General features: G+C 55.8%; 103 protein-coding genes, 3 tRNA genes and 1 pseudogene (2 of these 107 only partly in view). 70 read left to right on the forward strand and 37 right to left on the reverse strand.

What is annotated here, in order from left to right; genetic code table 11:
• The 3 genes from cls to I9187_RS07365 form a co-directional block, all read right to left on the reverse strand.
• On the reverse strand, positions 1-241 hold the 5' portion of the coding sequence (gene cls / locus I9187_RS07355) for a cardiolipin synthase (protein WP_209509250.1). Its footprint begins 1172 nt before the window's first position; only the first 241 of its 1413 coding nucleotides appear in the window; it begins with the start codon at positions 239-241; its stop codon lies beyond the left edge, outside the window.
• A gap of 21 nt (positions 242-262) precedes the next feature.
• On the reverse strand, positions 263-1237 hold the full coding sequence (locus I9187_RS07360) for an HAD family hydrolase (protein ID WP_171174160.1): 975 nt from the start codon (positions 1235-1237) through the stop codon (positions 263-265).
• Between the two features lie 73 nt (positions 1238-1310).
• The gene (locus I9187_RS07365) at positions 1311-2921 is read right to left on the reverse strand and encodes an arylsulfatase (protein WP_171174158.1); all 1611 of its coding nucleotides are present in this window, start codon (positions 2919-2921) and stop codon (positions 1311-1313) included.
• A 199-nt stretch (positions 2922-3120) separates the two neighbouring features.
• On the opposite strand from I9187_RS07365, the gene I9187_RS07370 reads away from it, so the two are divergent.
• The gene (locus I9187_RS07370) at positions 3121-3801 is read left to right on the forward strand and encodes a Crp/Fnr family transcriptional regulator (RefSeq protein WP_171174155.1); all 681 of its coding nucleotides are present in this window, start codon (positions 3121-3123) and stop codon (positions 3799-3801) included.
• 2 nt (positions 3802-3803) lie between these two features.
• Here I9187_RS07370 and I9187_RS07375 read toward each other — a convergent pair whose 3' ends face one another.
• The 8 genes from I9187_RS07375 to I9187_RS07410 form a co-directional block, all read right to left on the reverse strand.
• On the reverse strand, positions 3804-5027 hold the full coding sequence (locus I9187_RS07375) for a BatD family protein (RefSeq protein WP_171174153.1): 1224 nt from the start codon (positions 5025-5027) through the stop codon (positions 3804-3806).
• The gene (locus tag I9187_RS07380; protein WP_171237542.1) at positions 5024-6529 is read right to left on the reverse strand and encodes a VWA domain-containing protein; all 1506 of its coding nucleotides are present in this window, start codon (positions 6527-6529) and stop codon (positions 5024-5026) included. The genes I9187_RS07375 and I9187_RS07380 overlap by 4 nt, the downstream gene beginning before the upstream one ends.
• Positions 6526-7509: a VWA domain-containing protein gene (locus I9187_RS07385; protein WP_171174149.1), complete on the reverse strand. Its 984-nt coding sequence runs from the start codon at positions 7507-7509 to the stop codon at positions 6526-6528. The genes I9187_RS07380 and I9187_RS07385 overlap by 4 nt, the downstream gene beginning before the upstream one ends.
• The gene (locus tag I9187_RS07390) at positions 7509-7982 is read right to left on the reverse strand and encodes a DUF4381 domain-containing protein (protein WP_209509253.1); all 474 of its coding nucleotides are present in this window, start codon (positions 7980-7982) and stop codon (positions 7509-7511) included. The genes I9187_RS07385 and I9187_RS07390 overlap by 1 nt, the downstream gene beginning before the upstream one ends.
• Complete coding sequence (locus I9187_RS07395) at positions 7979-8926, reverse strand: DUF58 domain-containing protein (protein ID WP_171237544.1); 948 nt, start codon at positions 8924-8926, stop codon at positions 7979-7981. Before I9187_RS07395 ends, I9187_RS07390 begins: the two co-directional genes overlap by 4 nt.
• A gap of 17 nt (positions 8927-8943) precedes the next feature.
• Positions 8944-9921, reverse strand: coding sequence for a MoxR family ATPase (locus I9187_RS07400; protein WP_209940126.1), 978 nt, complete (start codon positions 9919-9921; stop codon positions 8944-8946).
• A 116-nt stretch (positions 9922-10037) separates the two neighbouring features.
• Positions 10038-11150, reverse strand: a complete 1113-nt coding sequence (locus I9187_RS07405) for an acetoin utilization protein AcuC (RefSeq protein ID WP_171721400.1) — start codon at positions 11148-11150, stop codon at positions 10038-10040.
• Between the two features lie 3 nt (positions 11151-11153).
• Positions 11154-12239: an AI-2E family transporter gene (locus I9187_RS07410; protein WP_171174139.1), complete on the reverse strand. Its 1086-nt coding sequence runs from the start codon at positions 12237-12239 to the stop codon at positions 11154-11156.
• Between the two features lie 170 nt (positions 12240-12409).
• Here I9187_RS07410 and I9187_RS07415 point away from each other — a divergent pair, with 170 nt between their 5' ends.
• The 3 genes from I9187_RS07415 to I9187_RS07425 all read left to right on the forward strand — a co-directional run bounded on the left by I9187_RS07415 (position 12410) and on the right by I9187_RS07425 (position 15447).
• Positions 12410-13276, forward strand: a complete 867-nt coding sequence (locus I9187_RS07415) for a YihY/virulence factor BrkB family protein (RefSeq protein WP_171619080.1) — start codon at positions 12410-12412, stop codon at positions 13274-13276.
• Positions 13273-15168 carry a cytochrome c3 family protein gene (locus tag I9187_RS07420; protein ID WP_171174136.1) on the forward strand — a complete coding sequence of 632 codons (1896 nt, stop codon included), beginning with the start codon at positions 13273-13275 and terminating at the stop codon, positions 15166-15168. Before I9187_RS07415 ends, I9187_RS07420 begins: the two co-directional genes overlap by 4 nt.
• Positions 15169-15255: 87 nt before the next feature.
• Positions 15256-15447, forward strand: coding sequence for a hypothetical protein (locus I9187_RS07425; protein WP_171174134.1), 192 nt, complete (start codon positions 15256-15258; stop codon positions 15445-15447).
• On the opposite strand, the gene I9187_RS07430 is transcribed toward I9187_RS07425, so the two are convergent.
• Together I9187_RS07430 and I9187_RS07435 are read right to left on the reverse strand one after the other, a co-directional pair.
• On the reverse strand, positions 15444-16166 hold the full coding sequence (locus tag I9187_RS07430; RefSeq protein WP_171174132.1) for an RlmE family RNA methyltransferase: 723 nt from the start codon (positions 16164-16166) through the stop codon (positions 15444-15446). The genes I9187_RS07425 and I9187_RS07430 overlap by 4 nt on opposite strands.
• The gene (locus I9187_RS07435) at positions 16166-17278 is read right to left on the reverse strand and encodes a Ppx/GppA phosphatase family protein (RefSeq protein ID WP_171174130.1); all 1113 of its coding nucleotides are present in this window, start codon (positions 17276-17278) and stop codon (positions 16166-16168) included. The genes I9187_RS07430 and I9187_RS07435 overlap by 1 nt, the downstream gene beginning before the upstream one ends.
• Positions 17279-17459: 181 nt before the next feature.
• Between I9187_RS07435 and I9187_RS07440 the strand changes: the two genes are divergently transcribed.
• The 6 genes from I9187_RS07440 to I9187_RS07465 all read left to right on the forward strand — a co-directional run bounded on the left by I9187_RS07440 (position 17460) and on the right by I9187_RS07465 (position 22995).
• The gene (locus tag I9187_RS07440; RefSeq protein WP_171174128.1) at positions 17460-19346 is read left to right on the forward strand and encodes a PhoX family phosphatase; all 1887 of its coding nucleotides are present in this window, start codon (positions 17460-17462) and stop codon (positions 19344-19346) included.
• A 247-nt stretch (positions 19347-19593) separates the two neighbouring features.
• A complete protein-coding gene (locus I9187_RS07445) occupies positions 19594-19890 on the forward strand; it encodes a virulence factor (protein WP_171174126.1) in 297 nt (98 codons plus the stop codon).
• Positions 19891-19914: 24 nt separating this feature from the next.
• Complete coding sequence (locus I9187_RS07450) at positions 19915-20841, forward strand: methylenetetrahydrofolate reductase (RefSeq protein ID WP_171619076.1); 927 nt, start codon at positions 19915-19917, stop codon at positions 20839-20841.
• A 9-nt stretch (positions 20842-20850) separates the two neighbouring features.
• Positions 20851-21903 (forward strand): methyltetrahydrofolate cobalamin methyltransferase, encoded by a 1053-nt coding sequence (locus I9187_RS07455; RefSeq protein WP_171174122.1) that lies wholly within the window; start codon positions 20851-20853, stop codon positions 21901-21903.
• Between the two features lie 121 nt (positions 21904-22024).
• Entirely contained in the window at positions 22025-22852 is an 828-nt protein-coding gene (locus tag I9187_RS07460; protein ID WP_171174120.1) for a polyphosphate kinase, read from the forward strand.
• 69 nt (positions 22853-22921) lie between these two features.
• Positions 22922-22995: transfer RNA gene (locus I9187_RS07465), tRNA-Gly, on the forward strand.
• 24 nt (positions 22996-23019) lie between these two features.
• On the opposite strand, the gene I9187_RS07470 is transcribed toward I9187_RS07465, so the two are convergent.
• Positions 23020-24054 (reverse strand): LacI family DNA-binding transcriptional regulator, encoded by a 1035-nt coding sequence (locus I9187_RS07470; protein ID WP_171619074.1) that lies wholly within the window; start codon positions 24052-24054, stop codon positions 23020-23022.
• Positions 24055-24190: 136 nt separating this feature from the next.
• On the opposite strand from I9187_RS07470, the gene I9187_RS07475 reads away from it, so the two are divergent.
• From I9187_RS07475 to I9187_RS07510, 8 genes are all read left to right on the forward strand, one after another.
• Positions 24191-24376: a hypothetical protein gene (locus tag I9187_RS07475; RefSeq protein ID WP_171174115.1), complete on the forward strand. Its 186-nt coding sequence runs from the start codon at positions 24191-24193 to the stop codon at positions 24374-24376.
• 23 nt (positions 24377-24399) lie between these two features.
• A complete protein-coding gene (locus I9187_RS07480) occupies positions 24400-25545 on the forward strand; it encodes a TRAP transporter substrate-binding protein (protein WP_171174113.1) in 1146 nt (381 codons plus the stop codon).
• A gap of 111 nt (positions 25546-25656) precedes the next feature.
• Positions 25657-26169, forward strand: a complete 513-nt coding sequence (locus tag I9187_RS07485) for a TRAP transporter small permease (protein ID WP_171174111.1) — start codon at positions 25657-25659, stop codon at positions 26167-26169.
• An 11-nt stretch (positions 26170-26180) separates the two neighbouring features.
• Positions 26181-27509, forward strand: coding sequence for a TRAP transporter large permease (locus I9187_RS07490; RefSeq protein WP_171174109.1), 1329 nt, complete (start codon positions 26181-26183; stop codon positions 27507-27509).
• 12 nt (positions 27510-27521) lie between these two features.
• Positions 27522-28829, forward strand: a complete 1308-nt coding sequence (gene hisD, locus I9187_RS07495; protein WP_209940127.1) for a histidinol dehydrogenase — start codon at positions 27522-27524, stop codon at positions 28827-28829.
• The gene (locus I9187_RS07500; RefSeq protein WP_171174105.1) at positions 28822-29583 is read left to right on the forward strand and encodes an SDR family oxidoreductase; all 762 of its coding nucleotides are present in this window, start codon (positions 28822-28824) and stop codon (positions 29581-29583) included. The genes hisD and I9187_RS07500 overlap by 8 nt, the downstream gene beginning before the upstream one ends.
• A complete protein-coding gene (locus I9187_RS07505) occupies positions 29580-30560 on the forward strand; it encodes an alcohol dehydrogenase catalytic domain-containing protein (RefSeq protein WP_171174103.1) in 981 nt (326 codons plus the stop codon). The genes I9187_RS07500 and I9187_RS07505 overlap by 4 nt, the downstream gene beginning before the upstream one ends.
• Positions 30561-30583: 23 nt before the next feature.
• Positions 30584-30997 carry a universal stress protein gene (locus I9187_RS07510; RefSeq protein ID WP_171174101.1) on the forward strand — a complete coding sequence of 138 codons (414 nt, stop codon included), beginning with the start codon at positions 30584-30586 and terminating at the stop codon, positions 30995-30997.
• A gap of 81 nt (positions 30998-31078) precedes the next feature.
• On the opposite strand, the gene I9187_RS07515 is transcribed toward I9187_RS07510, so the two are convergent.
• Positions 31079-33127 carry an ASKHA domain-containing protein gene (locus tag I9187_RS07515; protein ID WP_171174099.1) on the reverse strand — a complete coding sequence of 683 codons (2049 nt, stop codon included), beginning with the start codon at positions 33125-33127 and terminating at the stop codon, positions 31079-31081.
• A 206-nt stretch (positions 33128-33333) separates the two neighbouring features.
• Here I9187_RS07515 and guaB point away from each other — a divergent pair, with 206 nt between their 5' ends.
• The 3 genes from guaB (at position 33334) to I9187_RS07530 (ending at position 38416) form a co-directional block, all read left to right on the forward strand.
• On the forward strand, positions 33334-34782 hold the full coding sequence (gene guaB / locus I9187_RS07520; protein ID WP_171174097.1) for an IMP dehydrogenase: 1449 nt from the start codon (positions 33334-33336) through the stop codon (positions 34780-34782).
• Between the two features lie 74 nt (positions 34783-34856).
• Positions 34857-36014 (forward strand): RsmB/NOP family class I SAM-dependent RNA methyltransferase, encoded by a 1158-nt coding sequence (locus I9187_RS07525; protein WP_171727493.1) that lies wholly within the window; start codon positions 34857-34859, stop codon positions 36012-36014.
• 350 nt (positions 36015-36364) lie between these two features.
• On the forward strand, positions 36365-38416 hold the full coding sequence (locus tag I9187_RS07530) for an ATP-binding protein (protein ID WP_245223153.1): 2052 nt from the start codon (positions 36365-36367) through the stop codon (positions 38414-38416).
• Here I9187_RS07530 and I9187_RS07535 read toward each other — a convergent pair whose 3' ends face one another.
• Positions 38417-39010, reverse strand: a complete 594-nt coding sequence (locus I9187_RS07535; protein ID WP_171174090.1) for a sulfotransferase family 2 domain-containing protein — start codon at positions 39008-39010, stop codon at positions 38417-38419. It abuts the gene before it with no gap.
• A 192-nt stretch (positions 39011-39202) separates the two neighbouring features.
• Here I9187_RS07535 and recA point away from each other — a divergent pair, with 192 nt between their 5' ends.
• The 4 genes from recA (at position 39203) to I9187_RS07555 (ending at position 44384) form a co-directional block, all read left to right on the forward strand.
• On the forward strand, positions 39203-40270 hold the full coding sequence (gene recA / locus I9187_RS07540; protein WP_171174088.1) for a recombinase RecA: 1068 nt from the start codon (positions 39203-39205) through the stop codon (positions 40268-40270).
• Positions 40271-40451: 181 nt separating this feature from the next.
• On the forward strand, positions 40452-43124 hold the full coding sequence (gene alaS, locus I9187_RS07545; protein ID WP_171174086.1) for an alanine--tRNA ligase: 2673 nt from the start codon (positions 40452-40454) through the stop codon (positions 43122-43124).
• 1 nt (position 43125) lies between these two features.
• Complete coding sequence (locus I9187_RS07550; protein WP_171174084.1) at positions 43126-43413, forward strand: DUF1330 domain-containing protein; 288 nt, start codon at positions 43126-43128, stop codon at positions 43411-43413.
• A 347-nt stretch (positions 43414-43760) separates the two neighbouring features.
• Entirely contained in the window at positions 43761-44384 is a 624-nt protein-coding gene (locus I9187_RS07555) for a transglutaminase-like cysteine peptidase (protein WP_171174082.1), read from the forward strand.
• Between the two features lie 186 nt (positions 44385-44570).
• Here the strand turns inward: I9187_RS07555 and I9187_RS07560 are convergent, their stop codons facing one another.
• The 6 genes and pseudogenes from I9187_RS07560 to I9187_RS07585 all read right to left on the reverse strand — a co-directional run bounded on the left by I9187_RS07560 (position 44571) and on the right by I9187_RS07585 (position 50121).
• Positions 44571-45002: a hypothetical protein gene (locus I9187_RS07560; RefSeq protein ID WP_171174080.1), complete on the reverse strand. Its 432-nt coding sequence runs from the start codon at positions 45000-45002 to the stop codon at positions 44571-44573.
• 465 nt (positions 45003-45467) lie between these two features.
• Positions 45468-47285 (reverse strand): translational GTPase TypA, encoded by a 1818-nt coding sequence (typA, locus tag I9187_RS07565; protein ID WP_171174078.1) that lies wholly within the window; start codon positions 47283-47285, stop codon positions 45468-45470.
• 76 nt (positions 47286-47361) lie between these two features.
• A pseudogene (locus I9187_RS07570) lies at positions 47362-47697 on the reverse strand (SMR family transporter).
• A gap of 359 nt (positions 47698-48056) precedes the next feature.
• Complete coding sequence (locus tag I9187_RS07575; protein ID WP_171174074.1) at positions 48057-49226, reverse strand: HD domain-containing protein; 1170 nt, start codon at positions 49224-49226, stop codon at positions 48057-48059.
• Positions 49223-49468, reverse strand: a complete 246-nt coding sequence (locus I9187_RS07580; RefSeq protein WP_171174072.1) for a hypothetical protein — start codon at positions 49466-49468, stop codon at positions 49223-49225. Before I9187_RS07580 ends, I9187_RS07575 begins: the two co-directional genes overlap by 4 nt.
• On the reverse strand, positions 49468-50121 hold the full coding sequence (locus tag I9187_RS07585; RefSeq protein WP_171174070.1) for an alpha/beta hydrolase: 654 nt from the start codon (positions 50119-50121) through the stop codon (positions 49468-49470). The genes I9187_RS07580 and I9187_RS07585 overlap by 1 nt, the downstream gene beginning before the upstream one ends.
• A gap of 179 nt (positions 50122-50300) precedes the next feature.
• Here I9187_RS07585 and I9187_RS07590 point away from each other — a divergent pair, with 179 nt between their 5' ends.
• The 11 genes from I9187_RS07590 to I9187_RS07640 all read left to right on the forward strand — a co-directional run bounded on the left by I9187_RS07590 (position 50301) and on the right by I9187_RS07640 (position 59177).
• Positions 50301-50759 (forward strand): Rrf2 family transcriptional regulator, encoded by a 459-nt coding sequence (locus I9187_RS07590; RefSeq protein WP_171174068.1) that lies wholly within the window; start codon positions 50301-50303, stop codon positions 50757-50759.
• A 51-nt stretch (positions 50760-50810) separates the two neighbouring features.
• Positions 50811-51854, forward strand: a complete 1044-nt coding sequence (locus I9187_RS07595; RefSeq protein WP_171174066.1) for an aminotransferase class V-fold PLP-dependent enzyme — start codon at positions 50811-50813, stop codon at positions 51852-51854.
• Positions 51855-51872: 18 nt separating this feature from the next.
• A complete protein-coding gene (gene sufB, locus I9187_RS07600) occupies positions 51873-53393 on the forward strand; it encodes a Fe-S cluster assembly protein SufB (protein WP_171234249.1) in 1521 nt (506 codons plus the stop codon).
• Positions 53394-53395: 2 nt separating this feature from the next.
• Positions 53396-54166 carry an FkbM family methyltransferase gene (locus tag I9187_RS07605; RefSeq protein ID WP_209940129.1) on the forward strand — a complete coding sequence of 257 codons (771 nt, stop codon included), beginning with the start codon at positions 53396-53398 and terminating at the stop codon, positions 54164-54166.
• A gap of 47 nt (positions 54167-54213) precedes the next feature.
• Complete coding sequence (gene sufC, locus I9187_RS07610) at positions 54214-54969, forward strand: Fe-S cluster assembly ATPase SufC (RefSeq protein WP_171176171.1); 756 nt, start codon at positions 54214-54216, stop codon at positions 54967-54969.
• Entirely contained in the window at positions 54969-56249 is a 1281-nt protein-coding gene (locus I9187_RS07615; protein WP_209509263.1) for a SufD family Fe-S cluster assembly protein, read from the forward strand. Before sufC ends, I9187_RS07615 begins: the two co-directional genes overlap by 1 nt.
• Positions 56249-56734: a YIP1 family protein gene (locus I9187_RS07620; protein WP_171174059.1), complete on the forward strand. Its 486-nt coding sequence runs from the start codon at positions 56249-56251 to the stop codon at positions 56732-56734. Before I9187_RS07615 ends, I9187_RS07620 begins: the two co-directional genes overlap by 1 nt.
• Positions 56731-57297 (forward strand): YIP1 family protein, encoded by a 567-nt coding sequence (locus I9187_RS07625; protein WP_171174057.1) that lies wholly within the window; start codon positions 56731-56733, stop codon positions 57295-57297. Before I9187_RS07620 ends, I9187_RS07625 begins: the two co-directional genes overlap by 4 nt.
• An 11-nt stretch (positions 57298-57308) precedes the next feature.
• Positions 57309-58529, forward strand: a complete 1221-nt coding sequence (locus I9187_RS07630; protein ID WP_171619046.1) for a cysteine desulfurase — start codon at positions 57309-57311, stop codon at positions 58527-58529.
• 77 nt (positions 58530-58606) lie between these two features.
• Positions 58607-58683 (forward strand) — tRNA-Arg (locus tag I9187_RS07635).
• A gap of 5 nt (positions 58684-58688) precedes the next feature.
• Positions 58689-59177 carry a hypothetical protein gene (locus I9187_RS07640; protein WP_171174053.1) on the forward strand — a complete coding sequence of 163 codons (489 nt, stop codon included), beginning with the start codon at positions 58689-58691 and terminating at the stop codon, positions 59175-59177.
• Positions 59178-59239: 62 nt separating this feature from the next.
• On the opposite strand, the gene I9187_RS07645 is transcribed toward I9187_RS07640, so the two are convergent.
• Positions 59240-59809, reverse strand: coding sequence for a DUF882 domain-containing protein (locus tag I9187_RS07645; protein WP_171234259.1), 570 nt, complete (start codon positions 59807-59809; stop codon positions 59240-59242).
• Positions 59810-60164: 355 nt separating this feature from the next.
• On the opposite strand from I9187_RS07645, the gene I9187_RS07650 reads away from it, so the two are divergent.
• Genes I9187_RS07650 through I9187_RS07665 form a run of 4 tightly spaced genes read left to right on the forward strand, consistent with a single transcriptional unit; the run spans position 60165 to position 64406 of the window.
• Positions 60165-61772, forward strand: coding sequence for a L,D-transpeptidase family protein (locus tag I9187_RS07650; RefSeq protein ID WP_171174050.1), 1608 nt, complete (start codon positions 60165-60167; stop codon positions 61770-61772).
• Positions 61773-61806: 34 nt separating this feature from the next.
• Complete coding sequence (gene lpxD / locus I9187_RS07655; protein ID WP_171174047.1) at positions 61807-62898, forward strand: UDP-3-O-(3-hydroxymyristoyl)glucosamine N-acyltransferase; 1092 nt, start codon at positions 61807-61809, stop codon at positions 62896-62898.
• Between the two features lie 32 nt (positions 62899-62930).
• Complete coding sequence (locus I9187_RS07660; RefSeq protein WP_171089997.1) at positions 62931-63188, forward strand: acyl carrier protein; 258 nt, start codon at positions 62931-62933, stop codon at positions 63186-63188.
• A gap of 9 nt (positions 63189-63197) precedes the next feature.
• The gene (locus I9187_RS07665; RefSeq protein WP_171174045.1) at positions 63198-64406 is read left to right on the forward strand and encodes a beta-ketoacyl-[acyl-carrier-protein] synthase family protein; all 1209 of its coding nucleotides are present in this window, start codon (positions 63198-63200) and stop codon (positions 64404-64406) included.
• 62 nt (positions 64407-64468) lie between these two features.
• Here I9187_RS07665 and I9187_RS07670 read toward each other — a convergent pair whose 3' ends face one another.
• Positions 64469-65077, reverse strand: coding sequence for an invasion associated locus B family protein (locus I9187_RS07670; protein WP_171174043.1), 609 nt, complete (start codon positions 65075-65077; stop codon positions 64469-64471).
• Between the two features lie 446 nt (positions 65078-65523).
• Between I9187_RS07670 and I9187_RS07675 the strand changes: the two genes are divergently transcribed.
• Positions 65524-67071, forward strand: coding sequence for a helicase HerA-like domain-containing protein (locus tag I9187_RS07675; RefSeq protein ID WP_209940130.1), 1548 nt, complete (start codon positions 65524-65526; stop codon positions 67069-67071).
• Between the two features lie 468 nt (positions 67072-67539).
• Here I9187_RS07675 and I9187_RS07680 read toward each other — a convergent pair whose 3' ends face one another.
• The 6 genes from I9187_RS07680 to I9187_RS07705 form a co-directional block, all read right to left on the reverse strand.
• Positions 67540-68853, reverse strand: a complete 1314-nt coding sequence (locus tag I9187_RS07680; protein ID WP_171174039.1) for a branched-chain amino acid ABC transporter permease — start codon at positions 68851-68853, stop codon at positions 67540-67542.
• Complete coding sequence (locus I9187_RS07685) at positions 68850-69860, reverse strand: branched-chain amino acid ABC transporter permease (protein WP_171174037.1); 1011 nt, start codon at positions 69858-69860, stop codon at positions 68850-68852. Before I9187_RS07685 ends, I9187_RS07680 begins: the two co-directional genes overlap by 4 nt.
• Positions 69860-70243: a hypothetical protein gene (locus tag I9187_RS07690; RefSeq protein ID WP_171174035.1), complete on the reverse strand. Its 384-nt coding sequence runs from the start codon at positions 70241-70243 to the stop codon at positions 69860-69862. Before I9187_RS07690 ends, I9187_RS07685 begins: the two co-directional genes overlap by 1 nt.
• A gap of 2 nt (positions 70244-70245) precedes the next feature.
• Positions 70246-71076, reverse strand: coding sequence for an ABC transporter ATP-binding protein (locus I9187_RS07695; protein WP_171174033.1), 831 nt, complete (start codon positions 71074-71076; stop codon positions 70246-70248).
• Complete coding sequence (locus I9187_RS07700) at positions 71073-71861, reverse strand: ABC transporter ATP-binding protein (RefSeq protein WP_171174031.1); 789 nt, start codon at positions 71859-71861, stop codon at positions 71073-71075. The genes I9187_RS07695 and I9187_RS07700 overlap by 4 nt, the downstream gene beginning before the upstream one ends.
• 106 nt (positions 71862-71967) lie before the next feature.
• The gene (locus tag I9187_RS07705; RefSeq protein ID WP_171174029.1) at positions 71968-73149 is read right to left on the reverse strand and encodes an ABC transporter substrate-binding protein; all 1182 of its coding nucleotides are present in this window, start codon (positions 73147-73149) and stop codon (positions 71968-71970) included.
• A 155-nt stretch (positions 73150-73304) separates the two neighbouring features.
• Here I9187_RS07705 and I9187_RS07710 point away from each other — a divergent pair, with 155 nt between their 5' ends.
• Positions 73305-74402: a PQQ-dependent sugar dehydrogenase gene (locus tag I9187_RS07710; protein ID WP_171174027.1), complete on the forward strand. Its 1098-nt coding sequence runs from the start codon at positions 73305-73307 to the stop codon at positions 74400-74402.
• Here I9187_RS07710 and I9187_RS07715 read toward each other — a convergent pair.
• Positions 74399-75403 carry a GlxA family transcriptional regulator gene (locus I9187_RS07715; RefSeq protein WP_171174025.1) on the reverse strand — a complete coding sequence of 335 codons (1005 nt, stop codon included), beginning with the start codon at positions 75401-75403 and terminating at the stop codon, positions 74399-74401. The genes I9187_RS07710 and I9187_RS07715 overlap by 4 nt on opposite strands.
• Positions 75404-75572: 169 nt before the next feature.
• On the opposite strand from I9187_RS07715, the gene I9187_RS07720 reads away from it, so the two are divergent.
• On the forward strand, positions 75573-76943 hold the full coding sequence (locus tag I9187_RS07720) for a 3-deoxy-7-phosphoheptulonate synthase class II (RefSeq protein ID WP_171174023.1): 1371 nt from the start codon (positions 75573-75575) through the stop codon (positions 76941-76943).
• 61 nt (positions 76944-77004) lie between these two features.
• On the opposite strand, the gene I9187_RS07725 is transcribed toward I9187_RS07720, so the two are convergent.
• Positions 77005-77679, reverse strand: coding sequence for a PAS domain-containing protein (locus I9187_RS07725; protein ID WP_171174021.1), 675 nt, complete (start codon positions 77677-77679; stop codon positions 77005-77007).
• Between the two features lie 245 nt (positions 77680-77924).
• On the opposite strand from I9187_RS07725, the gene I9187_RS07730 reads away from it, so the two are divergent.
• From I9187_RS07730 to phoB, 10 genes are all read left to right on the forward strand, one after another.
• Complete coding sequence (locus I9187_RS07730; RefSeq protein WP_171174019.1) at positions 77925-78815, forward strand: YicC/YloC family endoribonuclease; 891 nt, start codon at positions 77925-77927, stop codon at positions 78813-78815.
• 17 nt (positions 78816-78832) lie between these two features.
• Entirely contained in the window at positions 78833-79474 is a 642-nt protein-coding gene (gene gmk / locus I9187_RS07735) for a guanylate kinase (protein WP_171090030.1), read from the forward strand.
• On the forward strand, positions 79471-79995 hold the full coding sequence (locus I9187_RS07740) for a gamma carbonic anhydrase family protein (RefSeq protein WP_171174017.1): 525 nt from the start codon (positions 79471-79473) through the stop codon (positions 79993-79995). The genes gmk and I9187_RS07740 overlap by 4 nt, the downstream gene beginning before the upstream one ends.
• Before the next feature lie 28 nt (positions 79996-80023).
• Positions 80024-81070 (forward strand): ATP-binding protein, encoded by a 1047-nt coding sequence (locus tag I9187_RS07745; RefSeq protein ID WP_171238858.1) that lies wholly within the window; start codon positions 80024-80026, stop codon positions 81068-81070.
• 193 nt (positions 81071-81263) lie between these two features.
• Complete coding sequence (locus I9187_RS07750; protein ID WP_171090036.1) at positions 81264-82304, forward strand: substrate-binding domain-containing protein; 1041 nt, start codon at positions 81264-81266, stop codon at positions 82302-82304.
• A gap of 93 nt (positions 82305-82397) precedes the next feature.
• Positions 82398-83870, forward strand: a complete 1473-nt coding sequence (gene pstC / locus I9187_RS07755; RefSeq protein ID WP_171174013.1) for a phosphate ABC transporter permease subunit PstC — start codon at positions 82398-82400, stop codon at positions 83868-83870.
• The gene (gene pstA / locus I9187_RS07760; RefSeq protein ID WP_209509267.1) at positions 83867-85198 is read left to right on the forward strand and encodes a phosphate ABC transporter permease PstA; all 1332 of its coding nucleotides are present in this window, start codon (positions 83867-83869) and stop codon (positions 85196-85198) included. Before pstC ends, pstA begins: the two co-directional genes overlap by 4 nt.
• Positions 85199-85210: 12 nt before the next feature.
• Positions 85211-86008, forward strand: a complete 798-nt coding sequence (gene pstB / locus I9187_RS07765) for a phosphate ABC transporter ATP-binding protein PstB (protein WP_171090042.1) — start codon at positions 85211-85213, stop codon at positions 86006-86008.
• Positions 86009-86024: 16 nt separating this feature from the next.
• Positions 86025-86726 (forward strand): phosphate signaling complex protein PhoU, encoded by a 702-nt coding sequence (phoU, locus tag I9187_RS07770; RefSeq protein ID WP_171090044.1) that lies wholly within the window; start codon positions 86025-86027, stop codon positions 86724-86726.
• Between the two features lie 12 nt (positions 86727-86738).
• Positions 86739-87428: a phosphate regulon transcriptional regulator PhoB gene (gene phoB, locus I9187_RS07775; RefSeq protein WP_171090046.1), complete on the forward strand. Its 690-nt coding sequence runs from the start codon at positions 86739-86741 to the stop codon at positions 87426-87428.
• A 96-nt stretch (positions 87429-87524) separates the two neighbouring features.
• Here phoB and I9187_RS07780 read toward each other — a convergent pair whose 3' ends face one another.
• Together I9187_RS07780 and I9187_RS07785 are read right to left on the reverse strand one after the other, a co-directional pair.
• Positions 87525-88517 carry an IS30 family transposase gene (locus I9187_RS07780; protein WP_209509268.1) on the reverse strand — a complete coding sequence of 331 codons (993 nt, stop codon included), beginning with the start codon at positions 88515-88517 and terminating at the stop codon, positions 87525-87527.
• Between the two features lie 106 nt (positions 88518-88623).
• Positions 88624-88708 (reverse strand) — tRNA-Leu (locus tag I9187_RS07785).
• A gap of 714 nt (positions 88709-89422) precedes the next feature.
• On the opposite strand from I9187_RS07785, the gene I9187_RS07790 reads away from it, so the two are divergent.
• From I9187_RS07790 to I9187_RS07850, 13 genes are all read left to right on the forward strand, one after another.
• On the forward strand, positions 89423-89845 hold the full coding sequence (locus I9187_RS07790; protein WP_171177033.1) for a hypothetical protein: 423 nt from the start codon (positions 89423-89425) through the stop codon (positions 89843-89845).
• 2 nt (positions 89846-89847) lie between these two features.
• The gene (locus I9187_RS07795; protein ID WP_171235135.1) at positions 89848-91860 is read left to right on the forward strand and encodes a dynamin family protein; all 2013 of its coding nucleotides are present in this window, start codon (positions 89848-89850) and stop codon (positions 91858-91860) included.
• Between the two features lie 8 nt (positions 91861-91868).
• Positions 91869-93617 (forward strand): dynamin family protein, encoded by a 1749-nt coding sequence (locus I9187_RS07800; RefSeq protein ID WP_171177029.1) that lies wholly within the window; start codon positions 91869-91871, stop codon positions 93615-93617.
• Between the two features lie 52 nt (positions 93618-93669).
• Positions 93670-94074: a hypothetical protein gene (locus I9187_RS07805; protein WP_171177021.1), complete on the forward strand. Its 405-nt coding sequence runs from the start codon at positions 93670-93672 to the stop codon at positions 94072-94074.
• Positions 94075-94097: 23 nt separating this feature from the next.
• Positions 94098-94970 carry a hypothetical protein gene (locus I9187_RS07810; RefSeq protein ID WP_171177019.1) on the forward strand — a complete coding sequence of 291 codons (873 nt, stop codon included), beginning with the start codon at positions 94098-94100 and terminating at the stop codon, positions 94968-94970.
• A gap of 66 nt (positions 94971-95036) precedes the next feature.
• On the forward strand, positions 95037-97079 hold the full coding sequence (locus I9187_RS07815; RefSeq protein WP_171177017.1) for a dynamin family protein: 2043 nt from the start codon (positions 95037-95039) through the stop codon (positions 97077-97079).
• Positions 97076-98362, forward strand: coding sequence for a dynamin family protein (locus I9187_RS07820; protein WP_209940131.1), 1287 nt, complete (start codon positions 97076-97078; stop codon positions 98360-98362). Before I9187_RS07815 ends, I9187_RS07820 begins: the two co-directional genes overlap by 4 nt.
• A 341-nt stretch (positions 98363-98703) precedes the next feature.
• Positions 98704-100890, forward strand: coding sequence for a serine/threonine-protein kinase (locus tag I9187_RS07825; RefSeq protein ID WP_171238302.1), 2187 nt, complete (start codon positions 98704-98706; stop codon positions 100888-100890).
• Positions 100891-101091: 201 nt separating this feature from the next.
• Complete coding sequence (locus I9187_RS07830; RefSeq protein ID WP_171238303.1) at positions 101092-102171, forward strand: FHA domain-containing protein; 1080 nt, start codon at positions 101092-101094, stop codon at positions 102169-102171.
• A 3-nt stretch (positions 102172-102174) separates the two neighbouring features.
• Complete coding sequence (locus I9187_RS07835) at positions 102175-102957, forward strand: protein phosphatase 2C domain-containing protein (RefSeq protein WP_171177009.1); 783 nt, start codon at positions 102175-102177, stop codon at positions 102955-102957.
• A 21-nt stretch (positions 102958-102978) separates the two neighbouring features.
• Entirely contained in the window at positions 102979-104241 is a 1263-nt protein-coding gene (locus I9187_RS07840) for a transporter substrate-binding domain-containing protein (RefSeq protein WP_171235141.1), read from the forward strand.
• A gap of 43 nt (positions 104242-104284) precedes the next feature.
• On the forward strand, positions 104285-105391 hold the full coding sequence (locus I9187_RS07845) for a transporter substrate-binding domain-containing protein (protein ID WP_171177005.1): 1107 nt from the start codon (positions 104285-104287) through the stop codon (positions 105389-105391).
• 236 nt (positions 105392-105627) lie between these two features.
• Positions 105628-106617 carry a glycosyltransferase family 2 protein gene (locus I9187_RS07850; protein WP_348540078.1) on the forward strand — a complete coding sequence of 330 codons (990 nt, stop codon included), beginning with the start codon at positions 105628-105630 and terminating at the stop codon, positions 106615-106617.
• 489 nt (positions 106618-107106) lie between these two features.
• Here the strand turns inward: I9187_RS07850 and I9187_RS07855 are convergent, their stop codons facing one another.
• The 3 genes from I9187_RS07855 to I9187_RS07865 all read right to left on the reverse strand — a co-directional run bounded on the left by I9187_RS07855 (position 107107) and on the right by I9187_RS07865 (position 111501).
• Positions 107107-109320 carry an NADP-dependent isocitrate dehydrogenase gene (locus I9187_RS07855; RefSeq protein ID WP_209509367.1) on the reverse strand — a complete coding sequence of 738 codons (2214 nt, stop codon included), beginning with the start codon at positions 109318-109320 and terminating at the stop codon, positions 107107-107109.
• Positions 109321-109639: 319 nt separating this feature from the next.
• The gene (ugpC, locus tag I9187_RS07860) at positions 109640-110698 is read right to left on the reverse strand and encodes a sn-glycerol-3-phosphate ABC transporter ATP-binding protein UgpC (protein ID WP_171176998.1); all 1059 of its coding nucleotides are present in this window, start codon (positions 110696-110698) and stop codon (positions 109640-109642) included.
• Positions 110695-111501, reverse strand: a complete 807-nt coding sequence (locus I9187_RS07865; protein WP_171177301.1) for an IclR family transcriptional regulator — start codon at positions 111499-111501, stop codon at positions 110695-110697. The genes ugpC and I9187_RS07865 overlap by 4 nt, the downstream gene beginning before the upstream one ends.
• 140 nt (positions 111502-111641) lie before the next feature.
• On the opposite strand from I9187_RS07865, the gene I9187_RS07870 reads away from it, so the two are divergent.
• From I9187_RS07870 to I9187_RS07885, 4 genes are all read left to right on the forward strand, one after another.
• On the forward strand, positions 111642-112901 hold the full coding sequence (locus I9187_RS07870) for an ABC transporter substrate-binding protein (RefSeq protein WP_171176996.1): 1260 nt from the start codon (positions 111642-111644) through the stop codon (positions 112899-112901).
• A 93-nt stretch (positions 112902-112994) separates the two neighbouring features.
• Positions 112995-113921, forward strand: a complete 927-nt coding sequence (locus I9187_RS07875) for a sugar ABC transporter permease (protein WP_171176994.1) — start codon at positions 112995-112997, stop codon at positions 113919-113921.
• Position 113922: 1 nt separating this feature from the next.
• Entirely contained in the window at positions 113923-114771 is an 849-nt protein-coding gene (locus I9187_RS07880) for a carbohydrate ABC transporter permease (RefSeq protein ID WP_171176992.1), read from the forward strand.
• A 22-nt stretch (positions 114772-114793) separates the two neighbouring features.
• Positions 114794-115343 carry the beginning of an alpha-glucosidase/alpha-galactosidase gene (locus I9187_RS07885; protein WP_171176990.1) on the forward strand. Its footprint extends 791 nt past the window's final position, so the window shows 550 of its 1341 coding nt (coding positions 1-550); it begins with the start codon at positions 114794-114796; the stop codon falls past the right edge of the window.

The raw sequence follows: 115343 nt of genomic DNA on the forward strand, positions 1-115343 counted from the left end.
CGAAGGTTTTGATGCCTTCGACAACGCGTTCGCTTTCCTGACGTGCGATGCGGTATCCGCGAAAGCGATGGTGGCCTAGAAACAGGTAGGCAGGAACTGCGATAAAGGGGGCTGAGGCCAGAAACACGACCCACCCAACGGCACCTTGAGGGGTCCGCGCTGTTTGCGCAGCGCGGACGACAAACACCGCTGCCGTCGCATAGAGGGCAAAGACGACGGCAGAAACAAGCAATGTCCACATAGGGTTAAGGCTCCGGGTTTGTCAGTTTGCCCCAGTGTAGACCCGAGTCCAATCCTGCGCCATATCCACAATGACCCAACCCATATTCGGGCCTTTGTCCAGCCCGTCAGCCAACTTGCCAACAAGGCCTTCACGATCATAAGCCCATTCGCGGTCTGCATCTGTGTGGTGGATCAGCACGCCCAGTCGGGGGCCGTCACCAGCGGTCACCCACTCCATCATCGCAAAATCACCGTCCGAGTTGCCCCCGGCCAGAATCGGGCGCTTGCCAATTGTGCGTTCGATGTTGATGGGTTTGCCTTCTTTGTCATCAATGAACGCGATTCCCGGCGCCTTGACGATCGTCGGCTTGCCATCAATCACCTCATAGCTGGTGTTACCATAAGTGCCCAAAACCTGATTGGGTGGAATGCCATAGGCTTCTTCGGCAAAGACACGCATGAAATGCAGGCCACCGCCTGAGACGATATAGGTAGTGAACCCTTCATCTCGCAAATAGCGCAAAAGTTCTACCATTGGTTGATAGGTCATCTGGTCATAGGGCAGGCCGGTATCCGGGTGGCGCTCGGTGGCCAGCCAGTTCGACACGGAAGATTGAAACGCGTCGACGCTGTTGCCTGAGTGCGAGGCGTTTACGACTTCAATCAGGGCGTCATGGCCGCCTTGCAGAACCGTGGCCAAATCCCCTTCGGCCGCAGCTTTCAAAGCAGGCGTTGACAGGATCGATGGGTCTTGCTCGGCCATTTCTGCAAGACGGTCCATGGCATAGATGAACTGGAAATATACCGGCTGCTCGGCCCAAAGCGTTCCATCATTGTCGAACACGGCAATCCGGTCGGATGGGGTAACATAGTTGGGACTGTCTTGGCTGGTCACGCCGTCAACAAAAGCGACAATCTGATCTTTGGCATGACTATTGGTCCAACTAGGCAGCGGGTCGGCAAGCAGTGACAGAGGGGCGAAGGCAAGAACTGCGCTGAGAACTAGGTATCGCATGAATTGCTCGTTTAGTTTCCAGAAAAAAAGGGCCGCCATCGAAGTGGCGGCCCGGTTTGGATTTACACGCGACTTAGTTGTTTGTCGGTGTCGTCAGCTTCTCCATAACCTGATCCAGGTTGAAGCTTGCCGCTTTCTGGCGCGGTGGGAATTCCTCGAAGGTTGAGAGGAAATTGCCCACGTATTGCTGTGCCGGCACTAGGAAATACGCGCGATCCAGCAGCCAGTCATAGTAGGTGTTGGACGTGCGATAGGCGCGCTCATACGGGTCGCGACGCAGGTTCACGATCAGCGGGATGCGCAACTCGGTCCAAGGTTCAATCCATGCGCGTAGCGTGGCCCAAGCTTTCTGCTCAAGGAAGATCAGCTTCCAGTCGTCGTAGCGCAGCGCTGTCAGGTCGCCGTCATCCGAGAAATAGAATATCTCGGCGCGCGGGCTTTCTGTCGTCTCACCGGTCAGCAGGGGCAGGATGTTGTAGCCATCCAGATGCACTTTGTAGTCACGCCCCATGCCGGACGAGCTATAACCTGCTTTCAGCTTTTCCTTGATGTCAGGATCGCCAGCAACCGCCAGATAGGTCGGCAACCAGTCCATATGGTGCACGATCTCGTTCGTAACCGATCCAGCTTCGATCTGACCGGGCCAACGGACCATTGAAGGAACGCGCCAGCCGCCTTCCCAGTTGGTGTTTTTCTCACCCCAGAACGGTGTGGCCGCGGCATCTGGCCATGTGTTCATGTGCGGGCCGTTATCGGTCGAGTAGTGAACGATGGTATTGTCGGCAATGCCAAGTTCGTCCAACAGATCAAGCAGTTGTCCGACATGCATGTCGTGCTCGATCATGCCGGCGGTGTACTCGTCCGCAACGCCACCAAAGATTTCGTTGGCCTGTTGGCGCATTTCATCTTTGACGTGGGTGCGGAAGTGCATGCGCGTACCGTTCCACCAAACATAGAAGGGTTGACCCTGCTCATGCGCACGCTTGATGAAGTCGATTGCCGCAGCAACAGTTTCATCATCCACCGTTTCCATGCGCTTGCGAGTCAGCGGACCAGTGTCCTCGATCGTGCCGTCCGCCTTGGACTTGATCACGCCACGCGGACCATACGCTTCGCGGAACGTGCGGCCATCGGCCAGAACCTGATCGCCGGGATAGTCTTCGTTTTCCGGCTCTTCCTCAGCATTCAGGTGATACAAGTTCCCGAAAAACTCATCAAAACCGTGGTTTGTCGGCAGATGCTCATCTTTGTCACCAAGGTGGTTCTTACCGAACTGACCGGTTACGTAACCATGGTCCTTCAGCAGGCCTGCAATTGTTGGATCTTCGACTTGCATACCCAGATCGGCACCGGGCAAACCCACTTTCGACAGACCTGTGCGGAACACCGACTGACCCATGATGTACGACGACCGACCGGCGGTGCAGGACTGCTCGCCATAATAGTCGGTGAAGATCATGCCCTCTTTCGCAACGCGGTCGATGTTTGGCGTCTGGTAGCCCATCAGGCCCATTGTGTAGGCCGAGATGTTCGACTGACCGATATCGTCACCCCAAATAACCAGGATGTTGGGCTTTTGATCCTGTGCCCATGCGGGCAGGGCCAGTGCAACAGCGACCGAAGCTAAAGCGAATTTGCGTATTGTGCTGCGCCAACTTTCTGTAATCGAACGAGGTGGTGACATAGTTTGCTCCTGAACTGACCGGGTTTTAATGACCCGTTGAAGTAAAAGTAATGGAAGGCGATCATTATCTTATTAGATCGTCCAACAAGGTATTGATTCCCGAAAGGAAAAATTCGCATTACGTCGAGAATCGGATAGCTTTACCTTAGGCTATGACAATGTCTTGAAACCTATCATATGATGAGATTGAAGAATACTAATGTTTGATAATCCGCATGATAGACAGCGATTGTTGGGCTCTGGCTGGTTTGGTGCGCGTGGGGCGCGGTTTCAGGCGGATCTGCTGGCCTGCGGGATAGGAAGAAACTTCAAGGCGGACGAAGCGCTTTACCTGTATGGTGATTTGGCCAATGGGGTTTATGCGGTTCTGGAAGGTGCGGTTCAAATCACGGCCCCCGCTGATGATGGTCAGGAATTCGTTGTTCACAAACAAGGCGGTGGGTTCTGGATCGGTGATCTGGCTCTGTTTGCCGAAGCCAGCAGGCTTGTGAGTGTCGTGGCCACCCAAACCACGCGAACGCTGTTTTTCCCGTCGTCACGGTTGGACAGGCTGGTCGACGACAATCCCGATTACATCCGTGATTTTTACGCTTTGTCGCATGAAAACATGCAGACTGCTTTGCGTATCATGGCCAATCTTGCCGTGACAGGAACGGAAAAGCGTCTTGTTCTGCGCTTATTGCACTTGGACGAGGGGACGGCGAAGTCCGATGGGTGGATCGTGATATCCCAGGATGAGCTGGCCGCAATGGTGGCCGTGTCCCAACCGACGTTGCATCGCAACTTGCATCGTCTCGCGGATTTGGGGCTGATCGAGCTTGGGTATGGACGCGTGCGCCTGAAGGACCGACGGCAGTTGATTGCCTCATGTCAGTGCTAAGCTCAGGGGTTGAGCGGCGGTAACGGGTTCGTTGGCGATTGCGCGGATTGCTTCAATGACGCGAGCGCCGACAACGCCGCGGCCCAATCCTCGGTCTTGGTGTCGGGGTGCGCCGAGTATCTGGCGGCTCCAATCTGGGCGAGGTGTTGGTCCAAACTGGTGGTTTGACTGGCCATATCGCTGCGGGACTTCCACATTTCCAAAGCTGTGTAAGCCGCTGCAATATCACGATTTTGCAGTGATTTCTTGAGTTCACCCAACGCATAGTCGGGCGAAGCCAGGAACGCATCCCGACGAAGCTGGCGCCAGCGATCGATCCGCGGGCGCAGGAAACGGATAGTAAGCCATAAGAACAGCGCAAAAGCCACCAACCATACGACGAACCTAATAGTGGTTTCTGTGTCTGGCGGCTTCCATTTCGGTCGGGCCAGTGTCAAGTCGACCGGGGCAATGTCGATAGTTTCGACCTGGTCGCTGTCCAGATTGTACCAGCGGATCGAGACCGGAGGCAGCTGCGTCTGACCGCCTTCCTGAGCCAGGTAAACGACCTCATCCACACGCTGCCCGGATAGAACACCCCTGTCTTCATTTTCAGTAAAGCGTGGCTCTTTGGGATAGGCTCGCAGCAGCGATTGCGGGCTGTCCGGGATCAATTCGGGCACCAGAAAAGGCGTTGTTCCAGAGATCTTGGCGGTCAGGCGGCGCGTGATTGATCCACCATTCTCCATATTTTTGTCCCCGTCGATCTGCTGATCTACCGTAAGACCGGTTGCGATGATAAGCGGATCCAGGTCGCGTGCGCCCTCTGGGACCACGGCGTTTAGGGTCAAGTCCGGCAAGGGCACGCTGACCTGAACCGGCGCATTTGTTTCGGGGTCGGCAAAGGTGACCACGACGTCCTGCGCACCAAACGCAATTTCTTCTGCGCTCAGAGGATAGAGGCGATAACTGCGTTGAACGCCGGACCAAGTTTCGCCTTCGACGGTTTCACTCACTGGTCCCGAAGCACGTTCCGGCAGGCGCACCAGCAGGTTCTCTTGCTCAAGCGATGGGAACACCGGAGGCGAGGGCATGAATGTTGGCACTAGCACCTTGATGCGCACAATTGCGGGTTGCCCAACGATAACGGGTTCCGTAGGTGTTTCGGCGGTCACCTGTGGCTGGACGCCGGTCTGGGCGAACAGTTCAGTCGGAATTAGAAGCATGAGAAGAGCGAGGTATCTCATTGCTGCTGCTCCTGATTTTCCAACAGGAACCGGTTGCGAAGAAAATCCTGCATGTCGGTATCAATTGTGCTGATCCACTGGTCAGCGGACATGGCCTGCGATCCGTCTGTCGGAGCCTGAATTGTCGTCTGTTCACCACGCCCGGCGTCGTTGTCAAAGACCGTGTCATCAGCCCCGATCCCGGCTTCTTCACCTGTATCAGACTGTTCGCGCGTGGTTTCAACATAGTCGAGGATCGCTTTCGAGACCTCGAGGTTATGCTGCGCTTCTGGCCAATCCGGCCGGCGTTCCAATGCGGTTTCAAAGGACGCGATGGCTGGACGATACTCGCGGTTTCGTATGCGCGCCATACCTTCGGAAAACGCGGCTTCGGGCGTATCCAGCTCGGCAAAGATCGCAGCAGCTTCGGGATATTGCCCGGCCTTTAGGCGTGCATAGCCTTCCTGATACGGGTCCTGAAACAACTCGGCCGCTTCAGCATAGCGCTTTTGGTTCATCGCGATTTGGCCCTGTTGGTCCGGGGTCAAGAACCAATCCCGCCAGCCATCGGCATAAGCCGGGCCAGACGGGGACCAAATGCAGAAGGTGAGCAGTATCAACCGGATCACCCAACCTCTGCGAAACCAAAGCAATGACAGAAAGGCGGTTGGCCAGGCCAGCAACCATCCTTTGTCTTGCCAGTCTAGGCGGTCTTCATCATCCAGTGAGGCTGTGTATGCTGATTGAATGTGACGCTGTAAGCGATTGATATCCCGATCATCGCTTGAGAACGGAACCACAGTTGTCCCTTTCAAGCCGTCGAGTTGCGCGATGCTGTGACCATTTGGCAGCATGGTCAGAAAGAACACTGGCATGGTGGCGGTCTCGAAACCCGACAGTTGTGAGGGGTCGAGGTCGTCCAACACAAAAAGGACAGCGCCGGGCGTTTCGCTATCGTTCAGAACCGTCTCGGCCAGCGTCAGCGCATTAGCGGCTGCATCCCCCTGTTTAGGCATAATGGTGGGGGTGAGGCCCTCTAGCAGCGGGCGCAGGATATTGGCGTCTTCGGTCAAAGGTGCGACGCGATGCGGGGTACCGGCATATGCGATCAAGGCAGTTCGGGCACCCACGCGCGCATTGATCAGATCGGTGACTTTAAACTTGGCGCGATCCAGACGGGACGGGGCCAAGTCTGGTTCTTCCATGCTGTCGGTCACCTTCAGGGCGATCACCAATGGAGCGGCGTTCGCAACCAGCGGGTTGGGTGCCCGTGACCATGTTGGCCCCGCAGCAGCCAGTGTGACCAAAATCGCCGCAATCATCGCAACGTCAATTGGATAGAGGCGTCTCGCATTGTCAGCCCCCAACTCAAGCGCAGCGGCAAGGTGCGGTGCAATACCGGACATTGCTTGAGCACGGGTTTTTGGCGTGGGGCGGATCAACCACCACAGTGCTGCAATCGGTATGAGGAGCAGGAGCCAAGCCACTCGAATAAAATGGAAATCTGCAAAAACGCCAATCATGCTGCACCTCTGCGCCGTTGGGCAACGTGTTGGAAGGCCAGTGTCATCAGCATCAAAAATACGACCAGCCCAAGTGGATAGTGCGCAAGGCTTTCACGTGGTCGGTAGCTTTGCGTTTCCACAATTCTTGGGTTGAGCTCATCAATGCGGGCGTATGTTTCGGCCAGCGCTTCCTGATCATTGGCAAAGAAATACGCTCCACCTGTTCTGTCTGCGATATCCTTTAGCGCATCCAGGTCGACCCGATCCTCGCCCGACGCGTCTGGGTCGCCTACGCCGACCGTATAGATGACAACGCCTTTTTCCGCCGCGATAGCCGCCGCATTGACTGGCGTCATGCGGCTTGAGGTGTCAGCGCCGTCGCTCAAGACGATCATCAGACGTTGGTCAACCTCGCTGGATTCAAACGTGCGGATACCCAGTCCGATGGCATCCCCAAGGGCTGTGTTCGGACCGGCCATACCTACTTGAGTTTGGCCCAGAAAGCCATTCAAACTATTGAGGTCTTCGGTAAACGGGGCTTGCACAAAGGCGCGGGTGCCAAAGATGATCAGGGCCATCCGATCGCCTTGTCGTTCCGCAATGAACTGGCGCAAAACATCCTTAACCGCAGCAAGGCGTTGGGTCGGCACACCGTCGGACGAGGTGAAATCCTTCTGGTTCATTGAACCCGAGATATCCAAGGCCAGAACCACGTCTCGGGCAGACTTTTCAATCACGATCGGCTCTCCCAGTTTTTCCGGCCGGGCCATTGCGATGATCAGAAGGCACCAGATCACAACGACGGTCACAGTCTGGAAGACTGCACGGCGCGGGATGACAGACCCTGGCCGGGGCTCGACGCCAGCAGCCTTTGCAACATGGCGGAAAAAAGGAATGCGGATCGAGCTGCTTTTCTCGCGGTGAGGCGGGGCAAGCCAGTACACCAACGCGGGAAGCGGCAGCAGGACGAAAACCCAAGGCGCGGCAAAGGAGAACATTACGTACTCCTTTCGCGTTTGTGGGACCTGATCCATTGCTGTGCCAGCTTCGTCAGTTCGGGACTGGCGGGTATGGTCATGTAGGGTGCTGCAGTAAGTACGCGAGCCTCTACATCAGAAAAATGTGTATGGTCAGAGGTTTGCGTCAGAAAACTGATCCACTCGTCTCCATGCAGGGCAGCAACCCGGCTACGTGGAAAGGCAACAAGTGCTGCGCGGCGCAGAATCTCGGCGATCTTTGCGGGATTGTCTTTCGCCACCGCCAGTTCAGTCAGCGCCTCGCGCCGATAGGCATTCATCCGTCGATGGCGAAGATACGCATGAGCACCGAAAGCGATCAGCCCTGCAACAAGGACGCCAAGAACGACCCATCCCCAAGTCTGCGGCACCATGGAAACCGGGCCCGGTGCCGGAGCGGGTTCAAGCATGTCAAGCAGATCCACCAGTGATTTGCCTTCGACGTCAACACTCATCTGCGGCCTCCGGTATGACCAAACAGCATGAGCAACTGGTCGAGAGTTGGTTGCGCGGTTGTCAAAGGCACGATGGGAAAGCCATAGCGGCGCGACCAAGTTTGCAACTGTGCCAACCGATCTTCCATCGCTTGACGGATGCGGTCCGACAAACCCGTGTCCGCGCTGTCCAGTTCGATCTGCTTGTCTCCGTCCGATACAGTCAGCCTAAGGTTGGGAACCAATTCACGAGAGCTTGGGTCTGAAATATTGAACAAAATCAGATCATTTGACGCGGAAAGTTCACGTATCAATATCTCGGAGCTGTCATCCAGCCCATCGAAATCCGAAAAGACGCAGATCAGTGTGTTGGTATGCGTAATCTGGGCGGCCTGTTTCAGCACGGCGTTCAAAGTCACGGTCGCGTAGGCGCTCTGCGAGGCGCGCAGACTACTGTTCAGCGCACCCACGGATGCCAAAAAACGCATCAGCGCGGCAGGCCGCCGTTGCGGGCGATGTTCCGCCAGATCAGTGTCGCCAAAGACGAGCCCTCCGACCCGGTCGCCTTGGCCTAGCACACTGTGGGCGGAAATTGCTGCAGCCTCAGCCGCGATGACCGACTTCATATAAACTTGCGTGCCAAAAAACATCGAAACACGCTGGTCGACCAGCAAAAGGGCCGGGCGATCGCGTTCCTCGGTATAGACCCTAACGTGGGGTTTTCCTGTGCGAGCCGTGACTTTCCAATCGATGGTGCGGATGTCGTCGCCGGGCAGATAGTTGCGTAACTCTTCAAAGTTCAAACCGCGCCCGCGCAGGCGCGAGGCGTGCCGTCCGTTGAGAATAGAACGGGCGGGTTGACGCGGCAAAAGGCTGATCGCGCGCGACTTTGGCCCCAACCTTAGAAGGTGGTTCGCATCCACATGGATGCGCGGGTCGTCGCGATATGCGGCGGTCTGTGACACGCGGCGTTCCTTAGCTATCAGGGCAGCGCAACAAGCTGCAGGACTTCCGAGATTACATCGTCGGCGGATTTCGCGCCGCCTTGCGCCTCGAAGCTTAGGGTGATGCGATGTCGGAATACGTCATGGGCGATGGCGCGTACGTCGGCTGGGTCTACATAATCACGCTGGTTCATCCAGGCATGGGCGCGTCCGCACTTGTCCAGTGCCAGCGAAGCGCGCGGGCTAGCTCCGATGTCTATCCAACTGGCCAGTTCCTCGCTCAGCGCACCGGGGGTCCGTGTGGCTTGCACCAGATCGGCCATGTAACGGTCCATCGCGTCTGAAACGTGGATCTGCCCGATCTCGGCGCGTGCGGCAAATACGGCGTCCTGAGGGATCGTCGGCGGCGCATCCTTGGCCCCGCTTTGGCCCGCCGCAATCTCTTCTACGCGCACTAGTCGGATTACTTCTACTTCGTCTTCGACTGGGGGGTAAGTGATCTGGACATGCATCAGGAAACGGTCCATTTGCGCCTCGGGCAAGGGGTAGGTACCCTCTTGTTCGATCGGGTTCTGCGTTGCCATAACGATGAACAACGGTTCCATTTTATGTGTGGTGCCTGAGACAGTTACCTGCCGTTCTTCCATTGCCTCAAGCAGTGCTGCCTGAACCTTGGCGGGTGCGCGGTTGATCTCGTCCGCAAGAACGATATTGGCAAAGATCGGGCCAGGCTCGAACCGGAAGGTTCCGCCATCGTCGGTTTGCTGAAAGACCTCGGTGCCTGTGACGTCCGAGGGCAAAAGGTCGGGCGTGAACTGGATGCGGCTGAAACTTGCGTCCAGATTGCGGGCCATCGCCTTTACCGCGCGGGTTTTGGCCAAACCGGGCAGTCCTTCGATCAGCAAATTGCCGTTGGCCAATATCCCGATCAACAAGCGGTCGATTACGTCTGTTTGTCCGATGATGGATTGCCCCATGCGGGCCTTGAGATCATTTATCTGATTAAGTGCATTCATTTGGCTGGTCCAATTGGCGTCCACTTTCGGCGTCAGCAGCGTGGTTGTTCAGAAAAGGGCTGAGAGCAGAAAAACTGTCGTGACGCCCGTAAGTTAGCAGTGTTCCTTCGGACGATCTACCGAGAAATCCGCGCGGTTAATCGGCGCAAGTCCTGTTTCAGTTCTTCTTGGATCGGCCCGAAATTAGGAGCGTCCCGCAGCGTGTCCAACCAGTGTGGGGGTGGGTTCCGGCCTGCCGACCGGTTCCAGGTCAACGCGCGCAGAATGGTTTGGGTGTCCGTGTCTAGTCTATCGGGAATATAGAACCCGTTCAGCGTCGCCCAAACTCCGGTCCACAACCGCCCGACGGACCACGGATTGTAACCACCGCCGCCCAACACCAGAAATCGGGGTGCGAGCTCCTTCAGCGCGGCGACCGCGTTCCAGTGCGAAGAGCTGGATAAGGTCAAACGCGACAGAGGATCCTCGGTCACGGCATCCGCACCGCATTGCAGGACGATGGCCTGCGGCTTGAAGGCTGCCGTGGCAGGAAGGATCAATTCGTCCATGATCGCGCTGAATTCATCGTCGTTCAGGCCTCGGGCAACCGGAAGGTTGAAAGCGGCCCCGCCTGCGTCATCGTCTAGTGTACCGGTAAAAGGCCATCGCCGCGCTTCGTGCATGGAAATCATACGCAGGTTTGTTGAACCATGAAACGCAGCTTCGACCCCGTCACAATGATGGGCATCAATGTCGATATAAACCACGCGGTCGAGACCAGAATTCAGCAGCGTCCGGATCGCCAGCACCGGATCGTTGAGATAACAAAACCCGTTGGCCCGATCAGCCAGCCCGTGATGCGTGCCACCGGCCGGGTTGAAAACGATACCGCCATCTCGGATGAGTTCCGCTGCAAGCATAGAACCGCCAGCCGCTGTGGCTGGGCGTCGGTACATTTCGGGAAATACGGGGTTCGACAATGTGCCCAGCGCATAGCGTTCACGAGTTTCATCCGAGACGTATTGATCCTGTTCCGCCTTTTGTAATGCGGCGATGTAGTCCGGGGTATGAAATGTCTCTAACGCGCTGGGTTTGGCGCAGGGGCTGACACGATAGTTTTCGGGCGTCAACCAGCCCAACGCGCGGCAGAGGTCAATGACGGTTGAAACTCTTGGAATGGCCAACGGGTGCTTCGATCCGTAAGTCGAGTTGCGATAAATTTCTGATCCAATGAAAATTGGGCTCTGCATGGCTTAGCGGGCAGGGACCTGTTGATCATCTTCGCCCAATCTGCCGTCCAAAGACATCATGATGGCAACCGGGCGCAGCGCTGGAATATGGCTGAAGACTATCAAAATACACACTGTCATCGGCACGCTCAGGAAAGCGCCGATCAGACCCCAAACGGTTGTCCAGAAGGTCAGGGCCAGAATAACCAGAAATGTCGACATGTTCAGCGAACGGCCCAGCATGGCGGGATCCAGAAAATTGCCGATCAGGAATTGCAATGTCCCACAACCCAAGACGATGACCAGAAACGGACCGATGGTCTCGAACTGAACCAGTGCGATCATAGCAGGAAAGAACACCGCGATGATCGACCCGATGGAAGGTATGAAGTTCAAGGCAAAGGTCAGGACAGCCCAGGTTTCTGCATATTCCAGACCCAGGGCCCGGAACACGCTATAGCTGATGCCTGCGGTAATCAGGCTGATCAGGGTTTTGACGCCAACATAGCGCTGGAGACTAATCGAGATTGCGTCCAGCATGGTTGAAAACTCAGCACCGGTTTTTGGGTCACCTGCGGCCAGTTGTATCTTTTTGCGAAAGGCCAGACGCTCGGCCATCAAGAAGGCGACATAGAGGCTGATGAGAAAGAACTGGTTCAACAGCGATGTGGCGCTGCCCAAAAGCAGGCGACCGACGAAATTCATGTCGATATTGACCAGATTGTCCCGAATGAATCGGGTTACGTCATTGCCCACCAGCCCGGTGATTCGTTCAACCGCGCCGTCGAACTGGTTCTCATATGTGCTGATCGACCGTGCAAATTGTGTTGCCTGACTGCCAAGCACGTACATAATCATGAACAAACCGGCCAAAACCACAGTGACACCGGCAATATTGGCCACCCAAACGGGTGCGCGGGTCAGGGCCGACACCCGATCGCTGAGCGCAAGGATCAGGACGTTGATCAGCAACGCCATGGCCAACGGGATCAGAAAAGCCGCGCCCGCGTAGAGACCCACAACAATCAGCGTTGCAATGATGCATGTGTCGCGGACAACAGACAGACGTAGCCTGGGTCGAACATTGGTGTCATTATGATCCGGGGTCATTTACCTTCCTGCATGTTCGACGCTGATTGGGCCGTTTCGGTCATTAACCACACAATCCTGCACGCGGCGCTGTTCGGATGCAATGCGTTCCCGCTCGCGCCTGACTGCTTTTGTCAATTTGATACCGATGACGGGTTCTGTGTTTTATTTCGGCAGGTTAGGGTTGCAGGATGACCAATTCCGCGAATCCTCTGTTTGGCCGTCCTGTCCAGGCCCTGTGGCTGGCGCTCCGCCGCTTTGGCAACAAGAACGGAGCCGTCATGAGCAGTCATGTCGCCATGTCACTGATGATGGCGCTGTTTCCGTTTGTACTGTTTACAGTTGCCTTGGCCGGTTCTCTGTCGCAGGGCTATGTGACTGATGAGTTGATCGAGTTGATTTTTGGCGCTTGGCCCAAGGACGTCGCTGACCCCATTGTGGCCGAGCTGCGCGCGGTTCTGGCCGGGTCGGGCACGGGTGTCATTACTTTGGGTGGTCTTCTGGCAATCTACTTTGCCTCGAACGGCGTGGCAGCAGTGCGCGCCGCCATGAATCAAGCCTACCACGATCAGGACAGCTGGCCGTTTTGGAAAACCCGGCTGTTGTGTCTGGTGCTGGTTATCCTAGGGGGTGCAGCAATTCTGGTCATCGCCGCCGTGGAGGTGATACTGCCAGTCTATACCAACTTGGTGGCTGCACATACTGATGTGGCAGTGACGCAGTGGCTATCGGTCGATCGCCTGCGCTGGACTTTTACCGTGGGCGTTCCTGCAGGCACGGTCCTTTTGGCGCATCTCATACTGCCGACCCGTCGGCACAGACTGACGCAAATCCTGCCCGGTGTGATCCTGACGCTGACCTTGTGGGCTGCCGGAGGATGGGCGTTTTCGATCTATATCAGCCAGTTCGCCACCTATAGCGCCACATATGCAGGGTTGGCGGGTGCCATGGCCGCGTTGATCTTTTTGTATCTTTGCTCGGCGTTGCTGATCCTTGGTGCTGAATTCAATGGTGCGTTGATGGATCTGAAAAACGCAGCAGATGGGGCCGTGACATGAGGCGTGTAGCTCTTTCAATTTGCCTGATGCTGGCAAGCGAGGCACAGGCCCAAAACTATGTTGGTTCGGAACAATGTGCTGACTGCCATCAAGCAGAAGCCGCAGCCTGGGCAAGTTCGCACCACGCGCTGGCCTGGACAGATGTGGATCACGGCGCGCTGGATGCAGATTTTGACGGTACGCGATTTGACCTTGATGGGATGACAGTCGCGTTCGCGGAAGATGCTGGCAGATATTCGGCCCGTGTCACCGAAAAGGACGGCGTAACAAAAGGCTATGACGTGCATTCTGTCGTCGGGATCGAACCGTTGCAGCAATACCTGTTCGAAACCGAAGCTGGGCGTCTGCAGAGCTTTGACGTGGTTTGGGATACCGAGCGCAAGCAATGGTATCATCTGTATCCTGATCAGGATTTGCCGCCCGATGACGGGTTGCATTGGACGGGCCCTTACAAGAATTGGAACAGCCGCTGCGCCGAGTGCCACGCCACGGGGTTTGAAAAGAACTATTCCGCGGAAACAAAATCCTATTCGTCGCAACAAGTTGAAATCGGCGTCGGGTGCGAGGCCTGTCACGGTCCCGGCTCAGCCCACATCGATTGGGTGAAGGGGCAGGGCGCTTCCGAAAATCTTGGACCTTCTGGTTTTTTGATCAGCTGGGGCAAAGGCCAGACCGAGGCAGAAATTCAGCAATGTGCCGGGTGCCATTCCCGGCGTGAAGCGCATGGCGATGGAAACCCTTTGCCCGGCACACCCTTTCACGACGCCTATAATCTAGCGCTGTTGAGACCCGGATCGTACCACCCGGACGGGCAGATATTGGATGAGGTCTATGTTTACGGCTCGTTCCTGCAATCCAAGATGTACGCGCAAGGCGTCGGTTGTATGAACTGTCATGAACCCCACAGCGCAAAACTGAAGGCGGAAGGAAACGGTGTTTGCACACAGTGTCATTCCCCGGCAGGGAACCCGGACTTTCCGACGCTTACAGCAAAGGAATATGATACGCCTGCACATCATAATCATCCTGAAAACAGTGACGGTGCACAGTGCAAAAGCTGCCATATGATCGAAAGGGTCTATATGGGCGTCGATGGGCGACGCGATCACAGCTTCCGCATCCCACGGCCTGATCTGGGGCTTGGCGTAGATGCCTGCACCGATTGTCATGAAGATCGGGATCAGGACTGGGCGGCCAAACTGATCGAAGGGTGGTTCCCGGATGACACTCATCGTGGCCCGCATTTTGGGACAGTTTTCAATGCCGCGGCTGAAGGCGGATTGGACACGCCCGAAGGTTTGCTGGCCGTTGCGATGGACCCCTCCAATGCCGGAATCGTGCGGGCGACAGCGGCCTACTTGCTGCAACCCTTCGCTTCCCCGGACTTGGCCACGGCGACTGCGTCATTGCTGCAAGACGACGACCCCCTTATCCGCGCCAACGCAGCCGCCCTGCAGCGTCAGGCCAACCCGGTTGAGCAGGTTCAGAGATTGGAGCCTTTGTTGTCGGACCCTCTGCGCAATGTACGTATTGCTGCTGCGAAAGAGTTTCTGACGATACCACCGCAAGCACTTACACCTCGGCAACAATCGCTGGCCGGGCAGGGCATGTCAGAATGGCAGCAGGCGATTGCGAACCGATTGGATTTCCCGGAAACCCACCTTGTTCTGGGGGGCATGGCTTTGACACTGCGCAATGCGCCTGCCGCCGAACAGGCCTTTCGCGAAGTCGTAACTTTGGATCCGCAAAGGGGCGAGGCGTGGCCCATGTTGGTGCAACTAGCGCATATCAACCGCGGTTCCGGCGCCGCGCGCGCTGTTCTGCGTGAGGCGCTAGAGCTGTTGCCCAACGACCCGAACCTTCAACAATTGTCGCAACAGCTTGGTCCCTGAGCCGGCACATCCCCGCCCGAATTGCTCCATTTTCACGGCAAAATTTCACGCTACGGACGGGATGAATGTGCTGTTCAGAGGTGAAACATGTCTAAAAATGCGAAAAAGCGACCAACTGCGGGTGTCAACTCGGTTACACTTGCCCAACGCATAGAAGAGCTGCGCGGGCGGGCACCGGTATACGTGTCACATGGTGAAGCGTTAATGTTGCAGGGTATGGCAAACGCCTCTTTCCGCGTTCAGTGCCTGACCGAAGAACGCATTCGTCTAGAGGATTAATCTCCGCCGCGAAACCCTGTTGCTACAACAAATTTTTCGGAACTGTCCGAGCGTGAAGCAGGCGGTTTCACGTTGGCGACTTTCTGGAATTTCTGCTTCAACAGCTTTTGCAAATCGCCCTCGGCGCCTCCGGCCAGAACCTTGGCTACGAAGGTGCCGCCGTCTTCCAACACATCAAACGCAAAGTAAGCCGCCGTTTCGCACAAGGCCATAATGCGCAAATGGTCCGTCTGTTTGTGACCCGAAGACGCGGCGGCCATGTCTGACATCACAACATCGGCCTTGCCACCCAGCCACTCTTTGACCTTTACGTCGGCGTCGTCTTCCATGAAGTCCAGAACATGGGCGGTTGCACCAGCAACGGGTTCGACCTCTTGCAAGTCTACGCCCAAAACTGTGCCGATCCGTTTACCGCTTTTCTCGCCCAGCGCGTTTACGCGTTTAACCGCGACTTGCAGCCAGCCTCCGGGCGCACAGCCCAAATCTACGACCCGCGCTCCCGGTACGAGAAACCTGAATTTATCGTCCAGTTCCAGTATCTTAAATGCAGCGCGACCGCGATACCCTTCGGCCTGTGCACGTTTCACATACGGATCGTTCAATTGCCGCTCAAGCCACCGGGTCGAGCTGAGCTTGCGCCCGCGCGCGGTTTTGACTTTGACCTTCAGGTCGCGCTGGCCGCGGCCTGAGGTGTTTTTTCCACTCGGTGTCTTCGCCATCAAAACGGTCCGTCTTCCAATACCCCGTCCGCGCTCATCTGCGCATAGAGCAGACCTTCACGCAGCCCACGATCCGCCACGGAAAGGCGGTCGGTGGGCCAGCATCTAAGTAAAGCCTGCAAAATGGCCGAGCCGGACATGATCAGAGCTTGCCGGTCATCTCCAATTCTGGGGTCCCGGCGTCGCCCGTGAGGGCCGAGTTCTAAATACCCGCGGATAACTTTGTCAATCTGATCGCTGGTCATGCGCAGACCGTCCACTTTAGTCCGGTCATACCGCTTGAGCCCAAGGTGCGAGGCTGCGACGGTCGTCACAGTGCCGCTGGTGCCGACGATCTGAAACCCCTCACGTGTCTGTTCGTCTTTGTAGGGTGCGAAGTCAGCAAGGTTTTCTTCAAAAAACCAACTCATCAGTGCGAAACGGGCCGCGTCGTCTTCAACGTCGTTGAATTGATCTCGTAGGGTGGCGACACCCAAGGGAACGCTGATCCAATCCACGACTTTCGCCGCTGGAAAAGGGCTGTCGGCTGTATGAAAACCATTGTGAAGCCGCATAATCGCCGCCGGACGATCACGGCGTGGGACGGACGAAATGTCGATCCAAACAAGCTCGGTCGAGCCACCACCAATGTCCACGACCAACAATTGTTCAGTCTTGGTCGAGACCAACGGAGCACAGGAAATCACCGCCAGGCGTGCTTCTTCTTCGGGTTGGATGATCTCAAGCGTCAACCCGGTTTCCCGCTTCACCTGCCGGATGAAGTCGCGCGAGTTCTTAGCGCGACGGCAGGCTTCGGTTGCGATCAAACGCATTCGATTGACCTTGTTGCGTTTCAGCTTTTGCTGGCAGATTCTCAATGCTTGTACGGTGCGAGCCATCGACGCCCGCGACAGCCGTCCGGTGCGTTCCAGACCCGCGCCCAACTGCACGGATTTGGAGAAGCTGTCGACCACATGGAACCCGCTCCCCTTGGGTTGGGCTATCAACATGCGGCAACTATTTGTCCCCAGATCCAGTGCTGCATAAAGGGCATCCGGATCGGGTCTTGCCGGCGCGGGGCTTTCGACCGCCTTCGGGAACGCGCCCGCACCTTTGGGACGCTTGGGCGCCATTCGTCACGCCCTCCGATTTTCGAGTTAACTTGACCCTAGGCGGGGGATTGCCGACGTGCAAGTGATTTCAATTTTGAAATTAACGTCAGTGTCACATGTCGTTCATACTGAAATGCGATTTGAGTGCCCGATCCCGATTTTGGGATTCTTTACTAGCTTACAGCCAGATACGGAGTCTGCCATGAATGATGAGCGTCCCCTTTCCTTTGACGAATTCGATGAAGTCGTAAATCCACGCCCTGAAGAATGCGAATTTGATCGTGTTGTCGAACGCGCATTGTCGCGTCGCGGTTTTCTGGGCGGCGTTCTTGCCATGGGAAGTTTTACGGCTGTTGGCGGTGCACTGATTCCTACGGGCGCACGCGCGGCAGCCGACCGGTTCTCGTTTGAAGCGATTCCGGTTTCCACTGCAGACGATGTTGTTGTTCCTGCAGGCTACAAAGCCGAGGTTATGGTGCGTTGGGGCGACCCGCTGTGGTCTGACGCGCCCGAGTTCGATCACGCGACCCGTGGCACCGCTGCAAGCCAAGAGCGTGCATTTGGCGACAACACTGACGGTCAGGACGTGTTCTTCCACGATGGCCACGTGCTGCTGGTCGTAAACAACGAATATACCAACCGTGACATCCTTTGGGGCAACAACCCTGATGCCAAGGCGGCCTCGGACGACGATGTGGCCAAGGGTATGATGGCGCACGGCGTGACTGTGGTCGAGATTGCCAACACGGACGGTACATGGGGCATCGTCAAAGACAGCCCGTACAACCGTCGTATTACACCGCAGACCGATATGACGATCACCGGCCCTGCGGCTGCTCATGACTTGATGAAAACCGCTGCGGACCCGACAGGCACCACCTCGAAAGGGACCTGGAACAACTGCGGCAATGGCATGACGCCGTGGGGCACCTACCTGGCCTGTGAAGAAAACTTTAACGGCTACTTTTCGGCAGAAGATGAAAACCACGAGGTTAGTGCAGAACTGAAGCGCTATGGCGTCTCGTCGAAAGATTGGGGCTATGGCTGGGCCAAGATCGATGATCGGTTCGACGTCTCGAAAAACCCCAACGAACCGAACCGCGCCGGTTATGTGGTCGAAATCGACCCGACCGACCCAACCTCGACCCCGCGCAAGCTGACCGCCCTTGGCCGTTTCAAGCACGAAAACGCCGAGTCGGTGGTGAACAATGACGGTCGTGTTGTCGTTTATATGGGCGATGACGAACGGGGTGAGTTCCTGTATCGCTTTGTTTCGGATGGCGTTTACGCCGCTGGCGTTGACACCGATGCCTTGCTGGAAAACGGCACCTTGTCTGTCGCCAAGTTCAACGATGATGGTACTGGTGAATGGCTCGATCTGACGCCGGAAACCACTGGTATGGCGTCACAGGCCGAGGTCAGCATCCACACCCGTCAGGCCGCTTCTGCTGTGGGCGCTACTACGATGGACCGCCCGGAGTGGGTTGCTGCAAACCCGAACGTAGCCGAGGTGTATTGCTGCCTGACCAACAACAAAAACCGTGGCGTGAAACCGAACGCGGGCGGTGATGATACTTCGATCAACGGCCCGAACCCGCGCGAGGCCAACAACTACGGCCAAATCGTACGCTGGCGTCCGGAAGGCGGAGATCACACCGCGTCGGGCTTTGCATGGGATCTGTACGTTCTAGCAGGTAACCCGACCGTGCATCAGGATGGGTATGGCGGATCTGACAATGTCAATGCAGACAACATGTTCAACTCGCCCGATGGTCTGAAATTCGACAGCAATGGCCTGCTGTGGATCCAGACCGACGGCAACTATGGCAACGAAGGTGACTTTGCCGGTCAGGGCAACAACCAGATGTTGGCCGGTGACCCGGTTACCGGTGAAATCCGCCGCTTCCTGGTCGGCCCGAATGAGTGTGAGATCACCGGCCTCAGCTGGTCACCGGATCGCCGTACCATGTTCGTGGGCATTCAGCACCCGGGTGAGGATGGCAACAGCCACTGGCCCGAAGGCGGTGATGCAGTTCCGCGTTCGGCGATCATCGCGGTGACTCGCGAAGATGGTGGTTTGGTCGGCTAAACCGCACTGACCTTTGAAATACCGCCCTGGACGGATAACTCCGTCCAGGGTTTTTGCGTTTTATGCAGCGCTTTCATAGTGACGTTGAGAATTATGATATGCGCGTCTGCCGTTTGTTTGTGTAAAAGCGCCCTTGGCTAGCTTTGGTAAAAAGGTCGCTGGAAAAGCGTCGTGTGTCGAAAACCGACCGACCAAAGCTAAGTTTGAAGTTTAGAACCGGCCCATCGGGTTAGGAGGAATCACAGCAATGCCTGACGTCACAATCGTGTATTGGCGCGACATTCCCGCTCAGGTCATCGTCGGCAAAGGCCGTCGTGGCGCAAAGCGGCAGTTGGAAGAACGGTTCGAGCAAGCCATCGACCGGGCTGCCATGAAGGTGAACGCCAAGGACAGTGATGCCTACCTGGCCGAATGGCGCAAAGCCGCACCCTTTGCAGTAGATGGCGATCCCGCCGAGATTGCCGAGACCGAGGCGGTGCGTCTGGAAACAGAATACGATCAGGACCGCGTCAAAGCGCTGATCGCCAATGACGGTTGGGCGTAAGCCCAGATTTTAAGGGAGGCCGAAATGGCTTTGCTGAACTTCAAAAAACGTGATGCGGTCGAAACCGGCCCTGTGAACCCAACCGTCGAAGCCTTTTTGCAGGGCTATTCGATCGAGGTGATGCCGCGTACCGCTGAAAAGGTCGACGATTTCCGCGCTTTGCTGCCTGAAGGCACACGCGTCTATATCGCTCATATCGAGGGCACCCCGATTGAGGACATGGTCAAGACCGCCAAGCGCATCGCGGCCGACGGCTATCAGGTGATGCCGCACTTCCCGGCGCGGATCATCAAAGACGCGGCGACGCTGGAAAACTGGATTTCCATGTACCAGGGCGAAGCGGGCGTTGATCAGGCGTTGCTGCTGGCCGGTGGCGTTACCAACCCGCATGGCGACTTCGACAGCTCGATGCAATTGTTGGAAACCGGCCTGTTCGACAAGGCTGGCTTCAAGCGCCTGCACGTGGCCGGTCACCCGGAAGGCAACAAGGACATCGACCCCGATGGCTCGACCAAGAACGTGGACGATGCTCTGCGCTGGAAGCAGAAGTTCAACGAAACCACCGATGCCGAAATGGCGCTGGCAACCCAGTTTGCCTTTGACGCTAAGCCGATTATCGCATGGGCTGACAGCCTGAAAGGGGCGGGTATCGATCTGCCGATCCATATCGGCATCGCGGGTCCGGCAAAGCTGCAAACGCTGATTAAGTTTGCCATCGCGTGTGGCGTTGGCCCGTCGCTGAAGGTTCTACAGAAACGCGCTATGGACGTGTCCAAGTTGCTGCTTCCTTATGAGCCGACTGACGTGATTACGGAACTGGCCGAGCACAAAGCGGCCAACCCGGATTTCAACATCACCAACGTGCATTTCTTCCCGCTGGGTGGAATCAAAACCAATGCCAACTGGGCGATCAATAACGGCGGCGCTTCGGCAAAGCCTGTAAACTCCTAAGGAACGGAAATGACCCGTACAGTCGTAGAATCAAAAACAAAAACCGCCGTTCTGGGCTTTGACGAACCGTTCTGTGTGATCGGTGAGCGGATCAACCCGACCGGCCGCAAAAAGCTGGCGGCCGAACTGGAAGCGGGCGATTTCTCGACCGTTGAGAAAGACGCGCTGGCGCAGGTGATGGCGGGCGCAACCGTTCTGGATATCAACGCAGGCGTTGTCTACAACTCGAACCCCAACCCGAACGAGACCGAGCCGCCGCTGATGCGCAAGATCGTTGAACTGGTGCAGGGTCTGGTCGAAGTGCCGCTGTGCATCGACTCGTCGGTTCCGGGTGCCTTGGAGGCCGGTCTTGAGGCGGCTGAGGGTCGTCCGCTGCTGAACTCGGTCACTGGTGAAGAAGAGCGGCTGGAACTGGTTCTGCCGCTGGTCAAAAAGTACAACGTACCGGTTGTGGCGATCTCGAACGATGACACCGGTATCTCGGAAGACCCCGATGTACGCTTTGACGTTGCCAAAAAAATCGTTGAGCGTGCTGCTGACTTCGGCATCCCGGCACATGACATCGTGGTAGACCCACTGGTTATGCCGATTGGAGCTATGGCGACTGCCGGTCAACAGGTGTTTGCTCTGGTCCGTCGTCTGCGCGAAGAGCTGGGCGTGAACACCACCTGCGGTGCCTCGAACATCTCGTTTGGTCTGCCAAACCGTCACGGCATCAACAACGCCTTCCTGCCGATGGCAATGGGCGCTGGCATGACCTCGGCCATCATGAACCCGGTCGCGTTGCCGGTGACACAGAAAAAGATCGCCGAGAAGAAAGAAGCCGTGGCCGCAGCTGGCATCATTCTGCCTGAAGGCATGGATGACGAAGCATTTGTACAGATGTTCGGTTTGGGTTCGACCAAGCCGCGCGCTGGCAAAGAGATGGAGGCCATTCGGGCCGCCAACCTGCTGACCAACAACGACCCGCATGGCGGCGAGTGGATCCGGTTCAACAAAGCGCCTGACGAAGCCGGTGCCGCCGGTGGCCGTCGCGGTGGTGGCCGTCGCCGCCGCGCCTGATCGGATCTAATTTGACACCAAAGGCCGGGCCCAGTGCCCGGCCTTTTTGACTCTGATCAATGTCGATTGCGCAGAAGGTTTCACAATAGCCAGATCATTCGCACAAAGATCAGGTGGCACCATGAGTAAACATCATCCCCCGAAACTTTCGGATGCAGACCTGACTAAGCGTCTAAACAAGAAGAATTATTTTGATCAACTGATCGATTTACAAGCCAAGCTTGCCAGAATTCAACAAGCTTATCTTTTTCATGGCCTCAAGGGCGTTTTGGTTTTTGAAGGGTGGGATGCTGCAGGAAAAGGGGGAACTATTCGCCGGATCAGCCAAGCGCTGGACCCGCGAAGTTTCAAGGTTTGGCCCATCGGTGCCCCGCGAAACTACTACCTCAACCGGCACTATCTTTTGCGATTTTGGGAACGTTTGCCGCCTGCGGGCGCGATCTCGGCTTTTGACCGCAGCTGGTACGGTCGGGTTCTGGTCGAGCGGATTGAAAAACTGACACCGGAAGAACGGTGGCGCGCGGCCTATCAGGAAATCAATGATTTTGAACGCATGCTCGTCGATGACGGCACGCGGATCGTGAAGCTGTTCTTTCACATCTCACAAGAAGAACAGATGCGTCGCTTTACCGAGCGGCTGACAAACCCTTTGAAACGCTGGAAGCTGACGTACGAAGACTTTCGAAATCGCGAAAAGTGGGATGTTGCTGAGGTTGCCGTTGACGAAATGCTGGCGCGCACCTCGACCGAGTTGGCCCCATGGCACGTCATACCTGCGAACAACAAGAAACACGCTCGTATCAAGGCGATGCAAGCCATTGTTGAAGCGTTTTCTGATGGTGTTGACCTGAACCCTCAGCACTTGGACAAACGGACCTTGGAAGCTGCCGGAGAAGCGCTTGACGTAGACCAATCGTTGATCGACAGCCTGCGCGCCCGGACTGAGTGATAATTTCGCCTGATCTGTCTCGCGCCGGCTTGAACCTCTGTCATTACTGGTGATATCTCAAAAGGCGCGGCGGGTATGATGTAATGGTAGCCTGTCAGCTTCCCAAGCTGAACGCGCGGGTTCGATTCCCGCTACCCGCTCCAGAGCACGCCACGGCCATGCGGAGTCTAACGGATCTGGTTTTCCTTTGCCCCGGTCAAAGAATCTCGCGCAACCAAGCGGGTGGACAGTTCAACGGAACGTCCGGGCGCGCTTGTTTCAATCATATGTATCAATTCCAATGCTGCTTTTTGACCCATTTTACGATGGGGGACATGAACCGTTGTCAAAGTAGGTGAAACTATACAGGCCAATTCGATGTCATCGAACCCGGTGATCGAGATTTCGTCAGGCACGCTTAGTCCCATCTCTTGCGCTTGGCGCATTGCGCCCACGGCCAGAACATCATTGCCACACAGAACCGCCGTCGGGGCAGGGGTTTGAGACATGAGATTCTTGAAAGCGTCGGCACCGCTTTCGATTTCATAAGTGGTTTCCACTACGATCAGGTCGTCTGGCAGCAGTCCGCTTTCCGCCATCGCGTCTTTGATGCCCGCGATTCTCAACCGAGCACGGTCGTTGCCTTTGCTGATGCCTGAAATCGTGGCGAGACGTCGATGCCCAAGCGCGATAACTTGTTGTGCCAGGGTTTTCATCGCTTGCCGGTTGTCGAATCCGACCGAAGGTGTGCGGTTGCTTGGGTTGAAAGACCAAGCAACCAGCGCTGGTATCTTTTGCCGTTCCAGATAGTCATAGATCCGTTCTTCACGGTCATGACCGATCAGCAAAAGCCCGTCAGCGCCGCGCGCAACCAGAGTTCTGATCTGCTCTTCCTCGGCTTCGGGTTTGTAGGCAGAGCTTGAGACAAGCAGCGTGTAACCGCGTTTGTGAATCTCTTCTTGAAACGCCTGCAAACCGCGCGCAAAAATGGAGTTTTCCATCGTTGGAATGATTGCACCGATTGTGAAAGACCGCTTTGCCGCCATCACTCGGGCTGCAAAGTTTGGCGTATATCCCAGTTCATCAACCGCGCACAAAACACGCTGGCGCGTCGTTTCAACAACGCGTTGCGGATTGTTCAGACAGCGCGACACCGTGGCGGTGGAAACACCCGCCGCCTTGGCAACGTCATCCAGCGTCGGTGCGGATCGGTGCTTTGACATTTTCAAACTCTTAGTTCCGTTTGCCCTAAGTTATGCGCTTTTTGGGTGTGATGAAAGTGGTTATGTAAGCGCTTGCATTTATCATGTAAGCGCTTACAAATGAATTTGAGAGCCGATTCTATTGGGAGCCCCGAATATGTTTGTCGCTGCATCTGCTGTCGTTTTTGCGATCTACTTCGCCAACGTCGCCCTTGGTGCCTATGCGAACAGCGCGTTTCTTGGGGACGTTGGAGAGATGTTGGTTCTGTTCGCGGCGTCGATCTTGTTCGTTGTCGCAATTCTGAAAAAGGAAGCTGACCGCGACGCAACAAACGGTAGCTGAATTTTTGCTTGGGAGGGCAATTCATGAACAACGACAAGACCGAACTGGCGTCAGCCGAACGCCGTAATTTTCTAAAGCTGAGCGCAAGTGGTGCGTTCACAGCTGCCTTGGTAGCCGGGGCAGGCGGGGTGTTGTGGTCGTCGGAGGCCGCAGCGCAGACCGCTAAGGAAGAGCGCGAGCGCGAGCAAGCTGCAGACCATGTGATGACGGTCGCCACGGCCTACGTTCTGGGCGCCTCACGCAGCTATCCAATCATGCAGCTGGACCTGAAAGAGAACATCCAGAACGCCACTAATGGCAAAGTCTATGTCAAACTGGCACCGGGCGGGCAGTTGGGTGCTGGCGGTTCCCTCGTTCAGAAAGTGCAGGGCGGGACCATTCAGGCGGCGCAGCATTCGCTTTCGAACTTCGCGCCTTTTGCGTCGACTGTTGACCTGATCAACATGCCGTATCTGTGCGGTTCGAACCAGCGTTTTACCAATCTTGTCCATTCTGACACGTGGAAGAACGAAGTTCATCCCAAGGTCGAAGCTGCGGGCTTCAAGGCCCTGTTCTACGTTAACATTGACCCGCGTGTTGTCGCGGTTCGGCAGGGTGGCAATGCGGTCATCACGCCGGGCGATATGAGTGGCATAAAGTTCCGCGTTCCCGGCTCTAAGATGCTCCAGCAGTATTACCGTATGGTTGGTGCCAACCCGACGCCTGTTGCCTGGGGTGAGACGCCTTCGGCCATCAAGCAGGGTGTCGCGGATGCGCTTGACCCCTCGGTCGGGGCGCTGTTTGTCTTTGGCTTCAAGGACATCCTGAGCCATGTAACCTTCACACAGGCGGTTCCGGACAGTCAGGTTTATTCCTGTAACCTCGAGTGGTTCAACTCGATGCCCGCTGATGTTCAGGAAGGCATCATGTGGGGGTCTGAAATGACTGCGCATCAGAACCTCTCCAAAGTTCCGTCAGCACGTGCATACGCCATGGCCGAGTTGAACAAGGCAGGCGTCCAATTCCACGCGCTCAGCGAAGACCAACTGGCCGAATGGCAGGATGCGGGCGGCTATCAGAACGCCGATTGGGATCCGTTCAAGACCGAACTGGCCGGGTCGATGGAAAACTTCGAAAAGCTGGTCGAAGCCGCCGGAACGCAGGGCAAATACTACGTTCACGACGCCTAAGGCGCTATCCGTGGACGCCATCCGGGCGTCCACGATTGTTTTCTGCAGTCAGTCCGTTATCGGCCCGCCACGACGGGCGAGGGTCTGGCTGTGCTGTCGCCGGAGGATCAGATGGCCATTCTTCATAACATAGACCGAAACGCAGAGCGCTGGTTGCTGTTGGTGTTCTACGTGATGCTGGTGATCACCATGGCGATCGAAGTGCTGCGGCGTGAGATCTTCGCTTACTCCTCGATCTGGGGCGAAGAGATCGTACGCTATTCCTTCATCTACCTCGCCTGGATCGGGGCCGCCGCTGCGGTCAAGGAACGTGCGCATATCCGCATTGATGTCATCATGCATTACCTTGGACCGCGCCCCAAGGCGTTACTGTATATTTTCGGCGATCTGGTGATGTTCGTCGTGGCCGTGATCGCGCTCTATTGGTCTTACGAGGCGGTTCACGTCTCGGCCAAATTCGGCTCGGTGACGGATGGTCTGCGGGTTTCCAAAGTCTGGTTCCTCATGGCCGTTCCAACTGGGTTTGCGCTGATGATCTGGCGGCTGATCCAATCCCTGATACGCGATCTGAAATGTCTGCGAGACGGCACCCCCGTCTTCGAAGGCGACAAGCTGTTTGACTGAGGAGAAATTGAATGCTTTGGAATTCCCTCAATCAAACCGTTGAACTCGGCTGGGATTTCTATGTCCCTGTAATTCTTTTCGTTGCTTTGATCGCCATGGCCGTGCCTGTATGGGCCGCTATTGGGTCGGCAGCTATTGTAATGCTGATCATGTCTGGCGACTTGCCGCTAAGCTTGGTGGGCGAAAGCCTTTTCACCGGTATCGATGCATTCGCGCTGACCGCTGTGCCCCTGTTCATCCTGACCGGAGACGTTCTGGTTCGTACAGGATTGTCGCGCAAGTTTTTGGACGTGGCCGAGGCGCTGACCTGCTTCGCCAAGGGCGGGTTCGGCTCGGCCACCGTGCTTGTCTGCGGCATGTTCGCGGCGATCTCGGGTTCGGACGCGGCGGGCGCTGCTGCCGTGGGTCGGATGACCATCAACCGTCTGGTCGAAAGCGGGTATCCGCGCCCATATGCCTGTGCGCTGGTCGCAGCCGGGGCCTGTACCGGCATTCTGATCCCGCCGTCGATTGCCTATATCATCATCGGGCTTGTGCTGGGTATTTCCGCCTCGACACTGTTTCTGGCCGCTCTGATCCCAGGACTGGCCATTCTGGTATCGATCCTGATCACCAACATCATCATGAATCGTCTATACGCCTATGAGGGCGGCGGCATGATGACTATGAGCGAATGGCTGTCCAACTTGGGCAAAGCCCTCAAATCAGGCTGGTACGCTTTTATCGTGCCGGGCATCATTTTCTACGGCATCTTTTCGGGCCGACTGACGCCGACCGAGGCCGGTGCGACCGCCGTGGTGGTCACCATCATCATGGGGTTCATTCTGCGCACGCTGACGCTGGCTGACTTCCCGTCCATGTTGGTCAGCTCGGCGAAAGTGAACGGGGTGATCCTGCCCATCATCGCTTTTTCCGCGCCGTTGGCCGAAGCGCTGGCAATCATGGGCGTGCCCCAGGGGTTCGTGGCCTCGGTAACGTCGCTGACGGATGATCCTTATCTGCTGATCCTGTTGATGATCGGCATTCTGATCGCTGCGGGGTGCGTGATGGAAACGACGCCCAACATCGTGATCCTGGCACCGATCCTGAAACCCTTGGCCGACAATATCGGTATGAACGAGATCCAGTTCTGCATCATGATGATCACCGCGCTGGGTGTTGGTTTCATCACGCCACCGCTGGGTCTGAACCTGTTCGTTGTGTCTGGCATTACCGGCGAGTCGATTCTGAAGATTGCCGCCCGGGCCGTGCCTTTCGTATTGACTATGCTGATCGTGGTGCTCTTGATCGCCTACGTACCAGCTGTCTCGACCACCTTGCTTCCTGAAATCTACCAATAGGACCTTTGCAACATGCCCCGTGACTATCTGAAAAAGGCAACCCTGACGGCGCAGTCTCATGCGACCGAGGTGCATGATACGGTCAAGACAATCCTGTCTGATATCGAGACCGGAGGCGACGCCAAGGCATTGGAATACGCCGCCAAATTCGACAAGTTCGACGGAAATGTCCTGATGACCCAGGACGAGATCGACGCGGCCATAGCGTTGGTGCCCGAGAAACTAAAAGCCGATATCCGCTTTGCCCATGACAATGTGCGTCGCTTTGCCGAAACACAAAAAGCCACTGTGTCGGACGTTCAGACCGAGATCGTGCCCGGAGTTGTGGCGGGACAAAAGGCCATACCCGTAGATGCGGCAGGGTGCTACGTGCCCGGCGGGCGCTACAGCCATATCGCCAGTGCGATCATGACTGTAACCACGGCCAAGGTTGCCGGGTGCCGCCACATCACCGCCTGCTCTCCGCCCCGTCCGGGCGAAGGGGTCGCGCCAGCGATCGTCTATGCGGCCCATATTTGCGGGGCCGACAGTATTCTGGCGATGGGCGGCGTGCAGGGCGTGGCCGCAATGACCTTTGGTCTATTCGGCCTTCCACGCGCAAACATCCTTGTTGGGCCGGGCAACCAGTTCGTGGCCGAGGCCAAGCGCATTCTTTACGGCAAAGTCGGTATCGATATGATCGCAGGACCAACTGACTCCCTGATTCTGGCCGATAGCAGCGCAGATGCACATGTGGTCGCCACAGACTTGGTCAGTCAGGCCGAGCATGGGTATAACTCTCCGGTTTGGCTGGTGACGGATGATCGTGCTCTGGCTCAGAAAGTCATGGACCTGGTGCCGCAGCTGATCGACGATTTGCCCGAATTGAATAAGGAAAACGCTGCAGCCGCGTGGAGGGACTATGCAGAAGTCATCGTCTGCGATAATCGCGAAGACATGGCTGCGTGTTCCGATGAATACGCCCCCGAACACCTGACCGTGCAGGCCGAGGATCTGGATTGGTGGCTGGACCGGCTGACTTGTTATGGTTCGCTGTTTTTGGGTGAGGAAACTACTGTATCCTACGGCGACAAAGCCACCGGAACCAATCATGTTCTGCCGACCTCTGGCGCGGCCAGCTATACCGGTGGTCTGAGTGTCCACAAATATATGAAGATCGTGACGTGGCAGCGGGCAACACGCGAAGGGTCCAAGCCCATTGCCGTCGCCACCGCGCGGATTTCTCGGTTGGAAGGGATGGAAGGGCATGCACGCGCCGCAGATGTGCGTTTGGCCAAGTATTTCCCGGATGAGCAGTTCGATCTGACCGCAGATGGATGACCCGCGCGCCTTGTTTGACCTGACGGGCAGGGTGGCTTGTGTCACCGGCGCAAGCTCGGGGCTGGGGCGGCAAGTGGCACACGCGCTTGCAGCCGCAGGCGCGCAGGTTGTTGGCGTGGCTCGACGCCAAGATGCGTTGGCGCAGCTGCAAGCCGAGATTGGCTCTCGGGCCGCTTCGGTGGAAGCCGATGTTGCTGATCGTGACGGAATTGAGCACGTGGCGGAAGCCGTCAGTGCCAAGTTCGGCGCGCCCGACATTTTGGTACATGCGGCTGGGCTAAACACGCGTGAGGTCGCCGATGATGTGACGCCAGAAGGGTGGGACGCCACGCTGGCGGTGAACCTCAGCGCACCGTTTTTTCTAAGTCAGGCCATGGTGCCTGCGATGAAAGAAAAGGGGTGGGGGCGCATTGTCAATTTTGCTTCGCTGCAAACAACGCGCGCCTTTCCCGGCGGTATCGCCTATGGCGCAACCAAGGCGGGGATCGGGCAATTGACCCGGGCGATGGCCGAGGCATGGTCGCCCTTTGGCATTACTGCAAATGCCATCGGACCGGGGTTCTTCCCCACAGAACTGACGCAGGCCGTGTTCGATGACCCCGAGCGTGCCAAGCGGAATGCGGCGCAAACCTGCATCGGACGCAATGGTCGGATGCAGGATATCGACGGACCGATTCTTTTCCTGTGTTCACGGGCCTCGGACTATGTGACCGGGCAGGTTTTGATGGTGGATGGGGGGTTCACAGCCAAATGAAAGCACTGGTTTACAAAGGTGTAGAGCAGATGGAGTTCGGGGATGTGCCGAATGCAGTACCCGATGCATCTGAACATCTGATCCGGATTGAAGCCGTAGGCATCTGTGGATCAGACATGCACGCGTATCTTGGCCATGATGCGCGGCGACCGGCTCCTTTGATCCTTGGCCATGAGGCCGCCGGGGTGATTGTCGAGGGTCTTCGCGCAGGAGATCGCGTGACGATCAATCCGCTGGTGAGCTGCGGTCAATGTCCAGCCTGCGTGGCAGGTCGTGAAAATCTGTGCCCGGATCGTCAGATCATTTCAATGCCACCACGCGAAGGGGCCTTTGCGCAGTTTGTCTCGATGCAGGACAGAAATCTGGTTGTTGTACCGGATCATGTCTCGTTTGCGAAGGCCGCTTTGGCCGAACCACTGGCCGTCAGTTGGCATGCGGCGCGGCTGGCGCTGGAAGCGTTGCACCCGGCGATGCCCCGTCGCGCTCTGGTCATTGGCGGCGGCGCGATCGGGCTTGCCGCCGCATTGGCCTTGCGTGCGATGGAGGTCGAAGATGTCACAATTGCAGAACCCAATGCCTTGCGCCGGACTTATCTGCAGAAGGTTGAGGACTTCAAAATCGCGGACGCTGCGATTGGAAACTTCCCGCTCGTTATCGACGCTGTGGGATATGCGGCAACACGATCCGTCGCATCAGCTGTCGCAGACCCCGGCGGCGTGATTGCGCATGTTGGTCTTGGCGAAGACACCGGCGGTCTGGACGTGCGTCGCATGACGTTGCAAGAAATCACCTTCATCGGCACATACACCTATACGGCTAAGGATTTCCGCCAAACGGCAGAAGCGATCTTTGACGGACGGCTTGGTGCGTTGGACTGGGCAGAGGAACGTGCCCTGGCCGACGGAGCGCAGGCATTTCGTGATATCCGCTCTGGTGCTGTGGCCGCTCCCAAGATTATCCTGAGACCCTGGGCATAGTCCCGCCAGATTTGGAGGCCTCGATGTATAAAAAAGTTCTTGTCCCTATGGCATTGGATCACGGCATATCGCAGCACACGCTGGAAGTTGCACGTGCATTGTCGGAAAACGGGTCCGACATAATCGCGTTGCACGTTTATGAAATGCCGCAGGGGTCTGTCAGTGCCTATCTGGACAAATCCCTTGTCGCAGAAGGTTTTGAACGAGCGCGACTGAAATTGCTTGAAAAAGTCGAGGGCCTTGAAGGGGTGAAGTCCGAAATCGTCAAAGGCCATACGGCCCGAACGATCATTGATTATGCCACAAGCCAGGGTGTCGATTGTATCGTCATTGGTTCTCACCAACCGGGGTTGAGCGACTATTTCCTAGGATCGACAGCTTCACGCGTTGTTCGTCACGCGCCGTGCGCCGTGCATGTGCACCGCGGTTTGACTTGATTTCTGGCATTGACGGCCATTGAACTTGGAAGTTCTGCAAGGAACGACCGGCTAACGTAAGCCGGTCGCTCCAATGCATGATTACCCGCGACGCCGACGGCGACGACCACCACCGGCTTCGGCGTCGGCACCGCCGGTGTTGAAGCTTGGGTTGGGCAGCCTGACAACCTGCGCCAGTTCCGGGAATGGATCAGTTTTGTGTGGAATCGCGTTGGCCGCGACAAAATGATCCTGGAACTTGGGTTCAATGGCGGTTTCAATTTTCGTGATCTTGCGTACGACGCGTTCAATCTCAGTCCGCGCTGCGATATTGCACAGTGCAATACGTGCGCCGGTTCCTGCGGCGTTGCCCGCGCTTGAGACTTTCTCAAGCGGCGCATCCGGTATCATGCCTAGTACCATTGCGTGTTTGGTTGAGATATGCGCCCCAAACGCGCCGGCCAAAACCACACGGTCCACACGGTCGACATCCATTTCATCCATCAGCAGGCGTGCACCGGCATAAAGAGCCGATTTTGCCAGCTGGATCGCGCGGATGTCGCCTTGGGTGACGGTGATACGCGGGCCACCTTCGGCGCTGGCATCGTGGATCAGATAGGCATGGGTTCGGCCTTCGGGGACACAGCGTGCTGTGCCAGTCTGCTCGGCCGAGCCAATCAACCCGCTTTCGTCCAGCAAGCCTGCAATGCGCATTTCGGCAACGGCTTCGATGATGCCGGAACCACAGATGCCGGTGATTCCTGTGGTTGCGATATCAAGGTCAAACCCGTCCTCATCCGACCATTTCTCGGATCCGATCACGCGAAAGCGGGGTTCTTTTGTGACTGGGTCGATCTCAATCCGCTCAATTGCGCCGGGGGCTGCGCGCTGGCCCGAGCTGATCTGAGCGCCTTCGAATGCAGGTCCGGTGGGCGACGAACAGGCCAGAACGCGGCTGGTGTTGCCCAACAGGATTTCCGCGTTGGTGCCGACGTCCACAATCAATACCAGATCTTCGGATTTGCCTGGTTCTTCTGACAGCGCCACGGCGGCGCAATCCGCGCCCACATGGCCTGCAATACAAGGAAGGATATAAACCTGCGCGCGTGGATTCATGGTCGTCAGATCCATGTCACGCGCGGGCAGGGACATGCTCTCCGAAGTTGCCAGCGCAAAAGGTGCTTGCCCAAGCTCAACCGGATCCAGCCCCAACAGCAAGTGGTGCATGACCGGGTTACAAACAAATACGGTTTCCACGATCAGGGATGCGTCGATCTCGGCCTCTTGGGCAATTGAGGTCGTCAGATCGTTGATCGCTTCGCGTACGGCCTTGGTCATTTCCTGATCGCCACCAGGATTCATCATCGAATATGAAACGCGGCTCATCAGGTCTTCGCCAAACCGGATCTGCGGGTTCATCAGACCCGAGGACGCCTTGACCTCGCCGGTTTCCAGGTCGGTCAGGTGGGCCGCAATGGTGGTCGAGCCGAGGTCGATCGCCAAGCCATAGAGCCCGCCTTCATGCAGGCCCGGCCAGATTTCGACAATTCGGGCAACGCTGTCGTTGTGGCCCTTGTGAACGGCCACTGTGACCTCCCATTTGCCTTTGCGCAGAACGGGCTGAAGCTTGGACAATAGCGATAGATCGGCTGTGACAGCTTCGATCTTCCATTGTTCGCGCAGGGTACGTTCCAAACGCTCAAGATCCCCGGTGGGCGAGTGCATGTCGGGTTCTTCGACGACCACGAAATACAAGCGTGTCGCGGGATCCATGGTGATAGCACGCGCCGCCGCAGCCTTGCGTACAACTTGACGATGCACCTGGCTTTCGGGCGGGACGTCGATCACCACATCGCCTTGCACCGACGCCTGACACCCCAGACGACGACCCGGTTTCAGACCACGTTTATCGTCATAGCGCTGTTCAACCGCGTTCCACTCGCTCAGCGCGTTTTCGGATACGGTGACACCATGCTTGGGAAATTCGCCATAGCTGGGTGTGATCTGGCATTTAGAGCAGATCCCACGCCCGCCACAGACCGAATCCAGATCCACACCCAACTGGCGGGCCGCAGTGAGAATCGGGGTCCCGACGGGGAAGTGTCCGCGTTTGCCAGAAGGCGTAAAGACTACAAGAGGATCGGTGGTCATCAGTGACATACCTTTTCATATTCGCGCGTATGGGGCGCAAGATATGATGTTGAGCGCAAAGGGAAAGGGCTATCAGCGGCACGATTTGCTCAGCTAGCGGCGTTTTCTGCACAGCGATGGCTCAGAGTTGCGCTGGGGGGCTTTCCCTTTGGTTAAATCCATGCGATAGGGTCGCCGTCAAACGGGCTTTTGCATGGGGTTTTCAGATGCAGATTCGTGAGGCACTCACCTTTGACGACGTTCTCCTGGTTCCGGGCGCATCTTCTGTGCTGCCGGCAACGGCGGATACCACCACGCGGGTGACGCGTGAAATCACAATGAACATCCCGCTGCTAAGCTCAGCTATGGATACTGTGACCGAAGCCCGCATGGCCATCGCCATGGCACAGGCAGGTGGCATCGGGGTCATCCACAAGAACCTTTCGGTCGAAGAGCAGGCCCGTGAAGTGCGGCGTGTCAAACGGTTTGAATCGGGCATTGTTTATAACCCGGTGACATTGCGCGCGGATCAGACGCTGGCGGATGCACAGGCCTTGGTGGAACGCTATAACTTCACCGGCTTCCCTGTTGTGGATGCGGAAGGTCGTGTCGTGGGTATCGTGACCAACCGTGACATGCGCTTTGCAACATCGGACGATACTCCGATCAAGGCGATGATGACGGCTGACAATTTGGCCATGCTGCAAGAACCCGCTGATCTGGAAGAAGCCAAAAGCCTTATGCGGGCACGACGCATCGAAAAGCTGCTTGTGGTTGACGGCCAGGGGAAACTAACTGGCCTTCTGACGCTGAAGGACACAGAACAGGCCGTCCTGAACCCCACCGCTTGCAAAGATCGGCTTGGTCGTTTGCGAGTGGCTGCTGCAACTTCGGTGGGTGATGCAGGATTTGAGCGGTCCGAACAGCTGGTTGATTCCGGCGTCGACATCATTGTGGTCGATACGGCGCATGGTCATTCTCAGGGTGTTCTGGACGCCGTCAAACGCGCGAAAACCCTGTCGAATGAGGTTCAAATCATTGCAGGAAACGTCGCCACGGGCGAGGCGACCAAAGCGTTGATCGATGCGGGTGCTGATGCCATCAAGGTAGGTATCGGCCCTGGGTCGATCTGTACGACGCGCATGGTGGCGGGTGTTGGCGTGCCTCAGTTGACTGCTATCGGAGATTGCGCCGCCGCAGCGGGTGACGTTCCGGTCATTGCAGATGGGGGCATCAAATTCTCGGGCGATTTTGCCAAGGCAATTGCGGCGGGGGCCTCCTGCGCCATGGTCGGCTCGATGATTGCAGGCACCGATGAAAGCCCGGGCGAAGTGATTCTGTATCAGGGTCGTTCGTTCAAATCCTATCGTGGGATGGGCAGTCTGGGTGCCATGGCACGTGGATCGGCTGATCGTTACTTTCAGAAGGACGCAGCCAACGACAAACTGGTACCGGAAGGCATCGAAGGGCAGGTGCCCTACAAAGGGTCGGCCAGCGCTGTGATTCATCAACTTGTGGGCGGTTTGCGCGCAGCGATGGGGTACACGGGGTGTGCGACCGTTGAAGAGATGCGCAAAAACTGCAACTTTGTCAAAATCACCGGTGCAGGTCTGAAGGAAAGCCATGTGCATGACGTTCAGATCACCCGCGAAAGCCCGAACTATCGGGTGATGTAATCTGTGGACCTGTTGCATGCGGCGCCCAGATACGGGCGCCGTTTTGCGTTCACCAACACCTTAAGGAAGTCGACATGACCCCGGCAGCTCGTGTTCAGGCCGCGATTGAAATCCTCAACGAGATTCTGGACGGTGCTCCGGTTGAAAAAGCGTTGACCGGATGGGCCCGTCGCAGCCGTTTTGCGGGCTCAAAGGATCGCGCGGCAGTACGGGATCACGTTTTTGACGCCCTGCGATGTCAGCGGTCCTTTGCAGCACTTGGTGGCGCCGACACCGGACGCGGTTTGATGATCGGAGCGATCCGGGCACAGGGTGGTGATGTTTCCGAAGTGTTCACCGGCGACCGTCACGCGCCTGAGCCGGTGCTACCCACAGAGTCGCCACGCGCCTTCCGGTCCGACGCCGAACGGCTTGATATTCCCGAATGGCTTTGGCCTCGATTTTCCGCCTCGTTAGGGCCTGACACACAGGCGTCGGCCGAGGCCTTGCAGTCTCGCGCGCAGGTACACCTGCGGGTGAACCTGCTGAAAGCTGATCCGGCGTCTGCGATTGCCGCACTCCGGGCGGATGGCGTTACGGTCCAGCCGCATGCGTTTTGCACAACAGCTTTGGAAGTGACTGATGGCGCGCGTAAGATCGCGCAAGGTCGCGCCTATCAAGATGGGTTGGTGGAGTTGCAGGATGCGGCCAGTCAGGGGGTTGTTGCAGCGCTGGATCTTCAGCCAGGCATGCGTGTTCTTGACTATTGCGCCGGGGGCGGCGGCAAAGCGCTGGCTATGGCCGCGCATGAGGGGGTAGAGGTCTTCGCCCACGATGTAAATGCGGGGCGCATGCGTGACCTTCCCGCGCGAGCAGAACGCGCGGGAGCCAACGTCAAGATATTGACTTCAAAAGATATTGCTGAACACGAGCCCTATGGCATCGTGCTGGCTGATGCACCCTGTTCCGGCAGCGGATCATGGCGGCGTGCACCTGCTGGAAAGTGGTCGTTGACCGAAGAACGCTTGCATGACCTCACGCTTGTTCAGGCAGGTATTCTGGAAAGCATTTCCCCCTTGATCCGATCAGGCGGCGTTTTGGCTTACGCTACTTGCTCGGTCCTGGCTGACGAAAACGGGGCTGTAGTCGATGACTTTTTGCAGCAAAACCCCGAATGGACAGAAACGTTCCGCAAATCATGGCAGGTCACACACGGGTCTGATGGTTTTTTCACCGCGCACTTGACGCGCTGACCTTTCGGCAAATAACAACCTTAGGTAGAAGTTCGCTTTTCGCGTTTTGTTAAGCGCGCGTTAACCATTTGTGCTGTTACTGCCGATACCTTTGCCCTTGAGCCTTTTTAATGCCTGATACTGCCGCTTTGTTACGCGACCCTACTGCTGCCCATCAACCCTCAGCGATGCGCGTAGGATCGTTGCTGGTGTTGGCTTTATTAATCACGATAGCACCTTTCACAGATTTGGTGCCGCCCAACTGGGGCGCAGGCCTGAAAGTGGCGGGTCTCTCTCTGCTAGGTGTTCTGCTTTGTTTCGTAGCCAAAAAACAGGTGGAGCTCAGATTCGAACTGCGTAGCATTTCCATTATGCGCTTATTTTCGGAACTAGAAGATGCTCCGGTTCTAGTTGCTAACGGGTATGGTGATATTCTGCTTGCCAATACGCACGCACAAAGGCGGTTTGGTGCCGAAGCCGAAAAACCACTGACCTTGTGCCTGCGGTCGACATTTTCGAACCCGCAAGCAGTTTTGTTCAGGCTGCAATCTCAGGCACATTTGAGCGGCCGTGCATACGAGGAATTTCCCAGCAATGCCAACATGATGGCTGTAACAGTTTTCCGATTGAGACCCGAGGTATACTGCTGGCGCTTTCAGGAATGCGACGACAAAAGCTGCCGAGAGTTAACCATCCCGGTTCTCTCCGTTGGACGCAAAGGTGAAATCCTGCAGTTCAATTCTGTCGCCGAAAAGATGTTTGGGGCTGATCTTGGCGATTTTCAGGACCTGTTTTGTGGTGGGGCGCCAAGTGTGGGGGCGATCAACCAGGTTCGAACTCGAAATGGTGTGGATTCGGTTGCCGTTGCCGAATTGTCCTCATCCGGGTCGCATCGGCGATTGGGATTGATCCCTATACAACTGTCTTCACCTCCCGGGGCAGGCGCGTCGATTGAGGATCTGCCAGTGCCAATCCTTAACTTGTCTTCGGATGGCACAATTCTTGACACTAACAGGCTGGCTGCAAAGCTCTTGGGGAAAGACAGCCTCAAGGGAACCTGCATCAATGAAATTATGCGGGGGCTGCGCATACCACTTCGCGATTGGCTGGCGCAAACGGCTTCGGACGAAGACGTGCCGCGATCAGAGTTCCTGCAGTTGATCCGGGATGACAAAGAGGTCTTTGTGCAAGTCACTTTGAGCAAAGCTGCCATAGAGGGCAAGGCGGGTCTGATCGCCGTCTTGAATGATGCCACCGAGCTGAAAACACTGGAGGCGCAGTTTGTCCAGGGCCAGAAAATGCAAGCCGTGGGACAGTTGGCCGGCGGCGTGGCGCATGATTTCAACAACCTGTTGACGGCAATCTCGGGTCATTGCGACTTGTTGCTGCTGCGGCATGATCAAAATGACCCAGACTATGGAGATCTGGTGCAGATCAATCAGAACGCCAACCGCGCAGCAGCATTGGTCAGCCAGCTCTTGGCGTTTTCCCGGAAACAAACGCTAAGGCCCGAAGTTCTTGATCTGCGCGACACGATTTCGGACCTCATTCACCTTTTGAACAGATTGGTGGGCGAAAAGGTTCAGTTGACGCTCAGCCACGATCCAGTTCTCAAACCGGTGCGCGCTGACAAGCGGCAATTGGAACAGGTTTTGATGAACCTTGTGGTCAATGCCCGAGACGCGATGCCTGAAGGTGGCGAGATTCGCATTGAGACTGAGGTCATGCGTCTGTCACACCCTCTCAGCCGCGATCGTGCAACGGTGCATCCCGAAGAATATGTAACGGTAAAGGTGGTGGACAGCGGGTCAGGTATACCGGCTGACAAGCTGCAAAAAGTGTTTGAGCCTTTCTATACAACGAAACGCACGGGTGAAGGCACTGGGTTAGGGCTTTCGACCGTTTATGGCATTGTGAAACAAACCGGAGGTTTTATCTTTATCGACAGTGTGATGGGGCGTGGTACAGAGTTCACGGTCATTTTGCCGATTTGCACCGCCGCTGACGAGGTCGAAGAAAAAACTTCTGACCAACCCGACCCACAACGCACGCGGCAAGGCGAAGGGGTTGTGCTTTTGGTCGAAGACGAAGCGCCGGTACGCGCCTTTGCAACGCGCGCATTGCGTTTGAAAGGGTATACGGTGCTTGAGGCGGACTCGGCGGAAGAGGCGCTCAGGTTGCTTGAGGATACCACTTTGAATGTGGATGTCTTTGTAACCGACGTGGTTATGCCGGGTATGGACGGGCCAACCTGGGTGCGCAAAGCGCACGAAACACGCCCGGACGCGCGGGTCGTGTTTGTCTCGGGCTATACCGAGGGCGCGTTCGGCGAATCTGGATCGGGTATCGCTAATTCGACATTCCTGCCCAAACCGTTCTCACTTAATCAACTGACCGAGGCCGTTTTTCAACAATTGAACTGATTACAACGCCGCATCGTGGATCGCAAATTCGGCGGCGAACCTGTTGCGGAATCGGCTTTCCGTATCTTTTGACAAGTTCAGGTTTGCGGCAGGCGACACGTTTTCAAGCGGCAAGTCGATTTCCATGTTTAGCCGTGTCTGCAGGAATTCCAGAATCCGGGTTTGGTTTTCGTATTTGAAGATATGCGTAGCACCACGACCGTTGCTGCGGGTGCGGAAGAACTGGCTTTGGCTGCCAACATCGGCGAACTCGGGACGCTTGTCTTGCATATAAGCTTGGACGAAAGCGTCGAAACTAACATCATGTGTGGAATGAGGGTGTCCAATCAGGTCATCGCGGTTGCGAAACCGATACCAGCTGCCCAGCCAATCGATGGGTTCACGGACGACAGCCATTATTTCCATTTCTGTATCGTACATTTTCAGGAAGATGTTCTGAAAAAAACGATCAAATCGGCGCACCGGCGCATGTTTCAACTCAGGAGGATGTGTCACAACAAAATCCGCTCGGTCACGCAATGCACTGTGATACGCCGTGCTGCCGGTTTTTGGAACGGCAAGAAAAGCCAGACGTTCTTCATAAAAAACAAGCATATATCGCGTTCCGCTTCAATCTGATCCTCTGAGCAGATTGTCGTAAACGACTCTTTAACACAATTGCAGAAGAGTGAGTTCTGTAAGTTTTAGTTGAAATGTTCTCTTTTTGGTCCCATAAGGAACAAGAGGCGAACAAAGCAGCGATTGCCGCCCGATCAAGGGTGTGACAAAAGGGAAGGCGACAGGACAATGGCGGATCTTCTGACAATGAGCGACAAGAAAAACGCAGACAAGCAAAAGGCGCTCGACAGCGCACTGGCCCAGATCGAACGGCAATTCGGTAAGGGTTCGATCATGAAGCTGGGCGAAGGTGCCAAGCAGGATATCGAAGCAAGCTCGACCGGCTCTCTGGGACTGGATATCGCGCTGGGAATCGGTGGTCTGCCAATGGGGCGGATTGTTGAAATTTATGGCCCGGAAAGCTCGGGCAAAACGACTCTGACGCTGCACTGTATTGCCGAACAACAAAAACGTGGAGGTGTGTGCGCCTTTGTTGATGCAGAGCACGCATTGGACCCGCAATATGCTCGCAAACTGGGCGTCGATTTGGATGAGTTGCTGATCTCGCAGCCGGACACTGGTGAACAGGCACTGGAAATCACCGATACGCTGGTGCGTTCGGGGGCGGTCAACATGGTCGTGGTCGACTCGGTGGCCGCTCTGACGCCGAAATCCGAGCTGGAAGGCGATATGGGCGACAGTAATGTTGGCGTTCAGGCCCGTCTAATGAGCCAGGCGATGCGTAAGCTGACGGGTTCGATCAGTCGTTCGAACTGCATGGTGATCTTCATCAACCAGATCCGGATGAAAATCGGCGTGATGTTCGGCAGCCCGGAAACCACCACCGGTGGTAACGCGCTGAAATTCTACAGCTCGGTGCGTCTGGATATCCGCCGCATCGGTGCGATCAAGGATCGGGATGAGGTTGTCGGCAACCAGACCCGCGTCAAAGTCGTCAAGAACAAGGTTGCGCCGCCGTTCAAACAGGTCGAATTCGACATCATGTACGGCGAAGGCATCTCAAAAATGGGTGAGCTGCTGGACCTCGGTGTCAAAGCAGGCGTGGTTGAAAAGTCAGGCTCATGGTTCAGCTATGGCGATGAACGGATCGGGCAGGGGCGTGAAAATGCCAAGCAATACTTGCGCGACAACAACCGGATCGCATTTGAGATCGAAGATAAGATCCGCGCCGCGCATGGGTTGGATTTCGATATGCCTCCGGGTGCTGCTGAGGATGACGATATCCTGGAAGCTTAAAGGCCGCAGAACGGAGCAAGATCATTCGGTGGGTTTCGTTTCAAACAGAATAGGAAACTCCTGTAACAAGGCGGTCCATAGGATCGCCTTGCCGCATTCTGGCACACCTCTGCTGTGGACACTTTTCTGACAGGGGGATAAACCTGCGGAGACCAAGATTTATGTGCGCCGAGAGAGCCCAATGCCAACCCTGAACGATATCCGATCGACCTTTCTGAATTACTTTGAAAAACAGGGGCATGAGGTTGTGGCATCCAGCCCGCTGGTTCCACGCAACGACCCAACGCTGATGTTCGTGAATTCTGGCATGGTCCAGTTCAAGAACCTGTTCACTGGTTTGGAAACCCGCGACTACACACGTGCCACAACCGCCCAGAAATGTGTGCGGGCCGGTGGCAAACATAACGACCTCGACAATGTGGGCTATACCGCGCGTCACCACACGTTTTTCGAGATGCTGGGTAACTTTTCCTTTGGCGACTATTTCAAGCATGAAGCAATCCCGTTCGCTTGGAACCTGATTACCAAGGAATTCGGCATAGACAAAAACCGCCTGCTGACCACCGTCTATCACACCGATGACGAAGCGTTTGAGATCTGGAAAAAGGTCGGTGTTCCCGAGGACCGCATCATCCGCATCGCCACCAATGATAATTTTTGGCAGATGGGCCCGACCGGTCCCTGCGGACCGTGCACCGAGATTTTCTATGACCATGGCGATCACATCTGGGGAGGCCCTCCGGGATCGGCCGAAGAAGATGGTGATCGTTTCATCGAAATCTGGAACGTCGTCTTCATGCAGAACGAGCAGTTCGAAGATGGTTCGATGGTCGAACTGGACATGCAGTCCATTGACACTGGCATGGGGCTGGAGCGGATCGGTGCGTTGTTGCAGGGCAGCCATGACAACTATGACACTGATCTATTCAAAACCCTGATCGAGGCGTCTGCAGATGCGACCGGCGTGGATCCCTATGGGAATCAAAACGTGCATCACCGCGTCATTGCGGACCACCTGCGATCGACCTCGTTCCTGATTGCCGATGGCGTCATGCCCAGCAATGATGGGCGCGGTTACGTTCTGCGGCGGATCATGCGCCGTGCCATGCGCCATGCGCACCTATTGGGGGCCAAGGATCCGGTGATGCACCGCCTTGTTCCAACGCTGGTGCAGCAGATGGGCGGGCATTACGCGGAACTGACGCAGGCCCAGCCCCTGATTGAAGAGACTTTGTTGCTTGAAGAAACTAAGTTCAAGCAAACACTGGATCGCGGCTTGAAGCTGTTGGATGACGAGGTAGCCGGGCTTGCCGAAGGCGCGCCTTTGCCAGGGGCTGCGGCCTTCAAACTCTATGACACCTATGGCTTCCCGTTGGACTTGACGCAGGATGCGCTGCGCGAGAAGGGTCGCGCCGTGGATACCCACGGGTTTGATTCTGCGATGGCAGAGCAAAAAGCCAAGGCGCGGGCGGCTTGGGCCGGGTCCGGCGAAGCTGCAGATCAGGCCGTGTGGTTTGATGTCTTAGATACGGCAGGTGCGACAGATTTCTTGGGCTACGAGACCGAGAAGGCCGAAGCGCAGGTTGCCGCGTTGGTCGTGGAAGGCACTCTCGTCGATGCGATCAAGGCCGGTGGCAGCGGCTGGGTTGTCGTGAACCAGACCCCGTTTTATGGCGAGGCCGGTGGTCAAATCGGTGACACCGGAGAATTGCGCCGCGTTGATGATCGCGACGACCTAAGCCGCGTGGATGACACCAAAAAGTTTGCCGATGGCAAAGTCTATGCGCATAAGGTTACAGTCGAAAACGGCACACTCTCCAAAGGGGACGCGGTCGAGCTTGAGGTCGATCACGCCCGCCGATCCGCCATTCGGGCCAACCATTCGGCCACACACCTGCTGCACGAAGCGTTGCGGGAGGCGCTGGGGGATCATGTGGCGCAGCGCGGCTCGCTGAATGCGGCGGATCGCTTGCGGTTTGACTTCAGCCATTCCAAAGCACTGAGCCTTGAGGAAATCCAAAAGGTCGAACGCGAAGTGAACAGCTTCATTCGCCAGAACTCAACCGTCGAAACCCGGGTCATGACACCCGACGACGCGCGCGAACTGGGGGCGCAGGCGCTGTTTGGAGAGAAATACGGCGACGAAGTACGTGTTGTCTCGATGGGCAAGGCCCCGACCGGCAAGGGACAGGATGGTGAAACATGGTCGATAGAACTGTGCGGCGGTACTCATGTGCGCCAGACAGGGGATATCGGCACTTTTGTGGTACTGGGCGACAGCGCCAGCAGTGCCGGTGTACGCCGGATCGAAGCGCTGACCGGGGACGAGGCCAACCGTTACCTCTCGGCCCAAGATCACCGGCTTGCTCAGGTGGCGCTGGAACTGAAAGCGCAGCCAGATGACGTGGTCGCCCGTGTGAAAGGACTGTTGGACGAACGCAAATCCTTGCAGAACGAAGTAGCTCAACTGCGTCGCGATCTGGCAATGGCCGGAGGCGCCGGACAGGGCGGCGGGGCTGATGCGCGTGACGTCAACGGTGTAAAATTCCTGGCCCAAACGCTCAGCGGAGTTTCGGGTAAGGATCTTCCCGCGCTGATCGACGAACACAAGGCCCGCCTGGGGTCGGGTGCAGTCCTTCTTATTGCAGATACGGGAGGCAAGGCAGCGGTTGCAGCCGGTGTAACGGAAGACCTGACCGGGACCGTTTCGGCGGTAGATCTGGTCAAAGCTGCTGTCGTCGAATTGGGCGGCAAGGGCGGTGGTGGCCGACCGGATATGGCCCAAGGCGGCGGCAAGGACGCATCGAATGCAGAAGCCGCAATTAAGGCCGCGGAACAAGTAATGGGAGGTTAAGATGGCAGCACTCTGGATCGCGCATGTAACGGTAACGGACGCCGAGGCATACGGAAAATACGCTGAACTGGCCGGACCAGCCATTGCCAAGCACGGTGGTGAATTCATAGCGCGCGCCGCACGGTATGTTCAGCTGGAAGGAAAAGAGCGGCCCCGCAACGTGGTCGCCCGATTCCCTTCTTTGGAGGCAGCGGTCGAGTGCTACAACTCAGACGAGTACCAACAGGCGCTGAATCACGCCCGAACCGCCAGTGAACGAGAGTTGGTCGTGGTCGAGATCACCGAATAAGTGTAGAACATAACGCTGTTTTGCTGGTTTCAGCAGTTTTCAGCTTAATGTTGGGTATCGAGCCCTTAGAGCAGCCTGCATTTGCAGGCTGTTTTTTTATTCTACTTTATTACAAAATCTTACGTCGCCTTCTTAATGTTTTTTTCCGCGTGAGTTTTCCAGAATTGTGGCGACTCTATCCAATTTCCCACCCGAAATTGTCAAATTGTAGAACGAATTTTCGCCCTTTTTCTTTTGCAGGTTCTCTATGATTGCGACTGAGGCCCGTTCAGCGATAGGTTCAAGAAGTGGAATATAGTCCTGCGGTATCGGCAATCATACGAATGATACTGAACCAGGGAATAGGCATGACATCATTGATCAAAACGACCAACGAACAGATTGCAAAGGTTTTGACCGCTGCCGCGTGTGTCATTGGCCTTGGGGTCGTGTTCCTGGCTTCGCCTATTAGCACAACAGATGCCCAGGCGTCGGAAGGGCGCTTTATTCCTGCTGTTGCTTCTTCACCGCCACCGTCCGGAGCGATAAACCTGTGTGATCAGTACCGTTGGGCATGTACGGCGAAACGTTCGGCGGCCCTGTCCAGTCAACAAGAACTAAAGGTTGTCGAACAAATAAACCGGCGGGTGAACAGATCCACCCGTGAAATTACTGATCAATCTCAATATAAAACTCGCGAACGGTGGGCGCTGCCGACGGCCCTTGGGGGTGACTGCGAGGATTTTGCGCTTCTGAAAAAGCGAGAGCTGGTTCATGCCGGTGTCGATCCAAACAAACTTTTGATCGCCACAGTTTTGGACACGCGCCGTATCCCACATGCGGTTCTGGTTTACCGGTCGGATCAAGGAGATCTTATCCTGGACAACCAAACCAATCGCATCAAACCCTGGGCAGCTACACGTTACCTGTTTCTGCGGATGCAAGACCCGAAACGGCCCAGTGGATGGGTCGGCATCTACGGGCACAGCTAAGGCTAGTGTGTATTTTTAACTTTGGGTATTTGATTCACGGGCGCAAGGTTATTACGCGCCCGTAATCTCTTCTTAGCTCACCTTGGTACTTCGAAATTTTGCACCAACCAAACCGGCAACGACAAATATTTATTCGTCAAAAAAGCAGGCCTTCGAATAAGGTTCAGCGACCAAGTTAGCTTGCGATCACCGCAACTCTTCGCCGGGTTCTTCGCCACCGGGTTCTTCGCCACCGGGTTCTTCGCCACCAGGCTCTTCACCACCAGGCTCTTCGCCACCGGGCTCTTCACCACCGGGCTCTTCACCACCGGGCTCTTCGCCACCGGGCTGTTCACCACCGGGCTGTTCGCCATCTGGCTCGCCCCCACGTGGTCCTTCTCCTCCTGGAGTTTCTCCTCCGGTGGTTTCCGGACTTCCGCTCGGACCAGATGGGCCCGGCCCGCCAGTAAGGCCTGTATCTTGGCCTTCATTTGCTGGACCATCCCCCGCTCTCTGATCGGAAGCGCCGATTGATGCTGTGGGAAGGTCAGTCAGCAAATCCGCAAGCGGCGAGCACTCTGCGCCCAAGCGTGCAACGATCTCCTGAAAATCAGCCCGACGCTGGATATAGCGCAGCATCCCGGATGTAACTGAATCGCATTCGCAAAGCACTCCAGGAGAACCAGCAGACTGGCGCGCCGTTTTGACAGTACACGCCCCACTTGCAAAAGCTTCGGTTACAGGAGCGACCACAAAAGTCGTGGCGGCTAAAAAAACTGGTAACTTAAGGGAACGAAAAACCATCATTAACTCCTTGGAACTCGGTACCTATCACGTGCATCCCTATGCACCATTATTTTGGTCGTGTGAGTGAAGATCATCACACTTCGGGCACATTTACACCTTGAGATCGACTTAATCGCAATATGTGGGAAGGGAGAATGGGGCAAAATTAATACAATTTAAGGTAGAAAAGCACATGTTTTCAAGAAAAAGCCGGGCGTTTTGCCCGGCTCTCCGAATTTCGTTTTTTGACCCATAGGAAGCAAAAATGCCACAGTATCGCCATTGTTTCCCATTTGGGTCGATACAGGCGCAGGTTGATCAGGCCGATTTCGCCATTCGTTTGCGTTCGTGCGGATCCAAAAAGCGTTTGCGCAGCCGCACAGCGTTCGGCGTCACCTCGACCAATTCGTCGTCATCGATATAGGCGATGGCTTCTTCCAACGAAAATTGAACGTGAGGCGTCAGGCGTACTGCATCGTCCGAACCGCTTGCGCGGACGTTGGTGAGTTTCTTGCCCTTGAGCGGATTGACTTCCAGGTCGTTGTCGCGCGAATGCTCTCCGATCACCATGCCCTGATAGACGTCGGTCTGAGGGCCAACGAACATGCGGCCGCGCTCTTCCAGATTCCAGAGCGCATAAGCCACGGCCTGGCCGTTTTCCATCGAGATCAGAACGCCCGCGCGACGGCCCGGGATTTGACCTTTATGTGGGGCCCAGTCGTGGAACACTCGGTTTAGAACACCTGTGCCACGTGTATCCGTCAAAAACTCGCCGTGATACCCGATCAGACCGCGCGAAGGTACATGCGCGATGATGCGTGTTTTGCCAGCACCGGCAGGGCGCATTTCGACCAACTCACCTTTTCGCGCACCTGTAATCTTTTCGATGACCGAGCCAGAATACTCATCATCCACGTCGATTGTGACTTCCTCGATCGGTTCCAGCCGCTGGCCGTTTTCTTCGCGGAACAAAACCTGTGGGCGCGAGATACTAAGTTCGAAACCCTCGCGGCGCATGTTCTCGATCAGAACACCCATTTGCAGTTCGCCGCGGCCGGCAACTTCGAACGCTTCACCACCCGGCGTGTCGGTAATCCGGATCGCAACGTTCGACTCGGCTTCTTTCATGAGCCGGTCGCGGATGACGCGGGACTGAACCTTTTTACCGTCGCGGCCAGCCAACGGAGAGTCGTTGATACCAAAGGTCACGGTGATGGTTGGCGGGTCGATGGGCTGCGCGGGCAGCGCCTCTTCGACCTGCGGCGAAACCAGCGAATCCGCCACGGTTGCCTTACTCATGCCTGCAATGGTTACGATGTCACCAGCTTCGGCTACGTCGATGGGCTGTTGCGCCAAGCCGCGGAATGCCAGGATCTTCGAGGCTCGGAAGTTTTCGATCAGCGTGCCGTCGCGGCTAAGAGCCTTCAGGCTGTCACCCGCCTTCAAAGTTCCGCTTTCGACGCGACCGGTCAGAATGCGGCCGATGAACGGGTCGCTGCCAAGGGTCGTGGCCAGCATCCGGAACGGTTGGTCTTTTTGATCGACCTGCTTGGGGGCAGGGACGTGATCGACGATCAGATCGAACAGTGCGCTCAGATCCTTGCGGGGACCGTCCAGTTCCATATCCGCCCAGCCAGAACGGCCCGAAGCATACATGGCCGGAAAATCCAGCTGGTCGTCATCGGCGCCAAGGTTGGCAAACAGGTCGAAACATTCGTCCAGAGCGCGGTCAGGCTCGGCATCGGGTTTGTCGACCTTGTTCAGAACTACGATCGGGCGCAGACCTAACGCTAGCGCCTTGGAGGTCACAAACTTGGTCTGCGGCATAGGGCCTTCCGCGGCATCGACCAGCAGAACCACGCCGTCGACCATGCTGAGAATCCGTTCAACCTCGCCACCGAAATCGGCGTGACCGGGGGTGTCGACGATGTTAATGCGGGTGCCATTCCATTCGACGGATGTTGCCTTAGCCAGAATGGTTATTCCGCGTTCGCGTTCCAGGTCATTACTGTCCATGGCTCGTTCTGCCACAGCTTGGTTTTCCCGGAACGCACCGGATTGTTTGAGAAGCTCATCCACCAGGGTCGTTTTGCCGTGGTCCACGTGAGCGATGATTGCGATGTTGCGCAGGTCCATGAGAGGTCAGCCTTTGAACGGGAAGTTGTCGCGCGCATAACGCGGCGCGGCAAAATATACCAGCCCTAACCGCAGATCAGTGGCCAGCAGTCTTCGAAAACAAGTGAATGATCAGAATTCCGGCCAGAATCATGGTCAGTCAAAGTATTGCAGGCCAATCCAGCTTTTGACCGAAAACCACAAACCCGATGAGCGCGATCAGAACAATGCCCAGGCCGGACCAGATTGCATAGACAATGCCCACGGGCATGGATTTCAGGGTTAGTCCCAGCAAGTAGAAAGCAACACCATACCCCAAAATGACAAGAACGGACGGCCAAAACCGGGTGAACTGCTGGCTCGCCTGTAGGGCGGTTGTGCCAATGGTTTCCGCCATAACGGCCAATAACAAAAACAGATAGGCTTGAGGCATTGCAGTCTCGCGGGGCTATAGGTTTTCAGCACCTCGAACACAGAATGTGTGGACAAGGCAAGGTCAGTCTCAAAGTTTAACTTCCGTCGGGTCAGGTATACCTTACTGTTATCAGCCTAGAATAAGTGTAAGATACTCCACATATTTTATTAATTGTTAATGAGTTTTGTTCGATGACGACATTCGCAAAGTCGATCGTTTTTGTTTCTGGTCTGATAGTGGCAGTTGGGTGGCTTGCTGACGGGGGGTCCGTCGATAATGAAGCAGCCGGTGTGGTTCAACAGTTTGATGGTAGTCGTGTTTTTTAACGCCACTCAGAACTAAGAAGGGAAAAGGAGCCTTTGGGCTCCTTTTTTCTGTTATGCGTCTAACGGCGTCGCTTCGAAACTTTGGAAAAATGCCGCAAGTTGCGGGTGAAGCCAGTTCCATAGTTCAGGTGCTCCGGCTGTAATGGAGGGTTCAACCCGCGCTTTGAGCTGGGCGAGGGTAACGTTGTAGTCCGCCCACGACCCACCACCGTTTTCCAGATTGGCTATCGGTGTTTGAAAACGATCTACAGCCTTTGCGAACCTTGCGTCTGTACTCTTGGCGGCTTCGAACTCGAGCCACATATCCGTGAAATGCGCCTGCTGCATGTCCGGTAATAAGCCAAACAATCGCTGAGCTGCGGCCTGTTCCATAGCTTCTTGTTCGGCGTGATTCACCTGTCCGTGAATAGGGTGATCTCCGGCGTCGATTTCGACGATATCGTGCAGAAGAAGCATCTGAAGCACACGATCCACGTTAATTTCCGATTGCGCGTGCTCAGCCAAAACCCAAGCGTAGAGCATGATATGCCACGAATGCTCGGCAGAGTTCTCAAACCGATCCCCGGCCATCAGACGCGACGCGCGGACAACTGATTTCAGTTTGTCCGCCTCGGCCAAAAACGCGATGCGCGTTGAGAATGCGTTTTCTTCGGTTGGTGATCCGGCCAACAAGGCCGTGGCATGGTGATAAGCAAGCGGGAAAACCTGTGAAAGATAGGCCGCGCGACCGCCATCCAGATTGGCCCGTGCAATTTTCACATGGTCCGGGTGAGGGTCCGAAGCGCACAGAACCTGAAACAGCGGCTGACACCGATCCAGGATTTTGGCAAATTGCGCGTCCGGTGTCTGATCCGATTCGAATTCCTGCCACAAAGACAGGAATGTCTGTGCTTGATCCCGGGGCAGTAACCCAAACAGTTCTGAGGCGGCGGCCTGTTCCGCCTCAGCCAGATGATCCCAGTCGGTTTCCAAGTGAATAGGATGGTCGCCAACCACGATCTCGACCAGATCGTGTAACAGCAACATACGGATGACTCGATCAATTGATACATCTGGCCCCGCCAAGGGGGCCATGACCAAGGCCCAAAGCGCCAGATGCCAGCTGTGTTCGGCAGAGTTTTCAGGCCGGGACTGATTGAGCAGGACATTTGCCCGCTCAACCATCTTCAACATGTCGGCCCGTTTTAAAAACGCAATTTGTGCCGACAACCGTTCCGTCATTGTTTTTCGATCGCTTTTTGTTTCGAGCGATGCGCAGCCAGGCGTTTGATGACAAACTGCCTGGCTTTGCGTTCCGCCAAGCGCACGCGGATTTCGGTCAAGTAGGCCTCTTCCAGCGATTGTGAAGCGGCCCCAAGAACTTCGCCGACCTCGACAAAGAAACGGTCTTCGCCAGTTTCGTCCATAACCTTCATCGTGTCTTCGGCCAGTTTGGCCGCAAGAGTTGTGATGGTGTCGGACATTAGCGGGTGTTCTCGGTCAGGCGACGTTTCACATAGTCACTGACATCGGTGATCAACGTGTCCATGTGGCGATCCTGGAAGAAGTGGTCTGCGCCCTCGACCTCGGTGTGGGTGATCGTGATGCCTTTTTGTTCGTGCAACTTGTTCACCAGTGACGTGGTATCCGCCGGTGGGGCCACGCGGTCGGCTGATCCGTTAATGATCAGGCCCGAAGACGGGCAGGGCGCCAAGAACGAAAAGTCGTACATGTTGGCTGGGGGCGATACACTGATAAAGCCGGTAATCTCGGGACGGCGCATCAGCAATTGCATGCCGATCCATGCCCCAAACGAAAACCCTGCGACCCAGCAGTGTTTCGAATTGTTGTTCATGGATTGCAGATAATCCAGCGCCGAGGCCGCATCGCTCAGCTCACCTACACCCTGATCATACTCGCCCTGACTGCGGCCAACGCCACGGAAGTTGAAGCGAAGCACGGTGAAGCCCATGTTGTAGAAGGCATAGTGCAGGTTATAGACCACCTTGTTGTTCATGGTCCCGCCAAATTGTGGATGCGGGTGAAGCACGATTGCGATCGGTGCGTCTTTTTCCTTTTGCGGGTGGTAGCGGCCTTCCAGGCGGCCTTCGGGTCCGGGAAAAATCACCTCGGGCATGTGTGCTTTGGTCCTGTCTTTTTCGTACGGGCGCCCGGATATACTTGACGATAATCGTCGGACACCTTAGAACGGTTCTAATTACATAACGTTGCGCGTCAGCGCTGTCAGTCGGAGATACGCACTGGCAGCGTCGGCGTCAATGATTTCGCGCAAATCCTGCTGAGAAGGGGCTAAATATGAAGCTGTCGACCAAAGGCCGATATGCGATGGTTGCCTTGGCGGATATTGCGTTGCAGCCAAAAGACCGGCTTGTAACCCTTGGCGAGATCTCAGAGCGCCAGGATGTGTCGCTGCCTTATCTGGAACAGCTCTTTGTCAAACTTCGTCGCGCCGAGCTGGTGTCTTCAGTCCGTGGCCCGGGCGGCGGGTATCGTCTTGCGCGTCCCGCGTCGGAAATCCGTGTGGTCGAAATTTTGGCAGCAGTGGACGAAACGGTAGATGCTTTGCAGAAAGGGGCCGGGGCCTCTGGTGCGTCTTCAGGCAGCCGGGCGCAATCCCTGACCAACCGCCTTTGGGAAAGCCTGAGCGCGCATGTCTATGTGTTTTTGCATCAGACGCGCCTGTCTGACGTGATCAAGAACGACCTGGCTCCATGCCCCGCAGTGCCGAGCCTGTTCTCGGTGGTGGACGAGTAAGACGAAAAGGCGGCACCGTCATATGAAATCTGCTGGCAAAAAGATGCATCCATGAATCGTGTTTATCTGGATCATAACGCAACAACACCACTGCGCCCTGAGGCACGAGAGGCGATGATTGCCGCGATGGAAGTCTGCGGAAATCCGTCCTCTGTTCATGCCGAGGGCCGAGCTGCAAAGGCACTTGTCGAACGGGCGCGTGCACAGGTTGCAGCTGCTTTCGGTGCTGATGGTGCGGATATCGTTTTCACTTCGGGTTCGACCGAGGGCGCGGCATTAACTTTGGCCGGGCGCAATTTGCATGGTGCCGCAGTTGAACATGATGCGGTAAGGGCTTGGATCCATGAGGATCTTCCGGTTTCTGCGGCCGGAGAGGTTCTGGTTGAGACACCAGAGGCTTCAACCGTTCAACTGGCAAATTCCGAGACTGGTATCGTTCAGACATTACCGCCCGGATTGGCTGTGACAGATGCCACGCAGGCATTTGGAAAGCTGCCGATTGCGTTTAATTGGATGTATGCCCAGATGGCTTTGGTCTCGGCGCATAAACTTGGCGGACCCAAGGGTGTTGGTGCCGTTGTGATGAAGCGCGGTACCGACCTGCCAGCTCTGATTAAGGGCGGAGGCCAGGAAATGGGGCGCCGCTCCGGCACTGAAAATGTCATTGGAATCGCTGGTTTCGGAGCCGCAGCTGAAGCCGCGGCACGTGACTTGGCGGATGGCGTTTGGGAGCAAATCGAAGAATTTAGAAATATTCTAGAAAACGCTCTTGAGGCCGCTGTAAAATCACCTATTTTTGTCGGGAAAGGGCGGCAACGCCTGCCGAACACCCTGTGTTTTGCCGCACCGGGATGGAAGGGTGAAACCCAGGTCATGCAGATGGATCTGTCGGGTTTTGCGGTCAGTGCGGGCTCTGCCTGTTCCAGCGGCAAGGTTCGTGCCAGCGCGGTGCTCACCGCAATGGGTTTTGACGAGGTGACAGCCAGCAGCGCAATCCGCGTTTCGCTGGGCCCTCGGACAACGAAAGAAGATGTGCTGCGTTTCGCCGAAACGTGGCTTGAAAAAGAGAAAAAGCATCGCGCGCGGGCCGCGTGATCTGACGGAGGGTAAGTTATGGCCGCTTTGGACCAGACCCAGGTGAAAGAGGGTGTCGATCAGGAAACCGTGGATGCGGTACGCGAGGTCGGAACCTACAAGTACGGCTGGGACACTGATATTGAGATGGAGTACGCGCCGAAAGGTGTGAACCCGGATATCGTCCGTCTGATCTCGGAGAAGAACGAAGAGCCAGAGTGGATGACCGAATGGCGCTTGGCCGCGTTCGAGCGCTGGACCAAGATGAACGAACCAAAATGGGCGATGGTCAACTACCCTGAAATCGATTTCCAGAACCAGTATTACTATGCGCGTCCGAAATCGATGGAAGAAAAGCCAAAGTCTCTGGATGAGGTCGATCCCAAGCTGCTGGCCACATATGAAAAGCTTGGTATCCCACTGAAAGAACAGATGATTCTGGCTGGTGTCGAAGGCGCTGAAGACGCGCCTGCCGAAGGGCGCAAGGTTGCTGTGGACGCGGTGTTCGACTCGGTTTCTGTAGGTACGACCTTTCAGGCCGAACTGAAAAAGGCCGGGGTGATCTTCTGCTCGATCTCGGAAGCGATCAAAGAACACCCCGAGTTGGTCAAGAAATATCTTGGGACTGTCGTCCCAGTTTCGGACAACTTTTATGCGACACTGAACTCGGCTGTGTTTTCGGATGGGTCTTTTGTCTACATCCCGCCGGGCGTTCGGTGCCCGATGGAGCTGAGCACCTATTTCCGCATCAACGCCGAAAACACTGGCCAGTTCGAACGCACGCTGATCATCGCTGACAAGGGCTCGTACGTCTCTTATCTGGAAGGCTGCACTGCGCCCCAGCGTGATACGGCGCAGCTGCACGCGGCTGTTGTCGAGATCATCGTCGAAGAAGACGCCGAGGTGAAGTATTCGACCGTGCAAAACTGGTTCCCAGGGGATGAGAATGGCAAGGGTGGCATCTATAACTTTGTGACCAAACGCGCCGATTGCCGGGGCGATCGTTCCAAAGTCATGTGGACACAGGTGGAAACTGGGTCTGCCGTGACCTGGAAATACCCGTCCTGCATCCTCCGCGGCAATGAAAGCCAAGGCGAGTTCTACTCGATTGCGATTGCCAACAACTATCAGCAGGCCGACACCGGCACCAAGATGGTTCATCTGGGCAAGAACACCAAATCGCGCATTGTGTCCAAAGGCATCAGCGCAGGTAAAGCGCAGAACACCTATCGCGGTCTGGTCTCGATGCATCCGAAAGCTAAAGACAGCCGGAACTACACGCAGTGTGACAGTCTGTTGATCGGAGATAAATGCGGCGCGCATACGGTTCCGTATATTGAGGTCAAGAACAACTCGTCCCGCGTTGAGCATGAGGCGACGACGTCGAAAGTGGATGACGATCAACTGTTCTATTGCCGTCAGCGCGGCATGGACGAGGAAGAGGCCGTTGCGCTGGTTGTGAACGGGTTCTGCAAGGACGTATTGCAGGCGCTGCCGATGGAATTTGCCATGGAAGCGCAGCAGCTGGTGGCGATCTCGCTTGAGGGGAGCGTCGGCTAACAATGCGCCCGCGTTCCAAGATCAAACGGTTTGTTGACCGCACGGTTGCCAAACTATTTGTCAGCTTATGCGGCCCGTTCGTGCGGTATTGCGATGCCGGCGGTCAATTTCTGTTGTTCGAAGTGTCCAATCCACGTGATGTGATCCAAGGACGTCATTTTTGGGGTGATGGGTATGAGTTGGGTCTGCTCCAAGACATATCGCGCTATCTGCCGAAAAACGCGCAAATCGCTGATATTGGAGCCAATATTGGTAACCATGCAGTGTATTGGGGGCGCGTGTGTGCAACTAAGATCGTACGTGTGATCGAAGTTAACCCGGACGCTATCGCCATCTTGAAGCGCAACATCAAGCTTAACGGCCTGGAAGATGTTGTTGACAGTTCGAAACTGGGTGTTGGAGCAGGGCGCGAGGCTGCGTCTGGCTTTGAGCTTAAGCCAGAGGCGGGCAATCTAGGCGGCACGCAATTGACACTGGGATCTGGAAATCTGCGGGTAGAGCCCGGTGATACGCTTTTAGAAGGTATGACACCGGATCTGATCAAGATCGACGTTGAGGGCATGGAGCTGGACGTGTTGGCAGGGTTGTCCCGCACGGTGGCTGCGACGCGCCCCATCATCTTTGTCGAGGTAGATCACAAAAACCGCGCGTTCTTTCAGAAATGGATGGCCGAGCAAAACTACGAAACTCTTCGGAGCTTTGGGCAAGACCGCGACAATGAAAACTTCCTGATCGTTCCGGCCGAAAAGGCCGACACGTTCAAATCGAAATGACACCCGCGCAAGATGACGCGCGAATAGAGATGAGAGCCGAGGAAAATATGCTGGAAATCAAGAATCTGCACGTGCAGCTTGAAGAAGAAGACAAGCAAATTCTCAAAGGTGTGGACCTGACGGTTGAGGCCGGCAAGGTGCATGCGATCATGGGGCCCAATGGGTCGGGTAAGTCGACGCTCAGCTATGTTCTGTCCGGTCGCGACGGTTACGAGGTGACCGAAGGCTCGGCCACGCTGGACGGCGAAGACCTGTTGGAAATGGAACCGGAAGAGCGCGCCGCTGCGGGTGTATTCCTGGCGTTCCAGTACCCGGTGGAAATTCCGGGCGTTGGCAATATGACCTTCCTGCGGACTGCAGTGAATGCGCAACGCAAGGCACGTGGCGAAGAAGAGCTGTCGGCCGCCGACTTCCTGAAAGAAGTGCGCGCGAAGGCGAAAACTCTGAAGATCGACGCTGACATGTTGAAGCGTCCGGTCAATGTTGGCTTTTCGGGCGGTGAGAAAAAGCGCAACGAAATACTTCAGATGGCCATGCTGGAACCTAAGATGTGCATCATGGACGAGACAGACTCGGGCCTTGACGTGGATGCGATGAAGCTGGTGGCCGAAGGTGTGAATGCCCTGCGCGATGAAGGCCGTGGTTTCCTGGTGATCACGCACTACCAGCGTCTTTTGGATCACATCAAACCGGACGTCGTGCACATTATGGCCAATGGTCGTATCGTCAAGACCGGCGGTCCGGACCTCGCGCTTGAGGTCGAAAACAACGGTTATGCTGACATTCTTGCCGAGGTGAACTGATGGCCTTGCCCGAAGCAAAACAAACCGCAACCGAGGCGCGGCTATCTGCGCTGACCATGCCTGACGCAGGTTGCACGCGTGCCGCGCGCGAAGACGCTCTGGCACGTGTGCTTGAAACTGGCCTGCCTAACCGTCGCGACGAATACTGGAAATACACCCAACCTGACACTTTGGTGTCGCCCGAAGCGATGCCTGCTGCTGTCTTCTCAGATGATGAGCCGTTGGTATTCAGTGAGTTCGACCGGCTGAATATCGTTTTCGTGGACGGTGTATTCAGTGCCGAGAAATCGGATGATCTGTCGATGGAAGGTGTAAGCATCGACCGGCTTGAAGACATCTGCTGCAAAGACATTCACTGGGCCAAGGACCTGTATGGCGTTCTGGAAGCCCGCGGTCAGGTACCGGTCCAGCGCCCGCTGGCAGCGCTGAACACGGCATTTGCGTCGGATGGTGTTGCCATTCACGTGACAGGCAAACCGTCCAAACCGATCAACCTGATCTATCGCCACGCTTCGCCGACGTCAGACGCGATCCTGCATCACGTGGTTCGGGTGGAAAGCGGGGCCGAGGCGACCATCCTTGAAACAGGTCCAGCAGCCTCGCGCTTTAACAAATGCATGGAAATCGACATTGCCGACAAGGGTACGCTGCATCATGTCCGTGCACAGGGCAGGGACCATGAGCGTCGCGCGGCGACCCATATGTTCACACGTCTGGGCACGGAATCGGTCTATAAATCCTTCACTTTGACGGTGAATGGCGTTCTGACCCGCAATGAACAGGTTGTAGAACTAACCGGCGACGATGCGGTTGCGCATGTGGCGGGGGCCTGCGTTGGCGATGGCGAGTTTCACCATGACGACACAGTCTTCATCACGCATGACGCAGTGAATTGTGAAAGCCGTCAGGTGTTCAAGAAAGTGCTGCGCAACGGTGCGACCGGCGTGTTCCAAGGCAAGATTCTTGTGAAGGAAGGGGCTCAGAAAACCGACGGCTACCAGATCAGCCAGTCGCTGCTTCTGGATGACGACAGCCAGTTCCTAGCCAAACCCGAGCTTGAGATTTACGCCGATGATGTGGCGTGTTCGCATGGCTCGACTTCGGGCGCGATTGATGAAACTGCGCTGTTTTACCTGCGTTCGCGCGGAGTTCCGACCAAGGACGCGACCAATATGCTGACACTTGCATTCCTGGCCGAAGCGGTGGACGAAATCGAAGACAGCGCGTTGGCAGAAGCGATTGTCAGCCGTCTGGAGGGGTGGCTCGCCCGCCGCAGCTGATGGCTCTTTCGTCAGATATATTGGCAACATACCGGGGGCCGGGGCGCGTTGTGCGTCGGCTTCTGGATTTGGGGCCTCGTGAAGACCGCGCGCTAGTGTTTGTCATGGGCTTTTGCATCGTCGCGTTTATTGCGCAGATGCCAGGGCTCGCACGGCAGGCTCATCTGGAAGGTGTTGAACTGAATATGTTGCTGGGCGGTGCGCTGCTGGGCACCGTGTTCATCTTGCCGTTGTTCTTCTACACGCTGGCTTTGGTCTCGCATTGGGCCGCGCGCCTTGTTGGCGGAAAGGGCTCTGCTTATGGGGCAAGGCTGGCCCTGTTCTGGGCGCTGCTTTCGTCTGCACCGCTGGTTTTGCTCAACGGTCTGGTGGCCGGGTTCATCGGACCCGGACCTGCTTTGTCAATTGTAGGCTTCCTGTGGGTTGCTGTTTTTGTCTGGTTCTGGTTATCCGGTCTCAGGCAAGTACAAAGGGCGGCTGAATGACTATTCCACCACTAGGTCCACTGGCTGTTCTGACGCTCAGACGGCCTGCCGAAGCGGCCCGTCAGATTTTGGCCCTGGATATGGGGCGAGAAGCAGTCTGGCTAAGCTTTTTCCTTGTGGTGGTCTTCAATTGCCTGATCCAACTCAGCACTGATCTGATCATCCCGACACCGGACGCCCAACTGACCCCCGAGGCAGAAAGCATCCCATTCATCCTGATCCGATCAGCCGGTGCGATGCTATTGAGCGTTGTCGCCTTTCTGTTGGTCGGGCGGGTGCTTGGGGGAAATGCAACGCTTTCCGGCCTGTTGACCCTCATGATCTGGCTGAGTTTTCTACAAAGCGGTGCTTTGCTGGCTATGGTCATCACCAGCGTGACAATACCCGCCCTGACGCTTTTGTTGCTGCTGGCGACCCTGGGGTGGAGCCTGTACATAACGCTCCATTTTTTAAACGAGGCGCATCAGTTCGGCTCACTCGGCAAGGCTTTTGCCGTGGTCCTGCTGGCCGCGATCGTCGCCTTGCCCATTGTTCTGATGTTCACCCCAACCGGACCTGTCTAGGAAATACGCTTATGTATGATGTGCAGAAAATCCGCTCTGACTTTCCGATCCTGTCGCGTCAGGTCAATGGCAAGCCTTTGACCTATCTGGATAATGGCGCTTCGGCTCAGAAGCCACGGGTCGTCATAGACGCTGTGACGCGGGCGTATGCCGAGGAATATTCCAACGTCCATCGCGGTCTGCACTACCTGTCCAACCTTGCGACCGAGAAATACGAATCCGTGCGCGGCACCATCGCCCGCTTTCTTGGCGCATCTAATGAAGACGAAATCGTCCTGAACTCGGGCACGACCGAAGGGATCAACCTTGTCGCTTACGGCTGGGCAATGCCGCGCCTTGAAGCCGGGGATGAGATCGTTCTGAGCGTCATGGAACATCACGCCAACATCGTGCCCTGGCATTTTCTGCGGGAACGGCAAGGCGTTGTTCTGAAATGGGTTGATGTGGATACAGAGGGTGGGCTGGACCCTCAGGCCGTGATTGATGCGATTGGCCCAAAGACCAAGCTGGTCGCGGTGACCCAGTGTTCAAACGTGCTGGGTACTGTCGTGGATGTCAAAGCCATCACAGATGGCGCCCATGCCAAAGGCGTTCCGGTTCTGGTCGATGGCAGCCAGGGTGCAGTCCATATGCCGGTGAATGTCGAAGAGATCGGCTGTGATTTCTACGCGATCACAGGTCACAAGCTCTATGGTCCCTCAGGTTCCGGAGCGATCTTTATCAAATCTGAACGCATGCAAGAAATGCGCCCCTTTATTGGCGGCGGGGACATGATCAAAGAGGTCAGCAAAGATCAGGTCATTTATAACGATCCACCAATGAAGTTCGAAGCTGGCACGCCGGGTATCGTTCAGACGATAGGTTTGGGCGTGGCCTTGGACTACATGATGGATCTGGGAATGGCGAACATTGCAGCTCATGAATCCAGCCTTCGCGATTATGCCATGCAGCGATTGATGGGCTTGAACTGGTTGCAGGTTCAAGGCACGCGCCCCGACAAGGCCGCTATCTTCAGCTTTACACTGGACGGGGCGGGGCATGCCCATGATGTGTCGACCATCCTGGACAAAAAAGGCGTCGCTGTTCGCGCAGGTCATCACTGCGCCGGGCCACTGATGGACCACCTGGGTGTAACTGCAACATGCCGCGCCAGTTTCGGTCTGTATAACACCACGGAAGAGGTCGACATTCTGATCGATGCCCTTGAATTGGCACATGATCTTTTCGCCTGACTTTGATCCGAAACTGGGCGCAACGGGCACGATTTCCAGTTGCACCCAAGTCGGATCAAGGTTAGCTAACGACCAACGCACCTGTAGCTCAGCTGGATAGAGCGCTGCCCTCCGAAGGCAGAGGCCAGAGGTTCGAATCCTCTCAGGTGCGCCACTTTCTTGCATGTTCTCAACCACTTTGAACGGATTCTAAGTACAGTTTCGTCGGATATTGAGAACGCCCGCAGGCACACTCTTCGAAGTGTAATTTTTTATCAGCACATTTTGCTATACACTTTCCCGATGGGGTTGGTTCGCGTCACCTTTGATGGAGGAAAGAACGTGCAAGTCATCTCTTCAAAAAAATTGTTTTTCGTTGTGGTCGTAACAGTAGCGGTTTTGGGCTGTACTGTTATTTCGGGTTATTCCCTCCCCAGCGTTATAAGCTGGATAATAGTCGGAGTGGTGCTTGCATTCATCCTTGGCAAGCTGACCGACGACGATCCAAACAGCGACGATGAAGCAGAGAGCAGCGATGTGTCTGTGTCTAATGTTTATTCTGATGTCGAAAAGGAAAAGGCGCGTGAGTCTGGCAGCTCAACCGCCGAGGCTGCATCCAGTAGCGACTCGGGTGACGCAGGCGGAGGAGGTGGAGATGCGGGGATATAGCAGGTAAAACCAGTTTTCCTGCTAAAGCGTTTCAGAAACGCGAAAACCGTTTGGTGTGCGCTTTAACCACGCCAGCTGCGAACGACTCCGCAATCCATATGAACGAAATTGGAACCGTAGTATTGGCCGACACCACCTGCGCGGCACGAGATAGCTGCTTTGGCCATCTGCGAGACCGAGCGCGAAGCTAGACGCAGGTCAGCAGCCTGACCTTCCATATGGAGCGATTTGCGCGCTACGCGACGCGACCGGGAACGCAACATAGCGTTGGTCTGCGGAGAGCGATAGCCGGACAGCAGCATATAAGGTTCGTTCACATCCAAAAGGTTGTGTGATGCTGCCATGATATCAATCGCGCGTAAATCGATGGATTTTACCTGATCTGTACGCCAATCACGCATGAAGTGGTTCACTTCTTTGACAGCGTCCTTGATATACTTACCATCGACCCAATAAATCATATCCAACCGTTCGCCCGTGCGACCGGAATACATACGAATGCGACGAATATCGCCGCCTCCACGCAAAAAGCCCGCTGCATTGGAGTAGGTGGGAGCTGCCGCGACTGCGGTTGCTGCAAACGCGCCCAATAGGGCACGCCGGGTCAAGCCCGAGGAACTGCTCTTTGTCATTTTTGGTTCGTCCCGTACTGTTCCTGCCTGCGCACGATGTTACGCGCGCCGTATTAATTTTTTCCCATCCCAGATGCGATTTTTATGACACAATCGAAATCGGTGGCCAAGAAGTGTTTCAGATTCACCATTTCAAGGGGGAAATTTCGGCAGTTTTTTGCGCAAATGACACAGTACTTCTTAGAAACTGTGCAACTGCGAAGCTTTCGCCGACAGGCCGATGCAAACACGCATCAGCCACCAACAGAAGCGATTGAATAAGGTATTTGTGAATAGACAAACTTTGCCGCCCAAATCCATAGTTGTTTGACGCACATATCCCAAGTCCAAGCTATTGAATACTCAAGGCCCTATAATGTTTTCTGTTTTCCGCACCAGTACCAGTATCCTTCTCACCGCGTGTTTTACCGCGACGGCAAGCTTTGCGAACACGGCTTCTGACCCCGCGCCGAACACCGCGTTTCAAATGGCAGTTGCGGAACACACTCCGCAGACCTCGAACATAGCCGAGTTCTATCGCACGAATGGGTTTTCACCCATTTGGGTCGGTGAAACGGTTGAGCATGCAAGTCGTCGTACCGCGCTGATAAATGCGTTGTCCAAGGCCCAAATGCACGGTCTGCCACAGGCGGATGCAACAGTCGCAGCCTTGATAGAGAAAATGGAGCAGGCCCGTTCAGTTCGTGATCTTGGTGCGGTTGAGGCAGAACTCAGCCGGGCTTTTATCGAATATGCTGACGCGCTTTACTCGGGAACTGTTGAGCCCGGACGTGTGGACGATGGCCTTGTTCGGACATTGAAACGTCGGAGCGCGGCCGAGCATTTGGCCGGTTTGGCTGATCAAGGCGCGCAATATCTGGAACAATTGCCGCCCCAAACGCGTCAGTACCGAGCACTGATGAAGCAAAAGCTGCTGCTGGAGGACCTGGTGAATCAGGGAGGTTGGGGCGCAACTGTGCCCGTTTCCAAACTGGAATTCGGTGACACAGGACCGAATGTTGTTAAACTGCGCAATCGTCTGGTGATGATGGGTTACATGAAGCCATCGGCCAGCCCGTCTTTTGACGACGCACTGCTGGCTGGCGTTCAGTCGTTTCAAACTGCACATGGGTTGGAGCCTGACGGCGTTGCGGGCAAGGGAACAATCACCGAGTTGAACCGGCCAGCATCGGACCGTTTGAAAGCTGTTCACGTAGCGCTCGAACGCGAACGCTGGTTGCCAAGGGAACGTGGCACGCGCCATATCCTTGTGAATCAGGCGGACTTTTCAGCCAAAATTGTCGATGACGGGCAAGTCACGTTTGAAACCCGTGCGGTGATTGGCAAAAACACCCATGATCGCCGCAGCCCCGAGTTTTCGGATGTGATGGAGCATATGGTGATCAACCCCAGCTGGTATGTGCCGCGCTCGATCATAACCAAGGAATATCTGCCGAAACTGCAATCCAATCCAAATGCGGTGGGTCACATAGAAATCACCGACCGCAGCGGTCGTCAGGTTAATCGCGGGGCGGTGGATTTCACTCAGTTCACGGCGCGAAACTTCCCGTTTGCGATGCGCCAACCCCCCAGCAAAAGCAATGCGCTGGGTTTGGTGAAGTTCATGTTTCCCAACAAGCACAACATCTATCTGCATGATACGCCTCAGAAAAGTTTGTTTGCGCGTGAAGTGCGGGCGTTCTCACATGGCTGTATCCGTTTGGCGCAGCCTTTCGAGTTTGCGTATGCGCTGCTGGCAAAACAAGAGGAAGACCCCAAGGCGTTCTTTCACCGTGTTCTCAAGACCGGCAAGGAAACCAAAGTTGAACTGGATCAACATGTGCCGGTGCATCTGATCTATCGGACGGCCTATATCGGCCCCAAGGGTCAAGTGCAGTATCGTCGCGACGTCTATAACCGCGATGCCAAGATTTGGGACGCTCTGCAAAAGGCAGGGGTGGCCCTGCAAGACGTTCAGGGGTAAGCACGGGTCAAATCCTGCCAAAAGGAAACCCGTCATGCAGTTTACCGTTCAACACATTGCTGAAGCTCTGGGTGCAGAATGTCAGGGCGATGGCGGCCTTACAATTTTGCGTGCCGCCGAACCCGGAGACGCGGGTCCAACAGATTTGGCGATGGCGATGTCTCCGAAATATGCCGAGGCACTTTCGGGTGGAGAGGCACGTGCTGCGGTTCTTTGGGAAGGGGCCGATTGGCAAGCGTTGGGTCTGCGCGCGGCCATCTTTGTCACGCGCCCTCGCATGGCCATGGCAGGCATTACTTCGATGCTTGATCGCGGGCAGGGGGCCGAGCCGGGCATTCATCCGTCAGCCGTTATTGATCCAACGGCAGAGATTGGTGCTAACGTTTCTATCGGGCCTCTGACAGTTGTTGGTGCGCGCGCACGGATTGGCGAAGGTTCCGAAATCGGCGCGCATTGCACGATAGGCATCGATGCCACGCTAGGAAAGCGTGCGTTACTGCGCGAAATGGTCAGTATTGGGGCCCGCGCGCAGATCGGAGACCGTTTTATTGCACAACCTGGTGCGCGGATCGGGGGCGATGGCTTCAGCTATGTCACCCCCGAAGTTTCGGGTGCTGAGAATGCGCGAAAAACAATGGGCGATCAGGGCGAAGCCAAGGCACAAAGCTGGCTGCGCATTCACTCTCTGGGGGCGGTTGAGATCGGAGATGACGTCGAGGTTGGCTCGAACTGCACGGTCGATAACGGCACGATCAGAAACACCCGGATCGGGGACGGCTCGAAACTGGATAATCTTGTCCATGTCGGTCACAACACCCGAGTCGGACGGGATTGTCTGCTATGTGGGCAAACCGGCGTGTCCGGGTCTGTAGAGATTGGGAACAATGTTGTCCTTGGTGGCCAAACCGGGGTCGCCGACAACATTTTCATAGGCGACGGCGTGATCGCCGGTGGGGGTACCAAAATCCTGTCTAATGTCCCTGCTGGAAGGGTTATTATGGGCTATCCGGCGGTCAAGATGGACACCCACACCAATATCTATAAATCCCAGCGCCGACTGCCTCGTCTGGCCCGCGACGTCGAGGCACTCAAAAAGGCTGTTTTCAAACAGTCCTCAAGCGACTAAATCATCGACAGATTGAAAATCAGGGGATCGACATGAGCATCAGCGACCGCGTCATCGCAATCATTGCAGAGCAGGCCGTGCTGGAGCCATCGGATGTGACGCCCGAAAGCACGCTGGAAGATCTGGGCATCGATAGTCTGGGTCTGGTCGAAAGCATCTTTGCAATCGAGGAAGAGTTCGACATTTCAGTCCCGTTCAATGCGAACGAACCAGAAGCTAACGATTTCGACATTTCCAATGTGGCTGCGATCATCGCCGGGATCGAACAGCTTGTGTCGGAAAAGGTCTGACCTGCTCTCATGAAACGTGTTGTCATTACCGGCGCAGGTACGATCAACTCTCTGGGCCATTCGGTTCCCGACACTTTGGAGGCCATGCGCGAAGGGCGCTGTGGCATTTCGGAACTGGAGTTTCGCGACGTCGAACGTCTGGCCATCAAGATCGGTGGTCAAGTTCGGGGGTTCGAGGCGGAAGGGCGGTTCAATCGTCAGCAGATGTCCTTGTACGACCGGTTCACTCAGTTCACTCTGACTGCTGCCAAAGAAGCGATTGACCAGTCGGGTATTGAGTTTCACGGCGAATTGGCCGCCAGATCCGGTGTTGTACTTGGCACGGCGGGCGGGGGCGTTTCGACCTGGGATGACAATTACCGTTCGGTCTATGAGGATGGTAAGAACCGGGTTCACCCGTTTGTTGTTCCAAAGCTGATGAACAATGCGGCTGCCAGCCACGTGTCCATGGAGCATAACCTCAAAGGCCCCAGCTTTACGGTCTCGACCGCCTGTGCCTCTTCCAACCACGCCATGGCGCAGGCCTTTCAGATGGTACGCAGCGGGGCCGCCCCGGCGATGATCACAGGCGGGTCTGAATCCATGCTGTGTTTCGGCGGGATCAAAGCGTGGGAAGGTTTGCGCGTGATGTCCAAGGACGCCTGCCGCCCGTTCAGCGCCAACCGCAACGGAATGGTTCAGGGCGAAGGGGCTGGTATCTTTGTTTTCGAAGAATATGAGCACGCGCGCGCGCGCGGCGCGGAGATACTGTGTGAAGTTGTCGGTTTTGCGATGTCGTCGGATGCAGCAGATATTGTGATGCCAAGCAAGCAAGGGGCTGCACGTGCAATGGCGGGCGCTCTGGCGGATGCAAGGCTGAACGCCAGCGATGTCTGTTATATCAACGCCCACGGCACAGGCACTGCAGCCAATGACAAAACCGAATGTGCAGCAGTCGCAGATGTGTTCGGACCGCACGCGGATGATCTGATGATCTCGTCCACCAAATCCATGCATGGACATTTGATTGGCGGCACCGGAGCGGTAGAGCTTCTGGCCTGTATCATGGCGCTGCGGGACGGTGTCATTGCACCAACAATCGGCTATGAAGAGCCGGACCCGGAATGTGCGTTGGACGTGGTGCCGAATGAAGCTCGTGAAGCAAAGGTTGACGTTGCTTTAAGCAACGCGTTTGCGTTCGGTGGGCTGAATGCCGTCTTGGCTTTGAAGCGCGTCTGAGAATACCTGACGCTCAGTTTTGAAAGGCCGCTTTGTGACAAAGCGGCCCTTGTTGCATTAAATCAGTTTTGCAAGACTTCCAACTGATCATATCCACTGGTGAAACCGGCCAGCGACATTTCGATTTGCAACAGTTGATTGGGGGCGAGGATGGACACCATAGATATGGTGGCCGTGCTGCCCGCCTTCATTGCGTCGATGTCACCTTGCGTGAAACCCAACTGAGCAACGCAGCCAACCGGGTTACAGTGATGATAGTTGTATCGTTTGCTTGGTGCCCCATCGATGGATACGGCGATCTGCGCTTGCAGCAAGGTCTCCAACGGCACGATCAGGCTGGCACCAGCCACGGCTGCAGCACCCTCGGGAAGCTTGTTGATCGAGATTTCCGCAATGGGTTGACCCTCGGCACCCGAAAGAATTTGACGCAACAAACAAGGGTCATTGTCTGCTTCGGTCTTAAGGCAGGTAATGTTCCAGTCGCCACTTGTTTCCTTAACGTATTGCTCGCCAACACGGGGGCCAGTTTCCCCCAGGTCTAGCTCTTGCGCCGCTTCGGTCTGAGGTGTCTCGGCCTGTTGTTGGGTTTCGTCAGTGGATTCTTGAGCGTTGACCGCACTGCTCAGAAAGACGGCGGCCAGTACGTTCGCAGAAAGAAGGTGCTTGATCATGAATGCCTCGGTTTGATGATTGCGCTTTTTGCCTCATGTAGCATTGTTCTGAACCGGTGTCAGGCACTAACAGACCCGCCCTGATCAACGTGAACAAATTCTTGCTCTTACGGCGGAAAAGGGTCCTTCGACCATAAAGAAAGGGAGCCGTTTGATCAGCTCCCTCCCTCAAAAGGTTCTCCCCGTCGGACTGGCCGACTTATTTATGCGCAAACCCTACGAGAGCGGCGCTGGTGGGTCAACAGCTATCCTGAAAATTTAATCTGCCAATCAGCACATACACATGTATTGGCGCAGACAAAAAAGCCGTGCCCGAAGGCACGGCCAGTCGACAGGGAGGAAGTCTGCCCCACGTGATCCGAACCTCCGCAGGGCAAAATGACTATCGCAGTCAAAGGTTAACTTTGTATGCTGGACACGGATCGGTGAACTATAAGGCAGTGTTAATGGGCAAAATTATTTTTTTGGGCGGCGGTGGCGAAGGGTATGGCACTCCGCAGGAATTGACGTTGAACTACGCAAACCGCCACGGCTTGATTGCCGGAGCCACCGGAACGGGCAAAACCGTAACGCTGCAAATCCTGGCTGAAGGGTTCTCGCAAGCCGGCGTTCCGGTTTTCCTTTCGGACATCAAGGGCGACCTGTCTGGTCTGGCCTTGGCCGGAAGTCCGACACATAAACTGCATCAGGCCTTTCTGGACCGCGCTGACCGTATCGGGTTTTCGGATTTCAACTATTCTGCCTGCCCGGTGACCTTCTGGGACCTGTTTGGCGAACAAGGCCATCCGGTGCGCACGACGGTCACGGAAATGGGGCCGCTGCTGCTGTCGCGTTTGATGGAACTTAGCGAAGCGCAAGAAGGTATTTTGAACATCGCGTTCCGTGTGGCCGATGAAGAAGGGATGCCGTTGCTGGATCTGAAGGACCTTCAGGCGTTGCTGGTCTGGATCGGAGAGAACCGTGCGCAGCTATCCTTGCGCTATGGCAACGTGTCGACATCCTCGATTGGCGCAATCCAAAGACGTTTGCTGGTGCTGGAAAACCAAGGTGGCTCGAAACTGTTTGGCGAACCTGCCCTGGATCTGGCCGACCTTATGCGCACGGATGATAACGGGCAGGGCATGGTGAACATCCTCGCCTCTGACAAATTGATGGGCTCGCCCCGGCTCTATGCCACTTTCCTGCTCTGGCTGTTGAGTGAATTGTTCGAAGAACTGCCCGAGGTCGGCGACCCCGAGAAACCAAAGCTGGTCTTTTTCTTCGACGAAGCGCATTTGCTGTTTGACGATGCCCCCAAGGTTTTGGTGGACAAGGTAGAACAGGTGGCGCGTCTGATCAGATCGAAGGGCGTCGGGGTATATTTCATCACGCAAAACCCGGCGGATATTCCTGAAGACATTCTGGGCCAACTGGGCAATCGCGTCCAACACGCCTTGCGCGCCTTCACAGCGCGAGACCGCAAGAACCTGCGTATGGCCGCCGAAACGTACCGAGAGAACCCGGCTTTCGACACCGAAGCCGCGATCCGAGAGGTCGGGGTCGGAGAGGCCGTGACCTCGATGCTGCAAAAGAAGGGCGTTCCGGGCATTGTCCAACGCACCTTGATTCGTCCTCCGGGATCTCAGCTGGGGCCGATTTCTGGCGCTGATCGCAAAGCGATTTTGGCGGCGTCCCCGATGGCAGGCAAGTATGACAAAGGTGTGGACCGAAAGTCTGCATTTGAAATCCTGCAGGCTCGTGCCGATGCGGCGGCAAAATCTGCGGAACAGGCAGAAGCAGACGAGGTGCTAGAGGCTCAATCACCAATGGAGCGGGAGTTTTCTGCAGCTCGCAGATACTCAGGCAGCAGGGTGGGGCGATCGTCTTCTCGTATGCAGCGCAAGAAAGACACGTTTGCGACGGCGATGACCGAAGCCGTCATCAAGGAGCTAAAAGGAACAACCGGGCGACGTATCGTGCGCGGTATTCTGGGTGGTTTGTTCAAAAACAGATAGCGGCGCGGCGCCCAAAATGGGCGCCGACACAGTTATTTCAGGCGACGTTGACCCTCTTGTCGGCAATAGGCATCTGCTTGGGGTACCGACATCTTCGTCGCTGGAAAATCGATGGCGCGATCCCAGGTGACTCTATCCTGGCGATACAGTTGACAAGTCACTACGCCCTGGGGCGTCTGTACCTTAACAGGTGCTGTTTCCAGGTCTTCTGGTCTGGGGATGCAGGCGGCTGTTGTAACGACAACAACCGAAAGTAGGAAAACAGTTCCGAAGCGTGGTGCTTTCATTTTTTACTCTTATCAACACGTTTGAATGATCGTTTTAGATCGGCTTGAGCGGGTGTGAGTGCCAGCAACAGACCGCAGAAGAAAAACACTGCGGAGGGTCCGTTTATTCAAAAAAACGCCAAGAATCAAGAAACCGCGCCGAAGTGCCGGCGCGGCTTCACGAAATGGTTATGGATCAGTCCTATTTTTCGGGGATCAGGCCCCTTGGGCTGAATCTGAGAACAATCAACAGGATAAGACCCATAGTGAACAAGCGCATATGGGCAGCGCTTTCGACCAGATGCGCTTTCAACCAACTTCCATCCGGCATACCTGCGGTGATCAGGTTCATCAGCCATAGGCCGATTGGTTCAACCTGAACCCATAAAAACCAGATCAGAAACGCGCCAAGAACGGACCCGAAGTTGTTTCCCGATCCGCCAACAATCACCATCACCCAAACCAGAAAGGTAAAGCGCAGAGGCTGGTAGGCGCTTGGCGTCAACTGACCGTCCAGCGTTGTCATCATCGCCCCTGCGATCCCGCAGATGGCCGACCCCAGAACAAAGATTTGCAGATGGCGGCGGGTCACGTCCTTGCCCATCGCCTCGGCCGCGACCTCATTGTCGCGGATCGCGCGCATCATACGGCCCCACGGGCTTTTCAACGCCATCTGGGCCATCCACAGCAGCGCCAGCAAGACGATCAGGAACAGTAGCGAATAACCCAACTTGACCGAAAGGGTAGAGGCCGTGACCGGATCAAGTCCAAACCACTCTGCACGGGCCAGGAACGTGGGGTCTTGCTGCAACTCAACTTCGTAACCGACGACAGGAGACGGGCGCGGGATACCGTAGACGTTTTTCACACCCCGGGCCAACCAGTCTTCGTTCTTCATGACGGCGATGATGATCTCGGCAATGCCCAGCGTCGCAATGGCCAGGTAATCCGACCGCAGACCCAACGCCGTCTTACCGATCAGCCATGCAGCGCCCGCCGCAAGCAATCCACCGGCAGGCCAGGCCAGCAGAACCGGAAGGTTCAGACCGCCGATATTGCCTGCAATCGCGGGATCAATGGCTTCGACAGCTGCAACATTGGGATCAAAAACTGCGCGGTAGACAAAGAATCCCACGACCAGAACAGCGATGATGGTAAGGGTTTGCGTCCGGCCTTTTGGCATCTTGGTCGCCACCAGAACAGCAGCCACAACGGTCGCGGCCCCCATCAGCAGTGACAAAACAATCCCGTAACCGCCAGCGCTCCAGGCCCCCGGGGTGGGCGGTGTTGACACCAGAACCACGGCCAGACCGCCTAGCGCGACAAAGCCCATCACACCCACATTAAATAGGCCCGCAAAGCCCCATTGCAGGTTGACCCCAATGGCCATGATGGCCGAGATCAGCCCCATGTTCAGGATCAGGATGGCGGTGTTCCAGCTTTGAGTGAACCCTGTCAGTAGGATCAAACCGGCGACAACAGCAAAAAGCAGCGTGTTTTTGACAGACTCGGTCATACCGCTTTCCCCTTGAACAGGCCCGTGGGCTTAAACAGAAGCACAATCAGCAGAATGACGAAGCTGACGGCAAATTTGTAGTCGGTGGACAGGAACTGGACCAAGCTTGAGGGTTCCAAGTTTTCTGGAGCCAGGTAGGTCAGCACCTTCTTCCACGCATAGGTGATGGTCACCTCGGAAAACGCGATGATGAAACCACCTGCGATGGCACCCAGAGGATTACCAAGTCCGCCCACGATGGCCGAGGCAAATATCGGCAGCAGAAGCTGGAAATAGACGAAGGGTTTAAAGCTCTTGTCGAGACCGTAGAGCACCCCGGCCGTAGTCGCTAATGCAGCGACGATGATCCATGTGATCATCACAACACGCTCGGGGTTGATGCCGGACAACAACGCCAGATCTTCATTATCCGAATAGGCTCGCATGGACTTGCCTGTGCGGGTCTTGTTGAGGAACCAGAACAGCAACGCCACGGCGACAACAGCCACAATCACGGTGATGCCCTGAGAGGTCTTGATCGCAAGCCCCTCACGCAGCCCAGTCAGTGCCTTGAAATCGCGCGCCGAGATAATGAACCGCGCACCGTCCGAGAATCTCTGATCATCTGGCCCAATGACAAAGCGGACAAGGCCGTTCATGATGAACATAACGCCCATCGAGACGATCACGAGGATCACCGGTTTGGCCTTTTGTTCCCGGTAGAACCTGTAAACCAGCCGGTCGGTGATCAACACCAGAACGATACAGCCCAGAATGGCAAAGGGCAGGGCCAGCAGAGCAGTTGGCAGAGGTCCAAAACTGACCCCGGCGGCCTGTAAGCCCCACGTGACCAGAACAGCGATCATTGCACCAAAGGCCATCGTGTCGCCATGGGCAAAGTTCGAAAACCGCAAGATGCCGTAGATCAGCGTTACCCCCAAAGCACCCAGCGCCAATTGGCTGCCATAGGCGATTGCGGGAACAAGGACGAAGTTGGAGAGCGCCACAAGGGCGTTGAGGAAGTCCATTAGCTATTTACCTCGCAGCGGCCAAGGCCGGTCAGGCTTATACCTTTGCCTACAAAGACGTGGGTCGTGTACGCGACAATCCCATCAGCGAACAAGCTGAAGGTGTAAGATGCTGATCGATCAGAATCCCAGCCGTGTGCGGTCATCAAGTCATCTGTCACTTGCTGGACCTTCAGCAACGGCAACCTGTCATCTCCAAGGTCAATACGAAGCTGGTTGTCTGGCAAGGTTACAAAGTCGAAATCAACTCCGAGACCCGTTTTGGTTGTCTGACATGCATCGACATTAACACACGTGTATTCCAGCTTACATCTCGTGACGTCTTGTGCGGTGGCCGCACCGGTAGTGGCAGAAAGAACTGCTACGAGGGCTAAAACTTTCATCCTCACCCCCCCAAAAAACTCTTACGAACCTCAGGATCGGCCAGCAGTTCTTTGCCCGTGCCGCTATACGCATTCCGTCCTTGAACCAGAACATAACCCTTATCCGCAATCTCCAGCGCCTGACGGGCGTTCTGTTCGACCATCAAGATCGGCAGCCCGGTGCGCGATACCTCGATGATCCGGTCGAACAGCTCATCCATCACGATGGGCGAGACACCGGCAGTGGGTTCGTCCAGCATCAAAACCTTCGGCTGAGTCATCAGCGCGCGACCCACGGCGACCTGTTGGCGTTGACCGCCTGACAGCTCTCCGGCGGCCTGATTGCGTTTGTCGCGCAGGATGGGGAAGAGATCATAGACCTGTTCCATCGTCTCGGTGATATCGTCACGGCGGATGAAGGCCCCCATTTCAAGGTTCTCTTCCACCGTCATGGACGTGAAGATGTTCGAGGTCTGCGGCACAAAACCCATACCTTTGATCACCCGGTCCTGCGGTGACAGCTTGGTGATGTCTTCACCGTCCAGCCGCACCGAACCGGCACGTACGTCCAGCATGCCGAACACAGCCTTCATCGCCGTGGACTTGCCCGCACCGTTGGGGCCAACGATCACCGCGATCTCACCCTTGTCGACGGCAATGGTGCAGTCATGCAGGATGTCCGGACCTTTGCCGTAACCGCCGGTCATTGTGTCGCCGATCAGAAAAGGGCCGCCGCCAACGTAACGCGCTTCACCGCTTGCTGAATTCGCTGGCATCATCGTACCAGCCCCGTGCGTATTGGTGATAGAGGCGTCCTTGTTCCCCTTGTCGTCGTGATAAGGATTGTCGCTCACGCGCCTGCCTCCAGCTTGTCTTTATTCTTCAGGCCGGTGCCCAGATAAGCTTCGATCACGTGCTCGTTTGCCTTGATCTCGTCCAAAGTGCCTTCGGCCAGAACCTTGCCCTCGGCCATACAGATGACCGGGTCACAGATTTTGCCGATGAAATCCATGTCATGTTCGATGACCACGAAGGTGTAGCCGCGTTCCTTGTTCAGGCGCAGGATGGTGTCGGCGATGGTCATCAGCAGGGTACGGTTCACGCCTGCGCCGACCTCGTCCAGGAACACGATCTTGGCGTCGACCATCATGGTGCGGCCAAGCTCCAGCAGTTTCTTCTGTCCGCCCGAAACCTGACCGGCCTTGTGATCGGCCAGATGCTCGATGGTCAGAAACTCTAGCACCTCGTCTGCCTTAGCACGCAGCGCGCGTTCTTCATCCGCGATGCGCTTACGGCCAAACCAGGTGTTCCACAGCGATTCACCCGATTGCGCACCGGGCACCATCATCAGGTTCTCGCGACAGCTCATCGATGAAAACTCATGCGCGATCTGGAAGGTGCGCAACAGACCTTTGTGAAACAACTCATGAGGGGGCAGGCCGGTGATATCCTCACCATCCATAAAGACCTTGCCGCTGGTTGGCGGCAAAACGCCCGCGATCACATTGAACAGAGTGGTTTTTCCTGCACCGTTCGGCCCGATCAGGCCGGTGATCGACCCTTTTTGGATTTCCAGCGATGCCCCGTCCACCGCGTGAAACCCGCCGAAATGCTTATGCACGTCTTCGACGACGATCATGTTATCCCCTTGCCTTTGCCCCGTGAAACGAGGTGCAGCCTTTTGTCATTGAAACAGCCCGGACACAAGGACCGGGCTGCTTGTTTTTATGGTTTTTAACGTTGGATCAACGGAAGTTGACGGTCTTGTTTTCGCCGTCGGTCACTTCGATTTCGCGATAGGAACCCGCGCTTTCACCGGGGCCGATCAGCTCAACGCCAGACGCGCCGACATAGTCGATGTCTTGACCAGCAGCCAGCAGTTCCAAACCCTTGGCCAGCTCACCCGGATAGATCTTTTCACCCGGAGCGTTAGCGACGTCCAAGACTTTTGAACCATAATCGGCCGGGTTGGTTGACCCTGCGGCCTGCATCGCCAGCATGAACAGCGCGGCCGCGTCATAGCTTTCGGGCGAGTAAGGTGACGAGCCGTCGAAGCCAGCGGCTTCTGCCATGGCAAAGTACTTCTCGGCACCTTCACCGCCGGATCCGGCGATCTGACCGAACGAACCATTCAGGTCGGGGCCAACATTTGCAGGCAGCGAGTCACCGATCATACCGCCTGGCAGGCCGAATGTATCAAAGGCACCGCTGTCCAGTGCAGACTGGATGATGCCCAGACCACCCTGGTCCAGATAGCCTGCAACGACCAGAATGTCACCACCGGCCGAGGCCAGCGCGCCCACTTCAGCCGAATAGTCGGCCTTACCGTCTTCGTGTGCCGCAACAATCGTCACTTCGCCGCCCGATGCCTCGAAAGACGACTGAATCGCGTCCGCGAGACCCTTGCCATAGTCGTTGTTGGTGTAGGTCAGAGCAATCGAGCTGATGCCGCGGTCATTCAGGATGTCCGCCATAACCTGACCTTCACGCGCATCCGACGGAGCGGTGCGGAAGAACAGGCCGTTATCCTCCATGGTCGACAGGCCGGGCGAGGTGGCCGACGGCGAGATCATAACCATACCATTCGGAATCGCGACGTTCTGTAGAATCGCACCGGTCACGCCCGAGCAGTCACCACCGATGATACCGGCGACACCATCCGCAATCATGCGCTCACCGTTCGAGGTGGCCAGACCGTTGTCGATACAGCCTGTATCGGCACGCATTCCGGTGACGGTTGCACCATCCAGCAGCTTGCCGGACTCGGTGACTTCGGCCATCGCCATTTCGGCGCCAGAGCCCATTGCCGGTGCCAGCGATTCGATTGGGCCGGTAAAGCCAAACAGCACGCCCAGCTTCACATCCTCGGCCATGGCGGTTCCCGCAAGCAAGGCGGTGGCTGCAGTAGCAGTCAGCAGCTTTTTCATATGTTTACTCCCTGTATTGAACGTCTTTGTTCTGGCCTCGACCCTAGGCAAGCTGTTTGGAAAAGAAAAGTCCTAACGCAAACGTGTTTTTACCGTTTGGGAAACTAACTGTTTTGTTAGAAACTCTTCCGTGATTGCCGCCGAAAGGGGCCGACATGCTTCGCATTGTTACACTTCTGTTTTTCACGCTCAATGCGTTCTCAGTTGCCGCACAAACCCTGTCAACGTCCGCCGGAGGCATTGAACTGACCAAGATGGTAAGCGGTCTCGATACGCCCTGGGCCGTCGGAGTCTTGCCGGATGGGGCGTTCCTGATCACCGAGCGGGACGGAGATTTGCTGTTTGTTCAGAATGGTAAGGCGACCACTGTGCGGGGCGTTCCGAAAGTTGCCGCCAGAGGACAAGGTGGGTTGCTTGATGTGACGGTTCCACGCGATTTTCGACAAAGCCGCGAGGTATTTCTGAGCTTCTCAAAGCCTCAAAACGGGGGCGCTGGCACTGCCATTGCCGTTGGGCGGCTGTCGGAGAACGGTAAACGTCTGACCAACGTTCGGGTGATCTACGAAGCAACACCCGGCGGTTCCGGCGGGCGGCATTTTGGCAGCCGCATCGTCGAAGCACAGGATGGAACGTTTTTTGTAACCATTGGCGATCGCGGCCAGCCCGACAACGCACAGGACCGGTCTTCTCCGATGGGGTCGGTCATTCGGATAAACCGGAATGGATCGATCCCTGTAGACAACCCTTTTGTCGGGCAATCAAACATCAAACCTGAAATCTGGTCCTTCGGCCACCGCAACCCGCAGGGAGCTGCACTGGACGCGCAGGGGAGGCTGTGGGTTTCGGAACACGGCGCTCGCGGAGGCGATGAGATCAACCAACCCCGCGCGGGCCGCAATTACGGGTGGCCGGTCATTTCTTACGGCACGCATTATTCCGGCCAAAAAATTGGCGAAGGTACGTCCAAAGCCGGCATGGAGCAGCCCGAGTTGTATTGGGATCCGTCCATCGCGCCTTCGGGTTTGTTGGTGTATTCCGGCAAACTCTGGCCCCAATGGAAGGGGAATATCTTTGTCGGGTCTCTGAAATTCGACTATATCGCGCGACTTGCCGGAAAGTCTCTGCGTGAGGTCGAACAGATCAAAGGGCCGGAAACCGAACGTGTGCGCGATATCGTTGAAGCACCGGATGGTTCGATCTGGTTCATTTCAGTCGGGCAGGGCGCGGTGTACCGCATGACCCCGCAGGGCTAAACCGACAATCGCGTGCTCTGCGCGCCACGTTCCCGGTAGGGTGTCGTATTATAATGTGCCCTGTAGCATTTCGAGAAATGCGAAGGGCTGGCGAACCCACATGCAAGCGCAACGTTGATGACGCTCATATCCGTCTGCATAAGAAGATTCCGCGCTTTGTGCAGTCGCAGTTCCATGTAGTAGCGTTTAGGGGAACGGCTGAGGTACCTGCGGAATAGACGCTCTAGCTGGCGGGTCGACATGCCGACATCTTTGGCCAAAATAGAAGGCGAGATTGGCTCTTCGATGTTTTTTTCCATCATCAAAATGACCTGGCTCAGCTTTGGATGTCGCACGCCGATCCGCGTCGGTGTCGACAAACGTTGCGTGTCCTGATCAGTACGGATGGACGAATAGATCATCTGGTCCGCTACGGCATTGGCCAATTCTTCGCCAAAATCATCCGCAATCAGTTTAAGCGACAAGTCTATCGAGGATGTGCCGCCAGCAGTTGTCATGCGGTTGCCGTCAACCTGAAAAACCGATTTCGTCAGTTCGACCTCATCGAATTCCTCGATAAAACTGTCAGAGTTTTCCCAGTGAATCGTCGCCTTCTTGTTGTCCAGCAACCCTGCCTTGGCAAGCGTATACGCGGCAGTACACAGACCACCGATTCGAAGGCCGCGCCGCGCCTCGCGACGAACCCAGTTCAGGACGCGTTTTGTGGTCGCTGTTTGAACGTTTACGCCTCCGCAGATGAGGACGACATCATCGCGCTGCAGTTCTTCTAGATCCGTGTCGAGTTTGAACTCGGTTCCAGCCGAGCATTTGACCGTGCCGCCGCCTTCTCCAGACAGTGTCCAAGTATACAATTCCTGGTCCGCCATGCGGTTTGCGATCCGCAAACTATCAAGAGCCGAAGCAAATGATAGCAACGAGAACTTGTCCAGAAGAACAAAAACATAATGGCGCGGGATGGCCTCAGCGTTTTCCACTGTGACTGCCTGGCGTTGCACTTGCATGGCGGGTTGTCCTTACTTTGGCACTGAATACAGCCTTATCCAGCGACATATTTAGAGTTCACCATGATCAAAGCTTGTTTGCGCCGTCAAGAGGCGCAAATGGGATATGGTCACTCTTCAAAGCATTTTGTATAGAGGCCACCTGAACACTTCAGCGGAGATCAAAGCTATGACCGAATGGCAAAAATCGAACTGGCGCAACAAGCCCCGGGTTCAGATGCCAGACTATACCGACTCGGCCGCTCTGGCCAAGGTCGAGGCCCAGCTTTCACAGTATCCCCCGCTGGTCTTTGCCGGTGAGGCGCGGCGTCTCAAACAACATCTGGGTGCCGCCGGTCGCGGCGAGGCCTTCCTGCTGCAAGGTGGGGATTGTGCTGAAAGCTTTGAACAATTCAGCGCGGATGCGATCCGTGACACCTTTAAGGTGATGCTGCAGATGGCAATGGTTCTGACCTATGGCGCAAAAGTCCCGGTGATCAAAGTCGGCCGCATGGCCGGTCAGTTCGCCAAGCCGCGCAGTGCACCAACCGAAGTTGTGGATGGTGTGGAACTGCCCAGCTATCGTGGTGACATCATCAACGAATTGGCATTCACACCAGAAGCGCGCATCCCGAATCCTCAGAAGATGCTGCAAGCCTATACACAGGCTGCTGCCACTCTGAACCTGCTGCGGGCTTTTTCGACCGGTGGATTCGCGGACATGAGCCGCGTTCATTCGTGGACCCTTGGGTTCACAGATGAACAGGACGTGCAGAAGTACTCCGAGATTGCCGATCGTATTCAGGACACCATCGACTTCATGGAAGCGGCCGGGATCACGGCAGATACCACACATGAATTCTCGACCGTCGAATTCTATACCAGCCACGAAGGGCTGCTGCTGGAATATGAAGAGGCGCTGACGCGCCTGGATTCGACCTCGGGCAACTGGCTGGCTGGTTCTGGTCACATGATCTGGATCGGCGACCGTACACGTCAGCCCGACGGTGCGCATGTTGAATTCTGCAGCGGAGTTTTGAACCCGATTGGTCTGAAATGTGGTCCGACAACGACCGTGGAAGACCTTAAGGTTCTGATGTCCAAACTGAACCCCGAAAACGAAGAGGGTCGCCTGACCCTGATCGCGCGCTTTGGTGCGGGTAAAGCAGGTGAGCACCTGCCGCGTCTGGTCAAAGCTGTGAAGGAAGAAGGGGCCAAGGTCACCTGGGTTTGTGATCCGATGCACGGCAACACGATCAAATCGGCGACCGGTTACAAGACCCGTCCGTTCGACTCAGTCTTGCGTGAGGTGCGCGACTTCTTTGGCGTACATCAGGCCGAAGGCACCATCCCCGGTGGCGTGCATTTTGAGATGACCGGTCTGGATGTGACCGAATGCACCGGCGGCGTGCGCGCGGTGACCGAAGAAGATCTGTCAGATCGCTATCACACCGCCTGCGACCCGCGCCTGAACGCGTCACAGTCGCTGGAACTGGCCTTCCTGGTGGCAGAAGAACTGACAAATCTGCGCCGCAACGGCAGCAAGCGCGTCGCTAGTTAAGCGCGTAAAAACAGATTTAAACAGCGGGCCTTTGGTCCGCTGTTTTTCGTTTCAGGAAACGCTAATCGTCCCGTGACACGATCAATCGCAAATGCTTGGCAGGGTGTTTGAATTTTCCCTCGACTTCCGCAAACCCATGGGCCGGCGTTGGTTTCACTGGGATTTGGACGTGAATGTCAGACACCATTTTGATCCGCGTATCCGAGATTGAAAACCGCCGCGGCGTTTTTCCAATTGCCCCGTCAGCGATCATGACGCCCAGAACGCGGCTGACATCGCCCAGATCACTTTTCAGCGGCAGCAATATCATTCGGGCTTGCATAGGCGTGCGACCAAGTACTCCACCCGAAGTCATGCCCAACTCGGCAACAGCAGGGGCCGCGAACACTTGTTCCAGAACATCCTTAATGCCTGCGCGGTCATCAGGCTGGAAGAACGCAGTCAACGGCATACCCCGCACTTCCATACCCGCAAGCGCGTTCAAATGGCTTCCGGCTAGACGAAAACGGGCCAAGCCAGGCGCAATGCGCTCGAGTATAAACGTGTATTCCAGGATATTTTCCAGACCGCGCGGGTCAATCTGGGACCGCATCGGGACACTGTCACGATTCAGTAATGCGGTCCAATACGCCTCGGCCTGGCGGATCGGCGAAAGGCTGCGCCCATTGTCAAAGCGATCCATTGCGACGATCTTTCCAAATTCTGACCCGGAACCAATCCCGAAAAAGGTTTTCATCTTCTTTACCCTTACGCCAAAAGGCTGCCATTTTTCTAAAATGCAACACATCGGGAGCAGCGGCAGCCTGCAAACCATTGCTCTGGGCAGTTTGACTCGGGTTAAATCAATTTTGGAGCAATTCTTTAACGAATGGTTAACTCGAACCAAACAATTGCGCTTTCAGCAAATACTTGCCCTGCACCGGTCAATGGCATTAGGTGCGACATGAGTGAGACGCATCAGGGCCAAATGAAGGGGCGGGTATGATCAGATCCATGACCGGGTTTGCCTCGGCACAGGGGCAGCACGGGCCACATAGCTGGACGTGGGAACTGCGCAGTGTGAACGGCAAGGGGCTCGACATGCGCCTGCGCGTGCCGGATTGGCTGACCGGGCTTGAGGCCGCGCTGCGGGCAAAACTGTCCAAATCCCTCAGCCGCGGGAATGTTACTCTGTCGATGCGCCTGAACCGCGAGGACTCGGCCCCAGAACTGGCTCTGAACGAGACAGCCATGAACGCTGCGCTGACCGCTCTTGAGCAGGCAGAACAGATGGCCTCGGCGCGTGGCATAACTCTGGCCCCATCGCGGGCCTCAGACCTGTTGGCGTTAAAGGGAATGCTGGATGCGGGATCGGATTCAGATGATCCGGGGCCACTGGTTGCCCACCTCACGGCTGAATTTGACGCTCTTGTCGACGCGTTCTTGGATATGCGCCGAACAGAGGGCGCCGCGTTGGCAGCGGTTCTGAACACGCAACTGGATCAGGTCGCCACGCTGACCGCGAAAGCGGCAGAACTGGCCGAACATCGCAGGGATAATATGGCACAGGCCTTGCGGGAAAATCTGGCGCGGGTGCTGGACAATTCACAAGGCGCCGACCCGGAACGAGTTGCGCAGGAATTGGCCCTGATCGCAGTTAAGGCCGATATCACGGAAGAAATCGACCGATTAACAGCACATGTCAAAGCCGCGCGCGATCTGTTGGGGAAAAACAGTGCCGTCGGCCGCAAGCTGGATTTCCTGATGCAGGAGTTCAACCGCGAAGCCAACACACTGTGTTCCAAAGCCCAAAGCTCGGATCTGACAGCTGTTGGGCTTGAGCTAAAAGCGGTGATCGATCAAATGCGCGAGCAAGTGCAGAACGTAGAATAAGAATGGGAACATCTGACATGGCGGATCGCCGCGGCCTTTTAATCATCCTGTCTTCTCCGTCCGGGGCAGGCAAATCCACGTTGGCCAAACGGCTGATGGCCTGGGACACAGATCTGGAATTCTCGATCTCGGCCACGACCCGCGCACCGCGTCCCGGTGAAGAACATGGGCGCGAGTATTTCTTTCTGTCAGAGGACGAGTTCAAGCAACAAGTGGCCGAAGGGCAGATGCTGGAGCACGCCCATGTTTTCGGGAACTTCTACGGTTCACCGGCGGAACCCGTGCGCAATTCGATCAACACTGGCAAGGATGTTCTGTTCGACGTTGATTGGCAAGGTGAGGTGCAGATCAGAAACTCTGACCTTGGCAAACATGCCCTGTCGATCTTCATTCTACCACCGTCGATCCCCGAACTGCGCCGCCGTCTTGAGACACGTGGTCAGGACAGCGATGACGTCATTGGCAAGCGCATGCTCAAAAGCTGGGATGAGATCAGCCACTGGGGCTATTACGACTATGTCCTGATTAATGATGATCTTGAGGCAACCGAAGAAAAGCTGAAGACCATTGTCAGCGCCGAGCGAATGCGCCGTATCCAGCAACCAAAGCTGCAACAGCATGTGCGCAAATTGCAAAATGAGTTCGAGGGCCTGTCATGACCGTTTACGCCTTGGGAGATCACGCACCGGACTTACACGAGGACACATGGGTCGCGCCCGACGCCAACCTGATTGGCAAAGTGGTGTTGGAGCAGGGTGCCTCGGTTTGGTTTGGCTGTACGATACGCGCCGATCACGAAGAAATCCGCGTAGGCGCGGGAAGCAACGTGCAGGAGAATTGCGTCATGCATATCGATGCGGGCTTTCCTTTGACCATCGGGGCAAACTGCACGATCGGGCATAAGGTCATGCTTCATGGTTGTACAATTGGAGACAACTCACTGATCGGTATGGGCGCGATCATTTTGAACGGCGCAAAGATCGGGCGAAATTGTCTGATTGGGGCAGGGGCCCTGATCACCGAGGGCAAAGAAATTCCAGACAATTCGCTGGTCATGGGTGCGCCGGGCAAAGTTGTGCGACAGTTGGACGAGGCATCGGCGCAACGCATCACACTCAGCGCACTTCACTATCAGGAAAACATGCGCAAGTTTCGCAAAACTTTAAAACCTGTCTCGTAAGGCGTTCGGGCCAATTGAGTTTTAAGTCATGTCCACCGAGCTGTTAGACGAATTTGTCCAAGCGATTCCGATGCCCGCGCTGATGGTGGATCAGACGGAACGGATCATTGCCGCCAATACCGATGCAAAGACTCTGCTTGGTCAGAATATCGTCGGACGCCACTTCGCCACGATCCTGCGGCAACCGCAGGTATTGGAAGCCATTGAACAAAGCCTCCAAACCAAAAGCACAAAAAAGACGCGCCACCTGTCCAATGACGGCGCGCAGGATACGACGTTTGAGGTTGATTGCCGCTATATGAACGGTGTTGGCGCGGTATCAGGTGGGGCTGTTTTGGCCTCATTTCAGGACATCACCCATCTGGAACACGCCAGCCAGATGCGGCGGGATTTTGTGGCCAATGTCAGCCACGAGTTGCGCACCCCGCTGACCGCGTTGATGGGCTTTATCGAAACCTTACGTGGCCCGGCGCGCGATGATCCAGGCGCGCGGGAGAGGTTTCTTCAGATCATGACGGATGAAGCCAACAGAATGAACCGATTGGTTGGCGATCTTCTGTCTCTCAATCGGGTCGAAAGCGAAGAACGCGTCCGACCCATTGAACAGCTAGAACTAACGGGGCTGTTACAATCCATTCTGAACTCAGTGCGCCCTCTGGCCGAGGACGCAGGCGTGGCCTTGGTACTCGAAGCGCAGGACGGACCGGTGTCGGTCACCGGCGACAGCGACCAGTTGCGTCAGGTTTTCACCAACCTCGTCGAAAACGGCATAAAATACGGGGGCAGCGGCGGCAACGTGACAGTACGCGTTTTGTCCATGGAACGAGACACTGCGCTGAGGGGGCCGTCGGTGCGGGTTCAGGTCATCGACAAAGGCCCCGGCATAGATCCGATTCATCTGCCACGTCTGACAGAGCGATTCTATCGCGCGGACAGCCACAGATCCCGGCAACTGGGGGGAACAGGGCTTGGGCTTGCCATTGTCAAACACATCGTCAACCGGCACCGGGGACGGCTAAGAGTTGAGAGCGAATTGGGAAAAGGCTCTGTTTTTACGGTGATTTTGCCACGGTGACGCGTTGCCAGAGCGGACTTTAAAAACCGCCGCTTCGCCCAGTCGGATCACTTTACGACAAGTAAAGCGTTACAAAACGCATGTTGTCATAAAACCGTTACACACTTGTCACAAAAGGCTTACGCATGCGGCCTAGGGGTTCGCGCAGGATCATCATGGGGGTGATCAAACATACCTTTTCAGGGAGACTGAAATGTCCTTTGTAAAACTGTCGGCTTCTGCGCTGGCGATTGCTGCCGTCTCGGCAACCACTGCTGCTGCCCGTGACAACGTACAGGTTGCCGGTTCGTCGACCGTTCTGCCTTATGCTTCGATTGTTGCTGAACTGTTCGGTGAAAACACCGACTTCCCGACCCCGGTTGTAGAATCCGGCGGCTCTTCGGCCGGTCTGAAGCGTTTCTGTGAGGGTGTTGGCGAAAACACCATCGACGTTGCAAACGCATCGCGTAAAATCCGCGAAAAAGAAATCAAAGCCTGTGCCGAAAACGGCGTGACCGACATCATGGAAGTCCGCATCGGTTATGACGGCATCGTATTTGCCAGCCAGCAGTCGGGCCCTGCCTTCACTGCGTTCGAGCCTGCCGACATTTACAACGCCATCGGTTCGAAAGTCATGAAAGACGGCGCATTGGTCGACAACAGCTTCAACAGCTGGGCCGAGTTCAACGCCGATCTGCCGGACGTTGAAATCGCAATGTTCATCCCGGGCACCAAGCACGGCACCCGTGAAGTGTTCGAAGACAAAGTTTTGCTGGAAGGCTGCGAAGCCACTGGTGCCATGGAAGCCATGGTTGCAGGCGGCATGAGCGAGGATGACGCCGAAGACGCATGCCTGGACGTCCGCACCGACGGTAAGTCGGTCGACATCGACGGTGACTACACCGAAACTCTGGCGCGTATCGACACCAACCCCAACGGCATCGGCGTGTTCGGTCTGGCGTTCTATGAGAACAACACCGACAAGCTGAAAGTGGCCACCATGGGCGGTATCGCACCGTCGACCGAGACCATCGCGTCGGGTGAATACCCTGTGTCGCGTCCGCTGTTCTTCTACGTCAAGAAAGCGCATATCGGCGTGATCCCTGGCCTGAAAGAATACGCACAGTTCTTTACTGCTGACGAAATCGCAGGCGGTTCCGGCCCTCTGGCCAACTACGGCCTGGTTGCAGATCCTGAGCTGGCCAAGACCCAGGACGCCATCGCTAACGAAGTTACCATGGGTTCGGGAAGCTAATCCCGCCTTTGGCTTGAATAACCGGGGGCGGCAACTTATGCCGCCCCCAACTGTGTTTTCCGAAATTCCCAGCCAAGACCTTACGGGGGTGTCATGCCGATACTATGGCTCTTTCTGATCGTGCTTGCGATCGCCGCAGTCGGTTATGTGTCAGGACGCGCACGCGCCTTGCAAAGCGCCGGTGGAGACAGCAGGAACCTGCACTCGCTGCCAACTTACTACGGTGCAAATGTAGCCCTCAAGGCCGTTGTCCCCGCCTTTGGTCTACTGATCATTTGGCTGCTGGCACAGCCACTTTACGTGTCGTCTCAGGTTTCCGAAATGATCCCAGAGACTTCCGTCAAAGAAGGCTCGTCACTAAGCCTGGTTATGGCTGAAGTACGCCGCACGGCGGACGGGCTGAACAACGCTGTGGCCGCCGGCGTACTTTCGGAAGATCAGGCCCGCAACGCGCGCGCGGACGTAACCGACGTGACGCAACGCCTGAAAGATGCCGGGCAGGTGGTGACGTCCGAGATCACTCAGCCAGTTCTGCGAGCTGCACAAAGCTACCGCGCCATGAACTCCACCGGTTACGCGATCATGACGGGTGCGGTCATTCTGGTGGCTCTGATTGGAGCCGCAATCAGTTGGTTTCAGACACATTCCGACTACCGTGCCCGCAACGTGGTCGAGCAGGGGATACGCTTTCTGCTTCTGGCTGCGGCATCTATCGCGATTCTGACGACCATCGGAATCGTTCTGTCGCTGGTCTTCAACACGTGGGAGTTCTTCAAGCTCTATCCCGCGTCTGACTTCTTCTTTGGGACAACCTGGGCGCCCAGCTTTTCGGGCCGCGGCGGCGCATCGGATCTAGGGATCATTCCTCTGCTGTGGGGCACGTTCTATATCTCGCTGGTGGCTCTGCTGGTGGCTGTTCCTATCGGACTGTTTGCCGCGATTTACCTCAGCGAATACGCCTCATCCCGCGTGCGCTCTGTCGCAAAGCCGCTGCTTGAGGTTCTGGCCGGGATCCCGACCATCGTTTACGGTCTGTTTGCCCTGTTGACTGTCGGCCCGCTTTTGCTGGACGTGTTCGGCGATAACGGTTTGGGCTGGATGAAGGCAGGTACAGCCGTAATGACCGCCGGTATTGTGATGGGGATCATGCTGATCCCATTTGTTTCGTCTCTGTCTGACGACATCATCAACGCGGTACCTCAGGCGATGCGCGACGGATCTTACGGTTTGGGTGCGACCCAATCCGAGACCATTCGCCAAGTTGTTCTGCCAGCCGCATTGCCCGGTATCGTGGGTGCGATCCTGCTGGCGGCATCGCGGGCGATCGGTGAAACCATGATCGTGGTTTTGGGGGCAGGGGCCGCCGCCCGGCTCAGCCTCAATCCTTTTGAAGCAATGACAACCGTCACCGCCAAAATCGTCAGTCAGTTGACCGGCGACGCGGACTTCGCCTCGCCCGAGGCGCTAGTCGCCTTTGCCCTTGGCATGACCCTTTTCATCCTCACGCTGGGGCTCAACGTTTTTGCCCTCTACATCGTGCGTAAGTATCGGGAGCAGTACGAATGACCGACGCAAGCATGGACAGCCCGAACACGACCCGCCACGCGACTTCTTTGATGGCCACGGAAGCACGGACAAAGAAGCGAGCGAATGCAGAAAAACGCTTTCGGGTCTACGGCATCGTTGCAATCGCGACCGGGCTTTTCTTTCTGATCGTGCTGTTCGCTTCGATTTTGTCGCAGGGCATCCCGGCCTTTCAGCGTACCGTCGTGAGCGTCGAGTTCACTCTGTCGCCGGCACAACGCGACGAAGCGGAAGGCACTCTGTTCAAGACCAAAGCCTATTCCGACCTGTTTATCGGTGCGCTGAACGATCAGTTGACCGAAAGCGGTGTCACCGTCGATTTCGATCAGGACGCGATTGAGCGTCTTTTGGGTAAAGTGGGTGGCACGATCCGCACCTTTTACGCGGACAACCCAGACAAACTGGGGGAAGCGGTACAGTTCGATCTGGCCGCCTCAAGCCGGGTTGACGGATACTTCAAGGGTCGCGTTTCACGTGACACCCTGCAAGACAGCCGCTTTCTGCAACTGAGCGACTTGGATCTGGTTGATGCGCTGAAAGAGGCGGGGATCATCAAACAGGCATTTAACTGGCCCTTCATTACAGGTGCAGACTCGGGCGTGGACAACCCCGGAGGGGCGGGCATCGGCGCTTCGGTTGTTGGTTCGTTCTTCATGATGCTGGTGGTTTTGGCGCTGTCATTGCCCATCGGTGTCGCGGCTTCGATTTACCTTGAGGAATTCGCACCGCAGAACCGATTTACTGACCTGATTGAGGTGAACATCTCGAACCTCGCCGCTGTTCCGTCGATTGTGTTCGGTATTCTGGGTCTGGCCGTGTTCATCCAGTTTATGCATCTGCCGCAATCGGCGCCCTTGGTCGGTGGTCTGGTGCTGACCCTGATGACGTTGCCGACAATCATCATCTCGACCCGCGCTTCGCTGAAGGCAGTTCCCCCGTCGATCCGTGACGCGGCGTTGGGGGTAGGGGCCTCGAAAATGCAGGCCGTGTTCCACCACGTTCTGCCGCTGGCCGCACCGGGTATTCTGACCGGCACCATCATTGGTCTGGCGCAAGCCCTGGGCGAGACCGCACCGTTGCTTCTGATCGGCATGGTGGGCTTTGTGGCCCGCGGATATCCCGATGGCTTCGTCGCTGGCTTCACCGAGCCGAACTCGGCCATGCCAGCGCAGATCTACACCTGGGCCGCGCGCGCCGATGTTGGGTTTTATGAGAAAGCCTGGGGCGGCATTATCATCCTTTTGATGTTCCTGCTGACCATGAATATCATCGCAATCATCCTGCGCCGCCGCTTTGAACGCCGCTGGTAAGAGGGGGCAACAATGAACGATATGACACGAGTGGAGAGAGCCGTGGACTCCAAAGACATCAAGATCAACGCCAAAAAGGTTCAGGTCTATTACGGCGACACCCATGCCATCAAAGACGTGGATGTTGCGATTGAAGACAAGACTGTGACCGCCTTTATCGGCCCGTCGGGCTGCGGCAAATCCACGTTTCTGCGCTGTCTGAACCGGATGAACGACACCATCGACATCTGCCGGGTCGAAGGCGATATCCTGCTGGATGGCGAAGACATCTACGACAAACGCGTTGACCCGGTTCAGCTGCGCGCCAAGGTGGGCATGGTGTTCCAAAAGCCGAACCCGTTCCCAAAATCGATCTACGATAACGTGGCCTATGGTCCACGCATTCACGGTCTTGCAAAGAACAAGGCAGAACTGGATGAAATCGTTGAAAAATCCCTGCGTCGTGGCGCGATCTGGGATGAGGTAAAAGACCGCTTGGACGCGCCCGGCACAGGTCTGTCGGGTGGTCAGCAACAGCGTCTGTGCATAGCACGCGCCGTTGCGACTGAACCCGAAGTTCTGCTGATGGACGAGCCATGCTCGGCGTTGGACCCAATTGCGACTGCGCAAGTTGAAGAACTGATTGACGAACTGCGCTCGCGCTATTCGGTGGTGATCGTGACCCACTCGATGCAGCAGGCTGCACGGGTCAGCCAGAAAACCGCCTTCTTCCATCTGGGAAATCTGGTCGAGTTCGGGGAAACCGGACAAATCTTTACCAACCCTGTAGATCCGCGCACGGAAAGCTACATCACCGGCCGTATCGGCTGAGTTCAGGTATTTGACAATGAGCGAACAACATATTGCATCCGTATTCGATCGCGATCTCGAGGCGATCCAAGCGCATATCATGAAGATGGGCGGCCTTGTCGAAGCCGCCATCATGAGCGCCGCGCGCTCGTTAGAGACCCGCGATGTGGAACTGGCGCAGCAAGTGCGGCAAGGCGACAAAGCCATCGATGCGCTGGAAGATATCATCGACGAAGAAACCGCGCGCCTGATCGCACTGCGTGCGCCCACAGCCAGCGATTTGCGGTTGGTTCTGTCTGTCCTGAAAGTCTCGGGCAATCTTGAGCGGATCGGTGATTATGCCAAGAACATCGCCAAACGCACCACGGTCCTGGTCGATGCGGGCGAGATCAACGGAAGTGCCGCAGCCCTGCGCCGCATGGCGCGCGAAGTCGAGCGGATGCTGCGCGATGCGCTGGATGCCTATATTCAACGCGATGCGGAACTGGCGACCGATGTCATCAACCGCGATGAAGATGTCGACCAGATGTATAATGGGCTGTTCCGAGAGTTTCTGACCTTCATGGCCGAGGATCCGCGCAATATCTCGTCCTGTATGCACCTGCATTTTATCGCCAAGAACATCGAGCGTATGGGCGATCACGTCACCTCGATTGCCGAGCAGGTGGTCTATCTGGTCACCGGAGAACGCCCAACCGAGGCACGGCCCAAGGCCGACACAACGTCGCAAACCGTGTAGGAGACGACCGAGATGTCCGCAGATCAACCGACAGTTCTGGTGGTTGAGGATGAACTGGCGCAACGCGAAGTGCTGGCCTACAACCTCGAAGCAGAAGGGTTTCGCGTCTCGAAAGCCGCCAGCGGCGATGAGGCCATGCTGCTGGTAGACGAAGATTGTCCGGATATCATCGTTCTGGATTGGATGATGCCGAACCTCAGCGGGATCGAAGTTTGTCGTCGCCTGAAAAGTCGTCCCGAGACACGTTCGATCCCGATTATCATGCTGTCGGCGCGCACTGAAGAAGTCGACAAAGTGCGTGGTCTGGAAACCGGTGCGGACGACTACGTGGTGAAACCGTACTCTGTTGTCGAATTGATGGCGCGCGTTCGCACACAGCTACGCCGGGTTCGTCCGGCAACGGTTGGGATACGTCTGGAGTTTGACGACATCGTTCTGGATTCTGAGACACACAAAGTCAGCCGAGACAGCAAACCTTTGAAACTCGGTCCAACAGAGTTCCGTCTGCTTAGCACCTTCATGGAAAAGCCGGGCAGGGTCTGGAGCCGCGAACAATTGCTGGACCGCGTTTGGGGCCGAGACATCTATGTGGATACCCGAACTGTTGATGTCCACATTGGACGGCTGCGCAAAGCGTTGACGCAACATGGCGGTGAAGATCCAGTGCGGACCGTACGCGGCGCAGGGTACGCACTCGGATGAGCTGAAAGGCTTTTAAACCAAGAGCTTGCGAGCACTTGTTGACGGGATGACAGCATCTAAATACAGAAGTCTCAAGGGTCGTTGCGACGTTTTCCGCTATCTCAGTTTCATCAATTCATCTCTGAATGCCTCGGTTGGAGTTTGCCATCCGAGGCACTTTCTGGGGGTTCCGTTCAGGCGGTCGCAAATCGCCTTCATTTTGCGATTTGAGAGCGCCGCGAGCTGGGTGTCGCGCGGAAGATATCGGCGGGCCCGCTTGTTCAGATTCTCGACCGATCCCTTCTGCCACGGTGCCTGCGGATCACAAAACCAACTCTCCGTGCCAATGCCGGATTTAAGCTTTCGCCACTCTCGGAATTCAAAGCCCCGATCAAATGTAATCGAGCGTCGTGCTGGTTGGGGCAGGGGTTCCATCACATCCATCAGTTTGTTCATGAAATGCATTGAACTGCGGTCGTTGTTGCGGAACAGAACAGCGAACCGGGTCTTTCGCTCGACCAACGAGGCGACATTCATTTTGCCAGTGTGACGCTCGAAGATCATCAGATCGCCTTCCCAATCACCGAATTCTTCGCGTGTTTTTACACATTCTGGGCGCTGGTGAATGGACCGATCCGGTGGGAAAACCTGACCTCTGGGCCGTCTGGCGTAACGTGGTCGGCGTTTCTTGCGTCGGCTCGGCAGATGGCGCGCCAGTTGTTCGGATTGGCCTTCGGAGCTGTAGATATAGGCGTAGATCGTCTCGTGGCTGACCCGAAAAGGCTGATTGTCGTAACCAAGGCGGCCCGCGATCTGTTCCGGTGTCCAACCTGCAATCAAACGGTCGATGACATGCGCGCGCAGCTTTTCCAGCCGGATCAGCTTGCGCCGCCGCGCCCGCCTGGACTGCGCCGTTCGTTGCGCAGTGACACCATAGTAGCCGCTCAGTTGTGGCAGTGCCGAGTCTTCGAAACGGTTCCGATTGATCTCCCGATAGATCGTGGATCGATGCCTGCCAATCTCGGTAGAGATCCTGCTTATGGGCATCTTTGCGTTCAACATGTCTTCAATGGCGCGCCGCTCGTGCAGATTCAATTCCGTATGTGCCAATTTCCGTTCTCCTTGCTTTTCAGCAAGATAGGGGATTTGTCGCAACCGAGTTTAGAATGTGCCCCTTGAATGTATATGCGTGGTATAATCATGATTATGTTAAATTTGGTGCGGGTGGAGGGACTTGAACCCCCACGCCTTGCGGCGCCAGAACCTAAATCTGGTGCGTCTACCAATTTCGCCACACCCGCAACCATGCGCTTCAGCGCCGTACTGCTGCGCTCTTAACAAAGCTTGATGCCGAGTGCGAGAGGTAAAATTTACGAAACAGCAAGTTTGTTCACTTGAATGGAACTGATAGGGATTATCGGTTCTGGCCTGCGTGAAACGCGTCGTTGGTTCGGAAGACATATACCTTGATGAGGGTTGATCGCGTGCGGTTGACTCGACCAGACATCGGCATTTTTCAAAGCAAAGCTTCCACAAGTTTGCGGTGAATGGGGCACTCCGATCAATTCGCAATGCGAACGCGCTTACGTTGAGAAGACGCTCAGTCTTCCGCAAGTACGTTGTGGTTTTCGGATGTCGAAGTAGGATAAAACACACCCATGACTAGCGTATCTGGCACCGCAAAAATCGAGCGCTCGGCCACATGCTCATCCAATAAATTAGTATTTTCAATTAATTACTGAACGGTAGTTCACAGTCGACAAGCCAACCCTGCAAAATGGTCGGCAGAAGCGACTGCACCAACTGGTTGAAAGCAATATACTCGCAAAGGTTGAGGCATTCTTAGGTTGGCTCTGCCATGTTGCCGCCACATTTCAACCGCCAAAAAATCTTATTCGCGTCAAATTAAGACCGCCTTGAAGGTTCTTCTTGGTTGCAAGGAGTTAATGAGTCTTTTTCGCCAATTTGGCACCGGTACGAGTTTTCTGCTCAACTCCAGTACAAGGTTTTCTGCTGTGACCGATCTGAATTCCTCCGTTGCCGCCGAGCAAGACGCTGTCTTTTTCGCTCGCGAGAGCTTTCTTGGCGAACTCAAAACTCTGAACCGGGACTATCCAAATACGGGCTTTGGTATTTCGTTGCGCACCCATTCAGGTGAACATTATCTGCTGGCAAACGCCCGGATGCCTTTGCCGGCGGCGAAATCTCTGGGTTTCCCGACAGGGCGCCGCGTGGCGCGACTTGAGAACGGTGATCGCTTCAGCTCTATCGAAGTGCTGGCGGATTCCAAAGCCTACGAAACAATTACCCCACGTGCCGAAGCCGAGATTCTGGGCAACGCGCTGGATTTGATCGCACGTATTGACACATTGACAGGCCTACCTACGGGGCGCGTGTCGCACGAACCCCAGATTGCTGCTACGGGAACCGGAGGTTAAGCATGGCGCGCAACGATCACCTTTTGTCTGTTGGCAACGAGGCATTGGCTCCGATGACCTCTGCTATGTCGTCGCTGACGGCGCAGATCGATCAATTGACTGAGGTGGCAGATGCGCGCTCCTCGGCGCGGCTGGCCACCCTCAAGACGCGAATGGAAAATTTCACCGCCAGCATCACGATGGTGGGCCAGGTCAAGGCAGGCAAGTCGTCGATTGTTAATATTCTGGCCGGGCGCCCTGCCCTGTTACCCTCAGACGTCAACCCTTGGACGTCGGTTGTCACGACCTTGAACATCAACACGCGTCCGCCAGGCGACACCAAAGCCAAGTTCACATTCTTTGAGCAGGAAGAATGGGACAACCTGATGGTCGGCGGCGGTCGTTTGGGCGAATTGGCGAACCGAGCGGGTGCGGATGACGAGATGGACGACATCCGCCGCCAGATCGGTGACATGAAAGCCAAATCCGAAGAGCGTTTGGGCAAGCATTTCGACCTGATTCTTGGTCAGAGCCATCAGTATGATCATTTCGATGAGGAATTGATCCAACGCTATGTTTGCTTGGGCGACGAAGACGATCCGGATATCGATCCAAAAACCGGACGGTTTGCTGATGTCACGAAGTCAGCTGAGCTGTACATGGACATCCCGCAATATCCGATCGCGCTCAAGCTCTGCGACACACCCGGTGTGAACGACACATTCATGGTGCGCGAACAAATCACTCTGCGCAGTCTGCGAGGGTCTGAGGTTTGTGTCGTCGTTCTGGCCGCAAGTCAGGCGCTAACCACCATGGACATGGCTTTGATGCGCATTATTGCGCAGTTTGAGAACCGCCAGATTGTCCTGTTCGTCAACCGCATCGATGAACTTTCAGATCCAGTCAATCAAGTGCCTGAAATCCGCGACCGCATTCAGGATACGCTGAAGCAGAACAACATCGACACCAATACCAGCGTCGTGTTTGGCAGTGCTTTGTGGGCCGAAGCAGCCTTGACCGGAAACCCGGACATTCTGACCGAAGAGTCGCGTGAGGCACTGAACACGTTCTACCTGGCCGCTGGGTTCGGGGATCAGGCACCTTCACTGGATAAGATTTGGGCCTTGTCCGGCCTGCCCGATCTGCTTTTGGCCATCAATGAGCGCATTGCTGAAGGGGCCGGAGCGCGGTTGATGGATCGTGTGCGTCATCGCGCGCGCAACATCGCCAGCCAAATCCGTGCCACAGCAGTTGCAAAGAACTTGTCCGACGGTGAAGGCATTTCGAGGGATTTGGAAGGTGTATCGCCTGAAGATGCAATCAACACCGTGGCAGCGGAATATGAAAAGAAAGCGGCCGAGCTGACAAATGCCCTGCGTGACAAGGTGTTGGAACGTCTAAGCGCAGCCGAAGCCAACTTTGTCAAACGGGCAACGGATTCTTTGATCGCCCATCTTGAGAAGAACGGCGAACAAGGTACATGGCAATACGACCCGGCTGGGTTACGCACACTGCAAAAGGCAGCTTATTTCAGCTTTGCTCGCGCAATGCGTAAGGATGCTGGAGCGTTGTATGGAACCGCTGCGGCAGATGTCGAGGCGTTGTACCAAAAGATATTGGGCAACCATCTGGGCGAGTTCAGCATTGAAGCACCCATTGTGCCCCGCGTCCCGCCGCCTCTTGGCATCGGTCGGACCATTGCTCTGGATCTGCAAAGCACCTGGTGGCGGCGATGGTGGCAAAGGCGCAAAGGCTTTGAAGCCTACGCTGCGGACTACACACGTCTGATTGCATCCGAGGCCAACTCGATCACTAAAGATATCGAGGAAAACCAGATTGCCGCGGTGCTGGAAAACGTCCGCGCAACCCTGACAGACTTTATGCGCGAGCAGAAGGAAACTCTGCTGAGCATTTCGTCGACGGCCGATAAAAACGCAGGTCAAACTGCAGCGGCCATGGCGGGTTTGCAGCCCCAGAAATCCAAAGATGAGATTCTGGGTGACATCCTAAAAGATCTAAGCAACGAAGCGGCATAAGTAGAAAAATGGCAAAAGATACACAATCACGCTTTGTTTCACCGAAGACATGGGAACGTATCGAGCAGTGGTCCCGCCGTAAGCCTGTTTTCGCCCTGATGGGCGAATTCAGTGCCGGTAAGTCTACGTTGATGAATTTTCTGCTACGAACGCAGACCTTGCCCACGCAGGTTACCGCAACCCAACTGCCGCCAGTCTGGTTCAGCTGGGGTGATCGCTCACCCTATATCAAGCGCCATGACGGCTCGGTCGAGGTTATCGAACTGGACGATCTGGAATCCGTGGGCGTCAACGACGCGCAATTCATTCGGGTATTTCTGAAAGCCGATATTCTTGAGGCCGTCGATCTGATTGACACGCCCGGTATCTCGGATCCTAAAATCTCGACGGATGTCTGGCAACGGGCCGTCGGTCAGGCCAATGGGGTATTGTGGTGTACACACGCGACCCAAGCCTGGCGCGAGACTGAGCGTGCGACATGGGTATCACTGCCTGAACGTTTGCAAAACAACTCGCTGCTTTTGATCACTCGCGCGGACGCGCTGAACCTCAAGGACCGTCAAAAGGTTTTGCGTCGCGTGAATCGTGAGGCAGGTCACCTGTTCAATCGTTCTATTCTGTTTTCCGCTCGGGATGCGATTGTTGCCCGCGACAAAACCGGTGATGCTGAGATGTGGTCTCGCAGCGGTGGCGGAAAGATGATCGACAGCTTCCTGGAGATCACTGAGCAGATTATGGACAAACGTGCCGATCAGCTGGCCCGGTATCAGATCGACAAAAGCCCCTCGGACGCATCCAAGGTGCAGCCGGTGCGCCCGGCTCGGAAATCCGACAGCGAGACTCAGGCCGAAGCCGCACCTTTAAGGTTGGTCAACCCTGTGGAAGAAGAAGCGCGGCCCGAGCACGATGGCGCCGCGGTCGTCACCAGCTTTCCCGTCCGCCCCGCCCGTGTAGAGCGGCGCTCGGATGAAGCTGAACGGGTGCGGATCAATGCGGAAGAGGCCGAGCGTCTGCGCGCTGAAATGGTCTCGGACCCAGAACCGACATCAGCGGAACCCGACACAAGTGATGATCTGCGCGCTTTCTTCAAGGACACGTCTAACGATCCGTTGGAGCTGACCAATGTCGCCGGACTTGACGGCAGCGTTGATGAATTTGACTTGTCAGATGGTACCGACCTTGATGACGAGCTTGAGGATTTGGCCGACAACAGCATCGAAGTTGAAGAGACCGGTGGTGCAGCCCTTGAGATTGAGGCCTCCGAGGATGTCCTTGCATCTCTTAACACGACTCTGCGGGACGCACCGTCTAACACGCAACCTGCGGAAGACGCGGTCGACGAGTCTGATAACTCCGAAGATCGTGGAATTGAGGTTTCGGTTTCTTCCATTGCGGCGTTGATGGCAGCGCAGCCCAACGGCAGTGCCGACGATTATGAACCAGAACCCGAGACCAGCGGGCTGATCGAAGCTGCTCTGACCGATCAGGTGGATGCCATCGAGCCTAACATCTCAGTACTCGGAGAACGGCCTGAGGATGCGGATGGCTCGCCCTTGAGTGCATCGGATATGTGGCGTGAAATTGCGGACAGCGAAGATCTGCCTGACGATGCGGATGGCCTGAAGAACGTGTTCAAGGCGTTTTTGGCAGAGTTTGACCAAATCGCCATAGAAAAAAGTGAAAAGCACTCAAAGGAGACATTGCAATCCATTCCGAAAGCAAAGGAAAACAGCGCTGCAGAATGGCACGTGTTGTAGTGTCACCAGAATCGATATGACCGGCAACCTTCAATTGAAAACAATAACTTAGATGTCCATCCAAAACGCCTTAAGCACAGCGATCGAAACAATACCCGACTGCATTGCAGCCGGGTATATCGATATGGAAACCGGGATGCTGCTGGGGAGCAGCGTTTCGGAACCGGAATGCACGGAATCTTTGGACAATTTGTCGATTGCGGTTGCTAATCTCTTTCAAGGACGCGGGGTTGCCGCGTTTGAGGCGTTGTTGCGTGACGCTGGTGGCGATGATGAGGCGCAGAACACAGGATTTGGGGAAATCGCCGTGTTTTCAAAAGATCGTCTGAACATTTTCTTGCGGACGAAAGAATATCCGGACCATGTGGTCTGCTACATTTGCCGCAATAGCGCAAATGTCGGTTTGGCATTGACAAAATCACATCTCAGCCTGGGGTCGGTTGCGGCCGCAGTTTGAACGGGACCAGAGGGGGTCACGGTATGATGGACACAGACATTCTGGACATGCTTGAGGATATCGGGCGGTCCTCGGTTGCGCGGTTGTCACCTGCTGTGACAATTGCAGCGGACTCGGCTGCGGCACGGCGCGCGGCAGTCTTGCGCAGCATTCGCGGCACTATTCTGCCCCGTCGGCTGGACTTCACGGCCGCCAATGGGATGTGTCTGGCGATCGAGGTGAATAGTTCGCGGGTCACGGATATCTTCCAGGTGCCGAGCGGACCAACGCCGGATTTCGAAACGGAAAGTCGCGGCGAACTGGTCGAAAAGCTGGCTCAGTTGGTGTCAGAGATTGCAACCGCCCCTACCCCGCTTGAGCTGAAGTCAGGTAAACCGGACTCGGATCTCGAGGCGGATGATGTGGGTTTGACTTATAGTGAAATCGAGAGCGCTTGCGCTGCCATTGACTTGTCCACAGAACCGATTGTGTCCGTTGTGCCGGATTTAGAACCGTCGACAGACGACGACCCTGCACTTGCAATGAATGTTGATCCTTCAACAGAGCTTGCGCAGCGCTTTTTTGACGGTGCGGGCCGCTTTGCATCTGGCCGCGTGTTGATCGACAGCGCGGACAAGACCGGCCTGGCCTACGAAGGGTCTTGCCAGCCGTCGCAAGGCATGCATCCCGGTCCGGACGTTTTGGCCCGTTTTGCAACCGATCTTGCGGGTTGGGATAACGATACCCAGGACGAGTTCGACGGTCCCCAACTTATCGTCATACGGCCGTCTGGCGGGAAAGGCGCTGGACTGGCAGTGCTGAGCGATAGTGGTCAAATAGCTGTTGCCGCCCACGACGCGCGTAAGCTGGGGGCAGTTGTTAATCTGTGGACTTCTTTACAGGGGACTAAGGAATGATTGTCCCTGTAGGATTCAAATTTTCGATTAATTCAATCCTTTTTTGTGTGACCAAGGTAGTGAGTAATGAGTGAAACAAATCGCCGCGAGCTTATACGCATCGCAGAAGATATGCATGAAACCAGCAATGATGAAACGCGCCATTTCATTTCGCGTATCATCGGAGATCTGGCAAGCCTGAAGCCGTCAATCGCTTTTGTGGGGCAGATCAAGGCTGGGAAATCCCGTTTGATCAACGGGTTTACCGGGCAGGCTGAATACCTGCCGTCGGACGTCAACCCATGGACCACGGTAATCACCGACATGCATTTCGGGCATCCCTCTGGTCGGACTGAGGGGGCCGAGTTCCATTTCTTTGACAATCACCAGTGGCAATCTCTGATCGCCGAAGGTGAAGAGCTGCGCAATATGTTCCCCGATGACGAGGACAGCTATAAGCGCGAGATGATCGAAGAGCAGGTCGAAGCTATGAAGACCCGGGCGCGCCTGCGTTTGGGCGACAGCTATGAGCAGCTGTTGGGGCAACATCACGATCTTGAAGAACTGAACTCGGACGATCTTGCGCGCTATGTGTGCGCAGGGGATGATCCTGGCGAAGATGGCAACGTAGATCCAGGCAGTGATCGTGGACTGTACAGCGATATTACCCGCAAGGCCGAAGTTTATTTCGACATCGGGCATTTCCCGTTTCCTCTAACCGTTACGGACACTCCTGGGGTCAATGACCCCCTGCTGATCCGCGAAGAGATTTCGCGCCAATACCTGAAGGAATCAGATTTCTTCGTGGTGGTTCTGTCCGCACATCAGGCATTGTCGCGCGCGGATCTAAAACTGTTCCGGCTGATGCAAGCGCTTGAGCTTGGTCAGATCGTTGTTTTCATCAACCGCGTTGATGAGTTGGGCGGCGGCCCCGAGGACGCGGCCAAAGTGCGTTTGGATGTTCTGGACGGGTTGGAAAAGGCCCTCGGCAATGCGGACATCGACGTTCTGATGGGCAGCGCTCAATGGGCGCATTATGCGCTGACCGGTGATGAAACCGGTGTGAACCATGACGATGTTTTGGCGTGGCTGCGCGCGCATCCGGAACAGATGAAGCAATACCTGAACGGCGTGGCCGAGATCAAACAAGGCCCTGGCCCCATCAGTCGCGAGGCTGTTTTGCGTTTTGCCGCAATGATTGCTTCAGGTCTGCCAGATCTACGCAGGCATGTTACCAAGGCTTTGACAAACGGGCCCATTGACGAACAGCTTCGGATGGCCTGGCAGCATCTTGACAGTTTCGCACGCGGTGAGCTTGAGCGGTCTCAGGTTCATCTGCGGGCGCTACAAGATGAAAATAGTTCCGATGCGCGCAGCGCAGGTGACAGTGACAAATCCTTTGGTGAGCTGCGCAAACTGATAGCAGATAAGACACAGGAAATCACTCGGGACATGGATGATGTCCTTTCCAATCTACGTGGCGTGATGGATGATACAGTTGCTGAATCCGTCTCGGGCGTAGTGCGTGGGCCCAACGGTCAATCACCCCTGCTGGCCAAAGGTGGTGCGACCGAGTTGAACTTTACCCCTTTGCGCGAACACATGCGGGAACTGGTACAAGGCGCTTCTCAAGTAGTGCGCCAGCGCATGCTGAGTGAGCTTTATGCGGTCGACATGCAATGCAACGCAGCTTTGCGCGCTTTGCCGGGCTGGCAAGAACCGGTCGACAATCGCATGAACACCAGCGCTGTTCGGTGGTTCCGACCTGACACCACTGCGCTCACCCGTGGAATTACGGTTGAATTGCGTGTAAACTGGTTGTCGCGTCTGATCTCGCGCAACAGCGTTGTAACACGAGCGGAACGGATGATTGTGCAAGAGTTCGAGTTGATTGGTGACGATTTGATCGACACCACGCGTGACAACTTGCTGGAACGGTTAAATACAGTTTTGGATCATTATGTGGCCCTGTTGGCGGGTCATTTCGAACACCGCTCGGGCGCGGGTGAATTGAATGCTCAGGCCGAAGCACAAGTTGCATTCGACCGAGCGCGCCGCATTGCTTCGGACCTTGAAAGTGTCTTTGGAACCGGCCATGCGGACGAACGACAAGCAGAGGCAGCGGAATGATAGAATTTCCCGGAACCGAACAGGAAGTGCGCCAACTGGAGCGTTTTCTGACCGCGACTGAAAAACTGTCGTCTGATGACAAGTTGGAGGACATGCGCGCGCGGGCTTTGGCCCACGCCGAGCGGTTGTCCAATGCGGTCAATATCGGGTTTGCCGGGGAGTTTGGTGCAGGTAAATCAAGCCTTGCTAACATGCTGGCCGGTGCAGATATTCTTCCCACCGGTCCTCAGCATCTGAAACTGCCACTTGTCATTGTGGCCTTCGCGGAAACGCCCGAGACGACCGTGGGTTGGTGGGACAAAGAACCCAAGACCTACTCTGGAATAGCACTGGAAAAAGCCGCGGCGGATGAGCCGGATTTTATTTCGGTGGGGATCAACACGCCTGCACTGAAGGAAATCTCACTGTTTGACCTTCCCGGCTCAGGTGCTTTGGACGATACCTATAAAAAGACCCTGGACTTGCTGAAGTTCGTCGACTGCGCAATCTGGTGTTCAAACGGGACAAACGCATGGCGTGAGACAGAGCGCTACTTGTGGTCCAAAGTGCCACCTGAATTGCGCGCCAACAGTCTGCTGGCTGTGACTCACGCTGATCTGCCGCACGTGCAAGGATCATTGGACCGCGTTTTGTCTCGGCTTAACAAAGAAAAGGACGGGATGTTCTGCGAAGTAGTTCCGATCGGCACTCCTTTGGCAGTGAAGGCCATGGCTCAGGAGCCGGAGCCTGATTTTACCTTGTGGGAGACGTGCGGTGGTCAGAACCTTGCCGAACAAGTTCTGAACGTAGCGTCCAGCCGACGTCGCAGCGATCTGGACGCGGCTCGAAAGGACTTGCAACAGGAATTTCTGCCATTCCTCGAAGCGCTCCAGGGACCGGACTCAGAACCGACACCTCCCGATGCAGCAGCGATGCAATCCACGCTGGGCTCTGCCCTACCGCCTTTGAACAACCCCATTCTCGAAGACTGGCTGGCGGCAATTGCAAGCATCTATGAGGATCTGCGCGAGTCCTCGGATATAGAGCCAGTTTCGTTCCTGCAAAGTTGCCAGGAAATCGTCGTAGACTTTGCAGAAAGACTGGAGCAAGGTGGCGAGATTGACCCGGATGCAGACTGGATTCCAGCAGAGTTTGAAAAGGCCACCGACCTGCTTTTGCTGTTGCAGTTCGAAAGTGGCGATGCGCCCCTGAAGGACGCAATCAGCATATTGGTGCAGCTGGGTGACAACCTTGCATGGGCTGGTAGCACGGTCGCCGCAGCTCAATCCAAAACCGGGACCTGATAATCTCTCGTTAAGATTGAGTGCAGTTTAGCGATTCGAAGGGCCAAGGAATCGGCCCTTTATTGTTTCGAATTCGTAGACCAACCTGCGTTTTTAGGGGTGTGCGTTTTCATTACCTCTACCCAATTTATCAATATGCAGTGTTAAGGGCGCGTGGGAAACTACATGTGCTATGATCAAGAGAACGATCCATAGTGAAGCCATCAGGCGGCCCCAATAAAGTCAAATTTGAAACGTCTAACCGTTCTTAAGTGTCCTGCGGTTGTTTTTGGTTGTGAGTTCGTGGGCTGTTGGCCCTGTTAAATTTAGCCGCAAAAAACGAGTAGAACGGGCGGATTAAAATGAGCCACAACCAGGCTGTCGGTGCAACGCACGACGAACCAAAAATCGAAGGATTGCAACCGGGCGCAAAACTACTGCGCGGTCAGTATGAGATCCTCCGCTTTCTGAGCAACGGAGGATTCGGCATCACCTATCTTGCGCGCGACAGCCTGGAGCGCGACGTGGTGATCAAGGAATGCTTCCCCGGTGCCTTGTGTCGTCGCAATGGCGATCTCGTTGAACCCAACGATCCGTCCTACAAGGAAGACCTGCGCGCCATCATTGATCTGTTTATTCAGGAAGCCCGCAATCATGCGCGGCTGGTGCACCCGAATATCGTCGATGTTCATCAGGTGTTTGAAGACAACGACACCGCCTATATCGCGATGGACTTGATCCGCGGTTGCGATCTTCTGGATTATGTTGAGAATCCTGAAAACGATGCAGGCCCTGACTTTATCGTGCAAGTCACGGAAAAGATGTTGTCGGCGGTTTCGTTCATCCACCAAAGCGGGATGTTGCATCGTGACATTTCGCCGGACAACATCCTGATCGACGAGAACGACGACCCTGTCCTGATCGACTTTGGTGCGGCGCGTGAGCAGGCGGCCAACAAATCTGCGGCTCTGCTGACCCTGCGTGTCATCAAAGACGGGTATTCCCCACACGAGTTTTATGTCCGGGGTGCGGAACAGGGGCCAAGCAGTGATCTCTATGTTCTGGCGGCAACGTTGTACCACGCCATTAGTGGCGAACGCCCGGTCGACGGCCAAAGCCGGTTGAATGCCTTCAACAACGGGCAGGATGATCCGTACACCCCGCTTGCGGGCCGCTTCGAAGGATATCCTGAAGGGTTCCTCGAGGCGATTGACAAGGCCATGGAAGTTCACACCACAGATCGTTTGCAGACTGCGCTGGATTGGTTGCGCATGTTCCGCGGTCCGGGCGTGATGTTTGATACATTTGCCTATCGCCCTGTCTCGGTGATTGTGGGCATGGACCGCAAGGACAAAGAAGAAGAAAAGGCACGGATCAAGGCCGAAAGCGAAAACGCCGAGGCCGTTGTGACCGCACTTTTGGCGGGCAACCCGGATATTGTTGTTGGAAACGATGACAAAAGGAACGAAGACCTGGCCAAGATCGTCGCGAAGGAAGAAGCTCCTGTCGCCGTCGATACTGTGGTTCAAAGCGGTTCTGGCGGCAGTGGTAAGCTGATTGCCGGCGCGGCTGTGGTTGCAGTCGCATTGGCGGCTGGCGGTTACTTTGCAATGTCTGGCAACAAAACCGAAGAACAGGTTGAAGCACCAGCTACGCAAACCGCGGCAGAGGTGGAAACGGCAGATGTCCCGGCAACAGCGGTAGAAGCACCAAGCTCTGTTTCGGAAGAACAGGAAACCGAAGTCGCCTCCGCGCCGTCGCCTGATCCAACACCAGTCGCAGAAGAGCCTGTCGAGCAGGTACAAACTGAGCCTGCAGAGACTGCTGTGGCAGAAACTGCGACTGCAACCCCAGAGCCCACAGCCCCTGAAGTGGCCAAGGCTGAGGCGCAGGACCCTGCGGTTACAGAATTTGAACCCGAGGTCGCCACGTCAAGTGCCGTTCCGGCAGAGCAACAGGTGTCCTTTGCGCATTGGGATGTGGAAATCCCCTTCCAGACATCTCGTCGCCGCGCCTCAACCGGTGCGACCATCGCTATAACTGGTCTCGATCCCAATCAGGACATGAGTGTGATCGGCGAATGGGTGCAACGCGGTGCCGTGATCTTTACTTTGAACGGAAAGCCGATACGCGAGGATGCTTCTCTTGCAGCACAGGTTCTGGACAAGCTGAGCGTTGATCCCGACGGTTATACCCGCGTCGCGGCCCGCTATCGTCCAATTGGTCAGACCCGGGCGCAAAACGGTCTGCTTGCCTTGCCTGTTGAGCGTTCTGTCGGACTTAAGAACGGATTTACCTTTACTGTCAGCAGTTCTGGCAGTGAGGGCTGGCAAACCAAGGTGGACGCGACCCCATTCAGTGACGCAGGCGGTCTGCAGCGTGGCGATGTGCTTCTGAGCGAAAGCCAGTCGGGGATTGCCTTGGGCGGGTCGGAAAGCCTGGATGCCATGCTTGCAGAACTCGTCTCTGAGGGCCGACCCGAAGCGAAATTGACCGTCCTGCGTAACGGTGCTGAAGCCGCTGCAACCATGCAGCTTGCACAGGAGTAATCTGACCGGTTCGTTTGTGATCTGCCAGCGTGTGTTTGCTGAGGGTGGCATCCAGTTTGTCACCCCGGCGGGAACCGGCCCGCCGCAGAATGTACCAGTTTCCTTGAGTATCCAATGAGTGTCTCTGCGCTTTTGCGCGCGGGATAAGTAGCAGCTTACGGCACAAGATATTCGTGCCGCCAAATCGAAGGTGTCGACACCATGTTCAAATACAAAAGCCCTCTGAGCCGGCTTCTAGAAGGTGCCGGCAAATCCAAAGAAGAAGACGTTGCAGAAAACTCAGACGCGGTTGAAACCCCTGCGGTCGAAGAAGAAAAGCAAGAGCCGATTGCAGACTTCAATGCTCTGCGTGCGGCGCTGGCTGGCGGCAACATGACATCCGAGTCTTACGAGGAAACGGATGAGCTGATCCCCGAAGAGAAGATGCCTGAATTCGACGAGGTCGCGACCGAAGAGACTGTCGAGGACTCCATTTTCGTCGAAGATACCGCAATCGAACACGACGCGCCGGAAGAGTTGCTGACGGCTGAGCCTTTGGAAGAAGAGGCAGCCCTCGAAGACGAACACATCATCACTTTGCATGTTGCCGAGGACCCAGCACCGACACCGGTGGAAGAGGTTTCGGAAAACGTCGCACCCGAAGCGGTTGAATCGCCAGTTGCCGAAGCTGCGCAAGATGATCCAGCCGAAGTCGCGGAGGCCCCGGCCGAAGTTTCAGAGGCTTTGGTTGAGGTTGCAGAGGCTCCGGTTCAGGAAGCGGAAAAGGTTGAACCAGCGATTGAACCGGTTGCCGAGCCCGCACCTGCCCCTGCACCAGCGGAAGATCGCCGCTCGCGTGTCAAAACAACTTTCCTGGGTTTCGAACGTGCAGACACCCATGTGCAAGAGTTGATCGAAACCGCAGAACCCGTCGCCAAAACTGAGGCAGCGCAAGAGACATTCCCAGTCGGCTGGCTGGTTGTCACCGCGGGGCCAGGTCGGGGTGCCAGCATCACTTTGACAGAAGGCCTGATGCAGATCGGTCGTAACGATGATCAGGCTATTCAGCTGGATTTCGGCGACACAGGCATCTCGCGTTCAAACCATGCGGTTATTGCCTATGATCCGGAAGATCGTAAGTGCTACTTGGGTCACGGCGGCAAGGCCAACCTTGTGCGCTTGAACGGCAAGCCCGTACTCAGCACCGTGGCATTGTCCAGCGGGGATCTGATCCGAATTAGTGAAACATCCATCCGGTTTACGGCCTTCTGCGACGAAGGTTTTGATTGGCGGGATTCCTGATAGATGCTGGCGACTCCGGCATATGATGTGGCGCTGATCCTGCACCAGGGTCAGCGAGAGACGCAGGAAGACGCCATTGCTGCGCGCATGTTCGACGCGTCGGATGCGGGCTATGTCGTGATTGCAGACGGTATGGGTGGTCACGATGCAGGCGAAGTCGCTTCTGAGCTGGTGATTTCGGCTTGGCGTGAAGCCCTGGACCCCGAACTTGAAGCGGAAACCCTGAATGAGGGATCCATAGTTGATGCCCTTCCTTTGGCAGCCATGCAAGCAAACGCTGCTATTGCTAACCATAACGAGGCGCAAGAACAGGGTTTCAACATGGGTTCGACCATGTTGGGTGTTCTTCTTTTGGGGCGTCGCGTGTTCTGGATCTCCATCGGGGACAGCCCTCTTTATCTGTTCCGCGAAGGCGCTTTGTCTCAGGTAAATGAAGACCACTCTATGGCGCCCGTGATCGACGCGAAACTCGCTGCGGGAGAGATCACTGAATCAGAGGCACAGGATATGGATCGCAACCAGCTGACCTCGGTCATAATGGGGGGCGCCATTCCCAAAGTGGATTGCCCCGAGCAACCCATTCTCGTGACACCGGACGATATCCTGATCCTTGGCAGTGACGGTTTGCAATATCTAAGCGATGCCGAAATTCAATCGGTTCTGAGCAAGCACAAACAATCGCTGGCGCAGGAAATCGCCGAGGCGTTGCAATTGGCCGTTCAGGCCAAGGGTGACCCGGATCAGGACAATCTGTCCATCGCAGTCGCGAAACTCACAAGAACATAAACAGGCAAAGCAACAGGACTCATGAAAAAACACCTCATCATATCCAGCCTTGCTCTTGCTGCCGCCACCGGCGCAGCGTCGGCGCAAGAGGCTTGTACCAGCTATGAAATCCAACGCGGGGACAGCCTGCGCGAGTTAGCCATTGAAGTTTATTCGACCGAAGATTTTCGGATCATTTTCGATGCGAACCGGGATGTCATTGGCTCGAACCCAAACATCATCCGGGTGGGCGACGTACTTGAGCTACCGTGTCTTGAGGATATAGGTCGTGCACCTGTCCTTGCCGATACCGAGGCAGAACGCCTAGCCGCGGAAATGGCTGCAGAACTGGTAAAGGCCGCCGAAGAGCGCGCCGAAAAAGCCGTGGCCGAAGCAGAAGCCCGCGTGGCAGCAGCTGAAGCGGAAGCAAAGAAAACCAGTGAAGAAGCAGTTGTTGCAGCACGGGCCGCGGCCAAAGAAGAGATTGAGGCCGCCCGTTCTGAGGCAGCCGCTTTGATCCGGAATGCCGACACCGGCGAGCGTCCGGAAATCCGAGACCGGCAGCTTTTGCTGATCACGGGCGGGAACTATGCACCGTTCACCGATGAAGCGCTGCCCAACCGGGGTCTTTACACCAGCCTGGTGGAAACAGCCATGCTGCGTGCCGCACCGGAACAATCCTACAAGATCCAGTTTGTGAACGACTGGTCATCACATTTGGACCTGTTGATGCCCACGCTGGCTTTCGACGGCACTTTCCCCTGGTCGCGCCCAAACTGCGAAGAGGCAGAAGCCTTGTCCGAAAGCGATCGCACACGGTGTGAAACCTACAATTTCTCGAACCCGTTTTATGAAGTTGTGGACACATTCTTTGCGCTTGACGGATCGGGCTATGAACAAGCGTTCAGCTATGCGGACTTTGCAGGTACAACGATTTGCCGCCCGGAAGGCTGGTCAACATCCCACATGGATTCTGTCAGCCTATATGAACCGATCATCAAGCTTTTGCGCCCTGTTTCGCCCGATGATTGCTTTCACGCAGTAATAGAAGGTCGCGCGGACATCGTTGCAATCGAAGCGCATCTGGCGGTCGAGGCGATCTCGCGGCTGGGATACGAACACCGGATAATCGAAAACCCGAACCTGGCGGCAATCAAGTCACTTAACGTCATGACCCACAAAGATAATCCTGACGGGGAAGCGATCCTTGAGACGCTGAATCAGGGTCTGGCAATCATGCAGCAATCCGGAGAATGGCGCGACATCGTGTCGACCGCTCTGCGGCATCAAATGGAAAACGGATAAGGCCCCAACTGGCCTGGCAAAACTAAGTCTGGAGGACGTGGACATGTTTGAATTCAACCTTAAGAAAGTGGCGATGTCGGCGAGTGCCGTCACGGCTCTGAGTGCGGGTGCAGCAGCGGCGCAAGAAGCCTGTACAAATTACACCGTTGCAGATGGTGACACGATGGCGACCATTGCAATTGCAGCCTATGGCACCTCGAACTATCAGCCGATCTTCAACGCGAACCGCAACATCATCAACAACCCGAACGCACTTGAGCCCGGTTTGGTTTTGGCATTGCCTTGTGAAGATGGCAGCCTGCCAAACGGCCAATCCGCGCAGGAAATCATCGCAGCAGAAGAACAGCGGGCGGCCAGCGTCAAGCGTTCGAACGTCTACGCTCCGCCGATCAAGATGGTTGCCGGTAACGGCTGGGAACCGTTTACAACTGAGAATCTTAGCGGTGGCGGCATCATGACTCGTCTGGCTACCACTAGCCTCCAACGCGCGGGTAACCAACGCGATTATTCGGTCAGTTTTGTTGATGACTGGAGCTCGCACCTTGATACCCTGTTGCCACTTGGTGCGTTTGACATCTCTATCGCTTGGACTGTCCCGGATTGCACAAACCGTACATACGAATGGTCAGCCGAAACAACCGCGCGTTGTACCCAGTTTGTTGCGTCGGTGCCAGTCTACGACGTTGTCGGCGGCTTCTTTACTCTGCCGGAAAGCCAGTATGCAAGCGCTACGGATTTCAGCGATCTTGAAGGTTCCACCATCTGCCGGATGGCAGGTTGGAGCATGGTTGTTCTGGAAGAAGTCGGTTTGAACCGTGAGAATACAACTGTCGTCCAGCCGAATTCCGCGCGTGAATGCCTGGATGCGGTTTTGACCGGCACGGCTGATGTGGCCGCGTTCGAGGTTGATCTATTCGCATCCACGATGAACGATATGGGCTTGACCTCGTCTGATATCATTGAAAACCCATATGTTTCGACACTGTCGTCGATGAGTTTCCTGGCGCATCGTACAAACCCGTTCGCGCGCGAGTATATTGCGATGATGAACAAAGGCCTAAACGAAATGCGTGAGTCCGGTGAATGGTACGCGATTATTTCGGACTCGCTGCGTGAACAAAATGCAAAACTGAACGCAGCTTCGAACTGATCCCTCGGTTCAGCTGAAACTATGGGCCGGTCTACGCACCGGCCCTTTTTTCTTACCTGAGCGTACATGATTTTGTCGTAGGACAAATTTTGGCCGTTTATCTGCTGCATAATCGCCTCATCAGCATTTCAGTCTAAGGCTGAAGCGCAATCATCAATCCCTTGATGGGATAGCAAGAGCATGGGTCACGCATGATACAAGGTGCCTTGGATCTCAGGAAAAGATCGGTGACACCGGTGAACAGACCGGACTTGGAAATTGCCGTGATCTTGCCATGCTATAACGAGGCGATTGCCATCGGCGAAACCGTCAAGCAGTTTCGCGCAGCCCTACCGGATGCAGTTATCTATGTCTTTGACAACAATTCTACGGACGACTCTGTCAGGATTGCAGAAGAAGCCGGTGCACTGGTCTTTTCAGAACCGTATCAGGGCAAAGGCAACGTTGTGCGCAGAATGTTTGCTGATGTTGACGCCGATGTCTATGTCATGGCGGATGGCGATGCGACTTACGACAGCTCGGCTGCACCGGAACTGATCAACCTTTTGGTGTCAAAGAACCTGGACATGGTTAACGGCGCGCGGGTGAACGACGAAACGGACGCATACCGCCCGGGCCACAAATTTGGAAACGCCGTGTTCAGCGGGCTCGTGAAGTTTTTCTTCAAAAGCAAAATCAACGATTTGCTGTCCGGCTACCGGGTATTCAGCAGACGGTTTGTGAAAAGTTTTCCTGCAGTTTCGAATGGCTTCGAGATTGAAACCGAGCTTACCGTGCATGCGATGCAGATGCGGATGCCGGTTGGTGAAGTTGAAACACACTATTTCTCACGGTTGCCGGACTCGAATTCCAAACTGGCCACTTTTTCGGACGGGTGGCGCATACTCAAGATGATTGGCCTGCTGATCAAAGACGAAAAACCAATCTCGTTTTTCCTGTCTTTGGCCTTGTTGGCATTTTTACCCTCGCTGTTGGTCTTTATTTCGGTTTTCCGCGAGTTTCTGGATACCGGTCTTGTTGACCGGATACCGTCGCTGGTTGTTGCCGTGTCGGGATTTGTCGCATCGATGTTGTTCATTGTTTGCGCCCTTATCATGCAGTCTCTTGCCCTTGCACGGCGAGAGGCGCGGCGTATGTCCTACTTGCAATATGAAGGTGTGGCCGCATCAGGTGCGAACAGGATGCAGTCTTCCCTTGTACAGCCGCAGGCACGCCGTTTCGGCTGAATTACAGCGCACTCCAAAACATTCCCTTGCTCAACCGACCGCGCACAGCCGCAGCTGACGCGAATCTGACAGGATTGGTTTGGTCAGGGTTAATCTCGAGATTTTGGGCTTTGAAAAGCAAAATGACCAGCACCCCAAATGCTGGTCATCTTCTGAGTGAGTGATAGAGCCCAAGGGGCCTCACCAGTGAAATTCTTTGTTGTCACAGGTGTAACTTAGGCTCATTCCAGTTTCTATTGGGGGAATCCCGTAGGTGGATGAGGTATTCTTGTAACCATCTGAAATAATGTACTTAAAATCTCATACAGGAGTACTGTAATGCAGTTTCGTATTCGGTCCAGCACCGTAGATGAAGTCGTTGATCCTCTGCTTAAATCGGCACGTTTATCGATGACCTGTCGTCACAATAATTAAGGGGCCGCACTCTCTGCTGGCCCCTTTTCTTAGCTTACAGAGTAGATGCACGTGCATCTGCTCTGTCGGTACCGATTACCCGATGATCGCGTTCAGTGTCGCACTTGGACGCATTACAGCGGCCGTTTTGGCGGGATCGGTGTGGTAGTATCCGCCCAGATCCGCAGCAACACCCTGAGCCGCAGCCAGTTCCGACAAGATTTTTTCTTCCTTATCGGCTAGGTCTTTGGCCAGGGGCACAAACTCCGCCGCCAGATCAGCATCATCGGATTGCGCTGCCAGAGCTTCTGCCCAGTAGAGCGCGAACCAATAGTGGCTGTCACGGTTGTCCGGCTGGCCTACTTTGCGGCTGGGCGAGCGGTTGTTGTCCAGAATGCCCTGCGTTGCAGCTTCGGCAGCAGCACCCAGAACACCTGCCTTGGCGTTGCCTTTGCTGTCAGCAAGGAAGTTCAGAGATTCACCAAGCGCACAGAACTCACCCATCGAGTCCCAGCGCAGGTGGTTTTCCTCAACCAACTGCTGCACATGCTTCGGAGCGGACCCTCCTGCCCCGGTTTCAAACAATCCGCCGCCATTCATCAGTTTCACAATCGACAGCATCTTGGCCGAAGTACCCAGTTCGAGGATCGGGAACAGATCGGTCAGATAGTCCCGCAGCACGTTGCCGGTGATGGCAATCGAGTCGTTGCCAGCCGTGATGGTTTCCAGCGATTGACGGGTGGCTTCGCGCGGGGCCATGATCAGGAACTTGTCGGCAACGCCAGCGGCCTCGAGCGCCGGTTTGACGTATTTGATCAGTTCGGCATCATGGGCGCGGTTTGCATCCAGCCAGAAAATCGCCTCGGACCCGGTCAGGCGCTGACGGTCCATCGCCAGTTGGATCCAGTTCTCGATCGGTGCTTTCTTGACGGTGCAAGACCGCCAGATATCACCGGCCTCGACCTCGTGGCTATGCAACGTTTCACCATTCGCAAGAACGATGCGGATCGTACCATCGGCAGGGGCTTGGAACGTGGTCGGGTGCGAGCCATATTCTTCGGCCTTCTGTGCCATCAGGCCGACGTTAGCGACTGCACCTGCGGTCGCTGGGTTTAACGCGCCGTTGGCTTTGAAGAACTTGATGGTTTCGTCATAGACCGGCGCGTAGCAGCGGTCAGGGATCACACAATTGGTGTCACCCTTGGCGCCTGTCTCATCCCAACCCTTGCCGCCTGCACGGATCACGGCAGGCATAGAGGCGTCGATAATCACGTCTGAGGGCACGTGCAGGTTGGTGATACCACGATCCGAGTCGACCATGTACATCGACGGACGATCACCTTTGATCGCATCGATGGCGGCCATGACATCGGCGTTGTCTTTCACACGATCCAACAGGTCGCCCAGGCCCGAATTCGGGTTCACACCCAGTGCGTCCAATTCGGCACCAAATTGCTCAAACACCGGGGCCAGCCACGCTTTGACGGCATAGCCGAAGATGATCGGGTCGCTGACCTTCATCATCGTCGCCTTCATGTGCAGCGAGAACATGGTGCCGTCTTTCTTGGTGTCCTCGATAGCGTCGGCAAGGAAAGAAGACAAAGCCTTGACCGACATGAAGGTCGCGTCGGCCACAGTGCCTTCTTCCAGCGGCCAGGCGTCTTTCAGAACGGTGATGCTGCCGTCTTTGCCGACAAACTCGATATTTGCGTTGCCGGCCTGAGCAGCGGAAATGGTCGCGGACTTTTCGTTGGCATAAAAGTCGTTGCCGGTCATGGACGACACTTTGGTTTTGCTGTCCGAAGCCCATTCACCCATCGAATGGGGGTTCTTCTGGGCATAGTTCTTAACCGCACGCGCCGCTCGACGGTCGCTGTTGCCCTCTCGCAGAACCGGGTTCACGGCCGAGCCCTTGATCGCGTCATACCGCGCGCGGATTGCTTTTTCTTCTTCTGTGGCCGGTTCTTCAGGATAGGCAGGAATGTCATAGCCTTGCGACTGAAGCTCTTCGATGGCGGCAACCAGCTGCGGAACCGAGGCCGAGATATTCGGCAGCTTGATGACATTGGCATCCGGTGTTTTCACCAGGTCACCCAACGCGGCGAGATCATCGGTAATGCGCTGCGCATCTGTCAGCTTCTCAGGGAAAGTTGCCAGAATGCGCCCAGCCAGTGAAATGTCCTTGGTGCCAACGCTGACGCCCGCAGCAGATGCGAACTTGCGGATGATGGGCAGGAACGAGGCGCTGGCCAGCTCGGGCGCTTCGTCTACAATGGTATACAATATGTCGAAGTTCGATTTATCTGCCATATTCTTTTACCTTTTTTAAGCCTTTCGGGGCGTGCGATCTAAGAGTTAAGGGCCGCAAAAGCGCGGCGCGGGAGGGGCGCGATCACGATACCGCCCCTGGGTGACTCTGTTTTGACAGGGCTTCCCTTAAATCAGGTTTGGCTTGGAATCAATCGCCTACAGGCGCGCGTTTTGCCACGGGTCAGATTTGAGTGTCGTGAGTTTCGTACGGCAAAACGTTCCAAACGTTCGCCATTAGTTGCTCTGCTTTGAAGCACGCAACACTATTCAGCGGTACTTTGCGCATGCGCAACCAAACTCTCGGTCCAGGTCCAGCGGATTACCGAAACCTCTGCCCTGTTTCGGGGTCGAACACCATAGCGCGGTCAGGTTGGATCGAGATACCAATCCGTTCGCCTGTTTTGCTGCGTTGATCATCCCGTTCCTCGACAATCAGCTTGTCGCCATTTGGGGTGAGGAGATACGAGTAGGAAACGCCCCCAAGCGCTTCGGTCAGGTCCACGGTGCAAGTGTCTGCCGCGCGATCAATCTGAATATGTTCCGGGCGCATCCCCAAAGTAACTTTTACCTGTCCGGCCGGAATCGTTGCCGAAATCGGCAGCGGTTGCGCCAGTGCGGGATGTGTGACGTGCCCATCGGCATAGTCGCAGTCTAAAAAGTTCATCGCGGGTGAGCCAATGAAACCGGCCACAAATCGGTTGTCGGGATCGCGGTACAGATCCATCGGGGCACCCACCTGCTCGATTCGACCATCGCGCAGAACAACGATCTTGTCGGCCATGGTCATTGCTTCGACCTGATCGTGGGTCACATAGATCATGGTCGCGCCGATTTCCTGATGCAGACGCGCGATTTCGACCCGCATCTCGACCCGCAATTCGGCGTCGAGATTCGACAAAGGTTCATCGAACAGAAAAACCTCGGGCCCGCGAACAATGGCCCGACCGATTGCAACCCTCTGCCGTTGGCCCCCTGACAGAGCCTTGGGTTTGCGCTTGAGGTATTGATCCAGCTTCAGAATGTTCGATGCTTCCTGAACCTTCTTTTCAATCTCGGGTTTTGCAACACCGTTCATGCGCAGGCCGAACCCCATGTTTTCGGCGACCGTCATGTGCGGATAAAGCGCGTAGGTTTGAAACACCATCGCGACCCCACGTTTTGCAGGGTCCATATGCGTGACGTCCCGCGCACCTATGTGAATCTGACCTTCTGACGTTTCTTCAAGCCCGGCGATCATGCGCAGCAAGGTGGACTTGCCGCATCCAGAAGGGCCAACAAAGACGCAGAATTCACCGTCGTCGATCTGCAGGTCGATCCCGTGAATGACCTGTGTCTGACCATACCGCTTGATCGCCTGGTTCAGAGTTACTCCCGTCATGTCGCTTGCATCCTGTCATTGCTGTGGTTTGGGTCCGTTTCGGGAAAGCGCCATGCCTGCGCCTCGGCCCCGATCTGTTCGGCCACGCGGCGTAGACGCGGCACCCAGGCTTCGAGTTGTTTGAAATCCATCCGTTCCGTCGAGCCTGTCACGGAAATCGCGCCCAGCATTCGACTGTTGGACGTCAGAACCGGGCAGGCGATACAGATGATACCGGGTTCGTGTTCTTCATCATCAACAGCGAACCCGCGGTTGCGTATCCGTTCGAGGTCGTCGCGCAGCGCCTGTTCCGAGGTGAGGGTCTTGTCAGTGAAGCGGTGATAGCTTTGTTGGGAAAGGACCCTGTTCAGCGCCTCCTCCCCCAAAAACGCCATCATCGCCTTGCCAACCCCGGTGCAGTAGGCGGGCCCGACTTTGCCGGCTTGCGAATACATCTCAATGGGCTGCGCAGCGTTGCGTTTGTCGACGTACAGAACCTGGCCTGAGTCGAGCTGCGCCAAATGTACAGTTTCACCTGTTTCCCGGCTCAACGCGTCAAGGAATGGGCGTGCTATTGGGGCCAGAGAGCTTTGAGTCCACGCGGCATGGGCAAGGCGAACCAACCTCATACCAGGCGCATAGGTTTGTCTGTCCGGGTCGTAAGACAACATTCCCTGATTCGTCAGGGATTGAAGGAACCGGTAGAGCGTTGCCTTGGGAAAGGCACTGCTGTCCAGCAGTTCAGAAAACCGCACAGGGCGTTGAAATGCCGCGACGTGATCCAGCACGTCACATGCTTTGCCTATGGTTCCATCACCTGACACGGGCTTGCATTCTCCTCCGTTTTCCATCGCTTCCTCTCGATGGGTCTTGACAAGACTAACCGAGTCGATGTGTAGTTTTCAACATATAAAACTTGGTTTCAATATTTGGAACCTCACATGGGAGCAACAGGGAGGAGACCATGTATTCCACTTTCAAGCGCACAACGGCTGCGCTGGCGCTTGGCGTCGCAATGGCGGCGCCAGCAGCTGCGGAACTGACCGGAGAGCTGCGCATTTTCCTGGACACGTCAAACCCGGCGCCGCGTGCGACGATGGAAGCGATGATCGAGCGGTTTGCGGAACAGCATCCAGGTTTGGAAATCGAAACCACCGTGATCGACCGCGAAGCTTATAAAACGCAGATTCGCAATTTCCTCACGGCCGATACTCCGGACGTGGCCACTTGGTACGCAGCCAATCGCATGAAGCCGTATGTTGAGGCAGGCCTGTTTGAAGACGTATCAGACCTGTGGGCCGAGCCTGAAATTGCCGAGAACCTGGCTTCGACCAAAGGCGCGATGACCATCGATGGCAAGCAGTGGGGTGTGCCGTACACCTACTATCAGTGGGGCGTTTACTATCGCAAAGACATCTTTGATGAGCTGGGCCTGAGCGAACCGACGACTTGGGAAGAAGAACTGTCCAACTGCCAGAAGATCGTCGATTCAGGTCGCGCCTGCTATACCATCGGCACCAAGTTCCTGTGGACCGCCGGTGGCTGGTTCGACTACCTGAACATGCGCACCAACGGGTTTGACTTCCACAACCAACTCGCCAATGGCGAAATCAGCTGGGAAGATGATCGAGTCAAACAGACCTTCGCCAACTGGAAACAGCTGATCGACATGGGTGCGTTCATCGACAACCATCAGACCTATAGCTGGCAAGAGGCCCTGCCCTTTATGGTCAATGGCGAAGCCGCTGCTTACCTGATGGGCAACTTCGCCGTTGCGCCGTTGCGTGATGCCGGTCTGACGGATGATCAGCTGGACTTCTACCAGTTCGTTTCGATCAATCCCGACGTCGAATTGGCCGAAGACGCTCCGACAGACACGTTCCACATCCCGGCCAATGCGTCCAACAAAGAAGCCGCGCGTGAGTTCCTGCGCTTTGTGGTTTCGGCAGACGAGCAAACCGAGATCAACAATGGTGCAAACCTAGGTCAGCTGCCTGTGAACGCGCAGTCTTCGGTGGATGACGACAAGTTCCTGCAGCAGGGCTTCCAAATGCTGTCATCAAACAGCCCCGGCGGTGTCGCTCAATTCTGGGACCGCGATGCTCCGGCTGAAATGGCCAAAGTTTCGATGGAAGGTTTCCAGGAATTTATGGTCAAGCCGGACAATGCTGATCGTATTCTGGCGAAACTGGAACGCGCCCGTCAGCGCATCTACGACAACTAAGCGGATCGGGCCGGGCTAATTGCCCGGCCTACCTATCCCCTGAAATGTAGGACGGACTTCAGCCCGCCACCCCTTATCACCCGGAACACCGTCATGACCGTTGCCGCCGACATCCCAGAACAAGAAAGCTGGTTTCACCGCAACCAGCAGCGAATTGCGCCGTGGTTGTTCCTGGCGCCGGGTCTGCTGTTCTTCATGGTCTATGTGATCATCCCGGTATTCCAATCCTTCAACCTGTCCCTTTACGAATGGGACGGTTTGGGCGCAGCCGAATATGTCGGGTTCCGGAATTACGAAGACCTGTATTGGGAATGGGTGGATCGGGATGCTTTTTTCATCTCGTTGAAAAACAACCTGATCTGGCTGATCCTTTATCTTCTGGCGATTCCGGCGGGCCTGTTCATCGCATTATTCCTGAACCAGACGGTTTGGGGCATCCGCCTGTACAAATCCCTGTTCTTCTTCCCGTTCGTAATCTCTCAGGTGGTCGTGGGCCTTGTATTTACGTGGTTTTATGACCCGACCTTCGGGCTCTTGAACGAATTCCTTGGTTTCTTAGGCCTTGGCCCGCTGAATGTGCTGGGCGACGAACGGTTCGTCACCTATGGCATCATCTTCGCCGGTCTTTGGCCGCAAACCGCATATTGCATGATACTGTATCTGACGGGCTTGAACGCTGTGGATCCGGAACAGATTGAGGCCGGGCGATTGGACGGTGCAAAAGGGTGGAGAATGCTGTGGCACATCATCCTGCCACAACTACGCCCCGCCACCTTCATCGCATTTGTTGTTACAATCATCGGCGCTTTGCGCAGCTTCGACCTGATCTCGATCATGACCCAAGGCGGACCCTTCGGATCATCTAGGGTGCTGGCCTACTACATGTTCGAGGTTGCCCTGTCCGAATACGGCTTCCGCATGGGATATGGCGCTGCAATCGCAGTGATCCTGTTCCTCATCATGCTCTGCTTCATCGCCTACTTCCTGTGGTCGATGTACCGCGAAGAAAAGGGGCACTGAGATGTTTCCCAAACCCATCGAAAAACAACCCCGAGCGGCGCAGATCACCTATCAGGCCATGCTGCCGCTGGCCTTGTTGCTATGGCTGGGTCCACTGCTGGCGGTTGCCCTGTTTTCGGTCAAGCCCGCCGCGGATTTCACAAACGCCAATTACTGGGGATTGCCATCAAGCTTTGAAGGTGCGTTCAACTATGGGCAGGTATTCTTCAACTCGGACATGCCGCGCTATCTGTTGAACTCGTTCATGATCACCATCCCAACTGTGATCGGAGCCGTCGCGCTTAGCTGCATGACCGGGTTCGCGTTGGGGATCTACAAGTTCAAATCGAACCTCTGGATCTTTTTCATGTTTGTCGCGGGCAACTTCGTACCCTTCCAGATTCTGATGGTACCCGTACGCGACCTCACCCTTGAACTTGGTCTCTACAACACAAAAACCGGCCTTGTCCTGTTCCACATCGCGTTCCAGACCGGGTTCTGCACCCTGTTCATGCGGAACTTCATTCGCGCCCTGCCCTTCGAGTTGATCGAAGCTGCTCGGGTGGAAGGCATTAGCGAATGGCGAATATTCTGGTACGTCGTGCTGCCATTGATGAAACCGGCAATTGCAGCGCTTAGCGTGCTGATTTTTACCTTTATCTGGAACGACTATTTTTGGGCCGTCGTGCTGACCCAAGGCGCTGAAAGCCAGCCTGTCACCGCAGGAATCACCAGCTTTAACGCGCAGTTCAGGGCAGCCTATCAGTTAATGAGTGCAGGCTCGATCGTTGCAGCTTTACCGCCGGTTGCCATGTTCTTCTTGATGCAGAAACACTTTATCGCGGGCCTGACCCTCGGTGCCGTAAAATAACGTCAAACCAAGAGTTTGTAAGATGACAAAGATCACCTTTATCGGGGCTGGTTCCACGATCTTCATGCAGAACATCGTAGGTGACGCCCTGCTGACCCCTGCATTGGCCAACAGCCAATTTGCACTGATGGACATAGACCCCGAGCGGCTTGCCGAAAGCGAAGCTGTAGCTCGCGCTATGATCCAGTCGGTCGGTACAGGGGCGACGGTTACAACCCATACTGACCGCCGCGCTGCGTTGGATGGCGCAGATTTTGTCATTACCGCCTTTCAGGTCGGGGGGTATGAGCCCTGCACTGTCACCGATTTCGAAATCCCCAAGCAATATGGCCTGCGCCAGACCATTGCCGACACGCTGGGCGTCGGTGGCATCATGCGCGGGCTGCGCACGGTTCCTGTGTTATGGGACGTAGCACGGGACATGATGCAGCTCTGTCCCAACGCAACACTGCTACAATACGTAAACCCGATGGCGATCAACACCTGGGCCTTGGCCGAGCAATTCCCCAGCCTAAAACATGTTGGTTTGTGCCATTCGGTTCAGAACACGGTCGAGGAACTAGCTCATGATC

Origin of the sequence: Ruegeria sp. HKCCE4148 (assembly GCF_017872495.1) — a bacterium.
Taxonomy (GTDB): domain Bacteria; phylum Pseudomonadota; class Alphaproteobacteria; order Rhodobacterales; family Rhodobacteraceae; genus Ruegeria.

What these genes read in the sequence shown, in the direction of transcription:
- I9187_RS07360 (WP_171174160.1), bottom strand. Translation starts at nt 1,237, where the DNA reads ATGCGATACCTAGTTCTCAGCGCAGTTCTTGCCTTCGCCCCTCTGTCA.
- I9187_RS07365 (WP_171174158.1), bottom strand. Translation starts at nt 2,921, where the DNA reads ATGTCACCACCTCGTTCGATTACAGAAAGTTGGCGCAGCACAATACGC.
- I9187_RS07370 (WP_171174155.1), top strand. Translation starts at nt 3,121, where the DNA reads ATGTTTGATAATCCGCATGATAGACAGCGATTGTTGGGCTCTGGCTGG.
- I9187_RS07375 (WP_171174153.1), bottom strand. Translation starts at nt 5,027, where the DNA reads ATGAGATACCTCGCTCTTCTCATGCTTCTAATTCCGACTGAACTGTTC.
- I9187_RS07380 (WP_171237542.1), bottom strand. Translation starts at nt 6,529, where the DNA reads ATGATTGGCGTTTTTGCAGATTTCCATTTTATTCGAGTGGCTTGGCTC.
- I9187_RS07385 (WP_171174149.1), bottom strand. Translation starts at nt 7,509, where the DNA reads ATGTTCTCCTTTGCCGCGCCTTGGGTTTTCGTCCTGCTGCCGCTTCCC.
- I9187_RS07390 (WP_209509253.1), bottom strand. Translation starts at nt 7,982, where the DNA reads ATGAGTGTTGACGTCGAAGGCAAATCACTGGTGGATCTGCTTGACATG.
- I9187_RS07400 (WP_209940126.1), bottom strand. Translation starts at nt 9,921, where the DNA reads ATGAATGCACTTAATCAGATAAATGATCTCAAGGCCCGCATGGGGCAA.
- I9187_RS07405 (WP_171721400.1), bottom strand. Translation starts at nt 11,150, where the DNA reads ATGCAGAGCCCAATTTTCATTGGATCAGAAATTTATCGCAACTCGACT.
- I9187_RS07410 (WP_171174139.1), bottom strand. Translation starts at nt 12,239, where the DNA reads ATGACCCCGGATCATAATGACACCAATGTTCGACCCAGGCTACGTCTG.
- I9187_RS07415 (WP_171619080.1), top strand. Translation starts at nt 12,410, where the DNA reads ATGACCAATTCCGCGAATCCTCTGTTTGGCCGTCCTGTCCAGGCCCTG.
- I9187_RS07420 (WP_171174136.1), top strand. Translation starts at nt 13,273, where the DNA reads ATGAGGCGTGTAGCTCTTTCAATTTGCCTGATGCTGGCAAGCGAGGCA.
- I9187_RS07425 (WP_171174134.1), top strand. Translation starts at nt 15,256, where the DNA reads ATGTCTAAAAATGCGAAAAAGCGACCAACTGCGGGTGTCAACTCGGTT.
- I9187_RS07430 (WP_171174132.1), bottom strand. Translation starts at nt 16,166, where the DNA reads ATGGCGAAGACACCGAGTGGAAAAAACACCTCAGGCCGCGGCCAGCGC.
- I9187_RS07435 (WP_171174130.1), bottom strand. Translation starts at nt 17,278, where the DNA reads ATGGCGCCCAAGCGTCCCAAAGGTGCGGGCGCGTTCCCGAAGGCGGTC.
- I9187_RS07440 (WP_171174128.1), top strand. Translation starts at nt 17,460, where the DNA reads ATGAATGATGAGCGTCCCCTTTCCTTTGACGAATTCGATGAAGTCGTA.
- I9187_RS07445 (WP_171174126.1), top strand. Translation starts at nt 19,594, where the DNA reads ATGCCTGACGTCACAATCGTGTATTGGCGCGACATTCCCGCTCAGGTC.
- I9187_RS07450 (WP_171619076.1), top strand. Translation starts at nt 19,915, where the DNA reads ATGGCTTTGCTGAACTTCAAAAAACGTGATGCGGTCGAAACCGGCCCT.
- I9187_RS07455 (WP_171174122.1), top strand. Translation starts at nt 20,851, where the DNA reads ATGACCCGTACAGTCGTAGAATCAAAAACAAAAACCGCCGTTCTGGGC.
- I9187_RS07460 (WP_171174120.1), top strand. Translation starts at nt 22,025, where the DNA reads ATGAGTAAACATCATCCCCCGAAACTTTCGGATGCAGACCTGACTAAG.
- I9187_RS07470 (WP_171619074.1), bottom strand. Translation starts at nt 24,054, where the DNA reads ATGTCAAAGCACCGATCCGCACCGACGCTGGATGACGTTGCCAAGGCG.
- I9187_RS07475 (WP_171174115.1), top strand. Translation starts at nt 24,191, where the DNA reads ATGTTTGTCGCTGCATCTGCTGTCGTTTTTGCGATCTACTTCGCCAAC.
- I9187_RS07480 (WP_171174113.1), top strand. Translation starts at nt 24,400, where the DNA reads ATGAACAACGACAAGACCGAACTGGCGTCAGCCGAACGCCGTAATTTT.
- I9187_RS07485 (WP_171174111.1), top strand. Translation starts at nt 25,657, where the DNA reads ATGGCCATTCTTCATAACATAGACCGAAACGCAGAGCGCTGGTTGCTG.
- I9187_RS07490 (WP_171174109.1), top strand. Translation starts at nt 26,181, where the DNA reads ATGCTTTGGAATTCCCTCAATCAAACCGTTGAACTCGGCTGGGATTTC.
- hisD (WP_209940127.1), top strand. Translation starts at nt 27,522, where the DNA reads ATGCCCCGTGACTATCTGAAAAAGGCAACCCTGACGGCGCAGTCTCAT.
- I9187_RS07500 (WP_171174105.1), top strand. Translation starts at nt 28,822, where the DNA reads ATGGATGACCCGCGCGCCTTGTTTGACCTGACGGGCAGGGTGGCTTGT.
- I9187_RS07505 (WP_171174103.1), top strand. Translation starts at nt 29,580, where the DNA reads ATGAAAGCACTGGTTTACAAAGGTGTAGAGCAGATGGAGTTCGGGGAT.
- I9187_RS07510 (WP_171174101.1), top strand. Translation starts at nt 30,584, where the DNA reads ATGTATAAAAAAGTTCTTGTCCCTATGGCATTGGATCACGGCATATCG.
- I9187_RS07515 (WP_171174099.1), bottom strand. Translation starts at nt 33,127, where the DNA reads ATGACCACCGATCCTCTTGTAGTCTTTACGCCTTCTGGCAAACGCGGA.
- guaB (WP_171174097.1), top strand. Translation starts at nt 33,334, where the DNA reads ATGCAGATTCGTGAGGCACTCACCTTTGACGACGTTCTCCTGGTTCCG.
- I9187_RS07525 (WP_171727493.1), top strand. Translation starts at nt 34,857, where the DNA reads ATGACCCCGGCAGCTCGTGTTCAGGCCGCGATTGAAATCCTCAACGAG.
- I9187_RS07530 (WP_245223153.1), top strand. Translation starts at nt 36,365, where the DNA reads ATGCGCTTATTTTCGGAACTAGAAGATGCTCCGGTTCTAGTTGCTAAC.
- I9187_RS07535 (WP_171174090.1), bottom strand. Translation starts at nt 39,010, where the DNA reads ATGCTTGTTTTTTATGAAGAACGTCTGGCTTTTCTTGCCGTTCCAAAA.
- recA (WP_171174088.1), top strand. Translation starts at nt 39,203, where the DNA reads ATGGCGGATCTTCTGACAATGAGCGACAAGAAAAACGCAGACAAGCAA.
- alaS (WP_171174086.1), top strand. Translation starts at nt 40,452, where the DNA reads ATGCCAACCCTGAACGATATCCGATCGACCTTTCTGAATTACTTTGAA.
- I9187_RS07550 (WP_171174084.1), top strand. Translation starts at nt 43,126, where the DNA reads ATGGCAGCACTCTGGATCGCGCATGTAACGGTAACGGACGCCGAGGCA.
- I9187_RS07555 (WP_171174082.1), top strand. Translation starts at nt 43,761, where the DNA reads ATGACATCATTGATCAAAACGACCAACGAACAGATTGCAAAGGTTTTG.
- I9187_RS07560 (WP_171174080.1), bottom strand. Translation starts at nt 45,002, where the DNA reads ATGCTGCGCTATATCCAGCGTCGGGCTGATTTTCAGGAGATCGTTGCA.
- typA (WP_171174078.1), bottom strand. Translation starts at nt 47,285, where the DNA reads ATGGACCTGCGCAACATCGCAATCATCGCTCACGTGGACCACGGCAAA.
- I9187_RS07575 (WP_171174074.1), bottom strand. Translation starts at nt 49,226, where the DNA reads ATGACGGAACGGTTGTCGGCACAAATTGCGTTTTTAAAACGGGCCGAC.
- I9187_RS07580 (WP_171174072.1), bottom strand. Translation starts at nt 49,468, where the DNA reads ATGTCCGACACCATCACAACTCTTGCGGCCAAACTGGCCGAAGACACG.
- I9187_RS07585 (WP_171174070.1), bottom strand. Translation starts at nt 50,121, where the DNA reads ATGCCCGAGGTGATTTTTCCCGGACCCGAAGGCCGCCTGGAAGGCCGC.
- I9187_RS07590 (WP_171174068.1), top strand. Translation starts at nt 50,301, where the DNA reads ATGAAGCTGTCGACCAAAGGCCGATATGCGATGGTTGCCTTGGCGGAT.
- I9187_RS07595 (WP_171174066.1), top strand. Translation starts at nt 50,811, where the DNA reads ATGAATCGTGTTTATCTGGATCATAACGCAACAACACCACTGCGCCCT.
- sufB (WP_171234249.1), top strand. Translation starts at nt 51,873, where the DNA reads ATGGCCGCTTTGGACCAGACCCAGGTGAAAGAGGGTGTCGATCAGGAA.
- I9187_RS07605 (WP_209940129.1), top strand. Translation starts at nt 53,396, where the DNA reads ATGCGCCCGCGTTCCAAGATCAAACGGTTTGTTGACCGCACGGTTGCC.
- sufC (WP_171176171.1), top strand. Translation starts at nt 54,214, where the DNA reads ATGCTGGAAATCAAGAATCTGCACGTGCAGCTTGAAGAAGAAGACAAG.
- I9187_RS07615 (WP_209509263.1), top strand. Translation starts at nt 54,969, where the DNA reads ATGGCCTTGCCCGAAGCAAAACAAACCGCAACCGAGGCGCGGCTATCT.
- I9187_RS07620 (WP_171174059.1), top strand. Translation starts at nt 56,249, where the DNA reads ATGGCTCTTTCGTCAGATATATTGGCAACATACCGGGGGCCGGGGCGC.
- I9187_RS07625 (WP_171174057.1), top strand. Translation starts at nt 56,731, where the DNA reads ATGACTATTCCACCACTAGGTCCACTGGCTGTTCTGACGCTCAGACGG.
- I9187_RS07630 (WP_171619046.1), top strand. Translation starts at nt 57,309, where the DNA reads ATGTATGATGTGCAGAAAATCCGCTCTGACTTTCCGATCCTGTCGCGT.
- I9187_RS07645 (WP_171234259.1), bottom strand. Translation starts at nt 59,809, where the DNA reads ATGACAAAGAGCAGTTCCTCGGGCTTGACCCGGCGTGCCCTATTGGGC.
- I9187_RS07650 (WP_171174050.1), top strand. Translation starts at nt 60,165, where the DNA reads ATGTTTTCTGTTTTCCGCACCAGTACCAGTATCCTTCTCACCGCGTGT.
- lpxD (WP_171174047.1), top strand. Translation starts at nt 61,807, where the DNA reads ATGCAGTTTACCGTTCAACACATTGCTGAAGCTCTGGGTGCAGAATGT.
- I9187_RS07660 (WP_171089997.1), top strand. Translation starts at nt 62,931, where the DNA reads ATGAGCATCAGCGACCGCGTCATCGCAATCATTGCAGAGCAGGCCGTG.
- I9187_RS07665 (WP_171174045.1), top strand. Translation starts at nt 63,198, where the DNA reads ATGAAACGTGTTGTCATTACCGGCGCAGGTACGATCAACTCTCTGGGC.
- I9187_RS07670 (WP_171174043.1), bottom strand. Translation starts at nt 65,077, where the DNA reads ATGATCAAGCACCTTCTTTCTGCGAACGTACTGGCCGCCGTCTTTCTG.
- I9187_RS07675 (WP_209940130.1), top strand. Translation starts at nt 65,524, where the DNA reads ATGGGCAAAATTATTTTTTTGGGCGGCGGTGGCGAAGGGTATGGCACT.
- I9187_RS07680 (WP_171174039.1), bottom strand. Translation starts at nt 68,853, where the DNA reads ATGACCGAGTCTGTCAAAAACACGCTGCTTTTTGCTGTTGTCGCCGGT.
- I9187_RS07685 (WP_171174037.1), bottom strand. Translation starts at nt 69,860, where the DNA reads ATGGACTTCCTCAACGCCCTTGTGGCGCTCTCCAACTTCGTCCTTGTT.
- I9187_RS07690 (WP_171174035.1), bottom strand. Translation starts at nt 70,243, where the DNA reads ATGAAAGTTTTAGCCCTCGTAGCAGTTCTTTCTGCCACTACCGGTGCG.
- I9187_RS07700 (WP_171174031.1), bottom strand. Translation starts at nt 71,861, where the DNA reads ATGATCGTCGTCGAAGACGTGCATAAGCATTTCGGCGGGTTTCACGCG.
- I9187_RS07705 (WP_171174029.1), bottom strand. Translation starts at nt 73,149, where the DNA reads ATGAAAAAGCTGCTGACTGCTACTGCAGCCACCGCCTTGCTTGCGGGA.
- I9187_RS07710 (WP_171174027.1), top strand. Translation starts at nt 73,305, where the DNA reads ATGCTTCGCATTGTTACACTTCTGTTTTTCACGCTCAATGCGTTCTCA.
- I9187_RS07715 (WP_171174025.1), bottom strand. Translation starts at nt 75,403, where the DNA reads ATGCAAGTGCAACGCCAGGCAGTCACAGTGGAAAACGCTGAGGCCATC.
- I9187_RS07720 (WP_171174023.1), top strand. Translation starts at nt 75,573, where the DNA reads ATGACCGAATGGCAAAAATCGAACTGGCGCAACAAGCCCCGGGTTCAG.
- I9187_RS07725 (WP_171174021.1), bottom strand. Translation starts at nt 77,679, where the DNA reads ATGAAAACCTTTTTCGGGATTGGTTCCGGGTCAGAATTTGGAAAGATC.
- I9187_RS07730 (WP_171174019.1), top strand. Translation starts at nt 77,925, where the DNA reads ATGATCAGATCCATGACCGGGTTTGCCTCGGCACAGGGGCAGCACGGG.
- gmk (WP_171090030.1), top strand. Translation starts at nt 78,833, where the DNA reads ATGGCGGATCGCCGCGGCCTTTTAATCATCCTGTCTTCTCCGTCCGGG.
- I9187_RS07740 (WP_171174017.1), top strand. Translation starts at nt 79,471, where the DNA reads ATGACCGTTTACGCCTTGGGAGATCACGCACCGGACTTACACGAGGAC.
- I9187_RS07745 (WP_171238858.1), top strand. Translation starts at nt 80,024, where the DNA reads ATGTCCACCGAGCTGTTAGACGAATTTGTCCAAGCGATTCCGATGCCC.
- I9187_RS07750 (WP_171090036.1), top strand. Translation starts at nt 81,264, where the DNA reads ATGTCCTTTGTAAAACTGTCGGCTTCTGCGCTGGCGATTGCTGCCGTC.
- pstC (WP_171174013.1), top strand. Translation starts at nt 82,398, where the DNA reads ATGCCGATACTATGGCTCTTTCTGATCGTGCTTGCGATCGCCGCAGTC.
- pstA (WP_209509267.1), top strand. Translation starts at nt 83,867, where the DNA reads ATGACCGACGCAAGCATGGACAGCCCGAACACGACCCGCCACGCGACT.
- pstB (WP_171090042.1), top strand. Translation starts at nt 85,211, where the DNA reads ATGAACGATATGACACGAGTGGAGAGAGCCGTGGACTCCAAAGACATC.
- phoU (WP_171090044.1), top strand. Translation starts at nt 86,025, where the DNA reads ATGAGCGAACAACATATTGCATCCGTATTCGATCGCGATCTCGAGGCG.
- phoB (WP_171090046.1), top strand. Translation starts at nt 86,739, where the DNA reads ATGTCCGCAGATCAACCGACAGTTCTGGTGGTTGAGGATGAACTGGCG.
- I9187_RS07795 (WP_171235135.1), top strand. Translation starts at nt 89,848, where the DNA reads ATGGCGCGCAACGATCACCTTTTGTCTGTTGGCAACGAGGCATTGGCT.
- I9187_RS07800 (WP_171177029.1), top strand. Translation starts at nt 91,869, where the DNA reads ATGGCAAAAGATACACAATCACGCTTTGTTTCACCGAAGACATGGGAA.
- I9187_RS07805 (WP_171177021.1), top strand. Translation starts at nt 93,670, where the DNA reads ATGTCCATCCAAAACGCCTTAAGCACAGCGATCGAAACAATACCCGAC.
- I9187_RS07810 (WP_171177019.1), top strand. Translation starts at nt 94,098, where the DNA reads ATGATGGACACAGACATTCTGGACATGCTTGAGGATATCGGGCGGTCC.
- I9187_RS07815 (WP_171177017.1), top strand. Translation starts at nt 95,037, where the DNA reads ATGAGTGAAACAAATCGCCGCGAGCTTATACGCATCGCAGAAGATATG.
- I9187_RS07820 (WP_209940131.1), top strand. Translation starts at nt 97,076, where the DNA reads ATGATAGAATTTCCCGGAACCGAACAGGAAGTGCGCCAACTGGAGCGT.
- I9187_RS07825 (WP_171238302.1), top strand. Translation starts at nt 98,704, where the DNA reads ATGAGCCACAACCAGGCTGTCGGTGCAACGCACGACGAACCAAAAATC.
- I9187_RS07830 (WP_171238303.1), top strand. Translation starts at nt 101,092, where the DNA reads ATGTTCAAATACAAAAGCCCTCTGAGCCGGCTTCTAGAAGGTGCCGGC.
- I9187_RS07835 (WP_171177009.1), top strand. Translation starts at nt 102,175, where the DNA reads ATGCTGGCGACTCCGGCATATGATGTGGCGCTGATCCTGCACCAGGGT.
- I9187_RS07840 (WP_171235141.1), top strand. Translation starts at nt 102,979, where the DNA reads ATGAAAAAACACCTCATCATATCCAGCCTTGCTCTTGCTGCCGCCACC.
- I9187_RS07845 (WP_171177005.1), top strand. Translation starts at nt 104,285, where the DNA reads ATGTTTGAATTCAACCTTAAGAAAGTGGCGATGTCGGCGAGTGCCGTC.
- I9187_RS07855 (WP_209509367.1), bottom strand. Translation starts at nt 109,320, where the DNA reads ATGGCAGATAAATCGAACTTCGACATATTGTATACCATTGTAGACGAA.
- ugpC (WP_171176998.1), bottom strand. Translation starts at nt 110,698, where the DNA reads ATGACGGGAGTAACTCTGAACCAGGCGATCAAGCGGTATGGTCAGACA.
- I9187_RS07870 (WP_171176996.1), top strand. Translation starts at nt 111,642, where the DNA reads ATGTATTCCACTTTCAAGCGCACAACGGCTGCGCTGGCGCTTGGCGTC.
- I9187_RS07875 (WP_171176994.1), top strand. Translation starts at nt 112,995, where the DNA reads ATGACCGTTGCCGCCGACATCCCAGAACAAGAAAGCTGGTTTCACCGC.
- I9187_RS07880 (WP_171176992.1), top strand. Translation starts at nt 113,923, where the DNA reads ATGTTTCCCAAACCCATCGAAAAACAACCCCGAGCGGCGCAGATCACC.